This is a genomic window from Corynebacterium tuberculostearicum (genome assembly GCF_022347235.1).
In the GTDB taxonomy this organism is placed as follows: Bacteria; Actinomycetota; Actinomycetes; order Mycobacteriales; family Mycobacteriaceae; genus Corynebacterium; species Corynebacterium tuberculostearicum_F.
The window spans coordinates 1-115343 of sequence record NZ_JAKRDX010000004.1 but is presented as its reverse complement, the minus strand read 5'-3'; the positions used below and the strand labels follow the sequence as shown (position 1 = coordinate 115343).

Genomic DNA, 115343 nt, shown 5'->3' with positions numbered 1-115343 from the left:
CGAAGGACAGCGGCTCGCCGGCCGCGATGCGGAACTGCTCGGCGATGATATCGGTGCCGGTGACTACCTCGGTAACTGGGTGTTCGACCTGCACACGAGTATTAACCTCGAGGAAGGAAATGGTGCCGTCCTCGGAAACGATGTATTCCACGGTGCCGGCGCCGGTGTAACCCACCTTGGAACAAATGGAGCGGGCGCCTTCGATGATGCCGTTGCGTTGGGCGTCGGAAAGCGCGGGCGCCGGAGCCTCCTCAATGAGCTTTTGGAAGCGGCGCTGGGTGGAGCAATCGCGGGTGCCGAGCACGCGCACATTGCCGTGCGTATCGGCCAGCACCTGGGCCTCGACGTGGCGCGGGTGGGTGAGGAACTTCTCCACATAGCACTCGGCGCGGCCGAAAGCCTCCATGGCCTCGCGGCCGGCAGAGTTGAACGCACCCTCGATCTCTTCCATATTGTCCACGACCTTCAAGCCGCGTCCGCCACCGCCATAAGCGGCCTTGATGGCGATGGGCAGGCCATGCTCTTCGGCGAAGGCGCGGGCCTCCTGCCAGTCATCGATGGGATCGGAGGTACCCGGTGCCAGCGGCGCGCCGACCTCCTCGGCCACGCGGCGCGCAGCGATCTTGTCACCGAGCAACTCGATGGACTCCGGGGAAGGGCCAATCCAGATCATGCCGGCCTCGGTAACCGTGCGGGCAAAGTCGGCGTTTTCGGACAAGAAGCCGTAGCCCGGGTGGATGGCATCGGCACCGGCGCGCACCGCGATATCGAGTAGCGCGGGCACGTTCATGTAGGTATCGGCCGCGGTATTGCCCGGCAGCGCATAAGCTTCATCGGCTACCTGGGTATGCAGGGCACCTGCGTCCGCTTCGGAGTAAATGGCGATGGACTTAATGCCCAGGTCGCGGGCGACGCGGGCGATACGCACGGCAATCTCGCCGCGGTTAGCAATGAGGACGGTCTTAATCTGCATTCTTATCTCCAGTGTTCAAGGCTTGGGGTGCTACGAGTTCAAAGTTCACGCGCGCGCCGGGTGGCAGCTGCGCGGCGATATCAATATCTTCTTCCAATACGGTGGCGATGACCGGGTAACCGCCGGTCACGGCATGATCGCGCAGGAAGACTACGGGCTTGCCATTGGGCGGGATTTGGATCGAGCCGGCGACCATGCCCTCAGAGGGGAGCTCGCCGTCCTTGACGCGTTCAATCGGTTCTTCGCCATCGAGGCGCAGGCCCACGCGGTTGGAATCCGAGGTGACGGTCCACTCGGTATCCAGGAAGGCGGAGACATTATCGCCAAACCAGTCATCGCGCGGTCCGAGCACGCAGCGCAAGGTGGCGCGGGTTTTGCCGTCGGAGCTTTCACGCACGCGCAGTGGGTTGGCTAGCTGGGCGTCGGTCATGCCGGTAGAGCGCGGCAGCACGCCGATGACATCGCCGGTGGTGACCGGGTCCGGGCCCAGGCCAGAAAGGACATCGGTGGCCGCGGAGCCGAGCTCGGATTCGGCAATGATGCCGCCGCGGATGGCCACGTAATTGCGCATGCCCACCGTTGCGGGGTCCACCGTGACGGTTTGCCCGGCCGTGACCAGCACGGGGCGGGCGAGGTGAACCGGCATCTCGCCAAGGCGCACACGCGCCGTCGCGCCGGTGACGCAAATGACGGTATCGGTGAGCGCGTGGAGCTTAATGCCGCCGATATTCTCCAGCACCGTTGCCCCGCGCGGGTTGCCCACGGCCACATTGGCGGTCGCGGCTGCGGCGCGGTCGGCAGCACCGGAGGGAGTCACGCCGAGATCGCCCACACCGGGGCGGCCCAGGTCTTGGTAGAGGGTGAGCAGGCCGGCATCGATAACCTCCATGCGCGGCAAGCGGGCAGGGGCGCGCTTCGAGCGGGCAGAGTGATCAACAAGCTCCGGCAGCTTATCCACGCTGCGATAGCGCACGCGGTCGCCCGGCTGTACCAGCGCCGGCGGGTTGGCATTGGAATCCCACATCGGCGTATTGGTGGTGCCCAAAAGCTGCCAGCCGCCCGGGGAAACGCGCGGGTACACTGCGGAAAACTCGCCCGCAATGCCTACGGCGCCGGCCGGCACCGCGGTACGGGGACTGGAGCGGCGTGGCACAGCACGCGCCTGGGAGGGCTCCGACGGCGCACAGTAGGTAAAGCCCGGGGCAAAGCCACCGAATGCCGCGGTCCACTCGGTAGAGGTATGCCAGTCAATGAGCGCCTCGCGCGAAAGGCCCAGCAGGTCCGCGGCCTCGTCCACATCCTCGCCGTCATAGAGCACATCGATTTCTACCGTTCGGGCCTCCGCAGCCGTCGCGGCGGCAGGGGAGAAGTCCTGCAGGAATTCCGCTGCATCGCGCGCCGAATCCGGCGCTTCAAACGTCAGCAGCAGGGTGGTGGCGGCCGCGATGCAGTCCACCTGATTCTTCAACGGCTTGGCAGAAAGCGCCGCGTGCCAATCCATCACCTGGTTCAATCCATCCAGGTCAATGAGCAACGCGCGCGTGCCCACAAAATTAATGTGCATTAGATAAAGCTCCGAATCTCGATGCCTTCTTCCCGCAGGCGCTCCACCACGCCGCGCAGCAGCTTCACCGCGCCGGGCGAATCGCCGTGGGTGCATACGGATTGCGCATCCACCTCTAACTTCGTGCCATCCACGGCCGTAATCGACCCGGTCTGCGCCACCTCAAGAACTCGCTGCACCACCTCATCGGCACTGCCAAGCACCGCATTGGCTTCCTTGCGCGAGACCAGCGTGCCATCGGGGTTGTAGTTGCGGTCCGCAAAAGCCTCACGGATGACGTTAAGCCCGCTGCGCTTGGCGACGTCCACCGCTACACCCCCTGGCAGTAACATCACCGGCAAGCCTCCGAAGGCCTTAATGCCCTTGATGACGGCTTCTGCTTGCGCCTCATCTTTCACGATTGCGTTATACATCGCACCGTGTGGCTTCACATAGGAAACCTTGGTGCCATTGGCGCGGGCCAAAGCGTCGAGCGCGCCAATTTGGTAGGTCACCTCGTCTGCAAGCTCGTCCGGGTTGTAATCGATAAAACGGCGGCCGAAACCCGCGGCGTCGTTATAACCCACGTGCGCGCCTACGGTCACGCCTGCTTCTGCTGCCGCCTTGAGGGTGCAGGCAATCGAGTGCGGGTCGCCCGCATGGAAGCCGGTGGCCACGTTTGCGGAGGACACCATCTCCAGCATTGCCGTGTCATCTGCGACCGGGTTGCCTGCAGTAGTCTCTCCCAAATCCGCATTGAGATCGATATGGAGCGAGGACATTCAACACCGTCCTTAAGATTGTTGAACAATTCGAATGTCATTAAGTGTAACCCTCGCCACTGCCATTTGTGAAGGCGGTTACGTTTCATTTACCCGCGTGCGCACCCCCACCTAGGTGCGAGAAAACCGCCCCGCCCCGGGTAAGAGGTCCGGGAGGAGGCGGCGTGGCCCGCTAGAGCCCAAGGGCCCGAAGGCCCTAGCTTGTGAAATCTTTAGCGGCCGTAGTTCTGGACAGCGTAGAGCTTGCCCTCAGAGTTGACGGCAACACCAACGCCGATGGTCTTGGCACGCGGGTCGAGCATGATCTTGCGGTGGCCCGGGGATTCGTACCAGAGCTTAACCAGCTGTGCATCGGAGTAGTCGCTCCATGCCTGCAGTACGTTCTCGCCGCCGGCCGGGATATTGGAAGGGTAGTAGTTCCAGTGCTGTGGGCGGTGGCTGAGCTTATTGGCGCGAACCAGCTGGTTGGCCCAATCCTGAGCCAGTCCATTGAGTGCGGCGTTGGCGCGAACCGGGCGCAGGCCGTGTGCCCGGCGGTAAGCGTTGGTGTGATTGATGATGCTCTGTACGCGGTTGGAGGCCGGAGCAACTGGCTTTGCAGCGGCAGCCGGAGCAGCAGGCAGGTTTACGGATGGTACCGGAAGGTTCACGCGACCGAAGCTGCTCAAAGAGCTCGATGCCTCTGCAGGGGCTACGCCAACACCGAGTGCGACGGCTGCTGCGAGTGCAGGAGCGACGAACTTCTTGGCGGAGAAGTGAACTTTGGGGGTGAACATGAGCGGTACCTTTCTACTGGAACCTAGCGGGAATCTATAAGGCGGGGATCTTGGAGTGTTAACGGCTAACTTCCGTTCCCCTTCACTTAAAAGTTAATCAATTCTGCCCGGGTAAAATCCAGCTGACCAGCAATTATTAGGATTCTTGAAGTTGATTTCGCGCAAAACTAATTGCCTCTTAGTTATTTCTCGATTTGAGCTAGGAAACCCCTAAATTCCCTCAGTGATGCCGCTCAGCTCCCCGCCCCCACGGGGGTAGATTTCAACCAATATCTCAGGTTCCCAGAGAAATGAGATTGTTTTAAGGTATACGGCCCTTGTTTTAAGTTCGTTGCTGGCAAATCCGGTGCGATTCTTGGCAAACCCTATAAGGAACCTTGTGGTTTTCTGTCCGCCTAAGGAACGTAAGAGAGCGCCATGACGAGGCCTGGTCTCGCATGAGGTTGCCTCACTACTGCTGTTCCTCCCGCGAAACCGCTACTGCGCCACATCTCTACGTAGTGTGGGCATAAGAAAAGCGCCCAGCGGGGAAATCGCTGAGCGCTTGCAGTTGCAAGACTATTTAGGCCTGAGTGGTTGCGGCCGCCTTGTCAGTCGCTGGTGCAGGGGAGAGTACCTGGGAAATGATGTCGGCAGCTTCCTTGCGGGTCTTCGCGCCGTGGAGTTGTGCGCGGAAGTCCTCCTTCATGATGTTGCGCGCCAGCTTGGACAGCAGCTTGAGGTGCTGCTTTCCAGCGTTATCCGGAACAGCAATAAGGAAGGCCAAGGTGGTCGGGTCTTCGCCCTCTGCCCACGTGACGCCGTGCGGCAGGCGGGCGAAGGCGAGCGTTGGTACCTTCACTCCGGCAGACCGAGCGTGCGGAATGGCCACGCCGTGGCCCACACCAGTGGAACGGGTAGATTCGCGCTTCAATGCGGCGCTAGCGACCGCCTCGGCATCAGACATGCGCGCGGAGGTGAGCTTCACCATGGAGCGAATGACCTCTTCGCTAGAAGAACCCAGATCTTTATCGAGGCTAATCGTATCGACTGCAACAAGTGGCTTATCCTTGCGCTGCGTCAATCCCACCAGCAGGAGAATAAGGCCAGCGCAAACAACGATGCCGGCAAGCATGGCGATAAAGAAGCCAACAACGTTATCTACCGCGCCGAGCACCGCGACGATCGGGCCGCCGTGCATGACGTGGTCTTGTGCACCGAAAAGACCGGCGAGCGCACCGGCTACGGCACCACCGGCAACATTGGCGGGGATGACCTGTAGCGGGCGTGCAGCCGCGAGCGGAATGGCGCCCTCGGTAATGCCGAAGAATCCCATGAACAACGCGGCGATGCCCGCATCCTTTTCGGCCTTGGTAAACCAGCGGCGGCGCAGGAGCGTAGCTACGCCCACGGCGAGGGGAGGTACGGCAATCGCACATGCCGCCATGCCCATCGGCGCCGCATTGCCGGCCGCGATCATGCCGCCGCCGAAGAGGAAAGCCGTTTTATTGAAGGGACCACCCATATCGAAGGCGATCATGGCGCCCAGGATAAGGCCTAGCACGATGACGGAGGAGCCCTGCATTCCAGCGAGATAGTTGGTCATTGCCTCGAACGCGGCCGAGACCGGTGCGCCAATGAGCAAGATGAAGACGAGCCCCACGATGAGCGTGGTGAAAATCGGGATAACGATGATGGGCCAAATCGGTGCGATGAACTTGTGTACCGGAATCTTTTTAATGGCAAGAGCCACATAACCGGACAAAATACCGGTGACAATGCCGCCCAAGAATCCGGCGCCCGCCTCAGAACCGTAAAGCGAGCCGGTGGTGGCGATGAGTCCGGTAATAAGGCCAGGCGCGAGGCCTGGTCGGTCCGCGATGCCTACCGCGATGTAGCCAGAGAGCACCGGAACCATCAAAGAGAACGCCAAAGCGCCGAGCTCATTGACTGTGTTCCAGAAGCTATCTTCCGGAATTGCCATGCCCTCAGGCGTGGGCGTGCCGCCGATGGACAGTGCCACCGCAATGAGCAGGCCACCGGTGACCACGAATGGGATCATGTGCGAGACGCCGTTCATCAGTGCCTTGTATAAGGTTTGACCTACGCTATTTTTACGCGGTGCCTCTTCCTCCGTTTTCTCGGAAGCGCCCGCCCAGCGCGAGGCGCTCAAGGACCTGCGGAGCAGTTCCTTCGGGTGTTTGATGGCCTCGTCCACGCCGGTGGCCTCGAGGCGCTTGCCGTGGAAGCGGTCCTTGGAAATGACCGTATCGGCACCAATGACAATGGCGTCGGCTTCGTCGATGTCTTGCTTGCTAAAGGTTCCCTCGACGCCGATGGAACCATGAGTTTCAATCTTGATGCGATAGCCCAGTTCTTGGGCGGCGGCTTCAAGGTTCCCGGCCGCCATATAGGTATGCGCGATGCCCGTCGGGCACGCCGTGATGGCGAGGATAAGGGGCGATGACTCTGTAGTACTCATGGCTCTCATTAAACGGCAATCGTTTGCGTTGACACAAGAGGAGGTTGCCTACTCGATGGCCGGTACGCTGGAGGCACTCCGCTATAGAAAGGGAACGCTCGCTCGTGAGTAAAGCATCGCCGGATAATATCTTGCTCTACCTGCCGAAAAAGCAGGAAGATCAGGTGCGCGACATTTTTGCCGGTCTTGCTGAGCGCGGCTTTCCCGTCCAGCATCAACGCCCGCACATTACGGTGACCTTTTCGCCGCACATGCAGCCGGAGGTGGTGGACTTGGCGGCCCAGCTGCTGCCGGCCGTCATCCCCGCGGATTTTCGCCGGGTAGGAAACGTCATTTTTGGCACCAAGCGTAAACAGACGGTGGCCTGGCTCCTGGAGACTACCGACGAGTTAGAGAGTGCCGCGCGAGAAATCAGCGCCGCCAATCCGGACGGGCGCGGGCCGCGCTGGACCCCGCACCTGACCATGGGTCTGCGCCTGCCGCGTGAAGAGGTCCCCGGCTATATCCAAGCGATGAACGAGCTCACCTCAGCGCACTTCAAGGAACTTACCGCCGTCGAGGCTGCCTTTTGGCGGCCGCGCACGCAGGAAAAGACCCTTCTAGCAGGGGCTTAGAGCAGGGCCTGCAGGGTGCGGGCAACGCGCAGGACGGTCAGGTCTTCGCCCGGCTTGCCGACGACCTGCACCGCATCACCCACTCCTTCTTCCTCTTCGCCGCGCAGCGGCACGGTAATAGCTGGCCATCCGAGCACATTGAAAGGCTCGGTCCAACGCCGCAGGCTCGCGGCCGATTCCGCGGCATTGTCTGGGGTGATATCGGACCACTTGAGGGGACCGGAATCGAGGGTAGGGGTGAGGATAATGGGGGCGTCGGCAAGCAGGGCAAGGGCTTCTTCGCGCAGCTTCTCTACGCCCCGTGCGGCCGCGTCGTAGTCTTCCTGGCTGATATTTTCCCCGCCCAGTACGCGCTGCAGAATCACGTCCTGGTACTTATCGCGCTGGTTCAGCAACGGCCGGTGGACGTCGTAGACCTCCTTCAGGCGCATCGGCTCGTAGAGCTCGGCCGTGGCGGCGATGGTGTCTTCCAAGTCCGCACCTTCGGTGAGCTCAAAGTCTGATCGTTCCAGCGCCGCCAGAAGATCGGAGAAGCGCTCGCCCTTGGCCTTAAGGGCCGTGACATCAACAGCGGAAACGTCCTGCGTCGCGGCCGGCTCCTCATCCGCACTGGCAATAAAAGCCTGCTCAATCAGGTCAATCGAGCTGGCAAAGAAACCAATGCAATCAAAGCTTGGGGCAAAGGGAAAGACTCCTTCGACCGGAATCACCCCAAAGGTGGGCTTGAACCCCAGCACACCCTGGCATGCGGCCGGCACGCGCACCGAGCCGGCGCTATCGGAGCCCACCGTAAGCTGCAGCGCCCCGCAAGCCACCAGTGCCGCCGAACCGGAGCTCGATCCGCCGCCGCACACCTCCGGATCGCGCGGGTTGATCACGCGACCATAAGCCGAGGCATCGCCCAAAATGCCATAGGAAAACTCTTGCAGGTTCGCCTTCGCGACCGGTAGCGCACCCTTCGCCGTCAAGCGCTGCACCACCGGCGCATCCTCGATTGGGGTGCGGCCCACATCGACAGTGGAGCCGCAGGTGGTGGGTACGCCCGCCACATCCACGATGTCCTTGAACGCCACCGGCTGTCCCTTAAGCGTGGGCGATTCCTCCACCGCGTGCTCATCAAACGGGATGACGGCAATCACCGCGTTAAATTCCTGCTGGGCGTGGTGCAGGCGATCAGAAACAGTAGACATAACGGGAGCTAAGTCCTTTCAACCTCGGCGTCCTAGGACGCTCACGATGTATTAGAAGAACGCAGATGTTACTACCGTACATCAGGGGAACGTTGTAGCAGCAAAGGCTGGAAGTGCGCGGGTTATGTGCCAAACGGTAACGGTGACCAGAGGCCTTATCCCCTTTACGTTGGGCTAGACGCATACTATCCGGCGAACACAGCGGTTCCCATCGATTGCATCTCAAACCACTGCGCAACGCCAAGCAATTGAGCCACGCTCCCCACTATGGAGCGAAAGATTCATCAACTACATTTAAAGCCATGACTTCCACCACCTCCGAGCCGCCAAAGCTCCAGCCCAGCTCCTATATTCCATTGATGTTCGCACTGCTGACGGCAGTGTTTGCCTTCCAGCTCAATGCGTCGATGCTCTCGCCTGCCTTGGCGACGATGGAAGATGAGCTGAGTGCCACCACCGCACAGATTGGCCTAACACAGACGGCGTTCTTCACGGCCGCGGCATTGTTCTCGCTCTTCCTTCCACGCTGGGGCGACCTTATCGGCCGCAGGAAGGTCCTCGTCGGCATGATGGCGGTTGCTGCGCTGGGCTGCATGGCTTCCGCCGTCGCGCCCAACGTCGCGGTGCTGCTCATCGGCCGCATCATCCAGGGCGTGGCCGGGCCGACCGTCCCTCTCTGCCTCATCATGCTGCGCCAGCAGGTACTCAATGAGAAGCAATACGCACTGCTGCTGGGCATTGTGACCTCGGTAAATGGTGGTATTGCGGGCGTGGACGCCTTGGCCGGTGGCTGGCTGGCCGGAAACTTTGGCTATCGCTCGGTGTTCTGGACCATGGCCGTACTATGCGCCATTGCGGTAGTAGCAGTGCAGGTATTCACTAAGGAATCCACGGCCACCGAAACCCCGCGAATGGATTGGGCGGGTGTGCTGCCTCTGGCCGTGGCGCTGGGCTGCGTTCTCACCGCGTTCAACGAAGCCGGCAAGCTTGCCGAGGCCAATTGGTTCCTCGTCATCATCCTTCTCCTCATCGGTGCCGCCGGCTTCTGGGCCTTCTGGAATGTGGAGAAGAAGGTCGCCGATCCGCTCGTTCCGGTGGCTTACCTGAAGCAGCGCCGCACGTGGGCGCTGCTTTCTACCACGCTGCTCACCATGACCGGCGTCTTTGCAGTGATGAACGGCCTCATTCCAAACCTCGGCCAGGACCCAGACGCCGGTGCCGGCATTTCCGCCAGCACCATTTCCTGGGTCACCCTTACTCCGTACGCCCTCGCTGGCCTAGTCTTCGGCCCGATTGCTGGTTGGATGGCCTCCAAGCTGGGATATAAGTACGTCCTGCAAACCGGCCTCATTGGCACCGTCGTCGGCCTGATTATTTCTATCTTCGTGGTCAGCGCCCCGAACGCATGGACCCTGCTCTTCGTTTCCATTTTCTTGGGCGTAACCTACGCCGGCATTGCCAACATCATGCTTAACGGCCTGGGTATTGTGCTCTCGCCGGCCGATAACCAGGGCTACCTGCCCGGCATGAACGCCGGCGCCTTCAACCTCGGCGCGGGCTTGTCTTTCGCCGTGCTCTTTGCGGTTTCCGGTTCCTTCGAGCACGGCTACCGCGCGGGCATGATCGCCGGCGTCATCATCTTGCTTGCGGCCCTTGCCCTGTCCTTCCTCATTCCTCGCCCGGAGTCCATCGATGACACCGTGGCGGCCGTCAACGCCCGAAAGTAGGCTCGTGGTATGACGCGAAAAATCATTCTGGACTGCGACCCCGGCCACGATGATGCGGTGGCCCTGCTCCTAGCTTTGGGCAACCCCACCATTGACCTGCTGGGCATTACCACCGTTGGCGGCAATCAGACCTTGGATAAGGTCTCCCACAATGCCCTGGTGGTCAAGGAAATCGCCGGCCACCCGGAGGTTCCGGTGTACGCAGGCTGCGATCGCCCGCTCGTGCGCCCAGTCGAGGTCGCCGAGGCCATCCACGGTTCCACCGGCATGGACGTCGAGGGCGTCCAACTTCCGGAGCCAAGCACGGCGCTTGCCGACGCCCACGCTATCGACTTCATCATCGACACCATCATGTCCCATGAGCCCGGCACCATCACCCTGGTGCCCACCGGCCCGCTTACCAATATCGCGATGGCCGCGCGCAAGGAGCCGCGCATCGTCGAGCGCGTCAAGGAAGTCGTCCTCATGGGCGGCGGCTACCACGAGGGCAATTGGTCTCCGGTTGCCGAGTTCAATATCAAGATCGATCCCGAGGCCGCCCACATCGTCTTCGAAGAGCCTTGGCCCGTCACCATGGTGGGCCTCGATCTCACCCACCAGGCGCTTGCCACCCCAGAGGTCGAAGCCGAGATTAAGGCGCTAAATACTCCCGTCTCGGAGTTCGTCGTGGGCCTTTTCGGTTTCTTCCGCAAGGCCTACCAGGCCAACCAGGGCTTTGATAACCCACCGGTCCACGACCCGTGCACCATTGCCTACCTCATCGATCCGGACATCGTCCAAACCCGCAAGGCTCCCGTCCACGTCGAGCTCGCCGGTGCCCTTACCACCGGCATGACCGTCACCGATCTGCGCGAGCCTGCCGACGCCTCCTGCCACACCCAAGTCGCCACCACCCTCGACCACGCCGGTTTCTGGCGGCTCGTCACCGACGCCCTCAAGAACCTCGCCTAAGCCACCCGCCGCGAGCTATTCAACTTTCAGCCACGTTCTGCTCTCCGAATGTTCGGTTCGATGCCAGAATGTGGCTGTTTGATTGCTGATAGGAGTAACAGTCTGCGCCTCTGTGGGAATTAAGCCTTTACCGTCTCTAAGGGATGGTGCAGATGCACGCATAAATTACGTCGTTCTAAATCCACCAAGATAAGAATCTAGCTCGCTTTACTGTTTAGTTGGACTGCGCTACTGCCAAGAAGTTCATTTGCTGCCTTTTGGTAGTCCTCCTTAGAGGGTTTGTCAGCAATTATGACTTTTTCTCCGTCAAGAGACTTGAGGTTCTTCAAGGTCAGTGAAGAATTTTGACCACTGAGCTGGTAAACGCTTTTCTTCAAAACCGATACGTCATCTCCTCCTGCTCGCAATACGGCTTGCCTAAACATTGCGGTTTTCGCTGCGGAGCCACGTGCTATGACCACCGTCCGTTCAGAGGCCTTGGAGTCAATTTCGGAGCGCACCTGGGATAGCACCGCTACGAGGTAATTGAATAAAGGAATTTGGGAAGGGATCAGGTGGTCTTCGGGGTTAGTCCAAGGTGTGGGATCCTCTTCCAACTGTTTCAGTGCTTCTGGAGCCAAATTTTTAACATTACCGCCCGTCGGGGATTGATAAGGAAACAGTTCGACCTGTGCGACTCCATCGGAACGATTAGTTCCAGAATCCGATTGAACGTAATTTCTTAGGTGGTTTGGATTATTGTCTGACTTAGCAAAATAGTCGCAGTGCCAATTTCCTCCGACCCAAGGTAAGGCGTTGGTACCGTGAAGATTAAGCGGAGACGGAAGTAAGAAATCACATGTAGGGAGGCCATTTCCTTCTCGCTCTTTGCTCGTCCAAGGAACAAAGGGGCCACGGTCGCCGCCCGTGATAGCGGAGAGTAGTTTCTCTTGTTCGGTAATCCATGCGCGTTTGGCTCGATCGCACTGCGCATTGATTGCGTCGAGGTCGACATCGTCACCAGAGACATACCCCATACGTGAGAAGAACATCAGCAGTTTATCTCTGGCTTCTTTTTCAACAGTATTCCACAAAGCTTCTTTGCTCTCGTAGGGACCGCCCAGAACCCAGTCGACGAATTCGTGAAAACCTGGATTGAATGTAACTACTACGACCTTAGGATTGCTGAGATCGCCCATAAAGGGTTGAGGCGCATTGGGGAAAAGGCGTGAATCTTCACTCAACTCATTTTGGTGGCCATTAACATACTGAGCAGCAATATCCCTTTGTTTGTCGCTCCAATGAGCCCAATCCTCACTGTGAATGAGTACTTGATCAAGGTCTTCTCTTGAAGGATTGTCCGTTTCAGGGTCAAGGCTTTCGATTAGAGCTTGATAGCTTGAGATTTCCTCTGGAAAGGCAAGGTTGTTATTCCAATCTGCGTAGATGCTTTTTGCTGCATCCTCGGTAGGAGAGCCATTGTTAGTAGAACGGTTTGTCATCGGAGGTCCTCAAAACTGAAGGGAATAAGATGGAGCATTCGCCATCAAAGATTTTCATGAATGATGGTAAATGATGTTTTCTTACTTCACAGAGCATTGAAATAAGATCGGTTGAAGGTAGAGGAGTTCGGCCAAGCGAATAGTATTGAACTTGGTAGGTCCTGCTTGAAATCAACTGTAAGAACCCCACCCAAGGAGCCACCATGAACCAGAACCGTTTTCGCCACGTCGTTGTCATGGGAGTGTCCGGATCGGGCAAGACCACGGTAGGGGAGGCGCTATCGCCGCTGGTGGGGCTGGAGTATCGCGATGGCGATGACATGCACCCGCAGGCCAATATCGACAAGATGGCGGCGGGGATACCGCTCAATGATGCGGACCGGGAACCGTGGCTGAAGCAGATCGGTCAGTGGCTCGCGGATAAGCCGGACGGTGCGATGGTGGGGTGCAGTGCGTTGAAGCGGAAGTATCGGGATCTGATTCGCGAGTACTGCCCAGCCGTGGTGTTCGTTCACGTGCATGGCGACTTTGATGTGCTGCATGAGCGGATGCAGCACCGGCCGGGACACTTTATGCCGGCGTCGCTCTTGCAGTCGCAGTTCGATACCTTGGAGCCGCTGGAAGAAGACGAAACTGGCCGCGTCTTTGATGTGACGCGGCCAGTCGAGGAGATTGCCCAGGAAGCTGCTTCCTGGATAAAGGCAGGCGCCTAAAAGACTGCCGCTACTCCGTAGAGCACCAAGACCAGGGCAAAGCCGATGACGGAAATCAGCATTTGGTTGACTGTCCAGGTCTTCAGTGTGGTGACCGTATCCATGCCCATCAGACGGCCGACGAGCCAGAAACCGGAGTCGTTGACGTGAGAACCGAAGACGGAACCGGCGGCGGTGGCCACGACGATAAGGGCGAGCTGTAGCTCATTGAATCCGCCGGCTTCCACGGCGGGAACCATGAGGGCGGCGGCCGTGGTTAGCGCCACGGTGGCCGAACCTTGGGCTAGGCGCAGCGCCACGGCAATGAGGTAGCAGGCAAGGATGACGGGGATGCCAAGGCCGGAGAGCGAATCGGCCAGGGCGTCGCCAATGCCAGAAGTGCGCAGTACGCCGCCGAACATGCCGCCGGCACCGGTGATGAGCACGACGGAACAGATGGGGCCAAGCGAGGAATCGATGAGCTTTTCCAGCGCGGTCTTGTCCACGCCGCGGCGCAGGCCCAGGACCACGAGCGCGACCAGCACCGTGATGAGCAGTGCGATAGGAGTCTGGCCGAGCATGACAAAGAACCGTACCCACGCGGCGTCGGCATCGATGGTGCCATAGGATGCCAGGGCGTTGAGGCCGGTGTTGAAGAAGATGAGCACCATCGGGATGAGCAGGAGGGAAATCACCGTTGGGGCAGAGGCCGGCTTAAGCGGCTGTTCCTCCTCAGAAAGCACCGGGCCGGCGATGGCGTCAGTGACTTTCAGCGGGAATTTCTTGCCGGAAAGCAGGCCGAAGCGGTAGCCGGAGATATACCAGGTAGGCAGCGCAAGCAGCAGGCCGACGAGCAGGACGAGGCCGAGGTCGGCGCCATAGAATTCGCTGGCTGCAACGGGGCCTGGGTGCGGTGGTAGGTAGACGTGCATGACGGAAAACGCGCCGGCGGCCGGCAGGCCAAAGGCAAGCACGGGGCCGTCCAAACGACGAGCGACGGCGAAGATAACCGGAAGCATCACAATCAGGCCGGCGTCGAAGAAGATGGGAAAGCCCATAATCAGCGAAGCCAGGCCGAGTGCAAGGGGTGCTTTGGATTCGCCGAAGCGGTGAACCATGGCGTCGGCAAGCGACTTGGCGCCACCGGAGGCTTCCACCAACCGGCCGATCATGGCGCCCAAGCCTACGAGCAGTGCCACCGAGCCCAGAGTGGAGCTAAAGCTTTCGGTCATGGTGGGCACAATGCCTTCGAGCGGAATGCCTGCAGCGAGCGCCGTGAGCGCCGAGACCACCAGCAGGGTGAGAAAAGCATGGAGCTTGAAATAGATGACCAGCACCAAAATCACGGCGATGGCGGCCACCGCAATGCCCAGTAGCGGGCCGGTGGATAGTGTAGGTTCCCACGTTTCCATAGAGAGTTCCTTTTCCTTTGCAAACCTTTGAATAATGGAAACGTTAGCAGTGGTCCTGTGCGCTGCCTAAAGCAATCGGCTAAATGCGACCTACCCAACACGTAGCCGGGTGAAGACAGAAAAATCCCCTAGGCACCGTACTGGGCCTAGGGGAGGGGCAGGCAGTTTAGTCGAACTGACCCTGGATAATGGCCGCCGCATCCAGCGGAGTCACGTGGTAGGAGATGGGGTTCTGGTTGGCGCCGGCCATGAGCGCGCCGGCGCAGGAGTGGCCCGCGCCCATCATGTGGCCCAGCTCGTGGGCGATGGTGCCCTGGACTGCCTCTGGGTACTGGGCATTAGGAATCTTGATGAAGACCATCTTGTGATCCGGGTAGGCGGCGCCCTGGACGTAGCCATTTGGGTCCGGCTTGAAGATGATGGCGACGGTGTCATCGTCAGCCTCGGAAGGCTTAACTTCCTTCAGGGAAGCCTTGCCGTCTAGCGCCTTGTTCCACTCGGCAACCGCGGCATCCAGCTGCTTGCGGTAGGGGAAGCCTTCGACCACCTTGTACTCCAGTACGCCATCCTTAAAATACGGCTTTACAGAGTCCTCGTCGTGCAGGATGGAAGGATCCGGAACCGGCTTGCCATCGTTAGCCAGCTGGGTGATGGTCTTGCAGGTGCCTGGATCAATTAGGGAGCGAACTGGGTCGCTCTTAGCGCTAGCGGCCGGTGCGGCGACGGTGCCAAGGATGGCGGAAGCGGCCAGGGTGGCGGCAGAAAGCTTCTTGAAAGAAGGCATAGGCAGTGAGTTACCTTTCGGTTGATTTTAAGGTTCGCAGAGTGCATGTTTCCCAGCAATGTCCGTGGTAAACGGTATTATGCGGGTCTCTTATGCGTGCGAGCATATATCAGTTTCTTATTGTCTGCAAAGGGAAAAATAAGAAACTGAGGAACTTACTGCCTCTTTACCGCCTTCTAGTTCAATCGCTGCCCAGTGGTGGTGCTAAACAAATGCACGCGGTCTGGGTCGGGGGAAACGTAGAAAGTATCGCCCACCGCATAGCGGCCGCGGGCATCAACCAGGATGCCGGTCTGGCCGCCCATCCGGGTCGAGGATTTGAGGACGCCGTCGGTGGAGCTGTTGCCGGCGGCGTCGTTAAGCTCGCCATAGACATAGGTCTGGTTGCCCAGCTCCTCGACGTGCGCGACGGTGAACTTTGCCCCGCCGTTGCCGGTATCGCTTAGCTGCCAGTCTTCCGGGCGGATGCCCACGGTAACGGTCTCCACGCCCTCAAAGTTGTAGTTGGCCAGATTGATGCGGGTAGAGCCGATGGTGAGCTCAGAGGAGTTATGGGTGAGGTCATAGATATTCATTGCCGGGGAGCCAATGAAACCGGCGACGAAGACGTTCTGCGGGCGGTCATAAATGGTGCGGGTGGTATCCACCTGCTGCAAGACTCCGGCATTGAGAACGGCGACGCGGTCACCCATGGTCATCGCCTCGGTCTGGTCGTGGGTGACATATACGGTGGTGGTACCAAGGCGGCGCTGCAGGTTAGAGATCTGCGCGCGGGTGGAAACGCGCAGTTTGGCATCCAGGTTGGACAGCGGCTCGTCCATGCAGAATACGGCTGGCTCGCGGACGATGGCGCGGCCCATGGCCACGCGCTGGCGCTGGCCACCGGAAAGATTAGCCGGCTTGCGGTCCAACAGGTCTTCCATCTGCAGGATCTTCGCGGCCTCGTGCACGCGGGATTTAATCTCGTTCTTCGGGACCTTGCGGTTTTCCAGCGCGAAGGACATATTCTGCGCTACGGACATATTGGGGTAGAGGGCATAGTTCTGAAAGACCATGGCCACATCGCGGTCCGATGGGCTGACCCCGGTGACATCCTTGCCGCCGATGCGGATGGAGCCGCGGTCGGTGGGCTCAAGACCTGCCAGCATGCGCAGGCTGGTGGACTTGCCGCAGCCGGATGGGCCGACAAGAACCAAGAATTCGCCATCGGCAATATCTAGGTTGAGGCGGTCAACGGCGGGGCGTTCCGCGTCCTTAGAGTAGATGCGGCTTGCGCCATCGAAGGTGACAGTAGCCATGGTTACCTTTCAGAAACTAGTGGGGGAGGGGGAGTGGCTGCGAGAGCCTACTTATTGATGACGGTCTTGACCTGGTTGTCATAGATGGACTGCAGGGTCTTTTGCAGATCGGTCAGCACCTTGGTGACGTCATCGCGGTTGGTGACGATCTTTTCAAAGGCGCCGCCGATTTCCTGGTCCGCGCCGGGCAGGAAGACACGGGCATTGTCCTGTGGGCGGGTCTCAGGCAGCTGCTTGATAGCGGTTTCGAAGTTCGGGTTGTCCTTCATGAACTTCTTCTGGTCCTCGTTGTCCACCGCGGTAGAGCGCACCGGCATGTAGCCCACGTTCTGGGACCAGTAGCAGGTGTTTTCCTCATTGGTGATGAAGTCAATGAGCTTGATAGCAGCCAGCTGGCGGTTCTTGCTGATGCCAGCCGGGATGGCCAAGCCGGCACCACCGGTGGGGCAGGCGCCGTCGCCAGTCGGGTTAGGCAAGAAGGCGGTGCCGAGCTCGAACTTGGCGGTATCGGTCAGACCCGCCAGGTCACCGGTGGACAGGACGGTGGCGGCGGCGCGGCCGGTGCCGAACTCCATGGCCATGTCATTGCCCACGTAGGAGTAGCCCTTCTTCTCATCGGTGATGTCCTTGAGCCACTCGACGGCCTTGATGGTCTTGTCATCGGTGAATTTCAGGTCCCACTCATCGGAGTAAGCGCCGCCCTTGGACCACAGCGGGCCCTGGAAGATCCAGCCCAGGTAATCCACGGCATCGCCCCAGCCAAAAGGCTTCATTTTGGAATCGGCGTCAGCCAACTTCTTGGACCACTCATCCATCTCATCCCAGGACTTGGGGCCACGGTCCGGCAGACCGGCCTTCTTCCACGCGTCCTTGTTGTAGAAGAACAGTGGCGTAGAACGGGCGAAGGGGAGGGCAAAGTGGCCGCCGTCGTACTTGTAGTCTTCGTAAAGCGGCTGCACGTAGGTAGACAGGTCGATTTCTGCTTCCTTGGCAAGGTCGTCCACGTTGGCGATCTGGCCGTTGATGGCAAAGTTGTACCACCAGACGTCAGACAGCACCACGATGTCCGGCAGGTCCTGGCCGGTGAGCGCAGCGTTGAACTTCTGCGCTGCTTCTTCGTAGTTCTTGCCGGCATCTACGAGGTTGACCTTGATATCCGGGTTCTCCTTTTCAAAGCGGGAGATGATCTCCTTCTCAATGTCCTTGGAGGTGCCCGGGTGGTTGGACCACCAAGTCAGCTCGGTGACTTCACCGTCACCGCCCTTGTCGTTGTCGCCCTGTGGATTGGTGGATGAGGTGCCGGCACAAGCAGCGAGTGCGGTGGCAGAAGCGGCCGTGGAGGCCAGGGCGAGGAATTTGCGGCGTAGCATGTAGTTCTCCTTAAAAAGGGTGGTTAAGGGGTGGAAAATAGAGCGAGCGGAAACGGCGAGCGTGGGTGGGGAAGAAGCCTTCTAACCCTTCACGGCGCCAGTGGTCAGGCCCTGAATCATGTACTTTTGCAAGGCCAGGAAGATGATGACCATCGGGATGATGGTGAGGATGGTGGCGGCCATGACCGGACCCCAGTTGGTCACGCCATCGTTGTTTTGCAGCATGGTCAGGCCCACCTGCAGCGGAGCGACGTCCTCCGTATCTGCCATGAGGAAGGGCCACAGGTAGGTATTCCATTCATTGACCATGGTGATGACGGAAAATGCAGTCAGCGTGGGCCACGAAACCGGTAACAGCACCTTGGTCAGCAAGCGGATGGGACCAGCACCGTCCATGCGGGCGGCTTCCACCAGCTCATAGGGCAGGGACAGGAAGTGGTTGCGCATCAAGAAGGTGCCGAAGGCCACGCCGGCCAGCGGCACGATGATGCCCACGAAGGTATTGCGCCAGCCCAAGGAATTGACCAGGGCGTAGTTGGAAATGACGGTGATTTCGCTCGGCACCATGAGCGAGGAAATGACCAGCAGGAATACCAGGTGTCGGCCCGGGAAACGCAGGATGGCCAGCGCATAGGCGGAGATGACGCCCAGCACAATCTTGATGATGGACAGCACCGCGGTAATGAACACCGAGTTGCGCAGGTAGGTCCAGAACGGCACACGGGTGGTGGCATCGGAGTAGTTCTCGGTCTCCCACACCGGCGGAAGCCAATTGACTGGGTCGGTATAGATATCGCCCTTGGCCTTAAACGAGGTCATGAGGATCCAAAACAGCGGCAGGCCAATGAGCAGCAAGACCGCTAGGATGCCCAGGTAGCCGCCGATGAGCTTGGCGCGGCGGGTGGCGGGGGATTCATCCGTGACCATGTGAAGGGTAGAAGTAGCCATGTTGGGTTAACCTCGCTTATCCATGATGCGGACCTGGATCAGGGTGATGATGAGCAGGATGAGGAACAAGATGGTGGCGGCAGTCGCACCGTAGCCGGCGCGGAAGTTGACGAAGGTCTCGTTGTAGATCTGAAAGACCAGCGTCTGCGTGCCATTGCCCTGCGGGCCGCCGCGGGTCATGACGTTGATGATGTCGAAGACCTGCACGGAATTAAGCAGCACCGTAATGGACAGGAAGAAGGTGGTATTGCGCAGCTGCGGCATGGTCACGCGCCAGAATTTGCGCCAGCGGCCGGTGCCGTCGATAGCGGCAGCTTCATCCAATTCCTTGTCCAGGCCCTGCAGCGCCGCCAAGTAGATGACGAAGGTATAACCCAGGTTTTTCCACACAAAGGTGAAGGTCACCATGAACATGGCCCAGCCCGGTACGGCGTAGAAGTTGGGGGAGTCCACGCCGAACCAGCCCAGGATTTCCTGGATAAGGCCAAAGTTAGGGTCGAAGACGAACTGGAAGGCAATGCCGATGGCCGCGCCGGAGATGGCATAGGGGGCAAAGACCACCGAGCGCGCAAAGTTGCGGCCCTTAATGTTTTGGTTCAGCAGCAAGGCCAGCGCTAGGCCGATGACCATGGAGCCAATCACCGCGAAGAAGGTAAAGACCAGGGTGTTGAGCACGATGGTCTTCGTATCATCGCGGCTAAACCACTCCACATAGTTATCTAGGCCCACGAAGGTGGAGTTGGGGCTGGAGATATTCCAATTGAAAAAGGAAAGGCGGATATTATCCAGCAGCGGCCGGTAGGTAAATATGGCCAGCAGGATCAGGTTGGGGGCAAGCAGTACTGCTGCCAGCAGCCATTCTTTGTGTCGGTTGCGCTTGGCCTTGCGGACAAGCGCCCCGGAATCACCGGGGCTTTCCGCGCGTGCGGGAGATGCGGTTGTAGTGCCGGCGCCACCGGCACCGGAAGAGTCTTCCTGAAAAGTCACTCGGTCAATCTAGGGCGGGCAGGTGACGCCCAGCTACACAGAAAACAAACAATTGATGAATAATAAAAGGCCAATGAGTTAAAGGTAGACGCGTCATCAAAGATTCTATAAAGCCGCAGCGCAGCCCCCTATGGCGCTGGTCGCTCCACCGCCTAACTTTGTCCGGCATTACAAAGAAGCCCCGCTTGCCGACGCCCACCTTCCTCCCACCCCACTACACTGGCCCCTACAATCCACCGCGACCCCACTAGGAGGAAGCATGTCTGTCCGTACCGTTTGCAGCAACTATGACTCCGTCAAGGATTGGCAGGAGCCGCTGTATAAGGATCTGCACCAGCACCCGGAGCTATCCATGCAGGAAGAGCGCACGCTGGGCATCATCAAGGACAAGCTTGCCGATCTCGGCTTCCACCACATTGAAGTAGGCGGCGGGGTGGTCGGTGTTTTAGAAAACGGTGCCGGGCCAACCGTCATGCTGCGCGCGGATTTCGATGGCCTACCAGTTAAGGAGGCCACCGGCCTGGATTATGCCTCCACCGATACCGCCGTTGACCAGGAAGGAAACACGGTCCCCGTCATGCACGCCTGCGGTCACGATTCCCATGTCGCCAGCCTGCTGGGCATGGGCGCGCTCATGGCGCAGGCCACCGACCAGTGGTCCGGCACCCTACAGCTCATTTTCCAACCGGGCGAGGAGATTGCCGCCGGTGCCCAGTCCGTGGTGGATGACGGACTTGTGGACAAGGTCGCCACGCCCGACGTAGTACTTGGCCAGCACGTCTTTGCCAGCAACTTTCCCGCCGGCACCGTGGCGCTGGCCTCCGGCCCATTCATGTCCACCGCGGTAAGTATGGACGTTAAGGTTTATGGTCAAGGCTCGCATGGCTCCATGCCGCACCTCAGCGTTGACCCCGTGGTGCTGGCCAGCTCCATTGTCATGCGTTTGCAGACGGTCATCTCCCGCGAGCTCAACCCTTCCGAATTCGGCGTGCTGACCGTGGGGGCCATCAACGCCGGCTCGAAAGCAAATATCATCCCCTTTGAGGCCAACCTGAAGATCAATGTGCGCGCCTATAGCGAGCAGGTGCGCGATACAATCACCGGCGCTATCGAGCGCATCGTCACTGCCGAGTGTCAGGCTGCCGGCAGCTCGCATCCTGCCGAGTTCAACTATCACGATTCCTACCCGCTCACCAGCAATGATGAGGACACCACGGAGCGCCTTCAGGAAGCCTTTACTGCCTACTTCGGCCCCGACCGTGTCCTTGACGCCGAACCCCTCACCGCCTCGGAGGACTTTTCCACCATCGCCCGCGCCTTCGGCGTTCCCTACTGCTTTTGGGTATTTTCCGGCCGGGAAGAAGAAAGAGACGTCCCCAATCACAGCCCGCACTTCGCCCCGCTGCTCCAGCCCACTCTACGAACCGGCACCGAAGCCCTTACCGCTGCTGCGCTGAATTACCTGGGCAAGAACTAGCCGGGGCCCTTCTTCTGGCCGCACATCTGCAATGGAGGGTGCGGCCATTGCTTGTGGCCTGCGGGTTGTATGAAGCAATGGGGGAGTAGTCCGCAGCGTCTACTGCGAGAGCGTGTAGGCCATGCATCGCTTTCCGACGCCCACTTCTTTCCCCTCGCCCCAACCTGCAGACCCCTAAAACAGCTCCAACGCCCGGGCCTCGCTTGGGGCCACAGGGCGCTGGAACTGGTTCTCTCTATCTCTCTTGCGTTCTCTCAAACGCGTGCTTTAAGTATGAGCCACTTACCTGCAACGACAATAAATTCACGCTGTGAGTATCCTGCCATCTTGGTAACGGTACGGTAACGGGTTCCATGTAGCGCAGCGCTCAAGGATGGCCATCCCCAATTCTAAGGGTGTCTCAGTTTTGTTGTGCTCCGGGTCGTGTGGGCAGGGAGGTAGGGATTAGGTGCAGTGTTAAGAACGTGCCAGCAACCTTAAATAGTGCTGTATTTACGCTCGGGAATAGTTCAAAAGTTAACGCTGCAGGGGCTTAAGGTTGCCATATATTCACCCCCTTGTCGGGTTTCTAAGGGTAATTTTCATTCTATATGTGCAGTTCAAAGTCTTATAGTGCACCCTAAGTTAAAGAAACCTTAGAATTCGGTTGGCAAGCTGTGGATATGGTGCTAATCTACACAGGAAAGATTAAACGCCCCGCCAGAAACATTAAGACTGCTCCCTAAAACAGGCTTAAAGCAGGCGGGCTATTCCCCCTAAGTGGCCACCCAGCCACCAACCCCTAAGGAAACTGTGATTACTCTCCCCCTGAAAAAGAGTCGGTGCCGTGCAGGACCTTCCAGCCGCGCAACACCGTCCAAGTCCTTGCACTAACCGCGAGGCTTCCTAAAAACCAAAACACACTCTGTCTCCAGGGAAAATTCCCTATCTTAAGATTCTGAAAGAGAGAACTCATGTCCAAGGCTATCGCTGGCAAGAAGGCTGCTGCTTTCTCCGCCGCTTTCGCAATTGCTCTGTCCGCTGGCGTTGTAGGCGCTGACGCAAACGTTGCTCACGCAGCGACCGAGACCCCTGCTGCCGCGACGACCACTGCTGCCGAGGGTGGAAACGTCAACCCGGCAGATGCTCCGTCCGATAACCTGTCCCTGACCATTCACAAGCACAAGGGCACCGAGTCCGCTCAGCAGGGCAATGGTACTGCTCAGAACCTCGATGAGAAGGTTAACCCATCCGTTAAGGGCGTTGGCTACAAGATCGAGATGGTTCAGTCCCTGAACACCCCTCAGGACTGGAAGACCGCTGCAGGCAAGAAGGTAACCGACGAGCCTAACGGCGAGTACACCAAGGACGCCGAGACCAACGAAAACGGTGAAATTAAGCTGGAGGGCTTGAAGCCAGGTCTGTACAAGGTAACCGAGACCTACGTTCCGGAGAACTCTGGTCTGGTTATTGCACAGCCGTTCCTGGTCTATGTTCCGATGACCAATCCGGAGAAGACCGGCTGGATCACCAACGTCAACGCTTACCCGAAGAACACCGAGGTTAAGGTTGAAAAGAAGGTAAAGGACCAGTTCGCCAACAACCAGGAGAACTACACCTACACCATTACCTCCGATATTCCGGTAACCAAGAAGGGTGAGACCCTCACCAAGTACATCGTGACCGATGAACTGGATTCCCAGCTTAATGGTGCAGCTTCCAAGGTCACCAAGGTAGCTCTTGGCGCAAAGGAAGAAGGCGCTAAGGAACTGAAGGCTGGTACCGACTACAACGTCGAGCCAGTAGAAGGCAACGCCCAGATTAAGAAGGTTGTCTTCACGGAGGCAGGCCGCAAGCAGCTGACCTCCACCTCCGACAAGGTTTTCACCACCATCGAGACTAAGACCGTGGACAACGCTACTGTTTACCACGTTCCTAACGACGCAAAGCTGACCGTCAGCCACTTCCCAGACGACGAGCACGACACCACCGTTGATTCCAACAAGGTTCACACCTACTGGGGCGACCTGAAGATCGTCAAGCAGGACGGCAACGATAAGAAGAAGCTGGAAGGCGCAGAGTTCCAGCTCGTCCAGTGCCAAGCCGACGGCAAGGCTTGGAAGCAGACTAAGGACACCACTGCAGAGACCGTAAAGGGTAAGACCTCCTGGACCACCAACGCAGAGGGTACCGTTACCATCGAGGGTATCCACGTTACCGACTTCGCTGATAACGAGGCCAAGCCTAACAACTACTGCCTGAAGGAGACCAAGGCTCCTAAGGGCTACGTCAAGAACGACCAGCTCATCCACTTCGACCTGAAGAAGGAAGGCAAGGTCGACGACAAGGGCGTACCTTCCGCGAAGATTGAGAATACCGCAACTATCGATAACTACACCGATAAGAACCACCTGCCTAACACCGGTGGCGCTGGCTTCATCGCCATCGTCCTGGCTGGTCTGGCAATCATCGGTGGCGGCTTCTTCGCAGCACGCCGCAACTCCGCTAAGGCCTAAGCACTCAGTGCTAGCCTGCTAAACCATTGGGCTCGGAAAATTCTTCCGGGCCTTTTGGCTTGCGCCGCCCAGCGGGGAGGCGGCAAAAATCCCCGCCCCTTTTTATTGCCCTGAATAAGACGGGGCGTTGTACAATTTCATACTGATTACTGTGTACCGGGCAGTCCCTAGAACCCGGTTGAGCTTTATCTCTTTTCCATTCCCTATATCCAACTAAATACATAGATCTAGAGGACCACCATGACCGAACAGCTTGCCAAGCACCGCAAGACGGAAAAACAATCACTGTTCAAGCGCGTATTTTTGCCCCTGCTGCTTGTCATCGTTGGTCTTCTTGTCATGCTGTATCCGGTCTATGCCACGCAGTGGAATAACGTGCAGCAGCAAAAAGTAGCGGAGCGCTACGAAGAAGACCTCAAAGAGATGACGCCGGAGGAAAAGAACGAGGCGCTGGAAGAGGCACGTCGCTACAACGACGAGCACGGTGATGCACCGATTCTGGACCCGTGGCTGGCGCGCGTGAGCGAAGACAACGTGGCCTATCAGGAATACCTGAAGCAGCTAAGTGGTAGCTCCGCGATGAGCCAGGTGGTTATCCCGTCTATCGATTCGAAGCTTCCGGTCTACCACGGCACGGACGATAAGACCCTGCAAAAGGGCTTGGGCCACCTCTTTGGTTCCGCGCTTCCGGTCGGCGGCGAAGGCCATCACTCCGTGATTACGGGTCACACGGGCTTGTCCAACGCAACGCTGTGGGACAACCTGGTGGACGTGGAAAAGGGCGATGCTGTCTACGTCTCTACCTTCGGCGAGAAGATGAAGTATGAGGTCCACGATATTGAGGTGGTCCTGCCGGAAGAAACCGATTCGCTGCAGCCGCGCGAGGGCGAGGACCTGCTAACCCTTATTACCTGTACGCCGTACGGCATCAATACCCACCGCCTGATGGTGCATGCCCACCGCGTGCCGATGGACCCTGATGAAGATCACGTCTTTGAAGACAAGGCCAGCTTCATGCAGTGGTGGATGTGGCTGCTTATCGCCTTGGCCATTGCCATTATCGCCGGCATGATCTGGTGGGTGCGCAGCATGAAGCGCAAGCAGAATGCTGGCGAAGAGGCTAAGGGGGCGTCGGAAAGCGAAGGCGCTGCTGACGCCGGCACCGCCCACCCCGTAAGCGAGGACGAAGACTAAGCCCGCGCACTTAAATCCCCAGTCGTTTCCATGCGGAAGCGGGTGGGGATTTTTCCGACGTTATAGTGGACTACATGAACGCGCATTTTGACGCCGAGGCCCACCGACAAATGGGCGTAGAAGCCGATGTTGTCCTGCGCCTGGGCATGCTGCTCATGGGGGCGGGTACCTCGGGGTACCGCGTGCTGCGCGCGATGAAGCGCAGCGCCCGTGCCTTGGGTTTTAATAAACTCGACGCCACGGTGGGGCTTACGCAGATTACCTGTACCTTCCACCGTGGACCGCTGTTTCGCACCGTGATCTCCCGGCAGCATTCGCCGGCGGTGGACGCCTCGCGCATCGAGGCTATTGAGGACCTGACTCACAACCGCCTCTACGCCGGCATTACGGCCGAAGAACTTAGCGCAATGCTCGACCAAATCGAGCACGACGTGCGCAAGCGGTGGGGTCGCATTATTTTGTCGCTCGCGGCCGCGGTGGCTTGCGGCGCGTTCGCGTTCCTGAACTCTTTCCCGCTCGAGGCCCTCGGCCTGGTGGCGGTGGCGGCCTTCGCCGGTCAGTTCATGCGGCATGTGGCCTTAAGCAATCACGTGCACCAGATCGGCGGCATCGTGGCTGGGGGAGTAACCGCCAGCCTGGTGTTCTTTGCCATCACGGAGTTCTTGGGCCTTATCGGTGCGGCCGATCCCAGCAACTTTTCCTCCGGTTATGTGGCCGCCGTGCTCTTTTTGATTCCTGGTTTCCCGCTGTTCTCCGCGCTCATTGATATGGCGCGCTTTGATTTCGACGCCGGCTTAGTCCGACTGGCCTATGCCTTCTGTGTCATCTTCGCAGCTACTTTTACCGTCGCTATGGTTAGCTGGCTTACCGACCTTAATCCTGAGCCGCCCGTTCCCGCCACCAACCTGCGCTGGTACTGCTTCGCCTTTGTTGCCAGCTTCTGCGGCATTGCAGGCTTTGCTTTCTTGTTTAACTCTTCGCGCCGTATGGTCCTAGTCGCCGCGGCCGTGGGCACCGTGGCCAACGGCGTACGCCTCGGTCTCCTGGAGCTTGGCACCACCCCGTATTTCGCGGCCTTTGTGGGCGGAACCATCATCGGTTTGCTGGGCGCGGTGGCTTCTAAGGCGGCGCGCCTGCCGCGCATCACCACGACGGTGCCGGCCGCGGTCATCATGATTCCGGGTGTCACCATGTTCCGTGCGGTCTATTACCTCAACGCCGGCGAAATGGATCATGCGGTGGCGAACGTTGCCACCGGCATGATGGTTGTTGCCTCCATCGGCGCGGGGTTGGTGCTATCCCGCCTGCTAACGGACCCGGACTGGGCACTTGGCCGACTCATTGACTTCAGCCATCAGCCGCCGCCGAAGCCTTAAGCGCTTGCCGACGCCCCCTTTTGCCCACCCTTTTCCTGTGTTCTTTAAGGAGCCCCGTTAACTTTAAGTTTCTTTAAGAAATCCTGGCGGGGTAGCCATAAATGTGCAGTGGGCTGGGAGTATAGGGTTCCTGCCCGATTTTCTTTCCAATTTTTATCTTAAGCATGGCTGTAAAAACTGCCTTTAACCTTATAAAAAGCTGCCTAAAGAATTGCACCCTGAGGAAATCTTGGGTATTATTTTAAGCATTCGCAAAGGTTACTGGTAAAGAGCTAAGAAACGCCCCTAGATATCCCTTAGACCAGCGATTCTTGGCAAATTCCCTGTCGTAGACAGCTGACCTGTGCGGGCACGCTATCTCTTGACAAAGAAGAAATATATGAAAAAGCACTATTCCCTTCCAACCTCGGTGCTCGCGGTTGCTTTGTGTGCTGGCCTTGCCACTCCACTAGCCACCGCGAATGAGCGCGTTATTTCCGGCAACGACCAGGACGTTAATGCCTCCACCGTGGATTCTTCGCGTTCTATCGACGTGACGTTCCGTAAGATTCCGCTTAATCCTTATGATGACCGCGACCCTAACGCTTTGCCTGATGGCGGGGTAGAGGGACTTACTTTCACGCTTTCTAAGGTCAAGGACTTTGAAGTGACGACCGAGACCGGTCGTGCCGCTGCCAAGAAGATGACCGTGAAGAAGGCGCGTGAGGCTGGTCTGGACAAGGTTGCCTCCGAAAATACTGACTCCGAGGGCAAGGCCTTGTTTGCCGGCCTGCACCCGGGTCTGTACCTGGTTGAGGAGTCTGCCCCGGATTCTGATCATGATTATCGTCTCTCGGATCCGCGGCTGATTATCCTTCCACTGGGTAACCCGACTGGTACGGAGTTTGAGTATGACTCGGTGGCTGTCATGAAGGGGCGTCCTTCTACTCCGCCGTCGACTCCACCCACTGTCCCGCCAACGGAGCCGGATACTCCGGGTAAGACTACGACTCCGAAGCGTCCGCCGCGAGAGAACACTCCTCCGGGTGAACGCACTACCCACCCTGACCGTCCTGGTAGCACTACCGAGCGTGACGTAGAGGTTTTGGGCCAAGAGCCGCCAGAGGGTGGTTCCGGTACCGGATCCCGCAGCCACAACTCGGGTGTTCTGGCCTCTACCGGCGCTAGCGTGCTCGGCCTTATCGGCTTCGGCGCGGTGCTGATTATTGCCGGCCTTTGGCTTTCTCGCCGCAAGAAGGGTGAAAGCTAGTGAATAAGAATTCCCTTCCCTCTCTATCCCCAATTGGAGCTACAGTGACTCATCTTAAGAATTTTGCCTTGAGCGCCTCCCGCGGCTCTATGGCTGTATTTATCTTTGGTGTCGTAGCTGCCTTGGTTGGCGCTATGATGCTTCTTGCTCCTGCTGGTTATGCACAGGAGGAAACCGAAGCTGAAGTATCTGAGGCTGATGTAGCTGAGACTTCGCTGGATCAGGAAGAGCCCGCACGGGCCAGCGAAGACGAAGAGGAGCCGGTTCTTTACCAGGATCCGATTAGTGTTGAGCGTGACGATGATATCGACACTGTGACGATTGATGATCGGGAGTTCGGTGCTTGGCAAGACAGCTTCTCTGGCGAAGAGAAGGTCTCCGATGACGCGCTGTATGGCATTAGCCGCAAGTCCGATGCTGGTATCGATGAAATCGTCGAGGTAGAAGCTGACGGCAAAGTTGTTGATGAAGATGCTTATGGCTTCATCCACGATGACGAGGCTGATCTGGACAAGATCGTTATTGATTACTACGGCCTGAAGACCACCCCGCCGGAGACTCTGACCTTGAAGGTTAAGTCTTCCGAGGAGGGAGAGTACTCGATCCTGGATGCGGATGAAATTCCGGCTAAGGCTGATGTGCAGGATGCTGGTTTCTTGCCGGATCCTTCTGCCGAGGAGCAGGAGAAGATTGATAAGGTCAAGAAAGAAAACCGCGCAATCGATACCACCCCGGATGCTGGTGGAACGCGACGGATTGAGCTGAATTATGTCAGTGTTCAAGACTCCGTAACCAACAATCCAATTTTGCAGACGGAGATCGGTGGCGAAACTGTAGAAAAAACGTTGTTCCTTAACAAGATCATTATCCGCGACAACCGCGAGAATTTGACCCGTGGTCTTGACGAAGGCCCTATCGTTCTGCGGAAGTGGAACAAAAATGACAAGCGATTTACCGAGCTGTGTCGGATGGATGGTGCTTTCAAGAACCAGGCGGTTAAGGTTCTAGAGAAAACCAACGGTAAAGCAAGCGTCATTGAGATCGATGCTTCAAAGTGTAATCAGGACAATGCCAATACTGGAAAAAAGTTCGTAGACTTTTATACTGGCTACGGAGACATCGTTGATGTCAAGCTTGGAGCGACACCGAATAGCACTGCAAACGACTTTGACGTTTATTTCTGGGCAAACCCGACCAAGGGCAAGTCTGCGGGGGAGGTTTCTTATCCAAGCAATGACGTAGAGGCAGAGACCTGGACTAAGGACTACGCGGATGGCAAACTTAGTACTTCGGTATCGCCAGTAGACGGTTCGCGCAGCGATTTTGACATCGAAATGGAGCGTACCTTCGATGACGGAGCCATTCTCGATGATGAAGTTACCGCTCAGATCGGTCATGTGAATGGTGCGTACCTTGATAATGATGTAAGCACGCCTAAGCTCAAGGTCCTTGATGCTAGTGGAAACGTCATTAAAGAGCTGGAGGGAAAGGCCCAAGAGGACTACCCGGTAACCACGGACGTAGAAAACAGTGACTGGTGGGGCGGTCTTACGTTTACTGGCCTAAAAGGCACTGAGGTGCCAAAGGGCGGAAAAATCGTTGTTGACATGGGATTCCGCAAGAAGGCGACCGCTCCAGTCACGGATGAGATGAACCCAAAGCCGCTGGGCCCGGGAGCTCTTGCTGCAAATTACTCCTCGCCGAATAACACCTTTGAGCTCATCTCTGAGGACATTACCGCTAGCTCCACGACCGTCAGCCGTAAGAGCCCGTTTGAGGACAAAATTACCGTCGGTTCTCGTGCCCAGTTTGAGGGCGCCGAGGTGACAGTAAATGCTCCTAATAGCATTGTGGGAATCGAAGGCTACACCTTCGATATCACGTCGAATTCCGAGGGAACTACCGGCCTTCAGTCTGGATACTCGCTGGGCAAGCAGTTGGTTGCGCGTAGCTCCGACGCTGTGACCTACAAGGTCTTCCCGATGAAGGATGGCAAGAAGGTCGATAGTGCATTGATCGAGGAAGGTACTGAAATTGTAGTTAAGTCTGCGTTCAGTGCAGTTCCGGAAAAGTCTGAGACGACTGTGAAGCTAAAGGGCAAGGACATTGCCAAGACTGAATCCGGTGGTTGGAGTTACGGCGAAGGAACAACTGAGCTGTTCCCAATGCGAGGTATCACTGTTGCTAACGGCGATATCTTCCGAAACTCTGCCGGTCCATTCCAAATTGAGGATCAAGATGGAGTCGTCATGTTTGGCGGCCTGTGCGTTGAACCGCATTTGGGCTACCCTGGTAACAACCCGAGCAAGGATCCTAAGGATTGGTATCAATTCCCAGTGGACCGAAGCCCGGTCGATGGCACCCGTTCGATCACTGAGGATCGCCAGCGTGCAATTAGCTACATCGTAAACTCTTTGGCGTACAAGGAGAATGATTCGGGCAAGGCTAAGACGACAATTCGCGCGAATGCAAAAGCAATCGCACAGGAAGCTGGTCTGGACAAGCTTAATAGTGACCAAGCATTCGAAGCCGCTTACGTTGCTGCACTAAAGCTTGCTGGTTACACCGACGAGATTTTGGAAAGCAGCTATGCGAAGAATCCGCATCCGCTCAATATCAAGGCGCGCAACCTTCGCTACGAGATCTATGGTCGCGGCGACCGTATCGTGGACTACTTGTTGAATGAAAAGGATCTCAGCAATGAGGCCATCAACTACCAAATGCTGAAATACAAGCACAAGGTGGATGACGGTTACGGTAACATTACTGCAGTCCAGACCATTCTTATCCCTGGTCGTGGAGATGAAGGAAATTCCGCGATGAGCACTACTGCAACCTTGGAGAAGGGTAATTTCGGTGAGCAGCGCGTAAACAGGGCGAACCTGAGCAACGCAGATATGGCGTACGACCGTATCGACTACCGCGGACTTGGAAACCAGGATTACCAACTGAAGACTGAGCTTCATCGAGTAGGCGCAGATGGCTCTTCCGATGAAGGTGTGGTTTGGGAATCCACCAAGAACGTTTCTGCAAAGGGCTCGGGCTCCTGGGACATTGAGGTTGACCTTAAGACTCTAAGAGACGAAAAGAAGTTGGAGCCAGGTCGCTACGTATTCTTCGAAACGGTTGTACGCGATGGCAATGTTGAGGTTGTAAGTCACCGTGACATCGCTGATAAGGGGCAGAGTTTCTGGATTGAGGACAAGCCCGAGCAGCCTACTCCTGAAAAGGGCCGACTCACCATTACCAAGGTCTCGGCGGATGGCGACAATCCGGATGATTACAAGCCGGTCAAGGGAGCCAAGTTCGAAGTTCGTCGCGATGGTGAGGAGACAATCGAGATGACCTCGGATGACCTTCAGACCTTCACAGCTGAAGGACTCGATCTCGATTCTGAATACACCTTGGTGGAGGTACAAGCTCCTGCACGTGGAGATGGCGAGAATTACCAGCTTCTGCCTGAACCGCTGAAGTTCCGCCTGGATTCCGATCCTGAAAAGGGTCTGCAGTTCTGGTCCAAGGAAAAGAACACTTACGTGAGCGAGCAGAACTTCCCAGTCATGGAAGTTGCGAACAAGGTAGACGGAAAGGCAATCGTCGGCACCGCTACCATCGCCAACGTCTGGATTGGTGACCTGCCTAAGACTGGTGGCAACGGTATTGCTCCGTGGCTGCTTCTGGGTGGCGTGATTATGGCAGCGGGTGCGCTGTTGGGTAATCGCCGTCGCGCATAGTAGAAGCACTGGTCCTGCTGTGGCCTGCTGCATTGGCAGCGTGAGCTGCTAGGGCAGTAGAAACGCCTGTGGCCCCCGGTTCCTTTCGGAGCTGGGGGCCACAGGCGTCTCTCATGTCGTTTCCATGTATCGGCATCTGCCGCCCTGTGGAAACTGCAGGGGTTCTCTCTCTATCTCTCTCATATGCGCTTTCTCAAGCGCACAATCTCAGTATGGGGCACTGGGCTGTAGCGGCCATGGGGTCCGGCTGTTGGGTTGCTGTTAGTGGCTGGGAATGGGGTGGGGAGGGCGTCGGAAAGCGGGGCGGTGGTAGAGGTGTGCAACATTGACGCGCGAAAGTGACGTAGAACATAGTGTGTTTATGTAGGGTGGAAGATATGTGCGCAGTCAGGCTGCGCCGTTTCACCTGCTTGTAGAGCTACAGAATCGAGGTGAGGAGCATGTCTCCTCTCACAGCCCAACCCCCAGCCAGTGACGCCGTGCCGGCGGAGGTAGAAAGTACGGAGGAAACCAAGCGTCAGCATCGCTCGGCCATTAAGGCTGCGTTTATCGGCACCTTCATCGAGTGGTTCGATTATGCGGCCTATATTTATATGTCCGCGATTATTTCCCGGGTGTTCTTTCCGGAGATGGAAGGCCGCCGCGCGCTGATTATGACGTTCGCGCTCTTCGCGCTGTCGTTCCTGGTGCGGCCGGTGGGTGGCATCGTGTGGGGGCACTTTGGTGATAAATACGGCCGCATTCACACGCTGACGGTGTCTATCGTGATGATGTCGGTAGCGACAGCGTGCATCGGTTTCCTGCCGGGCTATACCACCATCGGCTTTGCCGCCTCCATCTTGCTGTTGCTGTGCCGTATGGTGCAGGGCTTTTCCGCAGCCGGCGAGTATGCGGGCGCGGCCACGCACCTGGCTGAGATTGCCCCGGCCGGCAAGCGTGGCATCTATTCGGCGGTGGTGCCGTCCGCGACGGCCTCGGGCCTGCTTTTGGGCTCGCTCATTGCGGCACTGTTGACTGGAGTCCTCGATGATGCCGCCCTGGATTCCTGGGGTTGGCGCGTACCATTCCTGATTGCGCTGCCTTTGGGGCTGTATGGCCTGTGGATTCGCCGCAACACGGAAGAGTCCTCCCACTTTGAGGACCAGGACGAGCCAGAGGAGTCCCCGCTGCGCGAGGTTCTGAAGTACCCCAAAGCCCTGGCCATTGCCTTTGCGGGTGCGGTGCTCAATGCCATTGGCTTCTACGTCATTTTGACCTACCTGCCCACTTACCTGTCGGAGGAGCTGGGTATGGCCGCGACGCCGGCGTTTATTGCGTCCTCGGTGGCGTCCGCATTCTATGTGGGCTTTGCCCTGCTCACCGGCATGCTTTCGGATCGTCTTGGTCGCCGCACGACGATGCTGTGCGCGGCCGCGTTTATGGGCGTGACCATCATTCCGGCCTTCATGCTTCTCGATGGCGCCGGGCTCTTGCTTGTCATTATCATCCAGGTCTGCTTGGGCGGCGTGCTGGCGCTTAACGACGGCGTCTTGCCCTCCTTCCTTTCCGAACAATTCCCCACCCACGTGCGGCTGTCCGGCTTCGCGCTGACGTTTAATACCGCCAACGCTGTATTCGGTGGTACCGCACCGATGATTGCCACCTGGCTTATCGACGTCACTGGTCTGCAGCTCGCCCCCGCTTTCTACTTGGTGGCCGCAGCACTGGTGACCGGCATCGCGGTTCTCTTCGCCTCAAAGAAGAATAAGTTGCACGAGTAGTACCTTGCGGTAGTCCAAAACGCCTGCGGCCCTCGGAACCTAAATGGTTCCGAGGGCCGCAGGCGTCTCTCTCTACAAGGTGTTTCCATGTATCGGCTTAAAGCCGCCCTCTGGAAACTGAGGGGTTCTCTCTATCTCTCTCGTATGCGCTCTCTCAAACGCATGATTTAAGTATGGGGTACGGGGCTGCTACTGCGATGGATTGCGCCTGATAGGTCGCTGCCAGTTGCTGAAAGTTTACTGTTAGCCGCGTCTACCCATTGCGCCTAGTAGTCGTAGCTTTCGGCGGTATTGGCATCTGCCCCAATGCGCTGCAGGTGTGTACGTCGCTTCAAGCGGATGGCCGGGCGGGCTGCCATGCCCAGGCTGCCGAGAAGGTAGAAGACGGTGGCGACCATTGACATGCCGGCAAGTGTTAGCACCGAGCCAAGGATGAAGACCACGGAGATGGCGATGTCATTGGCGATGGAAAACGTCTCGTATTTGTTTTTAATTTTGATTTCGTTGTTCTGCCCGAGCTTAATCTTTAGGTCGGGATCCTTTTCCTGTTCTGACATGATGTCTCCCACCCTGCCAGAGAGGAAAAGGCCTTGTTGAACCATGTTTTTGTGGGATTATTGGAACATTCCCCAGATGGTGGCGAAGAGCACGATAAGACCCATGATCGCCACGAAATAGTTGGTCTTGTTGCTGCGGAAGCGCGCCAGTGCCTCCACGCGGTAGATGACCCAGATGGGCAGCAGGTAGGTCATGAAGGCGAAGAAGACGCCGCCCACGACGGAAATCATATCCAGGATGGAGGGGTTGAAAATACCCACCAGGGACGTGGCGACAAAGATGAAGAGGTAGGTCCACAGGTCGAGCGTGCGCGTAGACATCTTCTTCGTGGCCTTGGGTGCGGCCAGGTTGAAGAGGTATTGGGTGCCCTCGATGGTGCCAAGGGCGTGGCCGAAGTAGGAGGAGGCCACCGCACAGATCACGACGATGGGCGCCATGTAGGCCATAAACGGCGTGCCCGTTTCGTTGGCGAAGTAGGAGAGCACCGGCAGGTTCTTGTCATTAGCCTCCTGCATGCCGTCCGCGCCCATGGCCAGGGCGCAGGACCAGACAAAGAACATGGTGAAGATAGTCAGCAGGATGGCGGAGTTGCGGATGACCTTATCGGACTGCGCGTGGTGGTCCGCGCCGTATTCCTTCTCCATGCCCAGGGAGAATTGGGAGATGGCGGCAACGAAAGAGAAGGAGAAGACCAAGACCGGAAGGATGAGGATGATGGCCTTGAGCACGCCGCCGGCGCTGTGGTCGCCGGCCTCCAGGAAGGAGCCCAAGTCCCATTGCGGGATGAGGTAGAGCGATACCGCTGCGAGCGCCACGATGAGCGGGTAGACCACGAACTGGGCAATCTTGAGCATGATGGCGTTGCCAAAAGCTAGTGCGAGCGTCATGAGGCCCACGCACAGCGGCGCCAGGATGTAGCGGGAGATTTCCGGGCCACCCAGCTGGTTGACGATGAAGCTATCGACCGTATTCGTAATCGATACGCCGTAGATAAGTACCACCGGGAAGATGGTGAACCAGTAGATGATGGCGAGGATGATGCCATTGCCGCGGCCGAAGAAGTGGGTGAGTACCGCGAGGACATCTTCGCCGTGTAGTGGCGAGTAGCTAATGATCCAGGAGAACGCGCGGTGGGCCAGGTAGGTCATCGGGAAGATGAGCAGGGTAGCCACCAGCAGTGGGATGAAGCCGAAGCTGCCGGCAGAAATCGGCAAGAAGAGGATGCCTGCGCCCACGGCGGTGCCGAAGAGTGTGATGGTCCATTGGCTATTGACGGCCTTATTGGTGGTCACCTGGCCGCTGGGTGAAGTACCTGCATCGCCAGTGGTGGGTGGGCTGGCTGGTGAAGCAGGCGCATTCGCAGTCGTGTGAGACATAGAATTCATCCTCCAGTTTTTGTGAACGAGACAACATACACAATCTATCTGAAGGTTATAGAGAACGAAAGCAAATTTGTGATCTAAGTTAAATAAATGTAAAAGACCGCCGCACCGAGGGCGGTGCAGCGGTCTTTGGGAATCTTGTTAAGGTGCTGCAGCTAGTCCGCGATCAGGTTTTCTTCCTTTAAGAAATCGAGTGCCACGGTGGTGTAGTCCTCGCCGTCGACGTCGACGCGGGCGTTAAGTGCCTGCATCTTTTCGTCGGTAAGCAGCTGCGAAAGAGGAGCGAAGAGCTCTGCAATTTCTGGGTGCTCGTCCAGGGCCTCGGTGGGAGCATCTGGAGCGGAGTGATGACGTGTATGGGGAGGGGGAACATGAAGGAAGGCCGCTGCACCGTTTGATGGTGCAGCGGCCTTTTGAAGTGACTGGCTAGGAAACTGTGTCCCTAGGACAGAAGTGGGGAGTTCTTAGAACAGGCCCTCAGCCTTCTTGCCGGTGTCCTTCATGGTGTGCTCGCGGGAGTCAACGTTCTGGTCGTTGTGCTTGGAGTCATCACCCTTGATGCGGGAGGTCTGGGTTACCTCGATGTTGTTGATGATGCGGCCTTCCTTGGTGTTGCCATCGCCGAAGTCCAGGTTAGCGATGCGAGCCTCTTCGCCAGCGTTAATCGGGTTAGCCAGGGTTACCTCGAAGGAGCGGGTGGAGGTCTTCTCGTTGAAGCCCAGGTCACGGATGTGAGCGCCGTTGGAGGAACGCGGGGTGATGAGGCGGTCAACGCCCTTCGGGCCCTTAGCGGTCTTCACGTCAACGCGGAACTGGGTAGCTGGGAACTCGCCGTAGTAGCGCTCGGAGCCAACGTTCTTAGCGCGCAGAGCAACGGTGCCTGCGAAGCCAGCGTGCTTAGCGCCGGAAACGGTCAGGTAAGGCTCGAGGTCGAGCTTGTGCTTGGAGTCCTTCTTGTCCTCCTTGGCATCAACCTCTTCCTGCTTCTTCTTGTCAGCAGCCTCTTCGTTCTTGCCCTCTGCCTCGGAGACCTTTTCGGTTGCTTCCTTGGCGTTGCCCTCGGAGTCCTTGATTACCTCTGCGTCAGCCTCGAGGTTCTTGTCCTCTTCAACAACCTTCGGGTCATTGACGTCGGTGGTGTTCTGAGCGTCCTTGTTAGGAGCGTAAGAGTCAGACAGCTTGTCGTACAGCTTGACGCGAACCTCGTTCTTTACCGGCTGCATTGCGTTCCATGCGGTCGGGGTGGACCAGGTGCCGTTTGGCTTGCAGTACTGCTGGGTGCCGGTCATGTTCAGCACGCGGAAGCCGTAGGTAGCTTCACCGGTGTGGTTTGGCGGAACATCGTATGGTCCGATGGACTGGCCAGCATCCCAAGACAGGGAGTAGGAAGCGCTAGCGCCAATCTTGGTGGCGATCTCGTGGGAGATGCCGAAGGAACCTTCTGCACCCTTCTTGGAGCCCTTGCCGCCCAGGTTCATGGACGTGGTCTCGGTGCGGTCACCGTTGACGGAAAGGGAGATGGACTGAGACTTGGACAGATCCTGCTGCAGCGGGATGTCCTTCTTGGTCTGGTTGGTGGTGGAGATGGTGCCGGCCGGCAGGAAGCGGTCGGAGACCTTGTAGACCACGGTGCGGTGGTCCTCCCACGGGTTACATACCGGGCGAGGGTTCAAGATGTTCGCCTTCATGTGGTCGGAACCGTGGGTGGTGTGGATGATTGGCAGGTCCGGGTTCAGGGCCGGGGTCTCCGGGTAGGACTCGGTCTGGGTAGCTGCGCCAGCCAGCGGTGCCGCGAATGCGGTGCCGGCGACGATGAGGCCGGCGGTCAGGCCGGTCATGCGACGACGAATCGACATATAGAACTTCTCCTAGGCAGGTAGAAAATGAATGAACTTATGAATGAAATCCAGCAACTCTCAATGTTGCGCTAAGAAAACGCTAAAACAGGCTCAGAATTAATTCATCTCTTAGATGTCTATATATTTGCCACCCCGGCGGGTGGGTATTTTTTATATAGACCAACCTGTTTATTGGTGTTTGTTCCCGCTAAGCGGCTGATAGTACGTGCAAAAATATTGATGGATGATTGTCTATACAATCGAGAATCGGCACGAAGGGAGTGGGCCCCTATATGGGGGTGTTTTGGCGGCCTCTGGAAGGCGTTTGGGGTCCCGTTAAAAGGTTGTGGACACGTCACAATATGCGTCGTACGCTGCATTTAAGCGGGTGGGTAAGGGTTATAAAATGTCCGCTAGTGAATGTTACGTGTCGTAAGTTATGGGCGTTTACATGACAGAGGTTGGTGCGTTTCGCAACAGGAACCTGTTGGGGCCTTCTGCTGAGGGGTGGCGCGTGGGGCTAGAGTAGGGCTGATTCGACAATCAGCATGAGGGCCGCACAGAAGGCAACGATGATGACGATGCGGTTGAGGAGCTGCCTATCTATAAATCGATTGAGGTAGTTGGCGGCAATGAGCCCAACGACGACTAGGGGGAAATAGGCCGCCGCGGTGGTGACCTGGGTGCCGCTGATCTGCCCATTGAACGTCAGAATTATAAGAGAAATTAAGGTACCGAGGACAAAGGTGCCCGCTAAGGTGCCGCGTGTGCGGTTGGGATCAAAACGCTTCATGATCAGCGCCATGGGCGGGCCGCCGATGGAGGTCGAGGTGCCCAGGATGCCGGAGGCTACGCCAGCGATGAGCGTATTGGCGGTGGTGGGGCGAGGGCTCCATCCCAAGCTGGATAGCGTCATAGCAAGGAGTACGGCGCAACCGATAAAGATGGACAGCCCATCAGGGGAGAGGCTGGCTATCGCCCAAGCGCCCACCAGGGAACCGGGAATGCGGGCGAGGGAGGAAATGCCCACAACGCGCCAGGACGTCTCGCGGTAGGTGCGCGCGAGCGTATAGCTGGAAATGCACAGCGCGAGCAGCAGAATGAGCGTGGGCACGAGCTCAGGTCGAATGAGCGCGATGATGGGCGTGGCAATGGTGCCTAAGCCAAAACCGATGGTGCCCTGAGTAATGGTGCCAGCGAGGATGAGAACGCCGATGAAGATAGAAGACCATGTGTCTACAGAGATTCCCAGAAACATAACGAGGGCTAAGTGTATCCGGGGTTAGTCTGCATTCTGAAACTATTAGAGGCGGGCGGTGGCCTTCTCATTGGCGGCGATTTCCTCCAAGCGTTCGGCCGGGCACATGCCGGCAACGATAACCGCGGAACCGCCAGCGGCTAGGGGCTCGAGCACGGCGTGGGAGAAAGTCTCATTATCGGACCAGCCGGTAGAAAGCAGGCGCTCGGCGGATGCGGGGGCATCGACAAGCTGGGGCAGCGGTTGGGTTTCGGCGAAGTACTGATCACCATAAAAGCGCACGGTGGGGCCAAAATCGATGGCGCCGGTGGGCAGCTCCCCGCCGGACTCTACGACGCCGCGGCCAAAGGGGTCCTCGCTGATGAGCACGATGTCGGCCTGGGGTTGGCGCTCGTGGGCGGCCGCGTAGCGGGAAGGGGAGGTAAAGACGACGTCGGCAAGCGCGGCAGACTCGCCAAAGCTATAGGAAGGGCCAGAGGCGAGCGCGCCTAAGGCCACAACGGCCGCCTGCCACGAGGAAGGAAGATCGATGGCGATGGTGGAATCCGCCTCTAGGTCGAGCTCTTCTTCCAACATATTGGCGATCTTGGCCACCCAATTGTCGAGCGTTTGCGCGGAAAAATCCATGCGCGCGCCGGTGGCCTCGTTATATACGGTAAGCCGCGGGGAGGCGGCGTCGGCACGCAAAAGATGGGCGAGTAGTTCCATACCCGCCCATCGTAGGGGAGAAGTGCTAGTTCACGCAGCGCGGGCCGTCGCCGCCGGCGTCAATCTCCGGGGAAACCTTGGCGGTACCGAAGTCATTGCCCGGGGTGCCAACCGGCTGGCTGGACTTATCTTCCTCCGGCTGCTGGGCGCTGGCCTCTTCATCGGAAGGTCCCTGGTAGTCATCGGTAGCAACCACGATGAGGGTGTCATCATCGAGCTGCGGATTCTCTGCCACCGGCAGCCCGCCCAGCTTCTTGGCTAGGGCCTTAGCTTCCTCGCTCGTCGGATCGGCGGCGACGACCTGCGACTCGCTGTAGATGCCCGGCTGTGCGTTCGCGGAGCGCTCTACCGTGTATCCCTTGCCCTCCAGCCAGGAGCCGATGCCGGAGGCCAAGCCATCAATATTGCCAGCGTTGAGGACGTGAATATTGATATTCGGATCGACGTCCTTGTCCTTCTCCGCCTTGTCCTGCTTGTCCTTATCCTCGGCCTTGGACTCATCGGTGGCTTCATCGTGGGTCTTGGCCAGGTCATCCATGAAGCGGTGGACCTCGGCGGCATCGATGGTGACGATGGATTCGCCATAATCGCCCTGGCCGTCGATGGAGGTTACCGGGATAGTGGTGAAGGTGACATTGCCGCCGGCCAGACCGGCTAGCTGGGTAACAAAGCCCATGATGTCCCAGCCATCATCGATGACTACGGAGCGCTCTACCGCCTTGGCAATCTTGGACAGCTTGGAAGGATTAGCCAGGGTGTCATTGTCCAGGATCTTATTGACCAGGGACGCCATGAAGGCCTGCTGGCGCACGATGCGGTCGAGGTCGCCGCGCGGGAGGTTATAGCGCTGGCGCACGAAGGCTAGCGCCTTGGCGCCATCGAGGGTCTGCTTGCCCTTGCTGAACTTAGCGCCCGACATGTCATCATCAACGTCATCGTTGAGGCAGACATCTACGCCATCGACGGCGTCAGTCAGCAGGGTAAAGCCCAACAGGCCTACCTCGGCGTAGTGATCGATGGACACACCGGTCAGGGTGCGCACCATGGCCAGCAATCCTTCGCGGCCGGCTTCGACGCCCTGCTTTTCGATGTCCTTATCCGAGTGCGGCTTCTTTTTGCCCTTGGCCTCCGCCTCGGCATTTTCCTGCTCCAGCTCTTCCACCTTGGCGTTCTTGTGGGAGGCGAAGACGGCATTCATCTTCATATTGCCGTAGTCCGGATCCTTGACATAGGTATCGCGCGGAATGGATACGGCGGTTGCGCGGGAACCGTCCTCCGGGACGCGGATGAGCATCATGGTGTCGGTATTTTCCTCACCATCGGCCACGCCGGCGTGCAGGTCCGCCAATTCCTTCTCAGAGAGGGGATCGCCCTTGGCATCGGTACGCGAATCCTTGCCCACCAGCAAGATATCCACCGCGCCATCGAGCGAGTCACCGGACAAGCCTTGGCCGTCCAGGGACAAGTCCGTGGCCGAAGACATGCCATTATCCAGCCGACCTACGGTGGCATAACCCACGCCAGATACCACCAGGATCAAGGCAGACACGAGTGCCACGATCGCCTTGATGGCCGTGGAACCTTTTTGCTTTAGGGCACTAGCGGCAGAGGGGGCCGGTTGGATGGTGCGTGCCCGGCGAGTGTTCTCAGAAGTCACAAGTGGAGGCTTTCTAGATTGGTGGGGATCTGGAGACAGTTTAGGGCAGAAAAGCCAAAAATTAGTGATCCGCGTCCGATTTCGCGTGTTCGGGCAGTGTCCCTGCCCAGTGCGAGGAGCGCCTGTGACTAAGCTCGGGGCCATTGTGACTACACCAAATCAATCCCCGCTGGCCGTGATCACCGTGACCTATAGTCCCGGTGAATACCTCGGTAGTTTTTTGGACTCCCTGCCGGGCGCCTGCGCTCGCGGCACCAAGGTCGTGCTTGCGGATAATGGCTCCACCGACGGCGTGCCCGAGGCCGCCGCCCGCGAATGCGCCGGGGTGGACTTTCTCGATACCGGCGGAAATATCGGCTACGGCGCTGGCATGAACGCGGGTGCCCGCTTCGCCCGCGAGCACGGTGGCGTGGATGAGGAATTTTTCCTTATCTCTAATCCCGATGTCACCTTTACCCCGGGATCTATTGACCAGCTCATCGAGTGCGCTCGCCAGTGGCCGGATGCTGCGGCCGTGGGCCCGCGCATCGTGGAACCGGATGGTAGCAATTATCCCTCGGCCCGCGCCGTGCCCACCGTGGCTACCGGCATTGGGCACGCACTCTTTTCTTCGATCTGGCCGTCCAATCCATGGTCGCGCGCCTACCGCGATGAATCCGATATGACCGCCCAGCGCCCAGCCGGATGGTTATCCGGCTCCTGCCTTCTTGTGCGATGGGAGGCCTTCGAGGCCATTGGCGGGTTTGATGAGCGCTATTTCATGTACCTCGAAGATGTGGATCTAGGAGATCGCTTCACGCGCGCCGGCTACCAGAACATCTTTTGCCCAGAGGCCGTCATCAGCCACGCTAAGGGGCATTCCACCCAAGCGCACGCCGGAGCGATGCTGCGCGCCCACCACAACTCCGCCTATCGCTTCCAAGCAGACCGCCACCCCGCATGGTGGCAGGCCCCGCTGCGTGGCGCGTTGTGGCTGGGACTGCGAGTCCGCGGGCTGATTGCCTCAGCCTCGGCACGTTCTTAACGTCCAGTGCGCGTGCCGTTGACCTGGATTGCGCTCCCTACGCTCTACACTGTCCCTCAGAAAATCACAGAATAAAACTGTCCGCATACATAAGGAAGACTATGACTGAAGCAGCCACCACCCACGGTGCCAGCACGGATGCAGTGATTCTCGTCGGCGGCCGCGGCACCCGCCTGCGCCCTCTAACCATCGGTACGCCGAAGCCGATGCTGCCGACGGCAAATTACCCGTTCCTGCAGCACCTGCTCGCCCGCATCAAGGCCGCCGGCATTGAGCACGTCGTCATGTCTACCTCCTATAAGGCCGAGGTCTTTGAGGAGTACTTCGGTGATGGCTCCGAGCTGGGCCTGGAGATCGAGTACGTAGTGGAAGAGACTGCGCTGGGCACCGGCGGCGGCATCCGCAACGTCTACGACAAACTGCGCAATGACACGGTCATGGTCTTCAATGGCGATGTGCTCTCCGGCATGGATCTGGAAGGCATCCTCACCACGCACCATGACAAGGATGCCGATGTCACGATGCACCTGCTCAACGTGGCCGACCCGCGTGCGTTTGGTTGCGTGCCGACCGACTCCAACGGCCGAGTAACCGCGTTCCTAGAAAAGACCGAGGATCCGCCCACCAACCAGATCAACGCCGGTTGCTATGTATTCAAGCGCTCGGTCATCGAGTCCATTCCGGCCAACCGCGTTGTTTCCGTGGAACGCGAAACCTTCCCAGGGCTCCTAGCAGAAGGCCGCCTGGTCGTCGGCCACGTAGACAACTCCTACTGGCGCGATATGGGCCGCCCGGATGACTTCACCCGTGGTTCCTCCGACTTGGTACGCGGCATCGCGCCGTCCCCGCTGATTGAAGGCAAGACTGGTGAATCCCTGGTGGATCCCTCTGCCGGCATCGCCGGTGGCGTGCTGCTGCTGTCCGGTACCGCCGTGGGCCGTGGCTCCGAGGTAGGCGCAGGTTCCCGCCTGGAGGGCACCGTTGTCTTCGACGGCGTGCGCATTGAGCCAGGCGCCATCATCCACAACTCGATCATTGCCTCCGGCGCCCACATTGGCGCCAACGCGGTCATTGAGAACTGCGTCATTGGTGAAGGCGCCCACATTGGCGCACGCTGCGAGCTTCTCGACGGCATGCGTGTCTTCCCCGGCGTTTCCATCCCCGATGCCGGCGTGCGTTTTAGCTCCGATGCTTAACGCTTGCGCCGTGGTCTGGGCACTGCACTAGGTCCAGCTGACATAGGCCGAACTGAGGAAATTAGAGCCTCGGTTCGGCCTTTCTTTTATGGGGCCACCGTGCCCACCTGCCCGCACCGGCCGGCATGGTGCGGAATTAGTGCGAGCGTGGAGGGCGTGGATCCCTTCTTTGCGGCGTTGTGCGCGCGACACGCCGGAATTTCCTGAAAATTGTTGACAGAAAAACGGGACACCACTACATGTAGTACCCCCTACCTACACCCCCATAGGGGATCAGTTGTTACAGATGTGACAGATGGGGATCGTGTGCTGCGTTTTTGCCGGAAAGCGCGAAGAAGCCGCCAATTCGGGTTGACGATATTTAGTGATCCGGTGTGAAATTACATCAGTGAAAGAAACAGCGGCCGGCGCCGTTACTTCCACACCATCCCGGCGGGGTTACCCAAGGGGAATGTGGTGTACAGTCGGTCGCACTGATGAGAATTACCCAACCTCGGAGAAAGGAAAAGGCGTGGACAAAATGGCTAATAACAACGCCATTCTCCGTGGCGGTGCTGCTGCAGAGATGTCGCTCGATGAACTCTTCGGTGCCGTCGAGCAGGAGTGGCAGGACCAGGCGCTGTGTGCGCAGACCGACCCTGAAGCATTCTTCCCTGAAAAGGGAGGCTCTACCCGTGAGGCCAAGCGCATCTGCCAGGCCTGCGCGGTACGCGATGAATGCTTGGAGTACGCGCTGGAGCACGATGAGCGTTTCGGTATTTGGGGCGGGCTATCGGACCGTGAGCGCCGCCGCCTCAAGCGCGAGATTGGATAATTAAGGTGTCCAGTAAGGCCCCTGGCTAGCACGCAATGTGTGGCCAGGGGCTTTTCTGCTGTCGCGAAACTTACCGGGGCGCTACCAGCTATAGCGCGGGTCCACTTCTTCGGGGTCCAGGTTGAGGTAGTTGGCCACCAGCGCGGTGATAACGGTGCCCAGGAGCTCGGAGCGCTCGGACGGGGTAGAGGCGCGTTGTTCAATGGGCATGCGGAAGATGACCAAGCGTGCGCGGGTGGGCTGGCCTTCGGAATCTACACCGGCGGGAACCACGCGGCCGAGGGGAACCGGGCCATCGGCGATAATCTCATCCGGTAGCACGGTCATATCGGGCGAAAGCCGCATGCGCGGGATGGTGTCTACGGCTAAGTCGAGGCCCCGCAATTGTGGCGCGAAGGCGTTTTGGATGGGGGCATAGGCCTCTAGCACGGCCATGTCGAAGTGTTCGCGCGCGCTGCGGTAGCGCGGGGTCTGCTGGGGAAGAAGGGGTCCGCGCATGCCGTGGCCGTGGCGGTCGCGGGCGGGGCGGATATGCGGGCGAGCGGCGGTCATGACCCTGATTCTAAGGCGCTGGCGGGCTGCATTAAGCGGAGCCACGCCGGGGCGAAGACTATCTAAATCTCAACTAAGGGTTTAGACTTATGCGCTGTGACTATTTCTCGCCATTGCTCCCGCCCAGGCTGCGGCCGCCCCGCCGTGGCGACATTGACCTACGCTTACGCGGACCAGACGGCCGTCGTTGGGCCGCTGGCGGAAGAGGAAAACCCACACAGCTGGGATCTGTGCGCCACCCACCGCGACCGCATCTCTGCCCCAGTGGGTTGGGAGCTGGTGCGTGTGGACCGCATCGAGCTGGATGAGGAAGATGACTTGATGGCCCTGGCAGAGGCGGTCAAGGAAGACGGCCGCGTGACCACCGGCTTGGTCGATGACCGCAGCGCCGGCTCCGGTGCAGACCCAATCGACTATTCCGCGACCTTTGATGGGGCGGACCCTGCCAATTCGAACCACCCGGTCTTTCGCACCCGCCGCGTGGCTTATGCCAAAAAGGCGCGCCGCGCGCACCTTTCGGTCGTGCCCGATGAAACGACGCCCGCAGAACCGGAACAGGACTGACACGAACCCCGTGGTGCGGTAGTTTCCCAGCGGGCGGGAGTACTATTGCAGGTTATGCGAACTCGTGAGCATCTTGATGCAGTAATTAAGGCCTATGACGTCCGTGGCGTGGTGGGCGAAGATATCGATGAGAACTTCGTGCGCGATACGGGCGCCGCGTTTGCCGCCATCCTGCGGGAAGAAGGCGAAAATACCGTGGCTGTCGGCCACGATATGCGCCCGTCCTCGCCGTCTCTGGCGCGCGCTTTTGCTGAGGGTGTGACCTCGCAGGGCCTCAACGTGACCCTGCTGGGGCTAACCTCTACCGACGAGCTCTACTACGCCGCCGGTTCCCTGGAGTGTGCGGGCGCTATGTTTACCGCCTCCCATAACCCAGCCAAGTACAACGGCATTAAACTCTGCCGCGCCGGCGCGGTACCGGTGGGCCAGGAGACCGGCTTGGAGCAGATTAAGCAGATGCTTATCGACGGCACCCCGGAGTTCACCGGCACCGAGGGCGCAATTGCCGAGCAGGAGATTCTGGCCGGCTACGCCGACTTCCTGCGCAAGCTGGTACCGCTGGAGGATTCCAAGCCGCTCGTCGTGGCTGTCGATGCCGCCAACGGCATGGGTGGCCACACCGTGCCGGCCGTCTTCAATGGCTTGCCTTTCGACGTCCGCGATTTGTACTTCGAGCTCGATGGCACCTTCCCGAACCACGAGGCGAACCCCTTGGATCCAAAGAACCTGGTGGATCTGCAGAAGTTCACCGTGGATCAGAAGGCTGATATTGGTTTGGCCTTCGACGGCGATGCGGACCGCTGCTTCGTGGTGGATGAAAAGGGCCAGCCGGTTTCTCCTTCTGCCATCTGTGCGCTGGTGGCTGAGCGCTACCTGGAGAAGTTCCCCGGCGCTACCATCATCCACAACCTGATTACCTCCAAGACCGTGCCGGAGCTCATTAAGGAAAAGGGCGGCACCCCGGTGCGCACCCGCGTAGGCCACTCCTTCATCAAGGCGCAGATGGCCGAGCACAAGGCCGCCTTCGGTGGCGAGCACTCCGCGCACTACTACTTCCAGGAGTTCTGGAACGCCGATTCCGGCATGCTTGCTGCGATGCACGTTCTGGCCGCTCTGGGCCAGTCCGATAAGCCGCTGAGCGAGCTCATGGCGGAATACTCCCGTTACGAGGCCTCCGGCGAGATCAACTCCACCGTGGAGGACCAGAAGGCCGCTACTCAGGCGGTACTGGACGAGCTGGCGGATAAGATTGAGTCCGTCGATGAGCTCGATGGCGTGACCGTGGAGCTCAAGGGATCCGAGGCATGGTTCAACGTGCGCGCGTCCAATACGGAGCCGCTGCTGCGCCTCAACGTAGAGGCAAAGACCGCCGACGAGGTGCAGTCCATCGTCGACGAGGTCCTTGCCATCATTCGCCGCTAAACTTCGGCGCGCGAGTGGGAGACCATGTCCTCCCACTCCACAAACTTCTTACGCTCGCGGCCCTCGCGCTCGCCTAGGGCGCGCTCGGCCGCGTCCAAACGCTGCCAGTCCTGCCACGTCAGGTATTCGATACCTCGCTCGGCAAAGACTTCGGTGATATCCGCGGCGCTGGAGGGGGAGGGGAGGGCGCCAGAAGCGGCGTCGGCAAGTAGCATGCCAATCGTCTCCGTGGCATCGGACTTGGTATTGCCAATCAGACCCACCGGGCCGCGCTTAATCCACCCGGTGGTGTAGAGGCCCGGCACTACCGCGCCGGCCGCATCGATGACATGGCCGCCATCGTTATTGATGACGTTCTTGTCCTGGTTAAAGGGCACGCCATCGACCGCATCGGAGCGGTAGCCGGTGGCGAAGTAGACCGCCTGCACCGGCCATTCGGTGAATTTGCCGGTGCCGTGCACACTGCCATCGCCGTTGAGCGCAGTGCGCTCGGTCTTGATGCCGCTGACCTTGCCGTCCTCGCCCAAGATCTCTACCGGCTGCTCAAAGAGGTGGATCTGCAGGGTGTGTGGCGCCTCCTTGGGATCGCGAATCGCGTACTGCTCTAGCACCTGGCACACCAAGTCGGTGGACTTGCTCTCCTGGCGCGCGGCCAGCGAGGCCTCGTCATAGTCGATGTCTTCGGGGGAGACCACAACATTAATGGACTCGGAATGATCCAGTTCCCTGAGCTCCTGCGGGGTGAACTTGGCCTGCGCCGGGCCGCGGCGGCCGAAGACGCGCACGGTCTCAGCCTGGTTCTTGGCCAGGGACTCGTAGACATTATCGGGGATCTCGGTGACCTTGAGCTCATCGCCGGTCTTGGCCAAGATACGGGAGACGTCCAGGCCCACATTGCCCACGCCAATGACCGCCACCTCCTTGGCGGACAGGTCCCAGTCGCGCTCGAAGCGCGGGTTGCCATCGTAGAAGCCCACGAACTCTCCGGCGCCATGCACGCCGTCCAAGTCTGCGCCAGGGATTTCGCGGTGGCGGTCGCCCACGGCGCCGGTGGCAAAGACCACGGCATCGTAATGCTGCTGCAGCTCGTCCACGGTGATGTCACGCCCGATGTGCACGTTGGTCAACAGGCGAATCTGCTCGGTATCGAGCACGCGGTGCAGGGACTTGATAATGCCCTTAATGCGCGGGTGGTCCGGCGCTACGCCGTAGCGGATGAGGCCGAAGGGTGCGGGCATCTGCTCGATGAGGTCAATCTGTACCTCGCCGCCGGTCTTTTTTACCAGGATATCGGAGGCGTAAATGCCGGCCGGGCCAGCACCGATGACGGCTACCTTCAAGGGCTGATTCATGCTGCGTGAATGCCTTTCTCTTAATCGCGGGGTCTAGACCGCTAGGTTCATTTTTTGCGGCTTATCTTTCTGGCAATTGAACCGTTTAGTCTAGGTTGCGGCAAAGTGATGAATTAGATTCTAAAAATATTCTTCCTTTCATGCAGTTCAGGACGATTGTTTACTTGAAAATAAAAAAGACCGCTTTGTCTGCTCATTTTAGACGGGTACGTTGTCTTTCAATACTTTGGAAAGGCAGGTTGAGATCTACACCATGACCACCGCGACTAATACCAAGCGCACGCCCCGCGCTAAAAAGCCCGAAGGCCAATGGAAGATTGACGGCACCGAGCCCCTCAACAACGATGAGGTAATTAAGCAGGAAGACGGAGGGCTTTCTGCCAAGCAGCGCGTCATCGATATCTACTCCAAGCAGGGATTTTCCTCCATCCCCGCCGATGACCTAGCCCCTCGCTTCAAGTGGCTGGGCCTTTATACTCAGCGCAACCAGAACTTGGGCGGCGAGATGACCTCCAAGCTGTCCAACGCCGAGCTGCAGGACGAGTACTTCATGATGCGCGTGCGCTTCGACGGTGGCCGTGCCGATCCTGCCAAGCTGCGCGCCGTCGGTGAGATCTCGCGCGATTATGCCCGCTCCACGGCGGACTTTACGGACCGCCAGAATATCCAGTTGCACTGGATTCAAATCGAGGATGTGCCCACCATTTGGGACAAGCTCGAGTCAGTGGGGCTGAGCACGTTCATGGGCTGCGGCGACGTGCCGCGCGTCATCTTGGGATCACCGGTTGCCGGCGTGGCCGAGGACGAGATTATCGATGCCACCCCAGCCATCGAAGAGATTAAGAATAATTACCTGCCGCGTGAGGAATTCCATAACCTGCCGCGCAAATTCAAGACCGCTATCTCCGGCAACTCCCGCCAGGACGTCACGCATGAGATTCAAGACGTTGCCTTCGTGGGCGTGAACCACCCCGAGTACGGCCCGGGATTCGATTGCTTCGTTGGCGGCGGCCTGTCCACCAACCCGATGCTCTCGCAGTCCCTCGGCGCCTGGGTTCCCCTAGAGCGCGTGCCTGAGGTGTGGGCCGGTGTGGTCGGCATCTTCCGTGACTACGGCTTCCGCCGCAATCGCAACCGTGCCCGCCTAAAGTTTTTGGTAGCCAAGTGGGGCATCGAAAAATTCCGCCAAGTGCTGGAGGAAGAATACCTGGATAAGCCACTGCTGGATGGCATCCCACTGGAGGTCGAGCCCGGCTCCCGCGATCACTTGGGCGTACACCGCCAGAAGGACGGCAAGTTCTACGTTGGCGTCAAACCTACCGTGGGCCACGCCACCGGTGAGCAGCTCATCGCCATTGCGGACGTGGCCGAGAAGTTCGGTATCAGCCGCATCCGCACCACCCCGATGAAGGAATTGCTCTTCCTCGACGTGGAGGAAGAAGACATTCCGGAGCTCTCCCGCGCGCTCGATGAGACCGGCCTGTACTCCCAGCCGTCCGAATTCCGCCGCGGCGTCATCTCCTGCACCGGCCTGGAGTTCTGCAAGCTCGCGCACGTGACCACCAAGGCCCGCGCCATCGAGTTGGTAGACATCCTGGAAGACACCTTGGGCGATTTGGACGTGCCGATTTCCATCGCGCTCAACGGCTGCCCCAACGCCTGTGCGCGTTCGCAGGTATCGGACATCGGCCTGAAGGGCCAGATTGTTACCGATTCCGAGGGCAACCGCGTCGAGGGCTTCCAAGTCCACCTAGGCGGCGCCCTTGGCCTGTCCCCGGACTGGGGCCGCAAGCTGCGCGGCCACAAGGTCGTCGCCGATGAGGTGCCCGAGTACGTCATTCGCTTGGTCAATAAATACAAAGAGCAGCGCGAGGACGGCGAACAATTCCGCCACTGGGTCCTGCGTGCCAAGGAGGAGGACTTGCAGTGAATTTTCGCCGCCAGCCCAACCCCAACCGCAACCATCCCAGCTTCTGCCCGTATTGCGCCGGCACCGACCTCTTCCCGGATGAGGAAGATGACTTTGCCTGGAAGTGCCAGGAATGCCTGCGGATTTTCTCCGTGCGCTTCCACGGCCAAGACGACGCCCCGGTAGCCCCCGCACCGGCCGTGTCCTCCAACGAGGCATTGAAGCGCTCGCTTGCCCGCCGCGGACACTCCACGGCACCGCAGGCTTAAGGATGCGCCCCATGCCCGCACTTATTACCCTGTCTCACGGTTCGCGGCACCCGGGCGCCGCGGCCGGCATTGAGCGTTTGACCCAGGCCACGGGTCTGCGCCCAGCCCGCGCGGCGCACCTGGAATTCAATGAGCCCGACCTCACCACGGCCGCGCTCGAGCTCGCCCAGCTAGGGGAGACCGAGGCCGTTGTAGTTCCGTTGCTTTTTACCCAGGGCTACCACCAGCGCGTGGACGTCCCGCGCGCGCTTGCCGACGCCGCCCAAACCTCCCACCTTTCCCTCCACCTTGCCCCTGGGCTCGGCACCGGCGAGGACCTCGCCCGCGTGCTCGCCTCCCGTACCCGGCCTGACGATGCCCATGTGGTCATTTACTCCGTCGGTTCCTCCGATACCGCGGCCAACGATGCCATCCGTGAGCTCGCCCACCGCACCTTCGCGCTCACCGGCGTGCCCACGGCGGTGGAATTTGCCACCCGCGGTGGTCGCGAAGGGATCGTGTCCCTGTGCCGCGAGCATCAAGACCCCTCTCGCGTGCGCGTGATTCCGCTCTTCGTGACCGAGGGCCTGCTCCTTGACCGGCTGGCGGGCGTTCCCGCGACCGTCGACCGCCCTCTTGGCACTGATCTCGCGGGCCTCGTTGCAGATCGCTTTCACCACGCCCGTCGCGCCGCACAGGAGGTGTTCGCGCCATGCTAACCCTCATCCTCATCGCGCTCGCCGGTGCGGCCGCCAACCTCGTGGACGGTGGCATCGGCATGGGCTTCGGCGTCACGTCTACCACGATGTTGTTGCTGGCAGGCCTCGGTCCCGCGCAGGCGTCGGCCGTCGTCCATACCGCTGAGCTTGGTACCACGGCCATCTCCGGATTGAGCCACGCGCGCTTCGGCAACGTGGATTGGAAAACCGTGGTCCGTCTCGGCGTGCCGGGCGGGATCGCCGCCTTCTTAGGCGCCACGTTACTGTCGAATATCTCCACCGCTGCGGCCGCGCCGGTGACCGCTCTCATCTTGGTCGGCATCGGCGCCAACCTCATTTGGCGTTTCTCCCAACCACGCCGCCGTGGTTCCGCCTATAAGCGCACCCACTCCACGCCGTTTCTGGCCGGACTTGGCCTCGTGGGTGGATTCGTCGATTCCACCGGTGGTGGCGGCTGGGGCCCGGTGTCGACCTCCACACTCATGGCCATCGGCCGCGAGCAGCCGCGCCGCATCGTGGGTACGGTCAACGCCGCCGAGTTCCTGGTGACCTTCGGCGCCACCGCAGGCTTTATCGTCGGTCTCTGGCACGATATCGTCGCCAACCTGGCCGCAGTCATTGCCCTGCTCATCGGCGGTGCCATCACCGCGCCCATCGCCGCGTGGCTCATCTCCCGCATCAACCCGATCCTACTCGGCGGACTGGTGGGCACCGCCATCGTTGGCCTGAACATCAGCAAGGTGATCGGCGGTGCCGAGACATACTTTGGCTGGGCAGTGCCTGCAGCAGTTACCCCCGCTGCCATCGCGGTCGTGGTCGCGGCTGGTGTAGCGGCCACCATCCGTGGCGCGCTGCGCACCATCCGTGGCGCGTTGCGCACCAGGCGTGCGCGTGCGGCGGAATTGGAAGCCGAAAACGCCGAGGAAGCCGCCCATGCGGATTTCCATGCCCCGGACTATCCGGAGCGCGTCGCTGCCGCCCACCGCGCCCACGGTTCGCGCAAGTCCGGCGTAACCATCGTGCAGGATAAGGCGCCCAAAAGCCCCGCCGCTGACCGCGCGTAGCCCTTCCGCCGCGACCTTTGGCCACGATACGGGCCAAAGCCCGGCTGCGGTGGGGTAGAGCGCGGCCACAAGTTGGCCTCGCGGCCCCTGAAGGCCCCGAGGGGTGCTACAGCCCGGCCACCTCGCCGATGACGTAGACCGCCGGCGCGGAGATCTCGTGCTCGGCCATCGTCTGCGCCAGGGTACCCAAGGTGCAGCGATAGGCGCGCTCGGTAGAAAGCGTGCCCTCTTGGATGATGGCGCAGGGAGTGGAGGGGGAGAGGGAGGCGTCGATTAGCGCACTAGCAATCGCCGGGGCATTTTTCACGCCCATGATGACAGCCAGCGTGGCGCCAGAGCGGGCGAGCGCTGCCCAGTCCACCAAGGACTTTTCATGACCGGGCGGCAGGTGGCCGGAAACCACCGTGAATCCATGGACAATGCCGCGCTGGGTTACTGGGATTCCGACGGCCGCAGGAACGGAAATGGCTGAGGTCACGCCCGGAATGACCGTGGTGGGAATAGATGCATCCGCCAGCGCTTGCACCTCTTCAAAGCCGCGCCCAAAGACGAAGGGATCGCCCCCCTTAAGGCGGGCCACCTTGCGGCCGGCACGGGCGTGCTCGATGAGCAGCTCGTTGATCTTTTCCTGCGAGATTGACTTCTTATAGGGGAGCTTAGAGACGTCAATAAGCTCTTTGGAAGAAATATCACACAGCTTATCGAGCTGCGCCGTAGGTCCCAGGTGATCGGCAAGAATAACCTCTGCATCCTGCAGGGCGCGCATGCCGCGCACGGTAATGAGGTCCCATGCGCCGGGGCCGCCGCCAATCAGGGTTACGGGATGAATCTGTGCGGAAGTCATAGGACTTCATCTTAGTGGGCGCCCGACTATGCTTGGGCCACATGGATACCGGTAATTACGATGCCGAAACCGTGCGCTTTTTCGATGTGGCGCACGAAGGCGCCCAAATCCGCCTAGTGGCCGGAGAAGTGGAGCGCTGGGGCGAGGCGCTCAGCGGGCTCAATCCCCGCTCGCTTGTCATTATTCCCACCGACGCGATTGCCCGCCAGGCCGCCCACCTGGGCGTTGGCCTCGCCGAGCCGCTGCGGATCCCGATTGTGGTGACCGAATCGCTCCCGCGCTACGTGGGGGCGCTGGACCTGGTCGTGGTCGTCGGCGAGCCCGGCGAGTGCGACTGGGCGTCGCGCGCCCTCATAACTGCCAGCCAGCGCGGTGCCACCACCCTGCTCATCGGACCGGCTAAGGGCCCGCTGGTGGAGGACTGCCCGGAGGATACGCTCGTCGCCCCTTGCTTGCCGACGGCCGAGGGTAGCTCGCCCGCGCGCAGCATTGCCGCCCTGCATGCGCTGTGCTGCCTGCTCTATCAGGGTCCGACCGCGGTGAAGGAGACCCTCGAGGACCTTGCGGTGGCCGTGGACCGCGAGCTCGCGCAGCTTTCTCCCGAGCGCGATGCCACCACTAATCCGGGCCGCCAATTGCGCGAGTTTATTGATGGCGCCCGCGTCATCCATTCCTGCGTGCTCGACCCGTACTCCTATTCGGAACGTCGCGAGCACGTGCAGCTCGACGCCCTCGTGGCCCGCATGGCCGCGACCATCTGGGCCGTGCACGGCCTGCCGAGCGCTTATGTGGACCCAGCCGAATTGCGCCGCGCGCTCGACCGGGACTCCGATAGTTCCCCGGCCACTGATCTCTTTTATGACCCCTTCATTGATGGCGATGGTGCTGAGGGCGCTTTGGTACCCTTGAAGGTAGTTTTCTGGGGGCAGGAAGAGGCGAACCTGCCCAACTCGCTTGCAGTCCGCAGCATCGACCCGGAACCGGGCATGGGGCATCTTGCCCGCTCACTGCAGCTTATTACGCGGAGTTTTGCCGCGACCGCCTACGAGATTTCTAAAGGATAGAAACACATGCAGCTGTTGCACAGCGCCACTCGCAATTATTCCTGGGGCTCGCGTACCCTTATCCCGCACCTGCAGGGCCAGCCCGATTCCGACAAGCCCGTCGCAGAGCTGTGGTTCGGTGCCCACCCCGGCGACCCTTCCACGGTAGATGGCCGCCTGCTCAACGAGGTCATTGCAGAGGATCCGGCAGGGCAGCTAGGCAGCCGCGTATCTGCCGAGTACGGCGAGCGCCTGCCCTTCCTGCTCAAGGTGCTTGCGGCCGAGGAGCCGCTGTCCTTGCAGGCTCACCCGTCAAAGACGCAGGCGGAAGAGGGCTTTGCCCGCGAAAACGCCGCCGGTATCGAGCTCACCGCGTCCAATCGCAATTACAAGGACGATAACCACAAGCCCGAGCTCATCGTCGCGCTCACGGATTTCTATGCCATGGCCGGCTTCCGCCCCTTGGCGCGCACCCGCGAGCTTTTTGCCGCCCTCGAGTGCCCTGAGCTGGATCACTACGTTGCCATGCTTGACGACGACCCCTCGGCAACCACCGAGTCCGCCAACCTGCGCGTCCTTTTCACCACGTGGATTACCATTCCGGCTGCCAAGCGCAAGGAGCTCATTTCCGCCATTGTGGCCGCCGGCGAGCGCCTGATCGCCGCCGACCCGGCCGATTGGAAGTCCCGCGTCATGTCCACGGTGCTGGATCTTAACCAGCGCTACCCAGGCGATATTGGTGTGCTGGGCGCCTTGCTACTCAACCACATCGAGCTCTCGCCCGGCGAGGCCGTCTACTTGGATGCCGGCCAGCTCCACGCCTATGTCTCCGGCCTCGGCGTGGAGATCATGGCTAATTCCGATAACGTGTTGCGCGGTGGCCTGACGCCTAAGTTCGTGGACGTTCCAGAGTTGGTCAAGGTCTTGACTTATGCCGCTGCCGACGAGCCGCGAGTGCAACAACAAGATAAGTCCGCCCAAGACAATGTCCACGATGCCGCCGCATGGTCGTACCCGGTACCCATCGAGGAATTCCTGCTGGACCGCGTGGAGCTCACCGGTTCGTCTTCTGTGGATCTTGATTACGACGGCCCGACCATCGCCCTGTGTACCGCAGGTTCCGTAACCTTTACCGATGCTGCGGGCAAGACCCTCACCGCGACCCCAGGCCAAGCAGTCTGGCTGCCAGCCTCCGAGGGCCTCGTTACCGCTACTGCGGCATCCGACGCCGCCGACCTCTTCGTCGCCCGCGCCTAGTCCGCGTTAAGCCACACAAGCACGCTTCGCCGCCGTTCTCCGGTTTCAGGCGAAGCGTGCTTTTCCGTCTTCACTACGGCCGCGTTGTGGCTTGCTCCGCCCAATTCTTGGCGCACATTGTGGCTGCTTCGTAGCTTCCGCGTGCCAGCACATGCAAAACAAGCACGTTTCCCCGATTTCTGCCTTCAAAATCGAGGAAACGTGCTTGTTTTGTTCGCCTACGCTGAGAGCCGACTCCGAATTAGCGCGAAGGCGCCGCTTCGCTCGGTGCCTGCTGGGCCGTGACCGGTGCCTGCTTAGTCGGCACCAAGTCGGTAGGCTCCTGGTTCTGATCGGCGGATGGTCGCTCTGCAGCGGCATGGCCAGTGAGCTGTTCTTGTTCCGCCTTTTCGGCTTCGGGCCGCTCCGTGCCGGCTGGTTCATGGGCCGGTGCGTCGGAAGCCTTGCCCGCATCATCATGCACGGAAGGTTCCTCAGCCGAAGGCTGCTGGGTCGACGGGGCAGTGGTGGCCTGCGGGGTGTTGCCGCCATTGCCACGGTTGCCGCCCTGGTTGTTCTGCGGGGCGCCAGTAGACTGCGAGCCGTTCTGGTTGCTCGGGTAATCAGGCGTTAGACGCTGATTGCCCTGGCCGGTGCCCTGACCACCCTGGGTAGTGCTATTGCCCTGCGAAGCAGTTCCTCGAGGGGAAATATTCTCCGGGCGGTATACCTTGGTGGGCTGGGTTGCCGCCTGTGGGCGCACTACCGCATTAGGGGCGAGAAACGGATCGTTGTTGTGCGGTTGCTGGTGCTTGGCATCACCGGAGGAGGCGGTAGAACTCGTAGCGTGCGCGGAGTGCTTCTTCGAGGGGGAATGGTCCGTGGAAGAAGTGGTGGTCTCCTCTGCTGCAGTGTGGGTCGGGGAGACGGAGGTGGTCGCGGACTGATCCGCGGCATTGGAATAGTTGGCGCTCGGCGAGCTCATGCGCCAGACGGCGACTCCGACGACGACCGCGGCGATCAGTCCGGCCACAATGAACACGTAGACGCGGCGCGAATCTGGCTTCATCGTGGCTGTCCTTTCTATGAGGTGGGCCGTTTAAGCCCAAGGGGGGAGGGCGATCCAGTGCCCCGGTAACAAGTTGGTAACGAGACTATCATGTTTGGGAAACATTGCGACGGCGTCGCGTTTCTGTGATAAGTAAACAAAAAGGCAGTTCACGGGCGTAGAAGGCCATGCAAACCTTTTCATCGTCTGCTTTCTTTCGCCAAGAAAGCGTGTATAAATGGCGCTGAAAGCACCGAAGGAGTCAAAAGTGAGTACTTGGGACGAAAATATTTTCAGCACGGACCTCAACATCGATTTCTTGGACGAGATGGCAAACCTCGATGAAGAAGGGGTAATCCGCGCCGTCGAGGATGCCTGCGAGGTCGCACACAGCAAGCCAAAACTCAGCGAAGAAGAGGAGCAGAACGCTCAAGCGGCGGCCACCATTGCTGCCATTTGGGCTGGTGCGCCCTTTAGTGCGGGCGAAGTTGTCGAAGACTACCCCTATATTAGGGAGCTGGTGGGCTCTGGCAGCGAGAGCTTGACGGAAAATGCTCTCGAGGTGCTCGAAAACGTCGAGGAAGAATATGACCTCGAGCCTTTCATCGAGGCCCTGTCCTAAGTCGCACCCACTGCTTGCGGCAGCGGCCGCGAGACAGTGGCCCCGCGGATGAAATAACAGAAGGGAAGATAGCCCACACCTATGCTGATCAGCATTGAAGGAATCGACGGTGCCGGTAAAAATACGTTGGTCTCCGCACTCAAGGAGTCGTTGGACCGGCCCGTAGAGGTTATTGCCTTTCCGCGCTATGCAGATTCGATTCACGCGCAGCTAGCGCAAAAGGCACTCTATGGAAAGATGGGCGACCTCACGGATTCGGCTTATGCCATGGCGACGCTATTCGCGTTGGATCGCTATGGCGTCAAGGACCAGCTGCAGCGCGCCAAGGAATCCGACACTGTGGTGCTCCTGGATCGTTACGTGGCCTCCAATGCGGCGTATTCGGCGGCGCGGCTCGAAGACGATGCAGTGATGGAGTGGGTGCACAATCTGGAATTTGGCACCCTCAGCCTGCCGCAGGCGGACCTGCAGGTGTATTTGGATACGGCGGTAGAGGTGGCGTCGGAAAGAGCGCAGGCACGAGCCCAAGCGGACGCCAGCCGGGAACGCGACCGCTACGAACGCGATGGCGGGTTGCAAGAACGCACCGCCGCGGCCTACCGGCGCCTAGCAGATGCGGGCTGGGGTGGACGCTGGATCGCTACCGCCGATGCGGATACTATTATTTCAGCGATAAAAGACCTTGTAGGAGAATAAAACGTGGCGCCCAAGATTTTGGTTGTCGATGACGATCCGGCTATCTCAGAGATGCTGACCATTGTGCTCGAGTCCGAGGGGCTCAAGCCCATTCCGGTCATGGACGGCAATGACGCCGTGCCTGCCTTTGAGCAGCACGAGCCGGATCTCATCCTGCTGGACCTCATGCTTCCGGGCATGAACGGCGTAGATATTTGCCGTGCCATCCGCCGTGAATCCTCCGTGCCCATCGTTATGCTGACCGCCAAGACCGATACGGTTGATGTGGTACTCGGCCTTGAATCCGGCGCGGATGATTACATCACCAAGCCATTCAAGCCCAAGGAACTCATCGCCCGCATCCGTGCGCGCCTGCGTCGCACCGATTCCGCGGAATCTGAAATCCTGGAGGTTGCGGACCTTGTCATTGATGTGCCGGAGCATACCGTGCGCCGCACCGATGGCACCGAGCTGAACCTGACCCCGCTGGAGTTTGACCTGCTGCTGGAGATGGCGCGCCGCCCCGGCCAGGTACACACGCGTGAGTCGCTGTTGGAATCCGTGTGGGGCTATCGCAATGCTTCTGATACCCGCCTGGTTAATGTGCACGTCCAGCGCCTACGTGCCAAGATCGAGCACGATCCGGAAGACCCGCAGATTGTGCTGACCGTGCGCGGCGTGGGATATAAGACCGGCAAGGCCGGCGCCGGGGAGTAAGGACCATCGGCATCATTGAGCGTCTAAGGCGCATTCGAGACGCCTTCATTACAACGTGGCGCACCTCTTTGCAGGCGCGCGTCATTGGCATGATCTTGGTCGCCTCCTCGGTGGTCATGATCATCTTGGCCTACGCGTTGGTGTCCGTGCTTACCCAACGCCTGGTCAGCCAGAAAGAAGACGTGGCCCAACAGGAGCTGGAGCGCGCCCGCACGGCCGTGGAACAGCAGATCGATGCCACCAGTTCTGCTAACTCCGTCCAGGTACGCATCAACTCTGCGCGTGCTGCGTTGGGCCAGCTCTCCGCCCAGCAGGGCGATACCCAGACGGTTTATGAGCCAGTCATCGTGGTGGAAAACCAGGATGGCTCTGTTACCACTTCGCCCGAGGATTTCCCCGTGCCGGATCAGTTGCGGGAGATGGTGGATCAAGGCCAGATTGCGCAGCAGTATTTCCCGGCGCCGCGCGAAAATGGTGATTACTACAACGCCTTGCTGGTAGGCACGCCTACCGATACCGATATTCCCCATACACAGGTCTACCTGGCGTTGTCCATGGAATCGGAAGAATCCACCATGGCGCTGATGCGCGGCCTGCTCTCGGCGGCCGGCGTAGTGGTCGTGGTGTTGCTGGTGGGCATTGCCTGGCTGGCTACCCAGCAGGTAATTACGCCGATTCGCTCGGCCTCGCGCATTGCACAGCGCCTGGCGGCGGGTCATTTGAAGGAGCGCATGGCCGTCGATAGCGATGATGAGATGGGCCGCTTGGCCGCGTCCTTCAATAACATGGCCGATAAGCTGTCCTCCCAAATTGCGCAGCTGGAGGAGTACGGCGATTTGCAGCGGCAGTTTACTTCCGACGTCTCCCATGAGCTGCGCACCCCATTGACCACCGTGCGTATGGCCGCGGACATGATTGAGGCGGAAAGCGATAGCCTGCCGCAAGGCGCCCAGCGCGCTTCCCGCCTCATGTCGAGCGAACTGGACCGCTTCGAGGAGCTGCTCGCGGACTTGCTGGAGATTTCGCGCCACGATGCTGGCGTGGCGGATTTGTCGACGGCAGCCATTGATCTGCGCTCCTGTGTGGAGGCGGCCTACGGGCAGGTGGAGCATTTGGCCCGCGAGCTCGACGTGGAGGTGCAACTCAACCTGCCGGAGGAGCGCATCGGAGTCGAGGCCGATTCCCGCCGCCTCGAGCGCATCTTGCGCAACCTGCTGGCCAACGCCATCGACCACTCGGAAGGCAATCCGGTGGCGGTCGACGTTGCTGCCACGGACACTGCTGTGGGCGTTACCGTTACGGACCATGGCGTGGGCCTAAAACCGGGCCAAGAAGAGCTGGTATTCAACCGCTTCTGGCGTGCGGATTCCTCCCGCAAACGCCACTCCGGCGGCACCGGTTTGGGACTGGCTATCGCCCGCGAGGACGCCGTCCTGCATGGCGGCACGCTAGATGCCACCGGCTACGAGGGCTTTGGTTCCCGCTTCCGCCTCATTATTCCGCGGACCCCGAATACCGAGGTGGGCGAGGATCCCATCGCTGTGGAGATTCCCGGCGCACCCGTCACCAGCACTGCGGCCGGTAGCGAACTGGCAGAACCCGAAGCTGAAGCTACAGAAGCACAGGACACTGGCGCCGACGCGCCGGATGCCGGGCCCGCCTCTGCAACGCCGGCCATTTCATCCGGCATGAGCTCACCGCACGTCGAGAAGAGTGACAGGGGCACTGATGGTGAGACGGAGGGCGATGGCATCCTCTGGCCTTCGGAACGCGAACTTAACCGCGGCGCGGCCGCCCCGGACAGGCGCGCCTATAAGGCCCCGGACTTTGAGGGCAGGAGGAAGTAAGCGTGTTGAGAGCGAAGTATCGCAAGACCGCAGTTGTTGGCACCGCAGCGGCCGTGCTTTTTGTCAGCGGTTGTTCCACCCTGCCGAATAACACAGGTCCGCAAGTAGTCGGTACCTACCAGCAGCAACCGGATGGCCCGGAAGAAGTCATTGCACCGCAACCCGGCGATGACCCGGACTTGACATTGCGCGATTTCTACCAGGCTTCCGCCGTGCCGGGAAACGACCATGAGGTCGCGCGCGGTTTTTTGACGGATAACGCCCGGGAAGCCTGGGACGCCAGCGGCGATGTGATGGTGGTCGATAGCTTGGACATCGTTACCGCGCCCGCTAGTAAGCAAAGCTCGAGGGATAATGAGCGCGCCTTCACGGTGCGCGGCACTATCATCGGCCGCCTGAAATCCGGCGGTGCGTACGTGCCGGAAAATGAGGGCTACGAGGCCGTCATCTACATGAAGAAGCAAGACGATAGGTGGCGCGTCGATGGCTTGCCGGCAGGGGTAGTAATGGAGCGCAATGAAATGCGCAATCACTACACCCCACAATCGCTGTACTTCTTTAAGCAGAGCAACGATGTGCTGGTTCCAGACCGCCGCTGGCTGTACAAGGGCGGCGAACAATCGGAGTCGACGCTCCTTACGCTGTTGATGGAGGGACCTTCATCTAGCATTGCTCCCGCTACCCGCCGGGCAGCGGGGGAGAATGTCACCTTCGCCGGCTACGATCGCGAACAGGGCTACCAATTCGAGGGCCTTGCTGACCTAGACGCCCAAGATCGCACCCTCTTTGCAGCCCAGCTAGTGTGGACGCTCACGGAAGCCGGCCATACCGGCCCCTTTAAGGTCAAGGCCGATGGCGGTGACTTGGTGGAGGGCATGGATAGCCTCAGCGTGGATGACTTCGCGGACTATAACCCGGAGGAAAGCAGCACCTCTTTGTCTAAGCTCTACGCCCTTAATGAGGGCAACCTGCTGGAGGTGGACGATGGTGTGGCCGAGCACGTGAAATCCACGCTGGGCAGCAGCGGTGACGTGCAATCCGTCGATGTTGCCGATAGCGGCCTCGTTGCGGCCGTGCGCCGCAAGTCTAATAGTGAATTCTCGCTGCAGATAGGCGAGCTTGACGGCCAGCTGCAGGATTCAGTGGATGGCCCCACACTGGCACGGCCCACCTTCGAGTACAACGGGCAAGCCGCCTGGACCGTGGTCGATGGCGATCGCATCGTGCGCGTGGTGCGCTCCAAGACCACGGGCCGCATCTCCGAATCCGAGGTGGATGCCCGCAGCATCGACGATATTGAGGGCGAAATCTCCGTTATCCGCTTGTCCCATAGCGGTGCGCGCGTGGCCATGATTATTGATGGCCACGTGTACATTGCGGCCGTTGCCCAATCCAGCAGCGGCGATAAGCGCATCGTCAATGCCCGCGAGGTAGGCCCCGAAGTATCTGGCTCGGCACTATCGCTGGACTGGAATGCGGATGGCTCGCTTATCGTGGGTACTTCCTCGAGCCAGTCGCCCGTATGGCGCATCGAGCAGGATGGTTCCTCAGCCTCGACCATGCCCACCGGCAATATCACCGCCCCCGTGGTGGCCGTGGCAACCTCGCCTACCAAGCTCTTTATTACTGATTCGCACGCCATGCTGGAGCTTCCTTCCACCGTGATGGACGAAACCAACTGGCGCGAGGTCTCCGGCCTGCAGGGTCGGCGTTCTTCCCCTATCGTTTCTAATTAGCCGCCAGAGGGCCTGCGCGGCTGGGGAGAGGCGATTATGGGCTTGGGGGAGCTTATTTTTCCGCGTGCGTGCGCTGGGTGCGGCGCGCCGGGTGAGGTCTTGTGCCCACCGTGCCGCGATCACCTGCGGCAGCCGCCCTACATGGTGGCACGGCCCCGGCTGCTGGGCGCGCCTGTCTATGCTCTCGGCCCCTATTCCGATATTCGCCGCCGCATCATCATTGGCATGAAGGAGCGTGGCAATCGGCCGGTGCGCGAGTATGTGGGGGCCGTCTTCGCGGCCGGGCTGGCTCATTTGAGCGCCCGCGGCGATATCCCGCGCGAGTACACCCTCGTTCCCGCGCCTACTCGGCCGCGTTCGGCGCGGGCACGCGGCGGCGATCCGGTGTCCGCTGTGTGTCACGCCGCGGCGCAGCACCAGCGCGTGGGCGTGTGCGCGGCGCTCACAATGGGCCAGTCCACCGCGGACCAGTCCGAGCTCAACGCCCAGGATAGGTGGGCCAACCTGCAGGGCCGAGTCCGCGTGCGCGCCCCAATTGCGCAGGGCCCTGCATTGCTTGCCGACGACGTCATTACCACCGGTGCCACCCTCGCCGCGAGCATCGCCGCCCTGCAGGCCGCGGGTGTGGAAGTCTGCGGGGCATTGGTCTTTGCGGATGCCTAGATAGGGGTGGCGCCCACCCTCGAGGTAGGGGAGTTGCTTAAAAATTTCCCGCAAAGGTCATAACCAGTGCTACCATGAGGAGTGTCACAGAGAGATAGTTACTGTGATTGATTCTAGTCCCCACTACTCAAGGGAGGCATCTCAATGTCCCAGCCAAACAAAGCTCAGGTAACGATTACGGGCCGCAATGTCGAGGTCCCCGAGCACTTCCAAGAGCGAGTTAATGACAAGCTGGCCAAGATTGAACGCCTTGACCCCACCCTGACCTTCTTCCACGTGGAGCTGCAGCACGAACCAAACCCGCGCCGTGACTCCGAAGCGGAGCGTCTTCAGATCACCGCTACGGGCAAGGGACATATCGCCCGCGCTGAAGCCAAGGAAGATTCCTTCTACGCAGCGCTCGAAACCGCCTTGGGCAAGATGGAGCGTTCCCTGCGCAAGGTGAAGGTGCGCCGCGAAAACGTCAAGGGCGGTCACCGTGCACAAAAGGGTACCGGCGAGATTGCCGCTGAGATGGTGGCCCAAGCTGAAGCGGAGCGCGCCAAGGAAGAGCGCTACGTTGACCCCTATGCTGAGACCGTGGAGGACGTTCGCCCCGGCCAGATCGTGCGTACCAAGGAGCACCCGGCTACCCCGATGAGCGTGGATGATGCCTTGAGCGAGATGGAGCTGGTGGGCCACGACTTCTTCCTCTTTGTCAACGAGGAGAACAATAAGCCGTCCGTGGTCTACCGCCGCCACGCCTACGACTACGGCATTATCTCCCTGTCGGAAGACGCTGAAGCTTAAAGGAGCTCATACATCTCTTAGCTAACGACCCTGCTGCGAGTATGCAGCGGGGTCGAATGTGTGGTTAGGGGAGGGGGCGTCGGCAAGCAGGTTGCGGGGGATATACAGGCTGAACGGAGGCTGTCCGCCTGCCCTTTGTGCTAGGCGGGAGATGCTTTGTGAAAGCGAGTGAGTACAATAGCGACGAGTTAACTTTATTGTCGCGACTAGAAGGACTAACTAACCGTGTTTGGACTTTCCAAGCTGCTGCGCGCGGGCGAGGGCCGTACGGTCAAGCGCCTGGGCAAAATGGCAGACGATGTAATTGCCCTTGAGGATAAGTACGCGGAGCTTTCGGACGACGAGCTTAAGGCGAAGACCGACGAGTTCAAGACTCGCCTGCGAGACGGCGAAGAGATGAATGACATCTTGCTCGAGGCCTTTGCCACCGTCCGTGAGGCTGCCTGGCGCGTCCTCGATCAGAAGCACTACCGCGTGCAGATCATGGGCGGTGCGGCCCTGCACTTCGGCAACGTCGCCGAGATGCGCACCGGTGAGGGCAAGACCCTGACCTCGCTGCTGCCGGCCTACCTCAATGCCCTTGACGGCAAGGGCGTCCACATCGTGACCGTTAACGATTACCTGGCAAAGCGCGACGCCGAGATGATGGGCCGTGTCCACCGCTGGCTCGGCCTGTCCGTGGGCGTCATCCTGTCCGAGATGCGCCCGCCAGAGCGCAAGGCCGCCTACGATTGCGACATTACCTACGGCACCAATAACGAGCTGGGCTTTGACTACCTGCGCGATAACATGGTCCGCTCCCTCAACGATGTGGTCCAGCGCGGCCACAACTTCTGCATCGTGGACGAGGTCGACTCGATTCTTATCGATGAAGCCCGTACCCCGCTCATCATCTCCGGCCCGGTAGATGGTTCCTCCCAGTTCTATAGCGTCTTCGCGCAGCTGGCCCCGCGCATGCGCGAGGGTATCCACTACGAGGTGGACCACAAGAAGCGCACCATCGGCGTGCTGGAAGAGGGCGTGGAATACGTCGAGGATCAGCTCGGCATCGATAACCTCTACGCCCCCGAGCACTCCCAGCTGGTGTCCTACCTGAACAATGCCTTGAAGGCTAAGGAGCTTTTCACCCGCGATAAGGACTACATCGTCCGCAATGGTGAAGTCATGATCGTGGACGGCTTCACCGGCCGCGTGCTGGCCGGCCGCCGCTACAACGAGGGCATGCACCAGGCCATTGAGGCCAAGGAGCAGGTGGAGATTAAGAACGAGAACCAGACCCTGGCTACCGTTACCCTGCAGAACTACTTCCGCCTGTACGAGAAGATCTCCGGCATGACCGGTACGGCGGAAACCGAGGCCGCCGAGCTGCACTCCATCTATGACTTGGATGTGGTGCCGATTCCTACCAATAAGCCGAATCAGCGTGCCGATCACTCTGACCGCATCTACAAGACGCAGGAAGCTAAGTTCGCTGCCGTAGTGGACGATATTGCCGAGCACGTCGAGTCCGGCCAGCCGGTTCTGGTCGGTACCACCTCCGTGGAGCGCTCCGAGTACCTGTCCCAGCTGCTGTCTAAGCGCGGCATCAAGCACAACGTGCTTAACGCTAAGCACCACGAGGAAGAGGGCCAGATCATCGCCCGTGCGGGACGCCCCGGCACCGTCACCGTGGCTACCAACATGGCCGGCCGTGGTACCGATATCGTGCTCGGTGGCAACCCCGAGGTCATCCTCGATGAGAAGCTGCGCGAGCGCGGCCTAGACCCATTCGAGGATGAAGAGAAGTACCAGGAGGCCTGGGAAGCAGAAATCGATTCCGAGAGGGAGCGCTCCAAGAAGCTGGGTGACCAGGTGCGCGAGGCCGGTGGCCTCTACGTGCTGGGCACCGAGCGTCACGAGTCCCGCCGCATTGATAACCAGCTGCGTGGTCGTACCGGCCGCCAGGGTGATCCAGGCGAGACCCGCTTCTACCTGTCCATGCGCGATGAGTTGATGGTGCGCTTCGTGGGCCAGTCCATGGAAAACATGATGAACCGCCTCAACGTGCCGGACGATGTCCCCATCGAGGCCAAGATGGTTTCCAACTCCATCAAGGGTGCCCAGGCGCAGGTGGAGAACCAGAACTTTGAGATGCGCAAAAACGTCCTCAAGTACGACGAGGTGCTCAACGAGCAGCGCAAGGTGGTCTACGCTACCCGTCACGACATCCTTGATGCCGGAGATATTCAGGACAATATCCGCGGCATGATCGATGACACCGTGTCCGCGTATGTCGCTGGCGCTACCGCCACCGGTTACGTGGAGGACTGGGATTTGGACGCGCTGTGGAATGCGCTGGATTCCCTCTACGGCCCCACCATTTCCCATGAGGAGCTGGTGGAAGGCTCCGAGTATGGTTCCCCGGGTGAGCTTTCTGCTGAGCAGCTTCGCGACGCCCTGGTGCAGGACGCCAATAATGAGTACGACAAGCTCGAAGAGTCTGTGACCGCCATTGGCGGCGAGCAGCAGATGCGCAATACCGAGCGCATGGTCATCCTGCCTATCATCGACCAGAAGTGGCGCGAGCACCTCTATGAGATGGACTACCTCAAGGAGGGCATCGGCCTGCGCGCGATGGCGCAGCGCGATCCGCTGGTGGAGTACCAGAAGGAGGGCGGCGAGATGTTCAACGCCATGAACGATGGCGTGAAGGAAGAGACCGTCCGCCAGCTGTTTATGCTGCGCAAGCAGTTCAAACAGCAGGAAGAGGAGCAGGCCGGCGAATCCGCTGCTACCGCTTCCGGCAACGGTGAGGGCACCGTAGAGGCCTAGGCCTCGGCGTCCTTCCTCCGAACCCGCCCCGTCCACGCTCCTGAGAGTGGGAACGGGGCGGGTTTCTTTTCAGGAAAAAATGAGTAGAATATAAGAAACCTGTCCATTCTGCTTATTTCCTGTGAGGAGCTCCACTGACGATGCGCCGCCGCTCTCTGCGTCTCGGTATTACGACGCTCCTGTCTGCCACCTTGCTCGGTGGCGCCACGCCGGCCGTGGCCTATGAGATGCAGCGTGATTCTGCCACCTCGTTGCGCATTATTTTGGATTCGGGCGAAAAGATTGAGCAGGATAACGCGGCTGCCGCCATCCTGGCTATTGCTACCCAGCGCAAGGAAGCATTGGTGGCCGATGGAATTTTGTCCCAGGACAAAGCGGACGCCGCCTTCGAGTACTACTTTGGCAAAGCCCGTCTCAATACCGCGCGTACCGATGGCAGTATTTATTCCACCCCGCTGGACTTCCCGTGGGAGCCAGAGGAGCGGACGCAATCCCTAGACGGCAAGCAGTACACAGAAGCGGCCGTATTGGATTACCTCGACATGCTGGGTGCCAACTATGCCCAGGCGGTAATTCGCGCTGAGCTGGGCGAGTTTACCAAGGACTTGCCGCAGGCCCCTGCCGGCAACGCGGTGACCTCTCAAAGTGGCCAGCTGCCGACCATCGGGGAAACTGGCTCCGCCTTCCCGGATGAGTTCCCTGCCTATGCGGCGGCGCTGCGCGATATTGTCACCATCACCAAGCAGGTCAATGCACCTTTGGAGCAGGCCGCCGTCTCGCACCGTGATGCGGGAACCGTGCCTGAGGATGCGGCGGCGAATGAGCATTCCGGTCTATCCGCCTTCGAAGGTGGCCTCCTAGCCACCGGTATTGCGGCGCTGACCAGCGCCGCCGGATTCGGATGGTCCGCGCTCGACTGGTCCGAAATCCTTTCTCACCTGGGCCAGTTCTTCTCCTAGGCGCCAAGCCCTGCCCGCTGAGTTAGAGCAAGCGGAACGACGTTAAACCGGTGGGGCTCGCCGAACCCGTAAATGCATGCTGCTGTTGGCCTATGTGGGCGGAACCAAAGTACTCGCCATTGGGCCGCGCGTGCAGGCTGGTCAATTGCAGTCTGTCCGTGGCATAGGGGCTTGTGCGCCGGCGCACCCACGATCCAATGTGCAGGCGGATGGCATCCGAATAGCGCGGTGAATTGAGATGGGCTAGCGGGCGATAGCCGGCGGCTACCTCGAGCGCGAAGACTACCCAGCCTTGGATGCGGTGTTGGGCGGCGACTTCCGCGGACGTCGGCAAGCGGCCATAGTGCACGCGGTGGGGTGCAATGAAGAGTTTGAGGTGCGAGTAGCCAGGAATGGGCTCGTACATGGTGGGGAAGTAGTACTCCTGAATAAGGGCAGGAGGCGGACGCGTGATAATTGTCTCATGCCCGCCCCAACCCCGCCATTTCTGAGGGTTTCCTGAAAGGCGTGGGCGCGAATGAGCGCGCGGTTCGCTATACTCTCGGGGAGTTAAAGAGAATCGTAACCAAAGGATTTAAGTACATGCGTGGTCTAATCGTTGACTATGTCGGCGTCCTTGACGGCACCGAAGAAGACAACCGCCGCTGGAAGGCGCTGCTGGCCGCCGCCAAGGCAAATGGCGCAGCAACCGCCATCCTGTCCAATGACCCAGGCGGACCAGGCGCGGAGCACATCCGCGAGTGGGAGTACCGCGGAAACGTCGACGCAGTTGTTCTCTCCGGCGAGGTGGGGGCGGAAAAGCCTGAGGTCGCAGCCTTCCAGGCGGCCGCAGATGCCCTAGAGCTGCCGCTCAATGACTGTGTCATGGTTGATGATTCCATCCTCAACGTGCGCGCCGCCGTGGAATCCGGCATGGTGGGCTTTTTGTACACCAGCTTTGACCGCGTCTCCGTTGAAATCCAGGCAGTCTTCGATATTGAAGGTGAGTTTTAGTGGCTAAAGCCCGCGTTTACATCCCTGCTACCTACGCTATGCTGGCGGAGCTGGAAGAAACCGGCTCGCTGTCCGCGCGCTCCGGCTGGGGTTTCATGGTGACCCCTGCGCTGCAGGAGTTCTATACCGAGGGCGATGAAGAAGAAATTGCCTACTCGGCATTCCTCGAGGCCTCAATGGCCTCCATGCGCCTTTTGGCCATCGGCGATGAAGAGAAGTTCCCGCACCGCCGCGTGGTCATCTCGGTAGACTTGGATGATTCTGTCATTACCCCGCGCCCGGATATGGGTGAGCCGGTGGTAGAGCTTAAGCCGGCACAGTTCAGCAAAGACGACCTAGCGGCCATCCACGTGGATATTGCGGAGTCCGAGGAAACCACCGCGAAGGCCATCGAGGCTATCGATACCGCAGACTTGGGCGATGAGGATGCGGAGCTGGCCGTGGGCGATGCACTGGATAAGTTCATGGCCTTTTATCATCCCACCGAGCTGCCGTTCCTCGTAGAACTGCTCTAATTACTCAAGGAGAAAATATGACTAAGCGCTTCAAGAACCTCGCTGCGGCCACCGTTACCGCAGGCGCAGCCCTCATCGCCGCGCCGGCCGCCCTGGCAGATACCACCCCAGCTGCGGATGCGGCTGCCGACGCCGTGCCCACCACCCCGTGGCTGGCGCTGCTAGAGACCTCGTCCCAGGGCACCTGGGGCCAGATCCTCGATGTGGTCTTTGGCATCATTGATGGCCTGCTAGGCGTTATGGCCGATACCGGCTTCCACCTCTAATTTTCCCACTCCACGTTGGTGCGCAGGGCCTCGAGTAGGCCGCGCACCGCATCGCGCCGCCGCGCACTGGCGGTATCAGGAGAAATAAGCGCGGGGTCATCGAGGCCGCATTCTGGGTCCGCAGGCGGGCCCATATGCGTACAACCGCGGGGGCAGTCCTCGATGGCTGCGGCAAGGTCTTCAAAGACGCCTAGCACGTCATCGGCATCCACGTGTGCGAGGCCAAAGGAACGGATGCCTGGAGTATCGATAATCCAGCCGCCGGTGAATGCATCCTCGGCGGGGAGCGGGAGCGCCACCGATTGGGTGGAGGTGTGCCTGCCCTTGCCGACGCCCGATACTTCCCCTGTCTCCCTATCCGCGTCTGGTACCAGCCGGTTGACCAGGGTAGATTTACCCACGCCGGAATGTCCGATGAGCGCGGTGACGTGGCCGTCGATGTGCTGGCGCACCGCCTCGAGCCCGTCTTCGACGCCGGCTTCCACCACCGTGACGTCGAGATCGGCGAACTCGGCCGCGAAGGGGGCAGGATCCGTGAGATCGGTCTTGGTCAGGCACAGGATGGGGTGGATATTGCCCACAAACGCAGCGATGAGGGCGCGCTCGACAAACCCGGAGCGCGGTGGCGGATCGGCTACGGCGGTGACGATGAGCATCTGGTCCGCATTCGCCACCACGATGCGCTCATAAGGGTCGGTGTCATCCGCCGTGCGCCGGAGGACTGAGGTGCGCTCTTCCAGCTTCACAATGCGCGCTAGGGTGTCCTTCTTGCCGGAGGTATCGCCCACGACGCCCACGCGGTCGCCCACCTCGATGGCGGTGCGGCCCAGTTCACGGGCGCGCATGGCGGTGACGCGGGGGCCGTCGTCTAGCGCTACGCCCCAGCGCCCGCGGTCCTTGGTGATAACCATGCCGAACTTGGCATTTTTGTGCTTGGGGCGGTCCTTAGTACGCGGCCGCGAGCCCTTGCCGGGGCGCACGCGCACATCGGATTCATCGAAAGAACCGAAACGCCTAGCCATTGCTCTCCTGTTGCTCGGGGTCCACCATCGTCTCCCACATGCGGTCGAAGCCGGGAAGGGTCTTCGCGGTGGTGGCAATGTCTTCTACCTCTACGCCCGGTACCCGCAGGCCGATAATCGCGCCCGCGGTGGCCATGCGGTGATCCGCGTAGCACGGCCACTCCCCGCCGTGGAGAGGGGCGGGGTCGATGTGTAGGCCGTCGGCAAGCTCGGTGACCTTGCCGCCGAGGGCGTTGATATTATCCGCCAGCGCCTTCAAACGGTCGGTCTCGTGCCCGCGCAGGTGCGCAATGCCGGTCAGGGTAGAGGGGGTGTCCGCCAGGGCGCACAATGCCGCGACGGTGGGGGTGAGCTCGCCAATATCGCCCATGTTGCGCTCGATCCCCTGCAGCGCGCCGTCTTTGGCGCCCTTGGCAGTAACAAAGCCCGGCTCTTGGGTGACCATGACACCCATATCCACCAAAATATGCCGAATGGCGTCGCCCGGCTGGGTGGTATTGGCAGGCCATCGCTTAATGGTCACGCGGCCGCCGGTGACGGCAGCGGCGGCAAGGAAGGGCGTGGCGTTGGAGAGATCCGGCTCGATTGCCCACTCCCGCCCGGCAATCGGGCCAGGGTGTACGGTCCAGGTATTCTCCCCGGAATCCACGCGTACGCCGGCTTGGCGCAGCATGCCTACGGTCATCTCCACGTGCGGCATAGACGGCAGGGGACCGCCCTCGTGGGTGACGGTGATGCCCTTGGCAAAGCGCGCGCCGGCCAGCAGGAGTCCGGAGACGAACTGCGAGGAGCCAGAGGCGTCGATAGTAACCTCGCCGCCTTCCGGTACCCCGTGCGAGCGGACGGTAAAGGGCAGGCTATCGCCGTCCACCTCGACGCCGAGCTGGCGCAGTGCATCTAGGGTGGTGGACATGGGGCGGGCGTAGGCCTGCTCGTCGCCGTCGACAAGCACGGCGCCGTCCGCCAGGGCCGCAACCGGCGGGATAAAGCGCATAACGGTGCCGGCTAGGCCGCAGTCCACCGTGGCACCCTTAAGCGGGCCTGGGGTGACGTGGATATCCTCGCCTTCGTGCTCGAAGCGCACGCCCATAGATTCCAGGGCCTTTTCCATCAGCTGCGAATCGCGCGAGACGAGCGGCGCGCGCAGGGTAGAAGGGCCATCGGCCAACGCCGCCAGAATGAAGGCGCGGTTGGTAATAGACTTCGAGCCCGGCACGTGCTGGGCCCACGTAATGGGGCCTGCCGCTTGCGGGGCGGACCAAGGTTGAGACATATCGTCCATAATAGAGGGCATGTGCGGAAGATTCGTTCTTTTTACCGAGTCCCTTCTCGATGAAGTGGGCGCGCTGCCGGGAGTTACTGAAGTCCATGCCCCACAAGGCACCCCAGGCCCGCGCTACAATATTGCGCCCACCCAGCCGGTGGCAATGGTGCGCGTGCACGAAAGCCTCGCCCAGGTCGACCCTGCGCGGTGGGCACTGCTGCCGCACTGGAAGAAGGACCTGGATGGTCCGCCGTTGTTTAACGCCCGGGCGGAGACGGTGGCCAGCAAGCCCTCCTTCCGGCATGCCTTTAAGGGGCAGCGCTGCCTTATCCCCATGGACGGCTACTACGAATGGCACCAGGAAGAAGGCGGCAAGCAGCCCTATTACGTCCGCGCGGAAGAGGGCCTGTTGTGGGCGGCGGGCCTATGGGAGACCGGCCTAGACCGCCTGTCCGCCACGATTGTCACCACTGCAGCGACGGAAGAAATGGAGTGGCTGCACCACCGCCTGCCGCGGTTCTTGGCGGCCGAAGAAATGCGTACCTGGCTGGAGGGCAGCCCCGAGGAAGCCGCTGAGCTGCTCTTGCCGACGCCCCTGCGTGGCTTCCACACCCACCCCGCCGACAAGGCCGTGGGCAGTGTATCCAACGATTATCCGGAGCTACTCGGCGAGTAGATCGGCAAAGCTGGCAGAGCACAGCTCTGCGAGGTCCTCCGCATTGAGCTCGATATCGAGCCCGCGGCGCCCGCCGGAAATAAAGACGGTATCGAAAAGGACGGCGGTTTCCTCAATGACCGTGGGCAGCGGGTTTTTCTGGCCCAGCGGGGAAATGCCGCCGGGAATGTATCCGGAGGATTTGGACGCGTCATGCGGAACCGCCATGGCAGCCTTAGAAACGCCGTGGGCAGCCGCGGCCTTCTTGAGACTCAGGTGGTGGGTGGTAGGGATGACGCACACCGCCAACTGCCGCTTGGGCCCTTTTCCCGCCGTTAAATCGATGACCAGGGTTTTGAGCACGCGTTCCGGCTCTACCTCGAGGGCCGCCGCGGCGTGATCGCCGAAGTGATCCTTGCCCGCCTCAAAGGTGTACACATGGTGGTCTACGCCGGCGTCTTCCATGACTTTGAGCGCTGGGGTGGCTGCATGCGGGGACTTTTTGGACATGACTGGGATTCTAACGCTACGCGTTAGGATAGAAATTGTGGCTAAAGAAACAATCAGCGAAAAGGAGCTGCAGCGCCGCTTCGAAGCGGAAGCGCTGCCCCTGCTAGACCAGCTCTACGGCGGTGCCCTGCGCATGACGCGCAACCCGCAAGATGCTGAGGACCTCGTGCAGGAGACCTACCTCAAGGCCTATAAGTCCTTTCGTTCCTTTAAGCAAGGTACAAACCTTAAGGCTTGGCTGTATCGCATCATGACCAATAACTACATCAACTCCTACCGCAAGGCGAAGCGCCGGCCCACGGAGTCCTCGGCCGATGACCTGAGCGATTTTCAGCTCTATACCACTGCTGGGCACGATTCCACTGGCCTGGAATCCGCCGAGGTATCAGCGCTTAAAGACATGCCGGACGCCACCATTTCAGAGGCCATGAATGACCTGCCCGATGACTACCGGATGGTGGTGTACTACGCGGATGTAGAGGGCTTGGCGTATAAAGAAATTGCAGAAATTATGGATACTCCGCTGGGCACGGTGATGTCCCGGTTGCACCGGGGAAGAAAAATGCTCCGGAAAGCGTTGAAAGACGTGGCACGAGAACAAGGCATTGGATTAGAACACCCAGACATGGAGGAGAAGTAATGGACCGCGCAACGGAACACAACTGTGGTGCGTGTAGCTCCCCAGAGGTACAGGCCCTCCTGTGCGAGCTTCTCGATGAATCCACCACCTATGCCCGCGCGCTCGCCATCCGCGAGCACATCGCCCAGTGCGATTTCTGTCAACAGCGCCTCGAGAGCGAGGAGATTATCCGCTCCCTGGTGCGCAACTGCTGTAATGGCCAGGCCAAGGCGCCGCAGGCGCTGCGCCGCCGCATTTCGGTAGAGATCACCCGCATAGACACGGCGTGGTAGGCACTGTTGCTCACCCGCTGTGGTGGGGTCTGGTCTCATGATTTTCCAACTTTTTGCTTGAGTCCATACTGATCGGGCCGAATTGAGGGCGGAAGGGCCGAATTGAGATCCCAATGTGTTCAATTCGGCCCGATCACATTGGACTTTAGGCACGGAGAAGCCAGGCGGGGAGCTAGGAGACGACATCGATGTGCGTCTGACATAGCAAAAGCCCGGTTCTACGGTCGAATTGACCGAGGGAACCGGGCTTTGAGTAATGCTGTGCGTTATGCGCCAGGACGCTTGCCGTGATTAGCGGACTTCTTGCGGCGATCCTTGCGCTTGCGACCACGCTTGCTCATTGCGCACTCCTTCGTTGAGGGTATCTGAACTTTATTCAACTGTAGCGGCTAAGGGCGCCGAAACGAAAATTGGGGGCTGCTTATTAAGCAGAAACGCGAGCGCGGCCACGGCCGCGGTTGCGGCGACGCTTGAGGGCGCGGCGCTCCTCTTCAGACAGGCCGCCCCAGACGCCGGCGTCCAGGCCGGATTCCAGTGCCCACTTCAGGCAGGAAGAGGCAACGGGGCAACGGTTGCAGACCAGCTTGGCCTTAGCGATTTGGGTAAGTGCAGGACCAGAATTGCCTACTGGGAAGAACAGCTCGGGGTCTTCGTCGCGGCAAACAGCTTCGTGGCGCCAATCCATGATTGATATCTCCTAACAAAAATTCGACAGCAGTAAGCACAAGCGCTTTTCATGAGAAATGAAAAGCAACCAATGCCAGGGTGGGTGGTTGTGTGAACTGGTCTGCGTGCAGTGGGGCCCGGTCTCGAGGTCGGGCCAGCGTCGCCGCCGCCAATGGTTCACATTGTGGTTACTTGAAGTTTCCTTCAAGTTAAGAAGAGGTTTACGTCCTCTTTCTTTTTGCTACCCCAGAATCATGACATGTTTACTCAGACTCCGCTAGGGGTAAAGGCAAAATTGTGGCCAACCTCACGTGAATGAAACTAGTGTGGGGGTCATTTAGGTCGACGTATGAGTTGAAAGAAGCCTGTGAGAAACGCGCTGAACTGGCGCATTGTCCAAAAAACATTGAGTGTGGTGACTGAAGAAGCGTCAAATCTACCCGGCTAACCCCTGCCCCCGCGAAACCTGAGTGGCGCACAAGGAAATGGCCTTGACCGGTGAGTAGACTGTGGGTTTGTGTCTAAGCAGAAGAAAAAGCAGGTAAACAAAAAGCAAAGTGTTTCCTCCGCGCAGCCGGCGCGTGAGGAGAAGGCCCAGCAGGGCGCGCCACAGCCGGTCCTCGTGGCCGCAGCGCTCGCCGTGGTTCAGTCCATTGCCGTCATCTGCTTCGGTATCTTCCTGATCGTGCGCGAGGCGACCGGCGCAGAAAATGGTTCCATGGTGTCGGACTCGGGCTCCGGAAGCTTTGTAGGGCTAGGCACCGCACTATTTATCTTTATTGTCTTTGGCTTTGTCATCGTCGGCGCTTGGGCCATGGTCAAGGGAAAGCGCTGGGGTAGGGGAGCCATTATCCTGGTCGAGCTCATCTTGACGGCGAGCTCCTTCCAGATGTTCAGCGGCGGATCGCCGCTACTTGGTGCGGTGACCTTGGCGAGCGCCGCCGTAGTCATCTTCCTGCTGATGTTCGTCCGCGCTTCCACGGAGTGGGCGGCAGCAAACTTCTAAATTCACTGCCACGTACGCAAAGGGCCGCGCCCCGGGTAAATCCGGAATGCGCGGCCCTTTCTGTAGTGGAGGGGTTTAATCAGCGCTTAGGCCCACGACCTGATCGCCGCGGGTTTCCACGATGGTGTCGCCCGCCAAGGTGAGATAGACGGGGCCGTGGTAGCTGCCGCGATCAACCGGGATAGTTCGCAGGGTTTTGCCGGTGGACCAATCCATGACAGCAATGCCTTCTTGGGTAGGTACCAACATGTGCTCGTCGACGGCTATGGGGGTGCCGATGGCGTCTTCTACCACGTGATCCACTGCGAGGTCGCTTGGCTTGAAGAGATAGAGCCGGGAGCCATCAAACCAGGTCATATGGTGCGGCAGGTCCGCGGTTGCCGGGGCGAACGGGGAGGCGCCGGCGTCAATGTCTGGAGAGGGCTCTGCCGAAGTAGAGTCCAGCTTTTCGCCCTTATTGTCATAGGACTCAATCGTGGGATTCGGGCCTGGGCGGTAGACGGCGGCGGCCTTTTGTCCCACAGCGACAAGCCGGGCGCCGTCGGTGGCTATGTCCACATCGGCGGCGATATCGGGCTCACGGGAATCATCAGGGGTGGTGTCTTGGAAGCGCAACCAGGTGGCGCCCGGTTTATCGGGGCAGGACTCGGTCAGTGCCAAATTCTCGGTACGGGTGAGGGCGGAGCTAATGGTGCAGTCCTCATGTGGCTGCTTGTCCGGCTCCTGCTTTGCCTCCACATCACCGTATTCCACGGTGCGCACCAAATCGGAGCGCCACAGATCAATGCGGTCGGTGGAGACCGTTCCTACCCGGTCATTAGAGGAAACGGGTACTACCTCTTCCGAGTTGACGGCGCTGCGGGTGCTGTCATACTCACCAGTTGCGGCATCAATCGCCACGGTATCCCCGCAGCCCACACCGGTCTTATACGACGCCACGATCTTGCCCCATGCAGTAGACAGCGAGCACAGATCCGCGTCCGTGCGCTCATAAGTCCACGCCTCGGAGCCGTCCGGGTTAGTGGCGGTGAGCGTGTGATCGGCGTGCGTGATGGTCAGGCCGTGCGCCGAAACCGCCCGGTATTGGCCAGGAACCGGTGCGTTGGGGAGGCTGAAGGACTCGTGGAGGGCCTCGGGGACGTCGGCAAGCGCGGGTGCATCCTTATCCCCAGGAACGGCCGCTTGGCTAAGATGTGCCTGATTAATATTGGCGGTAATAGCCGCCCCGCCGACCGCGATGGCGCAGACCACGGCAATAATGCCGGTAGCCTTCCAATCGGCGGGGGTCGAGCGCAAAATGGGAGCTTTAGTCATCGGCGGCCTCCTCGCCGGCGCCGGGAGCTGCCACGGCGCGCGGTGGTACGGGTGGGGGATTTCTCGCGGACAGGCACCTGGCCCACGACCTTGGTCTCAGAGCCGACAGTTTCCTCTACCTCCGCGGGGATGTCTAGGGCCTGGGCCAGCTCCGGGGACGTGGAGAACCACTGCGGCGGATTCGGCTCACCCAAATCCAGCTCATCATTAATAACTTGCCATTTGCCCAGCTCATCATAGCCCACCATGGTGATAGCGGTGCCCGTATGGCCGGCGCGACCCGTGCGGCCAATGCGATGGACAAAGGTCATCGGATCATCCGGAACCTGATAGTTGATGACGTGGGTGACATCATCAACGTCGATGCCGCGGGCGGCAATATCGGTGGCGACCAAGATATCCACCTGGCCGGTGCGGAAGGCATGGAGCGACTTCTCGCGCGACTTTTGCCCCAGATCGCCGTGGACCGCGCCCACGTGGAAGCCGCGCCGGGCAAGATCATCGGCCAACTGGGCGGCCGCGCGCTTGGTGCGAGCGAAGATGATGGTGCGCCCGCGGCCGGAGCCCTGCAGGGCGTGGGCGACGACGGCAACCTTATCCATGCGGTGGGCCTGGAAGGTGACCTTGCGAGTGGAGGAATGGGTGAAATCCTGCTCGCCGGATTCGGCGCGGATATGGATGGGCTTTTCCATAAACCGGCGGGCGAGCGTCAAAATTGCGCCCGGCATCGTGGCGGAAAAGAGCATGGTCTGGTGGGCATTGCCATCGAGTGCCTTGAGGATAGCCTCCACCGAGGGTAAAAAGCCCAAGTCCAGCATCTCGTCGGCCTCATCGAGCACCAAGATAGCCACGCGATCTAGTTGCAGATTGCCGCGCTCGTGGAGATCGATCAATCGGCCGGGCGTGCCAATGATGACGTCGACGCCCTTGTTGAGCTTTTTGATCTGTTCCTCGTAGGGACGGCCGCCGTAAATGGAGGCTAAGCGCACGGGCAGGTGGGCGGCAGCCACCTGCAGGTCCTCGGTGACCTGCTGGGCAAGCTCGCGGGTGGGGACCACCACGAGGGCGCGCGGGGTGCCATCGAGCTCGTCGATATCGGCATCATCAAAGACGCGGTCCAAAAGCGGCACGCCAAAGCCATAGGTCTTGCCCATGCCGGTGCGCGCTTGGCCAATCAAGTCCTGGCCGGATAGCGCGATGGGCAGGGTTAATTCCTGGATTGCAAAAGTACGCGTGATGCCACGAGTGGCGAGACCATCGCAGATTTCGGCCGCAACGCCGAGTTCCGCGAAGCTCGGTGGCTGGGATTTTATGTCAGACACACCTTGATAGTAGCCGGGATGGTTATAGTGGGGCCATTGACAATAAAACTCTAGTTAGAGGAGGAATCTTCATGGATATCAAGTTTGGCTTCGCAGATACCGCTCGCGAGCTGGTCATTAGCGCTGCAGGTGACCAGGCCGAGCTGACGCAGAAGATTAACAGTGCCCTGGCGGATAACTCCACCCTGGAACTGGAAGATGACAAGGGCCGCAAGTACCTCGTGCGCACTGACCGCGTGGTCTACGTCGAGGTCGGCATTGCAAAGAAGCACGCCGTGGGATTCGCCGGCGCCTAAGGCGAGCGCATAGGGCTGCTGATTCAGCTTTTTTAAATACAAACGGGTAACCTAAGGCCCCATGGAAAAAAGGGAGAATCGCCACGCTCACCGGAGCCAGGGCCATGCGCCGGACCACCCCAATGCGGTGGTCCGGTTTGCGCGTCAATATGGCTGGTGGCGCGTGGTGGCTATCCCCCTCATGATCGCGCTGACCATTTGGTTCATCGTCGATATCGCCACCTCCTCTTCCTCTGAAGAAAAGGCGGAAGTCACTAGCGAGGCTGCCCCAACGAGTACGGAGAAGATGGGCCCTGATCCTGCCGATGCTGCAGTGGTCAAGCGGGAAATCAGCGAGATGCCGCCCGGTGGCTCCTATACCAAGCAGGGCAAGGGCACCTTCCACGAGGTAGGCGAGCCTGGCGCCGTCGCGGGTAAGGGCGGCGAGCAAAAGGTGCGCTATTCCATCGAGGTAGAAGATGGCCTTAACACCGCACCGTATGGAGGCGATGAGTCTTTTGTCGCCATGGTGGAGGCCACCTTGTCTGACCCGCGCGGCTGGACCGCGCAGAAGGACTTTGAGTTCGAGCACGTGGCCGCTGATGCGGAACCGGATACCCGCATCCAGCTGACTTCGCTCGGCACCGCCGCAGAGCGCTGTGGCGAGAAGATTGAAACGGAAACCTCCTGCCACACCACCATTACGGGCGAGTCCACCACCATTATCAACGAGGCCCGCTGGGTGCGCGGCGCCACGCCTTTTGAAGGCGATATGGGCAGTTATCGCCAGTACGTCATCAACCATGAGTTGGGTCATGCCATTGGCTATGCGGCCCACCAGCCGTGTGGCGGCCAAGGCAAGCTAGCGCCGGTCATGATGCAGCAGACCTTGGACCTTAACAACAAAGAATTGCACGATCGCAAGCCCAGCGAGGTCTATCCTGATGAGGACGTGACCTGCTCACCAAACCCGTGGCCTTATCCGAATCCGAATAATAAGGATCCCCACCAACCCGAATAGGAGTTAAGGATGCCGCTTCCCCCAGAGCATGTGTTAAGCGCCTTCCACGCGGAAACCGGTGCCACTGGTACCCGCCGCGCGCAGGGCGATCAATTGGGCCCGGTGTGGGATAACGGCATTAAGGTGGGCGACGTGGTCTATTCCCAGGCCGGTCCGTTTGCCGCCTGGTCCGCTAAGGTGCGCGAGCGCCTCAGCGTGCAGGGGGCCCGCGTTTCCCGGCCGGTACTGTCTAGCGATGGTCGGCACACGGCCGCGGGGTGGAAGGCTACCCAGTTTATTCCGGGCCAAGTACGCGGGCGAATTGATGAAACCGCACAGATGGCGTTGCGCCTCGACGCGGCTATAGCCGAGGTGCCCCTTCCTAACGGGCAGCGCAGCGATGTCTTTGCACGCGCCGAGCGCGCCGCTTGGGAGGAAACAGGCGAGGCTTATCGGCCAGATCTGCTTGCCGACGTCCCCCTTATCCCCGCCCACACCGCACTTCTCACCACCACGGTTTACCACGGCTCCAACCCGCCGGGCATTGTGGACATTGTGCCGAGCGAATCCCCACGCCCAGCCGGCTGGACGGCCGCTTTGGTTATTGTGGATGGGCTCATTGGCCAAGCGGTCGATGATGGGATCTGTCAGCGCTTTAGTCATGTACCCGGTATGCCGGAATTGCTGTTGCGCGCGGTGTCGTATCGCCGTCATGTCAATGACCTGCACTCCGCGTCGCGTTCAAACACGCGTTCGCATATTGAACGGGTGGAGCAGCATCTGGTGTCGCGGGCATCTGCCATACTGGAGCGGTGAGTTACGACCCCCATTCCACCGCGCGTGCGGGAGTGGTCCTTCCACCGTCCCCGCAGGTGCGCCTCGTTCCCCGTACCCAGTCCGCTACGACCCGCAGTTGGCCTGTTGAACTGCCCGAATCCGGTACCTGGAAGGTAACCGGTGCCGCCGGCACCGGTGTGTCCAGCTTCCTTATCGATACCGTCATTCATGCCTTGGATAAAGCCCGGCAGACCGGCGCGGATCCCTCCGGCATCCTGGTTATCGCTCCCTCGAAGGAATCCGGCGCCCGGCTGCGCCGCGAGCTTTCCGAGCGGCTCGAGGATTACGCCGCACAGACCTCCATGGTGCGTTCCGTACACTCCCTCGCATTTGCATTGCTGCGCACAACGACCGAGGAGGAGCTGCGACTTATTACCGGTGCGGAGCAGGACGCCGTCATCCGCGAGCTGCTCACTGGCCAAGCAGAAGACGGGCATGGCTCGTGGCCCGCGGAGATGCGGCCCGCACTGGAATATGTGGGCTTCGCCCGGCAGCTGCGCGATTTCCTTTTGCGCTCCATTGAACGCGGCCTGGGCCCGGGCGACCTAGAGCGCCTCGGTGCCGAGCACGGCCGCCCCATGTGGTCCGCGGCGGGTGAATTCCTGCGCGAGTACGAACGCGTGCAGCTCCTTTCCCGCGCCCATTCCTATTCCGCTGCGGAATTGGTTACCGCGGTTCTTCAGCGCCCCCAGCTACTGCGCGAGCACCCCTTCCACACCATCATTGTCGATGATGCGCAATTGCTCGACCCCACCGCAGGCAAGCTCATTCGCGACATGGCCCCGCAGGCGGATCTCGTGGTGGTAGGCGGCGATGCCGATCAATCCGTCTTTGCCTTCCGCGGTGCTAGCTCGCGTTTCCTGCGGGATTTCCCAGCTGACCACGACATCGAGCTCACCGAGCCCCACCGCACACCCGCTCCGGCGTGCATCTCCATTGTGGATTCGGACGGCAGTCTGCGTGACGTCGTAGCCAATACCGTGCGGCGCCGTCACTTAGAAGACGGCGTGCCTTGGCGGGATATCGCCGTCATCGTTCGTTCAACCGGTGATATCGGGCAGATGCGCCGCACCCTTTTGGCCGCCGGCGTGCCCGTGCACATTAGCCCTACCGACGTCGTCTTGGCCGAACAGCGTTTGGTTTCCGCCGTGCTGCTCGCCCTGCGTGCCTTGGAGGAAGACCTATCAAACTCGGAGTTGGAAGAATTGCTCACTGGCCCCGTAGCTGGTGCCGATCCCGTCACCCTGCGCCGCCTTATCCGTGGTCTGCGCCGCTGGGATTCCACCACCCGGGGCATCGATAGCCTTCGCGGGCTTCTCTATGGCGAGCTCCCAGATTTTAATGGGCAACTTACTGAGCGCGAATACTCCATTCTGGAGCGTGTACGCGCGGTTCTAAGCGCCGGCCGGGACGCACTCGCCTCTGGCGCCTCGGTAGAGGAGACCCTCTGGGCCGTGTGGAGTGCAACCGAGCTCGATAACCGCCTGCAGGCTTCGGCGCTGCGCGGTGGTGCGACCGGCTCGCAGGCCGACCGCGACTTGGATGCAATGATGGCGCTTTTTGACGCCGCAGGCGACTACGTCGAGCGCCGCCCTGATTCCTCGCTGCGCGCCTTCCTGACGCATATCACCGAACAGGAACTTCCCACCGGTGTGCGTGACCGCCGCACCGCTATTCCGCAGGCAGTAGAGATCCTGACTGCACACGGCGCCGTGGGCCGTGAATGGGATACCGTCATTGTGGCCGGCGCACAGGAGGGAAGCTGGCCTTCGCTAGGGGAGACTGGCTCCATCTTTGGGCAGGAAGATCTCATCGATCTCCTCGACCACGATATTGATCCCGATACCCCCGTCAGCCACGTTGCCTCCCGTTTGGCAGAGGAGCGTCGACTCTTCCATGTCGCTACCACGCGCCACCGACAGCGCCTGCTCATTGCCGCTGTGGAAAACCCGGAAGGTGATACGGTCTCTGAGCCTTCGCGCTTCATTAGCGAATTCGCTGGCCGTGGCGTGGACGTACCTGGCCAGGCTGCGCGGCGGCAAGCAAAGCGGGCGCTGCGCCGCACGCAACTCCCGCGCGAACTGGGCCTCGATGTGCCCGAACCCGCACCCGTGTCATTGCGCGATGGACTCGAGGTGGATCCCCTCGATGTGGCGGTGCTGTCCGTGCCAGCCTTTGTTGCACAATTGCGCCGCGTAGTTACCAATCAGGAATCCGGTGAGGTTGAGCGCAAACAAGCAGCCCGCCAGCTCGCTCGGCTAGCGGCAGCCGATATCCCTGGCGCCCACCCGGAGCAATGGTGGTCTGCGCGCTCCGTTGCAGCAGAAATGCCGCTGCATACCAGCGGCAGTTTGTCACCCTCCCGAGTGGAAGCATTACTCAACTGCCCGCTCAAGGCCGTGCTAGGAAATGTGGCCGAGGACCCAAGCACCGAGGAGCACCTGCTCCGCGGTACTTTGGCGCACGCCTTCTTTGAAGCCATTGGCCGCGGCATGGACGCGGAAAAGGCCAAGCTATTGGTGATGGAGGCTTTCGAGCGCATTCAGGACGTACCGCAGTGGCAATTGCGTTTCAGGCTCGATGAGTTTTCCACCCTGTTGGACCGCGCCCGGGAATGGGCGCGCCAATCCGAGGTCAATCAAGAGCTTGCCGGTGTGGAAATCCCCGTAGGCGTACGCGTCAGCGAGGAGGTGCGCATCGGCGGCTATATGGACCGTCTGCTTCGCGATGAAGAGGGCAATTACCTGGTGGTGGACCTCAAGACGGGCAGAAGCAAGCCGGCTAAGAAAGAGGGCGAGGACCATGTGCAGCTGATGACCTATCAGCTTGCGCTTGCCCATGGCGCATTTGACGGCCACCAGGTTCACGACGGCGAAGGCATGCCGCGCCAGGGCGGTGTGCTGGTGTATCCGGGCGCGACCACCAAGAAGATTGGTGAGATTTGGCAAAGCGATAAATCGCCGGAAGCCCTGGAAGAATTCGCCGCACTTCTGCCCCCGCTGGTGGAGGAGATGCGCGGCCCGCGCATCACTGCGCGCACCAATAAAGACTGCGATAAGTGCCCAATTCGCTCCATCTGCCCCGTGCAGGAAGAAGGAAGGATGACCACCGATGCCTAAGAGCAACTTTTCCCCACAGCAGATTGCTGCAGCCTTGGGCAAGAACTTTCCGCCTACCGAGGAACAAGCCCATGTCATCGAAGGCCCCTTTAGCCCCAAACTCGTGGTTGCCGGCGCTGGTGCCGGAAAGACAGAAACCATGGCCTCGCGCGTGGTGTATCTGGTGGCCAATGGTTATGTGCGCCCGGAGCAGGTTCTCGGCCTGACCTTCACCCGTAAGGCCGCGCAACAGCTGGAGCAGCGCATCCGGCGGCAGCTGATTAAATTGCGCGATTCCGGCCTCATCCCACCAGGCGGCGAGGTGGCAGAAGCGTTAGAAAACATTGCGCCGAAGGTAGCTACCTATGACTCCTATGCGGGAGAACTCGTTCGCGAATACGGGCTGTTGGTTCCAGTGGAGCCTACGGCTCGCATCATCACCGAGGCCGAGCGCTATTCCTTGGCCTACGATGTGGTGCGCAATTACACCGGCCAGCTGGAAGACGATCGCGCCCTAGCCACGATTACCGAGACCCTGCTGAAATTCAGCCAAGATATCGATAATGGGCTCAAGGACACGAGTCACATCGCCGAGCATGCCCGCGATTTTCGGGCGGACATCGATAACCTCGATAAATCCCAAAAGAATGGCCCCGAATACTCAAAGGCGCTGCTGGGCTATATCCAAACACAGGAGCGCCGTGTGCAGTACGTGCCGCTGCTGGAGGCCCTGAAAAAGGAACAATCCGAGCGACAAGTCATCACCTTTGGCGAGCAAATGGCCGTCGCCGCGCGCGTCGCGCGCGACCATCCTGTGGTGGGAAAGCAGCAGTCCCAGCGCTATAAGGTCGTCATGCTAGACGAGTACCAAGACACCTCCTATGCCCAGCGCGTGCTTCTCCGCAGCCTGTTCGGAGGGGACCAAGAGGACCTGTCGGTTACGGCCGTGGGCGATCCAATGCAGGCCATCTACGGGTGGCGTGGTGCGACCTCTGAAAATCTCACTGCCTTCGTGGAAGACTTCCCAGTTGCGCCGGGCACATCCGCCCCGAAGGACCAGTTGACCACCTCTTGGCGCAACCCCTCTGGTGCGCTGGACTTGGCTAACTCAGTCGCGGAGGGGGTATTTGAAGGCGTAGAGCGCCCCGTGGACGAGCTTTCTGCCGCCCCGCATAAGGGCGAAGGCGAAATCCAGTTGGCGTACTTCGAAAGCGAGGTTCGCGAGCGCGAGTTCGTCGCCGAGTACCTGAAGGAGCAGTGGGAAAAGCGCGAGGGAGATACCTTCAGTGCGGCGGTTTTGGTGCGTAAAAATAGGCACTCCGCACCCATCGCTGCGGCCCTGGACAAAGCGGGCGTACCCAATGAAATCATTGGTCTCGGTGGCCTGCTGTGGCAGCCAGAAATCCAGGACCTTGTAGCCATTGCCACCATGCTCGTGCGCCCAGAAGATTTGCCTGCGGCCGTGCGCCTGCTCGCGGGCCCCATTTGTGGCCTGGGAATTAGCGATATTCAAGCACTTGCTTCCCGCCAACGAAACCTGGCTGGCGCGAGGGAGGAGCGCTTGCGCTGGGAACCGGGAATGGATCCGGAAGACTACCTGCGTGCGCAGTTGGAAGACGTCACCGCTGAGGAGCCGGATCAGCGCGTCGGCCTTGCCGACGCCCTGGCAGATTTAGGTGAGAGGGACCGCTATACCCCGCAAGGCCTCGCCCGTATGGAAGAGGTTTCTGCCAAACTGCGACACCTGCGTACTTATTCTCTTTCCAAACCGCTGGTGGACATCTTCGCCGATATTGAAGCATTGTTTAATATCCGCACCGAAGTTCTAGCGCGTGGAAGCGCAGGGGGAGCAACACATCTGGATAAATTTGCCGATATTGTCGCGGGCTTCCACGGTGATTCTTTGTATGCGCTCTTGGATTACTTTGCATTAGCGCTCGAAAAGGAAGATGGCCTAGACCTCGGCGAGGTTCCCGCCGCCACTGACCGCGTGCAGATTATGACCGCGCACAAGGCCAAGGGCTTGGAATGGGAACACGTCTGCGTGGTGCATGCGGATTCGTCTAGCTATAGTGCGAAAGCAGAGACCTTCCTGTCCAGGATCGATAAGGTCCCGGGAGACGATGACTATATTGAGGTCCCGGAGGATGCCCAAAAGCGCTCGCATTTCCAAAACGCGTGCGAGGAGTTTAAGAAAGCAGATAGCGCCATCAAGGCGGAAGAATCGGCGCGCCTTTTTTATGTGGCGCTGACGCGTACCGAATCTACCCTGACCGTTACCGGCTCGGGCACCAATAACCTCAATGGAAAGAACAAGAAGGCTCCCTATGAATATCTAGAGCGCCTGAAAGAGCAATTCCCGCAGTACGTGGTGGAGTGGTCCGTCCCCGACGAGCCTTCCGAGGATGATTTTGGGGAGAGCGCCCAATTCCCAGCGCTGCAGGCCAGCCCAGAGGCAGTCGCCGGTGCGGACCTGGTACTTGAAGCTATGGAGGAGCTCCCAGATTTGAGCCGCGGTGAAACCTTTGAGCTGTGGGAGCAGGAAGCTGGCGCGCTCATTGAGGAGTACAAGGCGCTGCAACAGCCGGTGGTAGACGTTGAGCTACCCAGCGAGCTGACCGCCTCTGACATGGTTGCGCTGCGGGCAGACCCGCTTCAGTTTGCCCGCAGGCAACGCCGCCCCGTGCCGTTTAAGCCGAATTCCTATGCCAAGCGCGGTACCGCCTTCCACGCGTGGTTGGAGGACCGCTTCGGCAGCCCGGCACTATTGGGAGAGGAAGAACTTCCAGGTATTGATGAGCCGGAGGACTTCGATTTGGAAGAGCTCAAGGAGGCCTTCCTGAACTCCGAGTGGGCCGAGCGCCAACCGGAGCACGTGGAGGCGCCCTTTGAAATCACCATTGGTGAGTCCGTGGTGCGCGGGCGCATGGACGCGGTATTCCGCTTGGAGGATGGCACCTGGATGGTGGTGGACTGGAAGACCGGCCGCCCTCCCCAGGGAGAGGCTATGGATGCTGCCAAGATACAGCTAGCGGTGTATGCAGAGGCATGGCGCCGTATCCACGGCGGGGAAAAGATTCGTGCCGCGTTCTATTATGTCCACGATGGTTATACCTTCGAGCCTGCCCGCCTGCCGCGTGGGGAAGAGCTGAAGAAACTCCTTGAATCGTCAGTTGAGCACCACAAGGGCTAAGGTATGTGGGCGGTTGCGTAACTCGCAATCTCTTGAGCAATTATTCGAGACCAGAAAAGAAGGCTGGGCTAGTGGGCAAAAAACGTGCGCAGGCAATGAAGTCACGCTTTAGAAGTCGCTTCTTGCCGCAGGTTGAGCTGTCCTCGCAGCCGGACCACGCGCTCATTGATGTCATTACGGTGCCGAGGGATGAAAATTCCAGCCCGTGGCGTCAGCTGGGCAAGCGTGTGCTGTGGGCTTTTGGCATCGTTGTCTTCGTGACCATCGTGGTCTATGTGGACGGCGGTGGGTATAGCGAGGACATGTCGTTATTGGACTCCGCCTACTATGCGGCGGTGTCCCTGACCACCGTGGGTTACGGCGATATCGTGCCCGTGTCCCCACAGGCCAGGCTCATTAACTTAGTGCTTATTACCCCTGCCCGCCTGATCTTCCTTGTTTTATTGGTTGGCGCGACCTTGTCCGTGTTGACGGATAAGGCCCGCCGCACTTTCCAAATCCAGAACTGGAGAAAGCAATTGCGTAACCACACCGTCGTTATCGGTTATGGCACCAAGGGCGCCGGAGCCGTGGCCGCGCTGCTGGCCGATGATGTTCCGTCCTCCCAGATCGTGGTCATCGATACCAACCGTGCGTCCCTCGCTCACGCAGAGCACCACGGATTGGTCACCATCTTTGGTTCCGGCACCAAGCAGGACGTGCTAAAGATCGCTGGGGTAGAGCACGCCAGCTCCATCGTCGTTACCCCATCCACGGACGATACCGCGGTGCTGTGCTGCCTCTCCGTGCGAGAGCTTGCGCCCAAGGCCAAGATCGTGGCGTCGGTGCGCGAGTCCGAAAACCGTCACCTGTTGCTCCAATCCGGTGCAGATTCCGTGGTCACCTCCGCTGAGACGGCCGGCCGACTGCTAGGCCTGGCCACCGTCACCCCGACGGTGGTGGAGATGATGGAAGACCTGCTTTCACCCAACGAAGGTTTCTCCGTAGCCGAGCGCGCCGTGCGCGAATTCGAGGTGGGCTCCAACCCACGCCACCTGGCAGATATCGTGTTGGCTGTTTTGCGCAATAACGAGCTGCACCGCGTGGATACCGCGGATGCCTCCGCGCTGAAGCCGGGCGACCGCCTGCTCTACATCAAGCATGAGATGGAACAGCCCATCGAGGTCATGGACGATGATGATGAGGATTAAATGTTCCTCCCAGTAACCCCTCACGGCCAGGTACCGGTTACGGCAGCGGGGGAGCCGGTGCTGGTGGAGAAGGTTCCCGGGGGCGTCGGCAAGCACGCAGTAGTGGACCTAGGTACCCTGCAGGCGTGCGCGTATCCGGAAGACGGTGCTAGCGAGCTGGGCCGGCTGGAAAGCGCAACGTTCTTTGCAGACCAGCCGGTGATTTTGCAAGCCATTGCGCTGATCCGCAATCGGCGCGAGCAGCGCTTTGATCCGCGGACCGGACACAAGCTGGACTACCCGGCACCGGGAATCGTGGGGCGCGATCCTGTGGACGAGCGCCGGATGGTCTTCCCGCGCCTAGATCCTGCCGTCATCGGGCTTATTCGCCTCAGTGGCACCGACCGGATTTTGCTGGCGCGCAATCGCCGCCGCACTGGCTTTTTCTCCCTGATTGCCGGTTACGTCGAGCCGGGCGAGACCGCGGAGGCTGCTTTTGCGCGCGAGGCCCTGGAAGAAACCGGGCGCAGGGTGGACGATATTCGCTATTGGGGCTCGCAGGCGTGGCCACCGAGTGGTTCCCTTATGCTGGGCTTTTGCGCGCGCACGGCTGATGTCCACCCCACCTGCCATACTGATGGGGAATTGGAAGAAATCCGGTGGGTGGAGCGCGCCGAGCTGCCTGAGCTTAAGCTTCCTCGTCCGGGTTCAATTGCACACACGATGATTATGGAGTGGTATCACGGTGACTAAGCCGGATTTGTCCCTGCTGGATGAAGATCAGCTGCGCGCGGCCACGGCGCCGCGCGGGCCCGTGTGCATCTTGGCTGGCGCGGGCACGGGCAAGACCCGCACTATTACCTATCGCATTGCCAACTTGGTGGACCAGGGTTTTGTGAGCCCGCAGCGCGTGCTTGCGGTGACCTTTACGGCGCGAGCGGCCGGAGAAATGCGCGATCGCCTGCGCACCATGGGCGTGGCCGGAGTGCAGGCGCAGACCTTCCACGCGGCTGCGCGCCGCCAGCTGAAGTATTTTTGGCCGCAGGTAGCAGGCGATCTTCCGTGGCAGCTGCTGGATAATAAATTCCCGCTGGTTGCCCGCGCGGTGCGCTCGGTGGGGCTAGATAATTCCAAGGACATGATTCGAGACGTCTTGGCGGAGATCGAGTGGGCTAAGTCCGCGCTGGTCAGCGCCGAGGATTATGAGTCCGTGATCGCCAATACGGACCGCAGTGCGCCGGCCGATCCGGCCAAGGTGGCAGAGGCCTTCCGCCGCTACGAGCAGTCCAAGGCCACGCCGGAGATGATGCATCTGGATTTTGATGACCTGCTCATGCACATTGCAGGTGCCATCGAGAATGTGCCGGCGATTGCGGAGACCTTCCGCGAGCAGTACCGGACCTTCGTCGTCGATGAGTACCAGGACGTTACCCCGCTGCAGCAGCGGGTGCTCAACGCGTGGTTGGGTGAGCGCGATGACCTTACCGTGGTGGGCGATGCTAACCAGACCATCTATTCCTTCAACGGAGCCTCCCCGGACTACCTGCTTAATTTCTCCCGCACGTACCCGGATGGCACCGTGGTCAAGCTGCAGCGCGACTACCGCTCCACGCCGCAGGTAACGGACCTGGCCAACCGGGTTATTGGCAAGGCCACCGGCCGCGCGGCGGGCACGCGCTTGGAGCTGCAGGGCATGCGCGAGCCCGGTCCCGAGCCCACTTTCAAGGCCTATGAGTCCGAAGAAATTGAGGCCCAGGAGGTGGCCGGCCAGGTCCTTACTCTGCTGGATCAGGGTGTGCCGGCCTCCGAGATTGCCATCCTTTACCGCATCAATGCCCAGTCGGAGCAGTTTGAGCAGGCGCTTGCCGACGCCGGAGTGGTCTACCAAGTCCGCGGCGGCGAGGGCTTTTTCCGCCGCCCGGAAATCCTGGAGGCGATCCGCGTGCTCATCGCCGCGACCCGCCGCGAGGACCTGCCGGATGACCCGGTGGCGATTGCCCGCGCCGCGTTTGTCGAGCTGGGTTTGAGTTCCACCGAGCCGCAGGGCGCCCAGGCCCGGGAGCGCTGGCAGTCCCTCAACGCACTGGTTGGGCTCATTGAAAAGATTGTGGAATCCACTCCTGGCATCGATCTCAACGGGGTGCTGGGGGAGTTGCGCCGGCGCTCTACCGATAAGCAGGCCCCAGCTATGGAAGGCGTGACGCTGGCTACCGTGCACGCCGCCAAGGGCTTGGAATGGGATGCGGTATTCCTCGTGGGGCTAACGGAAAAGCTTATGCCCATCAACCATGCCATCAAGGCTGGCGATGAACAGGTAGAAGAGGAGCGCCGCCTTTTCTACGTGGGTATTACCCGCGCTCGTGAGCACCTCGCGCTGTCGTGGGCGCTGGCGAAGACTACCGGCTCGCGTGCCTCGCGCGAGCGCACCCGCTTCCTCGATGGCATCGTCCCGGCGGCCGAAGACGCCTCCGGGGGAAGCTCCCGCGCGCGCCGCCCGAAGCGGTGCCGTGTGTGCTCTGGCCCGCTGGGCACACCGGCGGAAAAGGTCATTGGCCGCCATGAAGATTGCGAGGGCGGCGGCGATGAAGAGGTCTTTGCCGCGTTGCGCTCGTGGCGCTCCCAGGTAGCGCGTGAGGAAAAGGTTCCGGCCTATGTCATCTTTTCCGATGCCACCCTGCAGGCGATTTCGGAGGAATTGCCCTCCGATGAGGCAGAGATGCTCTCCATCTCCGGCGTAGGACCTAGCAAGCTGGAGCGCTACGGCGCCCAGGTACTAGAGGTTATTCGTTCGGTTCGTAGCTAGCCAGGCTGGTCTTGCCACCGAAGCACACCGGGCAGCGTGGATGCGCTATGACGGTGCGCTGTTGGTGATGTCCGTAGATATCGACCTCCCATTGCTGTCCGGGGCGCGGCTTAGGGGTTGGCGCGCCTGGCGGCAGCGGACGCCCCATCAGCCGCCGGATGATCACCTGCGAATGCGCCGCAACCGCATCGAGCACCACGGCTTCTGGCGTGCGGCGCACGCGGGTGAGCTGGGTACTGATGATATTCCAGAGTGGGTCCATATCCACGCGCGCCAAGTGCGCACACAAGGGGCAGGGGCCTTGGCCCTGGATGCGTACCGGCCCGATGACGCCACGATTGTCCAGCAAAGATACCGGAATCCACGTGGTTGCTGTGCCCGCCAGTGCATTCGCGCAATCCAGCGGGCAGTGCAGCTGGTCCACGGCGAGGACCGGATACATGCCGTCCAGGTCGTGGATATAGGAAAAGGCATTGTCTTCCTCCAGCGGGATGCGCACCTGGAAGCCATCCTCCTCAAGGCGTGCGCGAAGGTTGTATGCCAGGGTGGATTCGCCCATGAGGACAATGGTGTCTGTCTTTTCGGCGGACTCCCTGTGCGGCCAGAGGATGCCATAGTCCAGCGCGTCTTCAATGAGGCTCAGCGCCGCCGCTTCCTCAAGTCCTGCGGCACGCAGCCGGTGGGACAAGTCCTCCGGGGTCACTGGCTCGCGAGCGGTGTTGAAAGCCGTCGCGACGGCGAGCGCGCTTCCTGTTTCCGCAACCCCGACGCGGGTGGCATCCATGCCAAATTGGATTACCGTTTCCTCGCGGCAAAACACCGCGCTGCCGGGTGCTAAGACCACCTGGGTGGCAGAAATCCCCACGCCTTTAACCCCTTCCCCCGAAGTATGTGGTCTCCATTGCACCACAGGTACAATCACCTGTCATGTCGAGCATGCAGCCTACCGCACCGCAGCCCCCAGAGATCAAAGTCATTCGCTCTGCCAAGCGGACGAAAACCGTGCAGGCGCGCATGGTGTCCGGGGTACTCGAGGTACGCATTCCCGCGTGGATGTCCGCGCGCGATGAGCGCGAAGCCGTAGCGGATATGTTGGCGCGGGTGGAAAAGAAGCGGGGCAGTGGCCGCCGCACGGACGCCCAGCTCGAAGAACGTGCGCGGCGGCTCAACGCGGCGTATTTAGATGGCCGCGCGACCATTGGCTCTATTCGGTGGGTGAGCAATCAAAATACGCGGTGGGGTAGCTGTACTACCTCCACCGCGGACATTCGGCTGAGCGACCGGCTGCAACACGTGCCGGACTATGTGCTGGATTCAGTGATCATTCACGAGCTCACCCACACCTTCATCCCGCGCCATGGGCGGGATTTTTGGCAATGGGCGGACAGGGCGCCCCACGCCGAGCGGGCGAAGGGCTATCTTGAGGCCTATCAGCGCTGGGGCTGCTAGTTCTCCTCGTCCTCGTTGCCCTTGTCCTTCTTCTCGTCCTTGCCTTCCGGCTTCTCGGACTCCTTGGACTCGTCGCCCTGCGCCGCAGAGGAATCCTCGCCGTTCTTGAGCATTTCCTCCAGCTTGGCAAACTCTTCTTCAAAGCCTTCATCCGGGCCTTCGTCCAGCAGGGAATCGATAAAGGCGGCCGGATTATCAAGGTGCTCCGCAGTGGGCAGGAAGTCTGGGTGATCCCAGGCCTTATCGCGCTTTTCCGCGCCTACGGCGACGGTGGCGCGGCGCCATAGCTCCGCGGCCTCAGAGACCTTCGGGGCATTGAGTTCGATGCCGACCACCTTGCTGAAGGCATTCTCGGCGGAACCGCCGGTGCTGCGGCGGTGTGCCCATGCCTGGGTGAGCTTCGAGGTCGACGGGATGCGCTCGCCCAGTGCCTCAGTAACCACGTGCTCGGCCCAGCCTTCCACCAGTGCCAATAGGGTCTCGAGGCGGGATGCGGCTGCAGTGTTCTTGGACGTAATGCGCGGGGAGAGGTCCATGCCCTGCAACTTGCTCATTGCGTCCTGGATTGCCTGTGGATCGCCGGACTCGAGGTTGAGCTCGCGGGTGACTTCCTCCAGGTGGGAGGTATCAATGACCAGGCCAATGGCATATTCCTCTACGGAGGAGACGATGCGCTCTACCAACCACGGCACGTGCTTGAACAGGCGCTGGCGGGCAGCCTCGCGTGCGGCAATATAAACCAGCACCTCCTGGCCAGGAACATTAAGCTCGCGGGCGACCCTCTGGATGGTCTGCGGCAACAGTGCCACGGTATTGGCTGGGGCGATGGGCAGGCCGAAATCGGAGCCGGTCAGCGCCTGGGAAGCCAAATCGCCCAAGGCGTGGCCAAGCTGCATGCCAAAATTCATGCCGGACATCTGGTTCATCATCTTGGTCATGGGGCCCATCATCTCGCGGGCCTCTTCCGGCATGGAATCCAGCTGAGCATCATTCATGTGCTCTGCCACCGGGGTGACCATGCGTTGCCACGCCGGCATGGTCTCCTCCAACCACTGCTTGGAATCCCAGGCCTTGGCCGTGCCGGAGGCGGTGGGCAAATAGGTGGCGTCATCAAGCCAGAGCTCCGCCAAACGCACGGATTCCTCTACGGCCTTGGTATCGTCCGCGCTTACCGCCTTGGACTGCGAGATTTGCTGCAGGGCGATGCGCTTAGCCATGTCGTAATTGACCGGGCCGGAGTTTTCCGGCGAGTTCATGGAAGAGCCCATGCCGGACAGCATCTGACCGAACTGGTTCAGCATGTCACCCAGGCCGCCACCATTAGCGCCGCCGAATGCGCCGAACGGGTTCTGGTCACGACGTCCGTCATTATCGTCGTCATCGTTATTGGGGAAAGAAAAACCGAATCCGTTGCTCATGCGTCCTAATCTACCGGCACCATCCGGCTACTTTCCATGATCCCCGCTACGCTGACAGCGAACACTACGGCAAAGGTTGTAGGGTATTGATCCGTGAATTCTCCTGCTAGCCGTCGCGTCCGCACTATCGCCTGGGGTGCCATCCCCGTCGTCCTCACCGGTGCGTTGGTATCGCTTGACCATATCCCCGGCACCGATGTGTCTTTGACCGTGCCTTATGCCGCTGAGGGGCCAGGTCCCACGGTGGACACATTGGGTGAGGTCGACGGCACCCAGGTGGTAGATGTTAAGGCGCCGAAAACCTATGACACCGACGGCCACCTCAACATGACCACAGTCTCCGTGCGCACCAATATGACCCTGGCGCAGGCGCTGGGCCGCTGGATGATGACCGATGACACCATCGTGCCCATCGATACCGTCATTCCGCAGAATATGAGCGATAAAGAGGTAGAAGAGTCCAATAAGCAGGCCTTTACCCAGTCCGAGTCTGCAGCCACCGTGGCGGCCATGGATTACCTGCACCTGCCGGTAAAGATCACCATCGCGGAAGTCATGGATGAGGGCGCGGCGCAGGGCACGCTGAAAAAGGACGATGTCATTACCGCGGTAGAAGGCAAAGATGTCTCGGAGCCGGGCGAGGTCCAAGACGTCATCAAGCAGAAAAGCCCTGGCGATAAGGTCACGCTGACCGTCCAGCGGGGCGGCAAGGAGCAAGAAGAAGAAATCGAGCTAGGGGAGAACCCGAAGCAGAAGGGGCAGGCAATGCTGGGCATCGCCATGCTCTCGGTCCCGCAGGACGATATTAAGGTCAAATACAACCTGCAGGATATTGGTGGGCCCTCCGCCGGCATGATGTTTACCCTAGCGGTCATCGATAAGCTCAACGAGGAAGACCTCACCGGCGGCAAGTTCGTGGCCGGTACGGGCACTATTCAGGAAGACGGCAAAGTAGGCCCGATTGGCGGCATCCAACATAAAATCGCCGCAGCACACGAGGCCGGCGCGGAGCTCTTCCTCGCGCCGAAGGATAATTGCTCTGAGGCCGCCGCGAGCGACCACGGCGATATGCCCATCGCGGAAGTTTCCACCTTGGATGAGGCAGTGTCCACGATGAAGGACTTCGCGGACGGCAAGGAGATTAAAACCTGCCAGTAGCCGGCTTACTTAGCTAGGCCCAGCTCCTTGATCTTCTCTTCCGGGTCTTCCTGGTCGGAGGAGATCATCTGCTGCATAACCATGCCTTCTTTATTGTCCACCACGGTGATGACCGCGGTGGTTCCCAAGGTGGACCAGCCTACGACGCGGTCGCCGTCATCCTCAATGACCTGCGAGCTGCGCAGCTCGGTGAGCACCTGCGTGGTTTGCTTGGCCTTGGAGTGCGAGCGGAAGAACTGGAACTGGCCTACCTCCGGCCCAGAGCAATTATAGGAATCGTCCCCGCCCGTGGAATCGCAGCGGTCGAAGTGCGCGAAGAGCTCCTTGGGCGCTACCGGAGCAAAGATGTCATAGGCCTTGGCTACAGACTTTTCCAATTTTTCGTTGTCGGGCTCCTTGCTTGCCGACGCCCCCTCAGACACCCCCGAGCTTTCCGCCGCGCTCGATTCCGCGCTGGACGCAACGGTGGAAGAGGAGCTAGAGGCGGTGCTGGTTTCCTCAGTGGTATCCGCCGCAGGGGCGGTGGACTCGGCGCCGGCGGTGGTGGTCTCCACGGGGGCGTCGGCAGGCGCGGCATCGTCCGAGGAACAAGCGGCAGTGCTCACGCCTACACCCAGCAGAAGCGCTGCTGCGGTGGCGCGGGTGGCGGTCAGGCGAGTGAGAGTAGTGCGTCGCACGGTAGGAAAATGCTCCTTAGTCGCAGGCGAGAATTGTCACTTCAGTCTAATCTAGCTCATCCGGGTCTTGGTTCAGCCCATAGCGCAAGGCCGCAATGACCCCCGGAGCTACCTGCGGGCCGCCGCGCAGCTGGATGTCATCTTCCGCGAACGGTCCGGCCGCTTCTAACTCCTCCTCGGTGGGGCGCAGCTGCAGCAATGTGGTTTCGATGCCTTCCTCGCGCAGCGCACCGGAATAAAGGCGCGCCGGGCGAGGGGAGGGGTCCTCGCTGGAGGTATCGCGGAACTTAATCTCTTGGGCCAAGATGACGCCGGCAACCTCTCGCGGCCAGGCCAGGCGGGAGACATAATCGGCCAGCTGCTCTGAACCAGGCTCAATGTTTTCGGGCACATTATCCTGCACGATGAGGGTAAGCGGTGCGGCGTCCTCTTCATCGAGCGCGGCAAGCTGATCGGCTACCAAGTGGGTGGGAACCAGCGCGAAGATGGTGGGGCGGGCGTCCCAGCCTTCGGCGTGGACGAATTCCACGGCTTCGGTCATCGCGCGGTTTAAAGCTGGCTGTGATAATTCGGGGGAACTCATGAACATCCTTATTCGTTATCTGTGTATTGCTTCCTTAAGCTGGAAGAAGTCTACAGGTTTTAAATTCGCACTAGTTGATTGGAGCTGGCGTTGTCCTTAGGGTCATCCACACCAGCCGCCCCGTTGAAGCGGCCCCCGCGGGTCGCGACAATCATTGCGGCCATCATTGCCGTCCTCTTGTTCTTTGGCCCCATGCTCGTGGGCATGTACACGGATTGGAGGTGGTTTGGTGCGATTGAATACCGGAACGTCTTCACCACCGCGATTATTGCGCGGATAGTCCTCTTTATCATCTTCGGTCTTGTGGCCGCTGCAGTGGTGTGGGCCGCCGGCTATTTTGCCTGGCGCGGGCGCCCGGATTCGCTCGACTTGGGAGACCTGAACTCGCCGGTGTATCAGTACCGCAAGTCCATTGAGAAGTCCATGGGTGTCTTCTTCAAGGTCATCCCCGCCATCGTGGGCATCATCGCCGGTTTCATCGGCCAGTCCAATTGGCGCACGGTGCTGCTCTTCCTCAACGGCCAGGAATTCGGCGAACAAGACGCCCAGTTCCACCACGACCTGGGTTTTTATGCCTTCACGTTGCCAGTTCTCAAGATGGTGGTTAGCACCCTGTCCATCTTGTTGATCCTGGCCTTCCTTATTGCGCTTTTCGGCCACTACGTGCTGGGCGGCATCCGCATTGGCAATAAGGCCGCCGGTGTGCGCGGCTCGATCTCCCACCCCGCTCGCCTGCAGCTGGCGATTACCGCCGGCCTGTGGATGGTAGTCCAGGTCATCGGCTACTGGTTGGAGCGCTATGAGCTGCTTAATACCCAGCACGACCTCTTTACCGGTGGTTCCTATACCGATATTCACGCCTACCTGCCGGCGAAGATCATCTTGATGATCATTGGCGTTTTTGTGGCCGTGGCCCTGTTTATGGCCGTTGTCATCAAGGACCTGCGCATCCCCGGCCTGGCCGTGGTGCTGATGCTGCTGTCCTCGCTGGTCATTGGCCAGGCATGGCCGCTGCTGATGGAGCGCTTTTCCGTACAGCCCAACCGCCAGGCTAAGGAAGAAGAATCCATCGCCCGCAATATCGAGGCCACCCGCTATGCCTATGGGCTCACTGATGACCACGTCACCTATGAAGACAACTGGGGCGGGGATGAAGTCTCCGATGACAAGGTGGCCTCTGATAACGCCACCATCAATAACCTCCGCCTGCTGGATCCGGAGATCCTTTCTCCTACCTTCACTCAGATGCAGCAGCTGAAGAACTTCTACGGCTTCCCAGAGACGCTGTCGATGGACCGCTACGAGATCGATGGCAAGAAGCGCGACTTCGTCGTCGCCGCCCGCGAGCTGGATCCGAACGAGCTGCGGGAGAACCAGTCGGACTGGATTAACCGCCACACCGTCTACACTCACGGCAACGGCTTCGTGGCAGCGCAGGCCAATAAGGTCGACGAGGTGGCCCGCGATGCAGGTTCCGCCCGCGGTGGCTTCCCCATCTTTACCGTGTCTGACCTACAGACTCAGGCCGGCGAGTCCGAGGGCGAAGGCGAAACTCAGGACGCAGAGAAATCCCTTGGCATTAAGGTTGATCAGCCGCGCATCTACTACGGCCCGGTCATTGCCGGCGCGGCCGACGGCATGGATTATGCGATTACCGGCAAGACCGGCGATAACCCGGTCGAGTATGACACCGATAGCTCCACCTACACCTATGACGGCAAGGGCGGCGTTGGCATCGGCAATATCTTTGACCGCACCATGTACGCCGCCAAGTATCGCGAGCTGAACTTCCTGCTCTCGGATCGCGTCGGCAGCGAGTCCAAGCTGCTGTATGACCGCGATCCGCGCGAGCGCGTGGAGAAGGTTGCTCCGTGGTTGACCACCGATTCTGCTACCTACCCGGCAGTGGTTGATGGCCGCCTGAAGTGGATTGTGGATGGCTATACCACTCTGGAATCCTTGCCTTACTCCCAGCGTGCCTCGCTTTCCGACGCCACCCAGGACACCCTCAACCCTGATGGCACCACCCAGCGCTTGGTCAATGACAAGGTCGGCTATATCCGCAACTCGGTCAAGGCCACCGTCGATGCCTATGACGGCACTGTGGACCTCTACGAGTTCGACAAGAATGACCCGGTGCTCAAGGCTTGGGAGGGTGTGTTCCCGGACGTCGTCAAGCCTGAGGCGGAGATCTCCGATGAGCTACGCGAGCACTTCCGCTACCCGGAGGATATGTTCAAGGTGCAGCGTGACCTGTTGGCCCGCTACCACGTGGATGACCCGAATGTCTTCTTCAATAACGATGCCTTCTGGTCCGTGCCGAATGACCCCACCGCGGAGGAATCCCGTCAGCTCAATCAGCCGCCGTACTACGTGATGGCCGCTGACCCGGAGACCGGCAAGCCGACCTTCCAGCTGACCACCTCCTACCGTGGCCTCAACCGCGAGTTCTTGTCTGCGCACATGGCCGTATCCTCCGAACCGGAAAACTACGGCGATATCACCGTGCGCGTGCTGCCCACCAATACACAGACCCAGGGCCCGAAGCAGGCACAGGATGCGATGATGTCCTCCGACCAGGTCGCCCGCGACCGCACCCTGTGGGAGGGCACCAACGACCTGCACAACGGCAACCTGCTAGCCCTGCCAGTAGGTGGCGGCGAAATCCTGTACCTCGAGCCGATTTACTCGCAGCGCAAGGACCAGGCCTCTGCCTTCCCGAAGCTGTTGCGCGTGCTCGTGTCCTATAAGGGCCGCGTGGGCTATGCCCCGACCATCGGCGATGCCCTCGAGCAGGTGGGAATCGACGCCAAGTCTGCCCAGAACATCGAGGAAGTTGACGGCGATTCCGAGGACAAGGACGGCGCCAAGGATGAGGAGAACAAGAAGGAGTCTAAGGACGATAAGCCTTCGGCTCCGGCTTCCGCTCCGTCTTCCTCCGACGAGGCGGGTGCCATCGATGACATCAACAAGGCCCTGAAGGGGCTTGAAGATGCGCGCGATGGCTCCTTCGAGGAATATGGTCGCGCCCTGGATGAGCTCGACAAGGCAGTCGAGTCCTACCAGTCGACGGAGAAGTAGTTCCGGCTTATAGTCGCAATGAATTAGGCACCTGCCCAGCGGATTTGGGTAGGTGCCTTTCCCTATGTATAGTTACATGAGTCGCCAGGACAGAGCGAATACACTTAGTGTTAACGTACTGTTCAAGCGCAGATGATGGAAGTCATCTCGACGCGGGGTGGAGCAGCTCGGTAGCTCGCTGGGCTCATAACCCAGAGGTCGTAGGTTCGAATCCTGCCCCCGCTACCAACTTCCAAGCCCCTACCAGTGGAAACGCTGGTAGGGGTCTCTTTCGTTTTATGCTGAAATCGCCATTTGGTGCACTAGGCTCAAAATCCTGCACCGCGCAATCCCGCAACCGGATCTGCGCTTCACAAAGAGATCACTGCAGTACAACGACGCGGATATGATGATTTTGCCAAGAATTTCGATCCTGACGTCGATACCTATACTTGGAACGACGTGAGAGCCATCGAGGTAAAGGCACACACCTCGGTCGGATTCAGCCAATCTGAAGCGGAAGCACTAACCGATTATGGTATCGAGCAGCTCAAGCAACAAGGCTTGTCTCAACCTACAAATATCCCGTGGAACCCTGGAGTGTTATAAGAGTGTTAACGCAGCCCACCAACGAACAGCTGACGCAATTTCAATCGGACCTCGAAGACGTCGTCACGCCAACCATTGAACAGCTTCACACGCGAATCCAGGAAACAGGGCCCCTGTCATCTGATGACGCAATCAGATTCGTTGCAGATATCACTGCGCTGACAATATTCGAGCTGGCCGAGCGACTTGACGGAAACGCTGACAAAACCGGCGCCCTCAGCTACAGGTTCGCTGCAGCAGAAGGAGAAGAAGTGCGCCTGCCTGCCGAAGTGCTCAGCGCCATCACTGGATGGCTTTCCGCTCCAAAGGATCGAAACCCCCTCGCCGGGAAGACCAGCCACCCGTACCCCTTCGACTTTTACGGAGCGAAAGACTATGCATAGCGATTCCGCACTGCTGCTCATCGGACGACTGTATGCGAAAGTTTACGACCAATCCATGGACTCGGATGCCGCCGAGCACCTCCACCATCTGTTGAGCAATGTTCATGACACCACCGCCATCGATGAGGCCATCTACGCCTACCAAGGCGAAATACTCGGCATCCTGCTGGATTCAGTGAATCAGTCCGACTCGCTCGAGTTGTACACGGCGAGTACGTCGCAGCGCGAGTCTCTCAACTTGGCCATCATCGCCCTCGAAGATACACCTCAGTCTACGGCGGCACTCGACGCAATTGCGCAGTTGGCGCAGGTTGAACCACCAGCTCCCGGCCAAGCCAAAATCGACATCCCCACGGAAAATCTCTCGAGCGACGCCCGAAAACTTTCAGCGCTCGGCCTCCACCAGGGCATCGCCATTTCGGTCCCGCATTTGGGCATTCCGATCTTGGAAGGCGACGAAACCACTGACATCTCCACCTCGTCTACCGTATTGGGCGAGCAACGTTACGCCTCTGCCAAAGCCGTACCTAAGTGGCTGACTCACTTGTCGGAGACTCCGTCCGCTGGCTTCGTTACGTACCAGAATTCGCAAGGCGAGACCCTCCAGGTCAAGTTCAATGCCAAGGGAAACTACTTCCCGCTTCTTCTCACGAACCATAACGGAGACCGCCACCTCGACAAACTACCGTCTGCGAGACAAGCCGAAAACCACATCGTGGCCTGGCTCGACAATTCACAATCACCGATCATCTAGCTGCCACTCAAAAGCGGTTTGGTTCTGTTTACTTTGGAGATAGAAAACTGGGGGCCTGACCCCCGACGTGTCTACTTTCCGGGGTCAGGCCCATGAATGTCATGCGCAGGCTAAAAACGGTGGCCTGATCAAGATAAACTGATTGGTAAGGAATTTGTTGTGAAAGAAAGAACGATCATTCCGGGAATACTTTTTGGAATTGTCTTGGGTGTCGTAACCCTTCATGGCGGAGTGCTCCTGTCCACATGGCTTCCAATACCTTTCGTTTTCTATGGGCTACCTCTACCTTCATTGGTGGTGTTGGGTGTATTAGCCATATCTGTCTACATGTTGAAAAAGGATCGGCTTAGCGACCGATCATGGCGTGCTTTTGCCTTCACATTCGCCGCGGCTTTCGTCGTATCCGCGTTCTTATGGGTGAGCACCATTTCTGGCTATGGAAACTTCGCATAGCCTATAGATATGGAACGGTTGTAAGGCCAATTACAGTTAGCCCCTCTAGATTGATGAACTGCTCCCCATTCGCCGATGAGGGCCATTTTCGTTTTCTTCGGCGGCCAGCGCCAATGGGCACGGCTTGCACTGGCTCTGGCTCAGGGCGCGCCGGTGCCGCTGCTCGACGAGCCTACGACCTTCCTCGATCCCGCCCACGCGATTAGTGTTTTGGAGCCCGTTCGCAAGCAAGCCCGCGCTGGTAAGGCAGTCGTTGTTGTGCTGCACGACCACATGTTGGCTGGTCAGTACTCCGACACCAGGGCGGTTATGAACAACGGCGAGGTCATAGCCCGGGGGACTCCCAAGGAAGCACTGCGGAAGGATATTTTAGCCGCAGCCTACGGTATCGATGTAGAAATCTGGGACGATCCTTTCAGCGACGCCCCCGTCATCGTTTCCCGCGCTGTGCTCAAGGGCTAGAGCATTCGAAAGATGAACACCAAAGACCGCAGTTTGGAGTTCGTTCGCAGAGGCTGTAGATGATCGTGGCTAGAGCGGATTTCGGTTTCCGCTCCTCACCGCTATCCCTCATGGAACTCATCCTGTGGCTGCATGGTCTGTCATGGAGAGGGAAGCAATCAGGCTCTAGACAGTAAACCCTTATAAAGCTAAGGTAAGCCTATGCAAAAGAAAGACTTCACTAAAACGCGTGCGGTTATCGCACTCGTAGCCACCTTAGCCCTAGGCGTGGGCCTTGCCGCGTGTTCTTCTGATTCTTCTCAGGGACTGGGTGAAGATAGGAAAATCGAGCGAGTTGTGGCGCTCGATTGGCGCTATGAGGAAATTCTCAAGGCCCTCGATGTGGACCCTGTGGGAATCGTAGAAATCGGCAAGTCGGAGGCACCAACTACTTTGAAGGGCCAGTTAGGTCAGGCGACCTCCGTGGGCCAAGCCAAGCAGCCGAACTTGGAGGTTATCCAGTCTTTGGAACCAGATCTGATTTTGGCTAGCCCTACCCGTCAAGCTGATATCATGCCGCAGCTGGAAGAGATTGCGCAGACGGAATCCTACCCAGATGAAACCTACTCGGACGTGCTGGACTCGATGGATGAGATCGCGGCCAAACTCGGCAAAGAGGAAAAGGCTAAAGACGTCCGTCAGCGCATCGAGGACAAGATTGCTCAGACCAAGGACACGGTAAAGCCGGGGAGTCGTGCGGTCGTGGCTGGCTGGTCCAGCGAGATGCTCTATACCTGGGTCAACCCCTCTTTCCCTCAGTCGCTACTGAGTAAAGTGGGCTATGACTACGCCTTCGAAGGTGAGAAGTCTTCCATCGAATCTAAGACTGATGTAGCGGAACTGACCGGCGATAAGCTCCCTGGAATGAAGGCTGACCGAGTCTTTATGTACAAGGACGTCGAAGCGTTTAAAAAGACGCCCTATGCCAAGGGCAGCGGTGACATCGTAGAGGTAGACCAAGATATCTGGTCGCGCGCTCGCGGGCCACTTTCCGCCGAGCATATGCTCGATGACATTATCGCCGCTGAAAAGTAGTGGCACCTCGAACTAAAGCCAGCGCCTGCTTGGTCCTTGCAACCGCTGCCGCTGCCTTTGTGTGGTGGTGGCGGCTCCGCCATGTTCAGGTGCCAGTTGATACCCCGTGGTTAGAAGAAGAGCTGCATAGCGTGGCTTTTGACCGTCTCCTTGCTACCACGGTGGTCGGTATTGCACTAGGTGTAGGTGGGTTATTGCTGCGCACGGCAACCGCGAATCCGCTCGCCGATCCGTCCATCACTGGTGTGAACTCCGGTGCGGCACTCGGCGCAGTCGCAACCGCAATGTTTTCTGGGAGCGAAACCTCGAGCGTTGACCAGCTGCCCGGTGCGCTGCTGGGTGCGGGGATTGCTGTGGGGGTGACGGTGGGCGTGGGCAAGAGCGGTGCGATCCAGCGCATGGTACTCGTGGGCGTTGCTGTTTCCGCGCTGTGTAGCGCCTTGACCTCCATTTTTCTGGTGATAGATGAAGCTCAACTGGCGACGGTGATGTCATGGCTCTCTGGCCGGCTTGCCGGTGTACGCCTAAGCGATATTATGCCCGCACTGGTCGCTGTGCTGGTCGTGGTTCCCTTGACCTTAGTCGGTGCGCAAACGCTGGACTTGCTCGTAGCCGGTGATGCCGTGGCCGGTGCTGTGGGGGCGAAGCCGGAGCGCATTCGGTTGGCTGCCATTGTGGAGGCGGTAGTGCTCATTGCTCCTTCGGTAGCCGCAACCGGGCCGATTGGATTTTTGGGGCTGATGGCCGCGACCGTAGCGTGGCGGGTGTGCGGCCCGCACCATCGCATGGGGCTGTGTGTGGCTGGAATTGTAGGAGCAGCGGTGCTTCTGGTGGCCGACTCGGTTGGGCAGGCAATCTGGGCGCCGGCCGAGACCCCAGTAGGCATCGTGACTTCTTTGGCTGGCATGCCCTTAGTGCTGTGGTCCGTCCATGCCCTAGGGAGGGGGAGGCATGCGGCATAAGAGATTTGTAGGGGTTCTGGTAGGGCTCATCCTGGCGTTGGTATTGAGCGCAGTTATCGGCATGGGCGTCGGTGCGGTGATGAAATCGCCGGGCGAGGTGACCACTGGCTTCTTTGCCGGAGATCCGCTCATCTGGAAGTACCGCGCACCGCGGATCTTGGTAGGTATTTGCGCGGGCAGTGCCATGGCTGTTTCTGGGTGTCTATTGCAGTCCGCGCTACGCAATCCTTTGGCCGCTCCAGATACGGTGGGTATTACCTCCGGCGGTGGACTCGCGGCCGTTGCGGTACTCATGGGAGTAGGCGCCCTGCCGGCCCACCTGCTGACCTTTATCGCCTTTATCGGCGCGTTGGCTGGAACTGGGGTGGTTCTCCTTTTTGCTGGACGCGGGGTAAGCGATCCGGTGCGCCTGCCCCTTACCGGGGTGGCGGTATCTTTCGGGCTGGGTGCCATCACTGAACTGCTCTTGGTGCGCGCCGCGCCAGAGGCTGGAGCGGCCATGACATGGCTGAAAGGTTCGCTTTACGCCCGCTCGCTTGGCGACGCCGCTATCGTCGCCCCCTTTATCCTTCTCGCCCTAACCATCGCGATGGTGGTGGCAAAGCACCTGGACATGCTCGCGCTGGATGATTCCACCATGGCCGGCATCGGAGTGAGCACCAAGATATGGCGCCTAATAGCAGTGGCCCTGGCCGTTATCCTTGGCGCCGCGGGAGTCGCCGCAGCCGGGGTCTTGGGTTTCGCCGGGCTCATCGTCCCGCATGCTGCCCGCTTGATTGTTGGTGCAAACCTGCGCCGGCAAATGCCCGTGGCGGCCCTAGGCGGTGCGGTCCTTGTGACTGTATGCGATACGTTCGGTCGCTGGGCCTTCGCCCCCACGGAAATCCCCGTCGGCGCGCTCATCGCGCTGATTGGCGCACCCTATTTCATTTTCCTATTGACTCGGCTGACCCGAGTGCGAAACGGAGGCTTGACATGACATTGACGTGTAGCGGATTAACCGTGGGCTACGGGGGTCCCGATGTGGTCAAAGAAGTAAATCTCCACTTAACTAGCGGACAAGTAACGGCTCTGATCGGGCCGAATGGCTGCGGCAAATCGACGCTTCTTAAAACACTGGGCCGCCAACTCACGCCCAGCGCAGGCGCGGTGTACCTCGGGGACCAAAAAATCAGTGAGTATTCCTCGCGTGCCTTTGCCCGTGAAGTTTCTTTTCTGCCACAACATCCCGTGGCCCCGGAAGGGGTATTAGTGCGCGACGTCATCGGTTACGGCCGCTATCCCTATACAGGAGCGCTAGCGACGATGCGGGCCGGAGATCATGCAGCGGTTGAGCGTGCTGCCTCGCGTGCTGGGGTGAGCGAGCTTCTCGATGCCTCCGCCGCAAACCTTTCCGGCGGTCAGCGCCAGCGTGTTTTCCTCGCCATGACCTTGGCCCAAGAAACACCAATTACCTTGCTTGACGAGCCGACTACTTACCTCGACCCTGCGCACCAACTGTCCATCTTGGAGCTCATCCGAGACCTCAATGGTGCCGGGACCACAGTGGTCATGGTGGTCCACGATATGGTCCACGCCGCGCGTTACGCCGATAGAATCGTAGCCATGCGTGAGGGACGCATTGTGGCCGAAGGGGTCACCGAGGAGGTGATGACTGCTGAACTCGTACGCGAAACCTTCCATGTTGAGTGTTTAGAGATGACTGATCCCTCCACCGGTCGACGCTTTCCCATACCCATTTCCGTGCACGCTCCTGAATTTTCTGGAACCCTAGAGGGGAGAAGATAAATCTATTTAAAGGAGTACGCAGCAATGGCGAATAACCTAGGCCACGAAGTTGACCTGGACCGCAACGAATACAAGTACCTGGCATCTGAGGACACTGTGTCTTCGGCAGCTAAGTCGGGCGCCTCCGCTCAGTCCGGCGCGGCTGCAGCGGGTGCAGGTGTTGCAGCGGCAGGCGCCGCGGGCGCAGCGGGCCTATCCACGCCGGTAGGCAAGCAGGCTGCGGATAATGCAGAATCCACCGCCAGCAAGTACGAGCCGCAGAATCACGTTGTCGCTGGCGCCGACGAAGAGCATGTAGGCTCTGCCTCCGAGCAGCCGGATCTGCAGGAGAAGCTGGACGAGGATAACTCTGACTACGCGCCAAGCCAGCACATTGTAGGCGGCGCGAAGGAAGAGCACATTGGTTCGGCTCCGCAGCAGCCGGATCTGCAGGAGAAGTTGGACGAGGATAACTCGGACTATGCACCGAGCCAGCACATCGTAGGTGGGGCACAGGAAGAGCACATCGGCTCCGCCCCGCAGCAGCCGGACCTGCAGGAGAAGCTGGACGAGGATAACTCGGACTACGCGCCAAGCCAGCACATCGTAGGTGAAGCAAACGAAGAGCGCGTTGCTACTGCGCCGAACCAGGACAACGTTAACGGTCAGCAGTCCTCTGAGCGCCTGGACCAGCTAAAGGGCAAGGCATCCGAGGCTGGTAGCGCCGTCGGCGATGCGTTCCAGCGCGCTAAGGGCTTCGTGGAGGACAAGGCACACGAGTACCAGGAGGAGTCCACGAAGAAGGGTGGCTTCTTTGACCGCGTCAAGGGCGCTGTGCGCGATGCGCGCGAGTCCATTGAGGACAAGCGCAAGAATTAACCAGCGCCGAGTTTAAGCCGCTTTCCCGGCGTCGGGGAGGCGGCTTTTGTCGTATATACAATCCTGCTAATCGTCCAAGGCGTGAAGGTAGAGTCGGCTAATCAGCAGGCGCCTTGGCACGTCCACAAGGGGGCGCAGGAAGGGGAGGAAGGGCTCGGAGGCGGCGTCGATAAGCAGCAGCGTGCGACCATCGCGCAGGCGCTCAAGGGTGAAGGTTTCCTCGCCGCGCTCGAGGTGTCCGGGGAGGGTGCCGTAGGTGAACCCGCAGCGGCCGTCTTCGTGGAAGACATCGACCACGCGACAGCGAAAATCCCACGGGCCGAGGCCCATGGTGACCTCCGCACCGAGCTCCACCACCTCATGGGTGGGCCGCACGCGGAAAAGGCCGCTGCGTTGGATTGACCAGCGGAAAAGCCGGTGCGCGGCGGTATCAAAATCAGCGTCGATGACTCGTGACATGTGCAGCTGCGGGAAGCCAGAGGTATCGGAATAAGACAGCGGTGTGACCATGCGCCCAATGATAGGGGAGGGGTGATTACCCCCGAATTCTGGAAGAAATATAACGGCTTGGACACAGTCACAGGAGTTTGCTGATTCCACAATTTTTTCGTGCCAGTATCGAGTTTGCACGATGTTGACAACTGAAAGTAGGTACCTTGATGCTTCGCATACCGCACCTTAAGAAAGTCCTGGTGGGCTCGGCTTTCGCTGGTGCGTTTTTCCTAGGCTCCCCGGCCGCAGGCGCCCAGGAATTGCCCCAACCGGATTTCGATTCCGCAGGGATTATTGACCAGGTCCGAGATGGCCTGGCTGGGGTAGGCATCCAAACCCCGCAGGTGGATAAGAACGTCACCGACGCCGTGGATTCCTCTGTGCGCAACGCGCAGCAAGCCGTGCAGCACACGGCGCAGCAGGCACAGTACGCGGAGCCGATGACCAACCCGAATCCCATCGGCCTAGCGGAGCAGGCCACCCAGCCGGAGTTTAAGCCGCAGGGAACCAATCCAAACTATAAGTGGAAAAATGATGGATTTTCCAAGGTAGCTGCGGGCAAGCCACAGGCTGACTACGTGCTGCACCGCGTGCCGGGCTCGTTCTTTGATGCCCCACGCATTCCAGAAGAATCTGTTGCGGCTATGAATGAGGGCGAGTCGCTTTATGGCCCCGGCACCCCGGTTTATGTCGATGAGAAGATGATGTGCACCCTGACTGTGGCGGGCAACGATAATGCTGGCCGCAAGGTTGGGCTTACCGCTGCGCACTGCGGCAACGTGGGGGATTCGGTCACCTCCGCCGATTCGGAGCAGATTGGCCCAACCGGCACCGTGGTGTCCAAGAATGAAGACTTGGATTACGCCGTCATCGAGTTCGGCTCTAAGGCCAAGGTATCCCGCTCCTACAATGGCGTGACCGTGAATCAGTTGGGCGGTGGCGTTAAGCCGGGGCAGCAGGTGTGCAAGCAGGGTGTTGCCACCGGGAAGACCTGCGGCATGACCTATCAGCAGGAAAAGAAAATTCAGGTTAACCAGGTATGCGCCATGATGGGCGATTCCGGTGCACCGTTGTTGGTCAACGGCCGACTCATTGGTTCGATTACCGGCGGTTTCCTGCCGGTGAATTTCCCGTGCCGCACCCCGCTGCAGGGTCCGGTGCATAACCCAACCGCCGCAAACACCATGGATGCAGTCTTGGCGGATATGAACCGCCGCGGTGGCGTAGGTGCTGGTTTTACATTGCCTGAGGACTAGCCTCGCCAATCCTTTTGCCCGCTTTCCCAGCCTTGGGGAGCGGGCTTTGTGCATCTTTGGCTGGTGCTAATAACCACAGCCAGTGGGGTATAGCGTGAATTACTTGCGAGCCCTATCCAGAAGCTACTTAGGCGTGGTTATTGACACCGGCAGGAGCCGGTCAGAGATGCAGCCGTCCTTATTGGCACGCACCCGCCGCCGACCCGGATGCGAAAAATCCGAGTGCATGCGTACAGATCGGCCGCAGGGTGGCGGGTGCGTGTTACTTCAGCTGCGCAGAAATTCCTAGCCCTGTAGTGCGGCTAGGGCGTGCTTGTGGAGCAGGCCGTTGGAGGCGACGCCGGATCCGCCGTGGGGGCCGGGGTTTCCGTCCAAATCCGTGAAAGTACCGCCGGCCTCGGTCACGATGAGGGAGGGCGCGGCGAGGTCCCACAAGGACACCTCGGGTTCGGCGGCGATGTCTACCGCGCCTTCGGCCACGAGGCAATAGGACCAGAAATCACCATAGCCGCGCAGGCGCCAGGTTTTGTCCGTGAGCGCGAGGAACTGATCGCGCAGGCCCCGTTCGGCCCATCCGGTTAGCGAGCTCATAGCCAGCGAAGAATCGGCGAGCTTTTCCACATGGGATACACCCAAGCGCTTCGGCTCGCCGCCAAAAACGCGGAAGGCGCCAGCGCCTTTGGCCGCGTACCAGCGGCGGCGCAGGGCGGGAGCGGAAACTACCGAGACTACTGGTTCGCCGTCTTCCAAAAGGGAGATGAGCGTGGCCCATACGGGGACGCCACGCACGAAGTTCTTGGTGCCGTCGATGGGATCGATGACCCACTGGCGGCCCTTATAGCAGGCCTCGCCGCCGTATTCCTCCCCCAACACTTCATCGCGCGGGCGGGAGCGCTTGAGGGATTCGCGGATTTGCTTCTCACAGGTGAGGTCCGCATCCGATACGGGGGACATATCTGGCTTTTCCTTGACGGAAAGGTCCGAGGCCTCGAAACGATGCATGGTCACTACATCGGCATGGCCGGCCAGCTCGAGCGCGAGGCCCAAGTCTTCTTTAAACTTACCCACGGAGCCAATCCTCCATCTGATCCACTACCTGTTTATTGCCGGCCAGGCACCATTCGACGCCGCCGGCTTCTACCTTGCGGGCAGCACCGCCGGCTGCCTCCACGAGGGCTTTGCCGGGGAACCAATCCCAATCCGCTACCGAATGCTGCATCCATGCGCCCCATGTGCCATCGGCCACGGAGGACAGGTCAACAGAACCGGCACCGAGCATACGGACTGTAGCAAAGTTTTCTGCCACGCGCTGCCATGCCCCGCGGATATCCCCATCCGCCAGCGAGGTTGGGTGCAGATACGTGGATAGTGAAATCTGCTCGGCTGGCTTCTCCTGCAGGCGAGTTACTTCCTTGCCGTCGAGGGAAGTGGGGTAGTCCCGGCCACCGAACCAGGTGTACCCCATGGCGGGGCGGTGGACGGCGCCGAGGGTGATCCCCGTGGCGTCGGTAAGCGCGAGGGCAGAGCACCAATAATCGGAGCCGGAAGAGAAGTTGTAGGTGCCATCGACTGGGTCAATGACCCAGGTGCGGCCGGACTGGGACTCGCGGGCCGCACCCTCTTCGCCGAGGATGCCGTCTTCCGGACGCACGGCCTCGAGCACGCCCGCAACGAAGCGCTCGGCCGCCCGGTCCGCATCCGTAACAACGTCCGAGATAGAAGTCTTGTGCTCTACGTCGACGCCCATCTCGCGCAAGCGCCAGGCCAGGCGGCCGGCGTTATAGACAAGGGCCTGCGCTAGGTGCGCATCCCCGTCATCCGCGTGCGCGACAATGAAGGTCTTGATGACCGCATCGATCATCTCCTGCAAGCTCGGCTTTTGATCCATGCCCACCATTGTCACCCTAAACGCGGCCGATGGCTAATTATGCCGGCCGGGTGGGTAGGATTGGGGCCTATGCGTCCCGAAGTAACAGCACGGCTCAAGCAATTGGAAACCACCCTGACCACCATCGAGAAGGTCATGGACCCGGAGGCTTTGGCTGCCCGCATTCGGGAACTAGAGGCCCAGGCCGGCGACCCATCCCTGTGGGATGACCCCGCCCACGCGCAACAGGTCACCTCCGAGCTTTCCGCAGCGCAGGCCAAGGTTCGCAAGTTGGAATCGCTGCGCGGGCGCTTAGAGGACATGCCCGTGATGTATGAACTCGCGGAAGAAGAGGGCGATACCTCCCTGGCGGATGATGAGCTTGATTCCCTGGAATCTGCCATCGAATCGCTGGAGGTCACCACCATGCTTTCTGGTGAGTATGACCCGCGTGAGGCGGTTATCAATATCCGCTCTGGCGCCGGCGGTGTGGACGCGGCCGACTGGGCCGAGATGCTCATGCGCATGTACACGCGGTGGGCGGAAAAGCACGGTCACAAGGTGGATGTCTATGACATCTCTTATGCGGAGGAGGCCGGCATCAAGTCTGCGACCTTTGTCGTCCACGGTGAATACATGTATGGCCAGCTCTCCGTGGAGCAGGGTGCGCACCGCCTGGTGCGCATCTCGCCCTTTGATAACCAAGGGCGGCGCCAGACGTCCTTCGCAGAGGTAGAGGTGCTTCCGGTGGTGGAGCAGACTGACTCGATTGAGGTGCCGGATTCAGAGGTGCGCGTCGATGTCTATCGTTCTTCTGGTCCGGGCGGCCAGTCTGTCAATACCACCGACTCGGCGGTGCGCCTGACCCACATTCCCACCGGCATTGTGGTGACCTGCCAGAACGAAAAGTCGCAGATTCAAAATAAGGCCTCGGCCATGCGCGTGCTGCAGGCAAAGCTACTGGAGCGCAAGCGTCAGGAGGAACAAGCTGAGCTCGATGCGTTGGGCGCCGGTGGCAACGCCTCCTGGGGCAATCAGATGCGCTCCTACGTGCTGCACCCGTATCAGATGGTCAAAGACTTACGCACCAATTTTGAGGTGGGCGATCCCTCCAAGGTGCTCGATGGCGATATCGATGGCTTCCTTGAATCCGGTATCCGCTGGCGTATGCAGCAACAAGAAGACCAAGATTAGGTCCATACTGATCGGGCTGAATTGAACGCGAAAAGGCCGAACTGAGGGGAGAATCTCCTCAGTTCGGCCTGATCTCTATGGACCTAACCCGCGTAGTCCATCGGCGCGCCTGGTCCCAGCGGAATGCCGATGAGATACCAGATGACGAAGAAGGCGAACCAACCCACGATCATGCAGAGAGAATAGGGCAGCGCCAGTGACATCAAGGTACCCACACCTGCTGGCTTGTAATAGCGCTGCAGGAAGGTCAGAGCCAAGGCGAAGTAGGGCGACATTGGGGTGATGATATTCGTCGGGGAGTCACCGATACGGAAGAGCATCTGGGAAACCTCGGGCGAGACGCCTACATACATCATCATTGGCACGATGACCGGGGCCATCAGCGCCCACTGGGCGGAACCGGAGGTGATGAAGAGGTTAAGCAGTGCGACCATGGCCACCAGTGCCGCAAACATGACCAGCGGCGGCAGGGACCAGTGTTGGAGCAGCTCGGAGCCCTTAATCGCAGTCCACACGCCCAAGTTCGACCACTCGAACCAGGCCAGGAACTGGGCGACGGCGAAGAAGAGGACCAGCATGGGAACGAGGGTCTCGATGCCCTTGGCCATGAATTCGGGGACATCGGCAAAGGACTTCACGGTGCCTGCCGCCAGGCCGTAGACGATGCCGCATACCAAGAAAGCCAGGGCAATCGGCACCGCGATGGCGCTAATGAGTGGCGACTCCATGAAGCTATCCCCTTGGCTTGCCAGCGGGGAGCCGGGGATAAAGAGCAAGGCAAAGAAGGCGGCAAGGAAGACCACCAGCGCGATGCCGGAAGCAATCAGACCACGCTGCTCGTTGGGCTTGATGCGCATCGCCTCTTCATCATCGGTGAAGTCGTACTCCTCACCCTCCTCTGCATTCGCGCCGGCCCCACCGGCGGCCTTGGAAAAGGACACCTCTTCGTAATTGATGTGGTCGTGGTCCACCAGCTCGCGGGCCTTTTTGACCATGAGGAATTCCGTGACCGCGGTAATGATGAGGGAGAGCACCACGGCGGAAGGGATAACAAAGAAGATATTGGCCAGCGGGCTGACCTCATATTCTGGGTCCACAAACTGTGCGGCCGGGGTAGAAATACCCGCGAGCAGGAGGTCAGTGATATTCAGAATCAGTGAGGCATTAAAACCGGCAGACGATGCCGCAAAGGCCACCATCGCGCCCACGATGGGGGAGCGGCCCACGGCGTGGAAGGCCATTGCGCCCAGCGGGATCAGGATGACGTAGATGGCGTCAGAGGCCACGGAGCCGGTCACGCCGGCCAAGGCGACAACGAAGGTCAGCATCTTGGCGCTGACCTTGGTCACCATCGCGCGCACCAACGCGGAAAGCAGTCCAGACTGCTCCGCCACGGCCACGCCGAGCATTACGGCAAGGATGACGCCAAGCGGCGGGAAGCTGGTGAAGTTCTCCACTGCATCAGTAACCATGCGCGAGATATTCTCGGTGGTCAGCAGGGATTCGACTTCGATGGTATCGCCGGTCTTGGGATCCTCGGCGGTCATGCCGACGAGGTGTCCTAGCCAAGAGGTCACAGCGACGATGGCTGCGAGGATAACGAAGAGCCAGAAGGGATCCGGCAGCTTATTGCCAATCTTTTCTACAGTGCCCAGGAAGCCGCTTGCAGAACGTGGTTTTTCTTTAGTTTCGGTTTCGGCCATTGTATCGGCACTTTCTGTCGATCGGTCGGAACAAATTAGTGTCTTAGACCACATTACTTAAATACAGTTCACAGCGTGGTGTCAACTTTAGTTGCTACAGTGATTCGCGTGATTAGATTCGACAACGTGACTAAGGCTTACTCCGCCGAGTCTCGCCCAGCGCTCGACGGGGTGTCCTTCGAGATTGCGGATGGCGAATTCGCCTTCCTCATTGGCCCGTCTGGCTCCGGTAAGTCCACCTTCCTGGAGCTCATGGTGCGCTATAGCAACGTGACCAAGGGCGATATTTATTTCGATGATTTCCATGTCAATGAGCTTTCGGGCAAGCAGATCAACGCGCTGCGTCAGTCCATTGGCTATGTCTTCCAGGACTTTCGCCTGCTTCCCAAGCTGACGGTGTATCAAAACGTGGCCTTTGCGCTGGAGGTTATTGGCAAGAGCAAGTACCGCATCTCCACCTCGGTCCCGCAGGTTTTAGACCTGGTGGGCCTAGAGGATCGCCGCGATGCGTATCCGCACGAGCTTTCCGGTGGCGAGCAGCAGCGCGTGGCCATTGCGCGCGCCGTGGTCAATCGGCCGAAGCTGCTGCTTGCCGACGAACCCACGGGCAACCTCGATCCCTCCACCGCCGACGAGATCATGGACTTGCTGCTGGGCATCAACCGCCGTGGCACCACCGTGGTGATGTCCACCCACAATGCCCGCGCCGTCAATAGGGCACGCAAACGCGTACTGGAGCTGCGCAATGGAGTCCTCGTGCGCGACGAGCACGAGGCGATGTATGAGGGGGAAGCATGAAGCTAGGGTTTATTTTTCGCGAGGCCACCAAGGGACTCGGCCGCAACCTGACCATGACGATCGCCATGATCATTACCACCGCCATTGCGGTAGGCCTCGTTGTCGCCGGTATCATGGTGACCAACCTGACCAAGGACACCAAGGAGATCTATCTCGACCGTGTCGAGGTCATGGTGCAGCTCAATGAGGACATTTCTGCCGGTGATCCGGATTGCACCAGCCCGGCCTGCGCGGATCTCAAGAAGCAGCTCGACGCGGATGATTCCGTCGAGTCCGTGGAATACCGCAACCGCGCGGAATCCTATGAGCGGTTCAAGGAGCTTTTCCAAGACACCGACCCCGTCATGGTGGAACAAACCTCGCCCGACGCACTGCCGGCAGCGTTCCACGTGCGCCTGAAGGATCCAGAAGACGCTTCTGCGATCGATGCGATTAGGGATAATCCGGCGGTAGAGGATGTCGTCGACCAGCAGCAGGAAGTGCGCGATGCCGCAAGTAACCTGGATGCTATTCGCAATGCCACCTTTGTGCTGGCTATCGTGATGTCCGTGGCGGCCATCTTCTTGGTGGCCAATATGGTGCAGATCGCCGCGTTCCACCGCACCCGCGAAACGGAAATCATGCGCATGGTGGGCGCAAGCCGGTGGATGACGCAGGCGCCGTTCGTGGTGGAAGCAGTGCTGGCCTCGCTCATCGGCGTGGTGTTGGGTGGTGCCGGTATCTTCCTAGGAAAATCCCAAGTGGTGGACCCATCCCTGCAAGGCCTGTATGAATCCCAGCTGCTCGCCCCCATGAAGTCCGGTGATCTATGGATTGCCCTGCCTTTCGTTGGCCTCCTGGCACTGGTGGTCACGGCCGTCACGGCGCATATCACCCTGCGGTCCTATGTGCGCAAATAGCCCGTTTGCCGGGCCGGCTAAAAGGGCACTACACTGCCATAATTATGGCTAAGAAGGGCAAGAAGAATAAGAAGGCGGCCTCCGGCGAGGCAACACTCGCTACCAACCGCCGGGCCCGGCATGACTACAAGATCCTCGAGGAATACGAGTGTGGCATCGTCTTGCTCGGTACCGAGATCAAGTCCTTGCGGGAGGGAAAAATCTCGCTCAATGATGCCTTCGCCACCATCGATGATGGCGAGGTGTACCTGCGCAACCTGCACATCCCGGAATATTCCATGGGCTCATGGACGAACCACAGCCCGCGGCGCACCCGCAAGCTCTTGCTGCACCGCCGCGAAATCGACAAGCTTTACGGGCAGGTGCGCAATGGTAATAAGACCCTGGTCCCGCTGAAGGTCTACCTCAAGAATGGCTACGCCAAGCTCTCGCTGGCGTTAGCGCAAGGTAAACAAGACTACGATAAACGTGAGGATATTAAGCGCCGCGACCAAGACCGTGAAATCTCCCGCGAGCTCGGCCGCCGCGTGAAGGGCATCAATGTTTAAGACAGCGAAAGTCCACGACGTCGTCAAGGGCGAGGACACCATCGAAGGTACCGGGGTGCTGGTGGATCGGATGTGGCCCCGGGGCGTTGCCAAGAGTGACCTAGACTATAAAGAGTGGTTCAAGGATGTCGCACCCAGCCCCGAACTGCGCAAGTGGTGGAACCACGACGAGGATAGCTTCGACGAGTTTGCCCGCCGCTACAAGGCTGAGCTCGATGACAACGATTCCGACGAGCTCACCCAACTGCTTGCGCTTTCCGACGCCACCCTCCTCTTCGCCGCCGCCAACCGCACGGTCAACCATGCGGTAGTCCTCAAGGAATGGTTAGAGGAGCACTTGAGGAAATAAAAGCGGGTGGGGTAGTGTTGAACGAACCGTAGGGAAGATGCACTATCCCGTCCCTACAGCATGGGGTTGATTTGGTTTCGACTTCGTGCACTGCGCCAGGGGAAGCGTGCCGGTGCAGGCTAACGACCACCGTATAAGCGTCGTAGCAACCAATAAACGCAGAGAAGAACTCTCAGCGTGACTACGCCCTCGCTGCCTAATTACAGCGACGCGTGTCTGTCAGCCTAGGTTTCGTTCCTGACCTAGAACCTGGCATCGACTAAGGAACTAGCCGGCTGGCCGGGTCATCAGGACCAGTCGGGACTCTTACTGGTGACTGGGTCCATCATCCGGACGTGTTCGCCCGATCCGGAGGGCCGAGCAGAGATTCTGTGCGGACTGCGCACGGAGAAGCCCTGGCAAGGTGACGAAGGACCCGGGTTCAATTCCCGGCAGCTCCACCGGTAGGCCCCCGAGAAATCGGGGGCCTTTTTCCATGCAATGGCTTTTAGATCTGCGAACCCTCTCCTGCGGCATTAGGGGAAAGCAATCTCGCAGTGGAGTTGGGGCCTTCTATATGGCTTAGGCCGCTCACCGAATCCTGCCTCCTGGCGCGGAGTTGCTCTGGCATGTAGTGCGGGAAATCCGGACTGTGCTGGGGATTTGTCATTGTTGGTGGGGTTGGACTACATTAATCGAAGTCGCCGCGAGGTAGCCGGTTGGTTACTTTTGAGCGAATTTCGTGCGGACTTGGTTCGATGATTTGACAGGGTTCATTGAGTTGAGTACGTTTGTACGAGCCGCCAACGAGAGGTTAACGGTAGGTTAATTTTTGGGGTGTGTGGATGATGTTTGAGAACTCAATAGTGTGCCAATGTACTTTTTATTTTTTGTGTGCATGGTTGTGTGTTGATTGGTTTGTCTGCCAGCAGGCTTAGTGGTTTGTTGGTTGGTGTGTGCCGGTTGGGTATGTGGAGCACGTACTCTTTTGAATGCTGTTTGGTGTTTCGGCTGCATTGAGATGGATTGGTTGGCATGTGATTGTGTTCAACTTTTTTGGTTTCCTTATTTTTGACCCCGTCGGGTTGAGGGAACTTATTTTTTTCTTTGTAGTAATTTTTTGGACGCCAGCACAGGCTTTTGTGGTTTGTGGTGGTTTGTTCTTTTGTTGGGTTTCGGGCTTTTCACGGCCTGTTTCGGATTTGTTCTGAAATTTTTTTG

Annotated in this window: 104 protein-coding genes, 1 tRNA gene and 1 other RNA gene (1 of these 106 running past the window's edge); 65 read left to right on the top strand and 41 right to left on the bottom strand. The window is 59.8% G+C overall.

Annotated elements, in window-relative coordinates; translation table 11 throughout:
• From MHK09_RS03540 to MHK09_RS03520, 5 genes are all read right to left on the bottom strand, one after another.
• Positions 1 to 973, bottom strand: partial view of an acetyl/propionyl/methylcrotonyl-CoA carboxylase subunit alpha gene (locus MHK09_RS03540; protein WP_005326671.1) — the 5' portion only. 809 nt of this gene lie to the left of the window's left edge; 973 of the gene's 1782 nt are visible here — the first part of the coding sequence; it begins with the start codon at positions 971 to 973; its stop codon lies off the left edge, out of view.
• On the bottom strand, positions 963 to 2537 hold the full coding sequence (locus tag MHK09_RS03535; RefSeq protein ID WP_250412680.1) for a 5-oxoprolinase subunit B/C family protein: 1575 nt from the start codon (positions 2535 to 2537) through the stop codon (positions 963 to 965). The genes MHK09_RS03540 and MHK09_RS03535 overlap by 11 nt, the downstream gene beginning before the upstream one ends.
• Positions 2537 to 3298: a LamB/YcsF family protein gene (locus MHK09_RS03530; RefSeq protein ID WP_150851629.1), complete on the bottom strand. Its 762-nt coding sequence runs from the start codon at positions 3296 to 3298 to the stop codon at positions 2537 to 2539. The genes MHK09_RS03535 and MHK09_RS03530 overlap by 1 nt, the downstream gene beginning before the upstream one ends.
• A gap of 212 nt (positions 3299 to 3510) precedes the next feature.
• Positions 3511 to 4074, bottom strand: coding sequence for a CAP domain-containing protein (locus MHK09_RS03525; protein WP_005326665.1), 564 nt, complete (start codon positions 4072 to 4074; stop codon positions 3511 to 3513).
• A 562-nt stretch (positions 4075 to 4636) separates the two neighbouring features.
• Positions 4637 to 6544: a fructose-specific PTS transporter subunit EIIC gene (locus MHK09_RS03520; RefSeq protein WP_285440132.1), complete on the bottom strand. Its 1908-nt coding sequence runs from the start codon at positions 6542 to 6544 to the stop codon at positions 4637 to 4639.
• A 95-nt stretch (positions 6545 to 6639) separates the two neighbouring features.
• On the opposite strand from MHK09_RS03520, the gene MHK09_RS03515 reads away from it, so the two are divergent.
• Positions 6640 to 7149, top strand: a complete 510-nt coding sequence (locus MHK09_RS03515; RefSeq protein ID WP_250412678.1) for a 2'-5' RNA ligase family protein — start codon at positions 6640 to 6642, stop codon at positions 7147 to 7149.
• On the opposite strand, the gene MHK09_RS03510 is transcribed toward MHK09_RS03515, so the two are convergent.
• Positions 7146 to 8339 (bottom strand): amidase, encoded by a 1194-nt coding sequence (locus MHK09_RS03510; protein ID WP_250412677.1) that lies wholly within the window; start codon positions 8337 to 8339, stop codon positions 7146 to 7148. The two genes, MHK09_RS03515 and MHK09_RS03510, sit on opposite strands and share 4 nt — an antisense overlap.
• 302 nt (positions 8340 to 8641) lie before the next feature.
• Between MHK09_RS03510 and uriT the strand changes: the two genes are divergently transcribed.
• Together uriT and uriH are read left to right on the top strand one after the other, a co-directional pair.
• On the top strand, positions 8642 to 10066 hold the full coding sequence (gene uriT / locus MHK09_RS03505; protein ID WP_250412676.1) for a uridine transporter UriT: 1425 nt from the start codon (positions 8642 to 8644) through the stop codon (positions 10064 to 10066).
• Between the two features lie 9 nt (positions 10067 to 10075).
• Positions 10076 to 11017 carry a uridine-preferring nucleoside hydrolase UriH gene (gene uriH, locus MHK09_RS03500; RefSeq protein ID WP_250408882.1) on the top strand — a complete coding sequence of 314 codons (942 nt, stop codon included), beginning with the start codon at positions 10076 to 10078 and terminating at the stop codon, positions 11015 to 11017.
• Between the two features lie 197 nt (positions 11018 to 11214).
• Here the strand turns inward: uriH and MHK09_RS03495 are convergent, their stop codons facing one another.
• Complete coding sequence (locus MHK09_RS03495; RefSeq protein WP_250412675.1) at positions 11215 to 12498, bottom strand: hypothetical protein; 1284 nt, start codon at positions 12496 to 12498, stop codon at positions 11215 to 11217.
• Positions 12499 to 12701: 203 nt separating this feature from the next.
• On the opposite strand from MHK09_RS03495, the gene MHK09_RS03490 reads away from it, so the two are divergent.
• Complete coding sequence (locus MHK09_RS03490) at positions 12702 to 13211, top strand: gluconokinase (RefSeq protein ID WP_250412674.1); 510 nt, start codon at positions 12702 to 12704, stop codon at positions 13209 to 13211.
• On the opposite strand, the gene MHK09_RS03485 is transcribed toward MHK09_RS03490, so the two are convergent.
• The 6 genes from MHK09_RS03485 to MHK09_RS03460 form a co-directional block, all read right to left on the bottom strand.
• Positions 13208 to 14602 carry a GntP family permease gene (locus tag MHK09_RS03485; RefSeq protein WP_250412673.1) on the bottom strand — a complete coding sequence of 465 codons (1395 nt, stop codon included), beginning with the start codon at positions 14600 to 14602 and terminating at the stop codon, positions 13208 to 13210. The two genes, MHK09_RS03490 and MHK09_RS03485, sit on opposite strands and share 4 nt — an antisense overlap.
• 166 nt (positions 14603 to 14768) lie before the next feature.
• On the bottom strand, positions 14769 to 15386 hold the full coding sequence (locus MHK09_RS03480; protein ID WP_250412672.1) for a zinc metalloprotease: 618 nt from the start codon (positions 15384 to 15386) through the stop codon (positions 14769 to 14771).
• Positions 15387 to 15562: 176 nt separating this feature from the next.
• Positions 15563 to 16684 carry an ABC transporter ATP-binding protein gene (locus MHK09_RS03475; RefSeq protein ID WP_250412671.1) on the bottom strand — a complete coding sequence of 374 codons (1122 nt, stop codon included), beginning with the start codon at positions 16682 to 16684 and terminating at the stop codon, positions 15563 to 15565.
• Between the two features lie 47 nt (positions 16685 to 16731).
• Positions 16732 to 18054 carry an ABC transporter substrate-binding protein gene (locus MHK09_RS03470; protein WP_250412670.1) on the bottom strand — a complete coding sequence of 441 codons (1323 nt, stop codon included), beginning with the start codon at positions 18052 to 18054 and terminating at the stop codon, positions 16732 to 16734.
• An 81-nt stretch (positions 18055 to 18135) separates the two neighbouring features.
• Positions 18136 to 18981 carry a carbohydrate ABC transporter permease gene (locus MHK09_RS03465; protein ID WP_250412704.1) on the bottom strand — a complete coding sequence of 282 codons (846 nt, stop codon included), beginning with the start codon at positions 18979 to 18981 and terminating at the stop codon, positions 18136 to 18138.
• A 27-nt stretch (positions 18982 to 19008) separates the two neighbouring features.
• Positions 19009 to 19989: a carbohydrate ABC transporter permease gene (locus MHK09_RS03460; RefSeq protein WP_250412669.1), complete on the bottom strand. Its 981-nt coding sequence runs from the start codon at positions 19987 to 19989 to the stop codon at positions 19009 to 19011.
• Positions 19990 to 20248: 259 nt separating this feature from the next.
• Here MHK09_RS03460 and MHK09_RS03455 point away from each other — a divergent pair, with 259 nt between their 5' ends.
• The 7 genes from MHK09_RS03455 to MHK09_RS03425 all read left to right on the top strand — a co-directional run bounded on the left by MHK09_RS03455 (position 20249) and on the right by MHK09_RS03425 (position 33274).
• On the top strand, positions 20249 to 21466 hold the full coding sequence (locus MHK09_RS03455; RefSeq protein WP_250412668.1) for an amidohydrolase: 1218 nt from the start codon (positions 20249 to 20251) through the stop codon (positions 21464 to 21466).
• Positions 21467 to 22419: 953 nt separating this feature from the next.
• Positions 22420 to 23961 carry a SpaH/EbpB family LPXTG-anchored major pilin gene (locus MHK09_RS03450; protein ID WP_250412667.1) on the top strand — a complete coding sequence of 514 codons (1542 nt, stop codon included), beginning with the start codon at positions 22420 to 22422 and terminating at the stop codon, positions 23959 to 23961.
• Between the two features lie 240 nt (positions 23962 to 24201).
• The gene (locus MHK09_RS03445; protein WP_250412666.1) at positions 24202 to 25155 is read left to right on the top strand and encodes a class C sortase; all 954 of its coding nucleotides are present in this window, start codon (positions 24202 to 24204) and stop codon (positions 25153 to 25155) included.
• A gap of 74 nt (positions 25156 to 25229) precedes the next feature.
• Positions 25230 to 26531: a threonine/serine exporter family protein gene (locus tag MHK09_RS03440; protein ID WP_250412665.1), complete on the top strand. Its 1302-nt coding sequence runs from the start codon at positions 25230 to 25232 to the stop codon at positions 26529 to 26531.
• Between the two features lie 379 nt (positions 26532 to 26910).
• Positions 26911 to 27780: an LPXTG cell wall anchor domain-containing protein gene (locus MHK09_RS03435; RefSeq protein WP_250412664.1), complete on the top strand. Its 870-nt coding sequence runs from the start codon at positions 26911 to 26913 to the stop codon at positions 27778 to 27780.
• Between the two features lie 44 nt (positions 27781 to 27824).
• Positions 27825 to 31514, top strand: coding sequence for a SpaA isopeptide-forming pilin-related protein (locus MHK09_RS11780; protein ID WP_250412663.1), 3690 nt, complete (start codon positions 27825 to 27827; stop codon positions 31512 to 31514).
• 440 nt (positions 31515 to 31954) lie between these two features.
• Positions 31955 to 33274 carry an MFS transporter gene (locus MHK09_RS03425; RefSeq protein ID WP_250412662.1) on the top strand — a complete coding sequence of 440 codons (1320 nt, stop codon included), beginning with the start codon at positions 31955 to 31957 and terminating at the stop codon, positions 33272 to 33274.
• A 266-nt stretch (positions 33275 to 33540) separates the two neighbouring features.
• On the opposite strand, the gene MHK09_RS03420 is transcribed toward MHK09_RS03425, so the two are convergent.
• The 7 genes from MHK09_RS03420 to MHK09_RS03390 form a co-directional block, all read right to left on the bottom strand.
• Positions 33541 to 33831 carry a YrhK family protein gene (locus tag MHK09_RS03420; protein ID WP_234447434.1) on the bottom strand — a complete coding sequence of 97 codons (291 nt, stop codon included), beginning with the start codon at positions 33829 to 33831 and terminating at the stop codon, positions 33541 to 33543.
• A gap of 57 nt (positions 33832 to 33888) precedes the next feature.
• A complete protein-coding gene (locus MHK09_RS03415; RefSeq protein ID WP_250412661.1) occupies positions 33889 to 35208 on the bottom strand; it encodes an amino acid permease in 1320 nt (439 codons plus the stop codon).
• A gap of 161 nt (positions 35209 to 35369) precedes the next feature.
• Positions 35370 to 35531: a glycine betaine ABC transporter substrate-binding protein gene (locus MHK09_RS03410; RefSeq protein ID WP_083798048.1), complete on the bottom strand. Its 162-nt coding sequence runs from the start codon at positions 35529 to 35531 to the stop codon at positions 35370 to 35372.
• Between the two features lie 147 nt (positions 35532 to 35678).
• Positions 35679 to 37070 (bottom strand): hypothetical protein, encoded by a 1392-nt coding sequence (locus tag MHK09_RS03405; protein WP_250412660.1) that lies wholly within the window; start codon positions 37068 to 37070, stop codon positions 35679 to 35681.
• Positions 37071 to 37572: 502 nt separating this feature from the next.
• Positions 37573 to 38310, bottom strand: coding sequence for a sulfite exporter TauE/SafE family protein (locus MHK09_RS03400; RefSeq protein ID WP_250412659.1), 738 nt, complete (start codon positions 38308 to 38310; stop codon positions 37573 to 37575).
• 45 nt (positions 38311 to 38355) lie between these two features.
• Positions 38356 to 39018, bottom strand: coding sequence for a TIGR03089 family protein (locus MHK09_RS03395; protein WP_250412658.1), 663 nt, complete (start codon positions 39016 to 39018; stop codon positions 38356 to 38358).
• Positions 39019 to 39043: 25 nt separating this feature from the next.
• Positions 39044 to 40675 carry an LCP family protein gene (locus tag MHK09_RS03390; protein WP_250412657.1) on the bottom strand — a complete coding sequence of 544 codons (1632 nt, stop codon included), beginning with the start codon at positions 40673 to 40675 and terminating at the stop codon, positions 39044 to 39046.
• Positions 40676 to 40799: 124 nt separating this feature from the next.
• Here MHK09_RS03390 and MHK09_RS03385 point away from each other — a divergent pair, with 124 nt between their 5' ends.
• The 3 genes from MHK09_RS03385 (at position 40800) to MHK09_RS03375 (ending at position 43709) form a co-directional block, all read left to right on the top strand.
• Positions 40800 to 41699, top strand: a complete 900-nt coding sequence (locus MHK09_RS03385) for a glycosyltransferase family 2 protein (RefSeq protein ID WP_005326616.1) — start codon at positions 40800 to 40802, stop codon at positions 41697 to 41699.
• Between the two features lie 101 nt (positions 41700 to 41800).
• Positions 41801 to 42895 carry a mannose-1-phosphate guanylyltransferase gene (gene manB / locus MHK09_RS03380; RefSeq protein WP_250412656.1) on the top strand — a complete coding sequence of 365 codons (1095 nt, stop codon included), beginning with the start codon at positions 41801 to 41803 and terminating at the stop codon, positions 42893 to 42895.
• Between the two features lie 565 nt (positions 42896 to 43460).
• Complete coding sequence (locus MHK09_RS03375; RefSeq protein ID WP_005528147.1) at positions 43461 to 43709, top strand: WhiB family transcriptional regulator; 249 nt, start codon at positions 43461 to 43463, stop codon at positions 43707 to 43709.
• Positions 43710 to 43790: 81 nt separating this feature from the next.
• On the opposite strand, the gene MHK09_RS03370 is transcribed toward MHK09_RS03375, so the two are convergent.
• Positions 43791 to 44261: a metallopeptidase family protein gene (locus MHK09_RS03370; RefSeq protein ID WP_005322429.1), complete on the bottom strand. Its 471-nt coding sequence runs from the start codon at positions 44259 to 44261 to the stop codon at positions 43791 to 43793.
• A gap of 96 nt (positions 44262 to 44357) precedes the next feature.
• Between MHK09_RS03370 and MHK09_RS03365 the strand changes: the two genes are divergently transcribed.
• Complete coding sequence (locus MHK09_RS03365) at positions 44358 to 44825, top strand: DUF3499 domain-containing protein (protein ID WP_150850639.1); 468 nt, start codon at positions 44358 to 44360, stop codon at positions 44823 to 44825.
• 54 nt (positions 44826 to 44879) lie between these two features.
• Positions 44880 to 46247, top strand: a complete 1368-nt coding sequence (locus MHK09_RS03360; protein ID WP_250412655.1) for a phosphomannomutase/phosphoglucomutase — start codon at positions 44880 to 44882, stop codon at positions 46245 to 46247.
• Here MHK09_RS03360 and MHK09_RS03355 read toward each other — a convergent pair.
• Entirely contained in the window at positions 46244 to 47599 is a 1356-nt protein-coding gene (locus MHK09_RS03355; RefSeq protein ID WP_250412654.1) for an FAD-dependent oxidoreductase, read from the bottom strand. The two genes, MHK09_RS03360 and MHK09_RS03355, sit on opposite strands and share 4 nt — an antisense overlap.
• 253 nt (positions 47600 to 47852) lie before the next feature.
• Between MHK09_RS03355 and MHK09_RS03350 the strand changes: the two genes are divergently transcribed.
• The 4 genes from MHK09_RS03350 to MHK09_RS03335 are packed head-to-tail and all read left to right on the top strand — an operon-like array spanning position 47853 to position 51539.
• Positions 47853 to 49529, top strand: a complete 1677-nt coding sequence (locus tag MHK09_RS03350) for a nitrite/sulfite reductase (RefSeq protein WP_250412653.1) — start codon at positions 47853 to 47855, stop codon at positions 49527 to 49529.
• Positions 49526 to 49777: a hypothetical protein gene (locus tag MHK09_RS03345; RefSeq protein ID WP_005322420.1), complete on the top strand. Its 252-nt coding sequence runs from the start codon at positions 49526 to 49528 to the stop codon at positions 49775 to 49777. The genes MHK09_RS03350 and MHK09_RS03345 overlap by 4 nt, the downstream gene beginning before the upstream one ends.
• 11 nt (positions 49778 to 49788) lie before the next feature.
• Positions 49789 to 50475: a sirohydrochlorin chelatase gene (locus MHK09_RS03340; protein WP_200436104.1), complete on the top strand. Its 687-nt coding sequence runs from the start codon at positions 49789 to 49791 to the stop codon at positions 50473 to 50475.
• Positions 50469 to 51539: a sulfite exporter TauE/SafE family protein gene (locus MHK09_RS03335; protein ID WP_200436103.1), complete on the top strand. Its 1071-nt coding sequence runs from the start codon at positions 50469 to 50471 to the stop codon at positions 51537 to 51539. The genes MHK09_RS03340 and MHK09_RS03335 overlap by 7 nt, the downstream gene beginning before the upstream one ends.
• A 106-nt stretch (positions 51540 to 51645) precedes the next feature.
• Here the strand turns inward: MHK09_RS03335 and cobA are convergent, their stop codons facing one another.
• The gene (gene cobA / locus MHK09_RS03330; protein ID WP_200436102.1) at positions 51646 to 52383 is read right to left on the bottom strand and encodes a uroporphyrinogen-III C-methyltransferase; all 738 of its coding nucleotides are present in this window, start codon (positions 52381 to 52383) and stop codon (positions 51646 to 51648) included.
• 41 nt (positions 52384 to 52424) lie between these two features.
• Here cobA and MHK09_RS03325 point away from each other — a divergent pair, with 41 nt between their 5' ends.
• Positions 52425 to 53447: an exopolyphosphatase gene (locus MHK09_RS03325; protein WP_244261881.1), complete on the top strand. Its 1023-nt coding sequence runs from the start codon at positions 52425 to 52427 to the stop codon at positions 53445 to 53447.
• Positions 53448 to 53453: 6 nt separating this feature from the next.
• Positions 53454 to 54683, top strand: a complete 1230-nt coding sequence (manA, locus tag MHK09_RS03320; RefSeq protein WP_250412652.1) for a mannose-6-phosphate isomerase, class I — start codon at positions 53454 to 53456, stop codon at positions 54681 to 54683.
• 241 nt (positions 54684 to 54924) lie between these two features.
• Here the strand turns inward: manA and MHK09_RS03315 are convergent, their stop codons facing one another.
• Complete coding sequence (locus tag MHK09_RS03315) at positions 54925 to 55731, bottom strand: hypothetical protein (protein ID WP_250412651.1); 807 nt, start codon at positions 55729 to 55731, stop codon at positions 54925 to 54927.
• A gap of 247 nt (positions 55732 to 55978) precedes the next feature.
• Between MHK09_RS03315 and MHK09_RS03310 the strand changes: the two genes are divergently transcribed.
• From MHK09_RS03310 to MHK09_RS03270, 9 genes are all read left to right on the top strand, one after another.
• The gene (locus MHK09_RS03310) at positions 55979 to 56332 is read left to right on the top strand and encodes a DUF4259 domain-containing protein (RefSeq protein ID WP_040424829.1); all 354 of its coding nucleotides are present in this window, start codon (positions 55979 to 55981) and stop codon (positions 56330 to 56332) included.
• A gap of 81 nt (positions 56333 to 56413) precedes the next feature.
• Complete coding sequence (locus MHK09_RS03305) at positions 56414 to 57028, top strand: dTMP kinase (RefSeq protein WP_005322408.1); 615 nt, start codon at positions 56414 to 56416, stop codon at positions 57026 to 57028.
• A 3-nt stretch (positions 57029 to 57031) separates the two neighbouring features.
• Positions 57032 to 57724: an MtrAB system response regulator MtrA gene (mtrA, locus tag MHK09_RS03300; protein WP_005322406.1), complete on the top strand. Its 693-nt coding sequence runs from the start codon at positions 57032 to 57034 to the stop codon at positions 57722 to 57724.
• A 68-nt stretch (positions 57725 to 57792) separates the two neighbouring features.
• Positions 57793 to 59571 (top strand): MtrAB system histidine kinase MtrB, encoded by a 1779-nt coding sequence (gene mtrB, locus MHK09_RS03295; protein WP_005322404.1) that lies wholly within the window; start codon positions 57793 to 57795, stop codon positions 59569 to 59571.
• 2 nt (positions 59572 to 59573) lie between these two features.
• Entirely contained in the window at positions 59574 to 61307 is a 1734-nt protein-coding gene (lpqB, locus tag MHK09_RS03290) for an MtrAB system accessory lipoprotein LpqB (protein WP_200436098.1), read from the top strand.
• A gap of 141 nt (positions 61308 to 61448) precedes the next feature.
• A complete protein-coding gene (locus MHK09_RS03285) occupies positions 61449 to 61970 on the top strand; it encodes a ComF family protein (RefSeq protein ID WP_234447431.1) in 522 nt (173 codons plus the stop codon).
• 144 nt (positions 61971 to 62114) lie between these two features.
• Positions 62115 to 62759 (top strand): ribosome hibernation-promoting factor, HPF/YfiA family, encoded by a 645-nt coding sequence (gene hpf, locus MHK09_RS03280; RefSeq protein WP_005322401.1) that lies wholly within the window; start codon positions 62115 to 62117, stop codon positions 62757 to 62759.
• A 225-nt stretch (positions 62760 to 62984) separates the two neighbouring features.
• Complete coding sequence (gene secA / locus MHK09_RS03275) at positions 62985 to 65570, top strand: preprotein translocase subunit SecA (RefSeq protein WP_005322400.1); 2586 nt, start codon at positions 62985 to 62987, stop codon at positions 65568 to 65570.
• A gap of 140 nt (positions 65571 to 65710) precedes the next feature.
• Positions 65711 to 66529 (top strand): hypothetical protein, encoded by an 819-nt coding sequence (locus MHK09_RS03270; RefSeq protein WP_250412650.1) that lies wholly within the window; start codon positions 65711 to 65713, stop codon positions 66527 to 66529.
• A 22-nt stretch (positions 66530 to 66551) separates the two neighbouring features.
• Here MHK09_RS03270 and MHK09_RS03265 read toward each other — a convergent pair whose 3' ends face one another.
• Positions 66552 to 66935 (bottom strand): hypothetical protein, encoded by a 384-nt coding sequence (locus MHK09_RS03265; RefSeq protein ID WP_150850784.1) that lies wholly within the window; start codon positions 66933 to 66935, stop codon positions 66552 to 66554.
• Positions 66936 to 67111: 176 nt separating this feature from the next.
• On the opposite strand from MHK09_RS03265, the gene MHK09_RS03260 reads away from it, so the two are divergent.
• The 3 genes from MHK09_RS03260 to MHK09_RS03250 are packed head-to-tail and all read left to right on the top strand — an operon-like array spanning position 67112 to position 68303.
• Positions 67112 to 67522 carry an HAD-IA family hydrolase gene (locus MHK09_RS03260; RefSeq protein ID WP_204609910.1) on the top strand — a complete coding sequence of 137 codons (411 nt, stop codon included), beginning with the start codon at positions 67112 to 67114 and terminating at the stop codon, positions 67520 to 67522.
• Positions 67522 to 68037 carry a DUF6912 family protein gene (locus MHK09_RS03255; protein ID WP_436232099.1) on the top strand — a complete coding sequence of 172 codons (516 nt, stop codon included), beginning with the start codon at positions 67522 to 67524 and terminating at the stop codon, positions 68035 to 68037. The genes MHK09_RS03260 and MHK09_RS03255 overlap by 1 nt, the downstream gene beginning before the upstream one ends.
• 17 nt (positions 68038 to 68054) lie before the next feature.
• A complete protein-coding gene (locus MHK09_RS03250) occupies positions 68055 to 68303 on the top strand; it encodes a hypothetical protein (RefSeq protein WP_250412649.1) in 249 nt (82 codons plus the stop codon).
• Here the strand turns inward: MHK09_RS03250 and rsgA are convergent.
• Positions 68300 to 69325 (bottom strand): ribosome small subunit-dependent GTPase A, encoded by a 1026-nt coding sequence (rsgA, locus tag MHK09_RS03245; RefSeq protein ID WP_250412648.1) that lies wholly within the window; start codon positions 69323 to 69325, stop codon positions 68300 to 68302. The genes MHK09_RS03250 and rsgA overlap by 4 nt on opposite strands.
• Complete coding sequence (aroA, locus tag MHK09_RS03240; protein ID WP_005326563.1) at positions 69318 to 70619, bottom strand: 3-phosphoshikimate 1-carboxyvinyltransferase; 1302 nt, start codon at positions 70617 to 70619, stop codon at positions 69318 to 69320. The genes rsgA and aroA overlap by 8 nt, the downstream gene beginning before the upstream one ends.
• On the opposite strand from aroA, the gene MHK09_RS03235 reads away from it, so the two are divergent.
• Positions 70618 to 71265: an SOS response-associated peptidase gene (locus MHK09_RS03235; protein WP_250412647.1), complete on the top strand. Its 648-nt coding sequence runs from the start codon at positions 70618 to 70620 to the stop codon at positions 71263 to 71265. The genes aroA and MHK09_RS03235 overlap by 2 nt on opposite strands.
• On the opposite strand, the gene ybaK is transcribed toward MHK09_RS03235, so the two are convergent.
• The gene (gene ybaK / locus MHK09_RS03230) at positions 71251 to 71754 is read right to left on the bottom strand and encodes a Cys-tRNA(Pro) deacylase (protein ID WP_005322380.1); all 504 of its coding nucleotides are present in this window, start codon (positions 71752 to 71754) and stop codon (positions 71251 to 71253) included. The two genes, MHK09_RS03235 and ybaK, sit on opposite strands and share 15 nt — an antisense overlap.
• Positions 71755 to 71791: 37 nt before the next feature.
• On the opposite strand from ybaK, the gene MHK09_RS03225 reads away from it, so the two are divergent.
• Positions 71792 to 72394, top strand: coding sequence for a sigma-70 family RNA polymerase sigma factor (locus MHK09_RS03225; RefSeq protein ID WP_366511692.1), 603 nt, complete (start codon positions 71792 to 71794; stop codon positions 72392 to 72394).
• Positions 72394 to 72666: an anti-sigma factor gene (locus tag MHK09_RS03220; RefSeq protein WP_005326557.1), complete on the top strand. Its 273-nt coding sequence runs from the start codon at positions 72394 to 72396 to the stop codon at positions 72664 to 72666. Before MHK09_RS03225 ends, MHK09_RS03220 begins: the two co-directional genes overlap by 1 nt.
• 266 nt (positions 72667 to 72932) lie before the next feature.
• Here the strand turns inward: MHK09_RS03220 and MHK09_RS11855 are convergent, their stop codons facing one another.
• The gene (locus tag MHK09_RS11855) at positions 72933 to 73007 is read right to left on the bottom strand and encodes a 50S ribosomal protein bL37 (protein WP_100067784.1); all 75 of its coding nucleotides are present in this window, start codon (positions 73005 to 73007) and stop codon (positions 72933 to 72935) included.
• Positions 73008 to 73090: 83 nt separating this feature from the next.
• The gene (locus tag MHK09_RS03215; protein ID WP_005322377.1) at positions 73091 to 73351 is read right to left on the bottom strand and encodes a WhiB family transcriptional regulator; all 261 of its coding nucleotides are present in this window, start codon (positions 73349 to 73351) and stop codon (positions 73091 to 73093) included.
• 498 nt (positions 73352 to 73849) lie between these two features.
• Between MHK09_RS03215 and MHK09_RS03210 the strand changes: the two genes are divergently transcribed.
• Positions 73850 to 74338 (top strand): hypothetical protein, encoded by a 489-nt coding sequence (locus MHK09_RS03210; protein WP_005322376.1) that lies wholly within the window; start codon positions 73850 to 73852, stop codon positions 74336 to 74338.
• Positions 74339 to 74413: 75 nt separating this feature from the next.
• Here MHK09_RS03210 and MHK09_RS03205 read toward each other — a convergent pair whose 3' ends face one another.
• A complete protein-coding gene (locus tag MHK09_RS03205; RefSeq protein WP_250412645.1) occupies positions 74414 to 75652 on the bottom strand; it encodes an Rv3212 family protein in 1239 nt (412 codons plus the stop codon).
• The gene (locus MHK09_RS03200; RefSeq protein ID WP_250410750.1) at positions 75649 to 76974 is read right to left on the bottom strand and encodes a DEAD/DEAH box helicase; all 1326 of its coding nucleotides are present in this window, start codon (positions 76972 to 76974) and stop codon (positions 75649 to 75651) included. The genes MHK09_RS03205 and MHK09_RS03200 overlap by 4 nt, the downstream gene beginning before the upstream one ends.
• A 71-nt stretch (positions 76975 to 77045) precedes the next feature.
• Between MHK09_RS03200 and MHK09_RS03195 the strand changes: the two genes are divergently transcribed.
• The 8 genes from MHK09_RS03195 (at position 77046) to MHK09_RS03160 (ending at position 89349) form a co-directional block, all read left to right on the top strand.
• Entirely contained in the window at positions 77046 to 77270 is a 225-nt protein-coding gene (locus MHK09_RS03195) for a DUF3107 domain-containing protein (protein ID WP_005322370.1), read from the top strand.
• Positions 77271 to 77331: 61 nt separating this feature from the next.
• Positions 77332 to 78270, top strand: a complete 939-nt coding sequence (locus MHK09_RS03190; protein WP_250410751.1) for a DUF3152 domain-containing protein — start codon at positions 77332 to 77334, stop codon at positions 78268 to 78270.
• Positions 78271 to 78279: 9 nt separating this feature from the next.
• Positions 78280 to 79065 (top strand): hypothetical protein, encoded by a 786-nt coding sequence (locus tag MHK09_RS03185; protein WP_005322366.1) that lies wholly within the window; start codon positions 78280 to 78282, stop codon positions 79063 to 79065.
• A gap of 32 nt (positions 79066 to 79097) precedes the next feature.
• On the top strand, positions 79098 to 82205 hold the full coding sequence (locus MHK09_RS03180) for an ATP-dependent helicase (protein WP_250410770.1): 3108 nt from the start codon (positions 79098 to 79100) through the stop codon (positions 82203 to 82205).
• On the top strand, positions 82198 to 85377 hold the full coding sequence (locus tag MHK09_RS03175; protein WP_005322363.1) for an ATP-dependent helicase: 3180 nt from the start codon (positions 82198 to 82200) through the stop codon (positions 85375 to 85377). The genes MHK09_RS03180 and MHK09_RS03175 overlap by 8 nt, the downstream gene beginning before the upstream one ends.
• A gap of 71 nt (positions 85378 to 85448) precedes the next feature.
• A complete protein-coding gene (locus MHK09_RS03170) occupies positions 85449 to 86567 on the top strand; it encodes a potassium channel family protein (RefSeq protein ID WP_005322361.1) in 1119 nt (372 codons plus the stop codon).
• On the top strand, positions 86568 to 87299 hold the full coding sequence (locus MHK09_RS03165) for an NAD(+) diphosphatase (protein ID WP_005322359.1): 732 nt from the start codon (positions 86568 to 86570) through the stop codon (positions 87297 to 87299).
• Positions 87292 to 89349, top strand: coding sequence for an ATP-dependent DNA helicase UvrD2 (locus MHK09_RS03160; RefSeq protein ID WP_005322357.1), 2058 nt, complete (start codon positions 87292 to 87294; stop codon positions 89347 to 89349). The genes MHK09_RS03165 and MHK09_RS03160 overlap by 8 nt, the downstream gene beginning before the upstream one ends.
• Here the strand turns inward: MHK09_RS03160 and MHK09_RS03155 are convergent.
• Positions 89327 to 90214, bottom strand: a complete 888-nt coding sequence (locus MHK09_RS03155) for a hypothetical protein (RefSeq protein WP_005322356.1) — start codon at positions 90212 to 90214, stop codon at positions 89327 to 89329. The genes MHK09_RS03160 and MHK09_RS03155 overlap by 23 nt on opposite strands.
• Before the next feature lie 62 nt (positions 90215 to 90276).
• Between MHK09_RS03155 and MHK09_RS03150 the strand changes: the two genes are divergently transcribed.
• On the top strand, positions 90277 to 90798 hold the full coding sequence (locus MHK09_RS03150) for a M48 metallopeptidase family protein (protein ID WP_250412644.1): 522 nt from the start codon (positions 90277 to 90279) through the stop codon (positions 90796 to 90798).
• Here the strand turns inward: MHK09_RS03150 and MHK09_RS03145 are convergent.
• Positions 90795 to 92216, bottom strand: coding sequence for a zinc-dependent metalloprotease (locus tag MHK09_RS03145; protein ID WP_250410752.1), 1422 nt, complete (start codon positions 92214 to 92216; stop codon positions 90795 to 90797). The two genes, MHK09_RS03150 and MHK09_RS03145, sit on opposite strands and share 4 nt — an antisense overlap.
• 93 nt (positions 92217 to 92309) lie before the next feature.
• On the opposite strand from MHK09_RS03145, the gene MHK09_RS03140 reads away from it, so the two are divergent.
• Positions 92310 to 93374, top strand: a complete 1065-nt coding sequence (locus tag MHK09_RS03140; protein ID WP_250410753.1) for a YlbL family protein — start codon at positions 92310 to 92312, stop codon at positions 93372 to 93374.
• A 5-nt stretch (positions 93375 to 93379) separates the two neighbouring features.
• Here MHK09_RS03140 and MHK09_RS03135 read toward each other — a convergent pair whose 3' ends face one another.
• A complete protein-coding gene (locus MHK09_RS03135) occupies positions 93380 to 94051 on the bottom strand; it encodes a beta-N-acetylglucosaminidase (RefSeq protein ID WP_250410754.1) in 672 nt (223 codons plus the stop codon).
• A gap of 46 nt (positions 94052 to 94097) precedes the next feature.
• A complete protein-coding gene (locus MHK09_RS03130) occupies positions 94098 to 94634 on the bottom strand; it encodes a PPA1309 family protein (protein WP_005322346.1) in 537 nt (178 codons plus the stop codon).
• A gap of 123 nt (positions 94635 to 94757) precedes the next feature.
• Between MHK09_RS03130 and MHK09_RS03125 the strand changes: the two genes are divergently transcribed.
• The 10 genes from MHK09_RS03125 to MHK09_RS03080 all read left to right on the top strand — a co-directional run bounded on the left by MHK09_RS03125 (position 94758) and on the right by MHK09_RS03080 (position 105037).
• Positions 94758 to 97715: a UPF0182 family protein gene (locus MHK09_RS03125; protein WP_250410771.1), complete on the top strand. Its 2958-nt coding sequence runs from the start codon at positions 94758 to 94760 to the stop codon at positions 97713 to 97715.
• Between the two features lie 151 nt (positions 97716 to 97866).
• A tRNA-Met gene (locus MHK09_RS03120) sits at positions 97867 to 97943 on the top strand.
• A gap of 338 nt (positions 97944 to 98281) precedes the next feature.
• Entirely contained in the window at positions 98282 to 98686 is a 405-nt protein-coding gene (locus MHK09_RS03115) for a hypothetical protein (RefSeq protein ID WP_250412643.1), read from the top strand.
• A complete protein-coding gene (locus MHK09_RS03110) occupies positions 98679 to 99440 on the top strand; it encodes a hypothetical protein (RefSeq protein WP_250410755.1) in 762 nt (253 codons plus the stop codon). The genes MHK09_RS03115 and MHK09_RS03110 overlap by 8 nt, the downstream gene beginning before the upstream one ends.
• A 528-nt stretch (positions 99441 to 99968) precedes the next feature.
• The gene (locus tag MHK09_RS03105) at positions 99969 to 100355 is read left to right on the top strand and encodes an ATP-binding cassette domain-containing protein (protein ID WP_394286743.1); all 387 of its coding nucleotides are present in this window, start codon (positions 99969 to 99971) and stop codon (positions 100353 to 100355) included.
• A gap of 201 nt (positions 100356 to 100556) precedes the next feature.
• Positions 100557 to 101429 carry an ABC transporter substrate-binding protein gene (locus MHK09_RS03100; protein WP_250410756.1) on the top strand — a complete coding sequence of 291 codons (873 nt, stop codon included), beginning with the start codon at positions 100557 to 100559 and terminating at the stop codon, positions 101427 to 101429.
• A gap of 29 nt (positions 101430 to 101458) precedes the next feature.
• The gene (locus MHK09_RS03095) at positions 101459 to 102391 is read left to right on the top strand and encodes a FecCD family ABC transporter permease (protein WP_250410757.1); all 933 of its coding nucleotides are present in this window, start codon (positions 101459 to 101461) and stop codon (positions 102389 to 102391) included.
• Positions 102381 to 103370 carry a FecCD family ABC transporter permease gene (locus MHK09_RS03090; RefSeq protein WP_250410758.1) on the top strand — a complete coding sequence of 330 codons (990 nt, stop codon included), beginning with the start codon at positions 102381 to 102383 and terminating at the stop codon, positions 103368 to 103370. Before MHK09_RS03095 ends, MHK09_RS03090 begins: the two co-directional genes overlap by 11 nt.
• Positions 103367 to 104179 carry an ABC transporter ATP-binding protein gene (locus MHK09_RS03085; RefSeq protein ID WP_250410759.1) on the top strand — a complete coding sequence of 271 codons (813 nt, stop codon included), beginning with the start codon at positions 103367 to 103369 and terminating at the stop codon, positions 104177 to 104179. Before MHK09_RS03090 ends, MHK09_RS03085 begins: the two co-directional genes overlap by 4 nt.
• Positions 104180 to 104203: 24 nt before the next feature.
• Positions 104204 to 105037, top strand: a complete 834-nt coding sequence (locus tag MHK09_RS03080; RefSeq protein ID WP_250410760.1) for a kinesin — start codon at positions 104204 to 104206, stop codon at positions 105035 to 105037.
• 66 nt (positions 105038 to 105103) lie between these two features.
• Here the strand turns inward: MHK09_RS03080 and MHK09_RS03075 are convergent, their stop codons facing one another.
• On the bottom strand, positions 105104 to 105547 hold the full coding sequence (locus tag MHK09_RS03075; RefSeq protein ID WP_250410761.1) for a DUF1990 family protein: 444 nt from the start codon (positions 105545 to 105547) through the stop codon (positions 105104 to 105106).
• Positions 105548 to 105696: 149 nt separating this feature from the next.
• Here MHK09_RS03075 and MHK09_RS03070 point away from each other — a divergent pair, with 149 nt between their 5' ends.
• Positions 105697 to 106785 carry a trypsin-like serine protease gene (locus MHK09_RS03070; RefSeq protein WP_250412642.1) on the top strand — a complete coding sequence of 363 codons (1089 nt, stop codon included), beginning with the start codon at positions 105697 to 105699 and terminating at the stop codon, positions 106783 to 106785.
• A gap of 285 nt (positions 106786 to 107070) precedes the next feature.
• On the opposite strand, the gene hisN is transcribed toward MHK09_RS03070, so the two are convergent.
• Positions 107071 to 107853: a histidinol-phosphatase gene (gene hisN, locus MHK09_RS03065; RefSeq protein ID WP_198492690.1), complete on the bottom strand. Its 783-nt coding sequence runs from the start codon at positions 107851 to 107853 to the stop codon at positions 107071 to 107073.
• The gene (locus MHK09_RS03060; RefSeq protein WP_250412641.1) at positions 107846 to 108682 is read right to left on the bottom strand and encodes an inositol monophosphatase family protein; all 837 of its coding nucleotides are present in this window, start codon (positions 108680 to 108682) and stop codon (positions 107846 to 107848) included. Before MHK09_RS03060 ends, hisN begins: the two co-directional genes overlap by 8 nt.
• Before the next feature lie 60 nt (positions 108683 to 108742).
• On the opposite strand from MHK09_RS03060, the gene prfB reads away from it, so the two are divergent.
• Positions 108743 to 109846, top strand: coding sequence for a peptide chain release factor 2 (prfB, locus tag MHK09_RS03055; protein WP_250412640.1), 1104 nt, complete (start codon positions 108743 to 108745; stop codon positions 109844 to 109846).
• 83 nt (positions 109847 to 109929) lie between these two features.
• Here prfB and MHK09_RS03050 read toward each other — a convergent pair whose 3' ends face one another.
• A complete protein-coding gene (locus tag MHK09_RS03050) occupies positions 109930 to 111549 on the bottom strand; it encodes an AbgT family transporter (RefSeq protein WP_250412639.1) in 1620 nt (539 codons plus the stop codon).
• Positions 111550 to 111657: 108 nt separating this feature from the next.
• Between MHK09_RS03050 and ftsE the strand changes: the two genes are divergently transcribed.
• The 5 genes from ftsE (at position 111658) to ssrA (ending at position 114586) form a co-directional block, all read left to right on the top strand.
• On the top strand, positions 111658 to 112347 hold the full coding sequence (gene ftsE / locus MHK09_RS03045) for a cell division ATP-binding protein FtsE (RefSeq protein WP_150851432.1): 690 nt from the start codon (positions 111658 to 111660) through the stop codon (positions 112345 to 112347).
• On the top strand, positions 112344 to 113246 hold the full coding sequence (gene ftsX, locus MHK09_RS03040) for a permease-like cell division protein FtsX (protein ID WP_250412638.1): 903 nt from the start codon (positions 112344 to 112346) through the stop codon (positions 113244 to 113246). The genes ftsE and ftsX overlap by 4 nt, the downstream gene beginning before the upstream one ends.
• Positions 113247 to 113290: 44 nt before the next feature.
• Positions 113291 to 113794 (top strand): SsrA-binding protein SmpB, encoded by a 504-nt coding sequence (gene smpB, locus MHK09_RS03035; RefSeq protein ID WP_005322310.1) that lies wholly within the window; start codon positions 113291 to 113293, stop codon positions 113792 to 113794.
• A complete protein-coding gene (locus MHK09_RS03030) occupies positions 113787 to 114143 on the top strand; it encodes a DUF488 domain-containing protein (RefSeq protein WP_250412637.1) in 357 nt (118 codons plus the stop codon). The genes smpB and MHK09_RS03030 overlap by 8 nt, the downstream gene beginning before the upstream one ends.
• 62 nt (positions 114144 to 114205) lie before the next feature.
• Positions 114206 to 114586, top strand: a transfer-messenger RNA (tmRNA) gene (gene ssrA, locus MHK09_RS03025).
• Positions 114587 to 115056: 470 nt separating this feature from the next.
• Here ssrA and MHK09_RS03020 read toward each other — a convergent pair.
• Positions 115057 to 115343: hypothetical protein (locus MHK09_RS03020; protein WP_250412636.1), on the bottom strand; the 287-nt coding region annotated here is incomplete at its 5' end.

What these genes read in the sequence shown, in the direction of transcription:
- MHK09_RS03090 (WP_250410758.1), top strand. Translation starts at nt 102,381, where the DNA reads ATGCGGCATAAGAGATTTGTAGGGGTTCTGGTAGGGCTCATCCTGGCG.
- MHK09_RS03285 (WP_234447431.1), top strand. Translation starts at nt 61,449, where the DNA reads ATGGTGGCACGGCCCCGGCTGCTGGGCGCGCCTGTCTATGCTCTCGGC.
- MHK09_RS03455 (WP_250412668.1), top strand. Translation starts at nt 20,249, where the DNA reads ATGTCTGTCCGTACCGTTTGCAGCAACTATGACTCCGTCAAGGATTGG.
- MHK09_RS03445 (WP_250412666.1), top strand. Translation starts at nt 24,202, where the DNA reads ATGACCGAACAGCTTGCCAAGCACCGCAAGACGGAAAAACAATCACTG.
- MHK09_RS03435 (WP_250412664.1), top strand. Translation starts at nt 26,911, where the DNA reads ATGAAAAAGCACTATTCCCTTCCAACCTCGGTGCTCGCGGTTGCTTTG.
- MHK09_RS03485 (WP_250412673.1), bottom strand. Translation starts at nt 14,602, where the DNA reads ATGGAAACGTGGGAACCTACACTATCCACCGGCCCGCTACTGGGCATT.
- MHK09_RS03525 (WP_005326665.1), bottom strand. Translation starts at nt 4,074, where the DNA reads ATGTTCACCCCCAAAGTTCACTTCTCCGCCAAGAAGTTCGTCGCTCCT.
- rsgA (WP_250412648.1), bottom strand. Translation starts at nt 69,325, where the DNA reads ATGGCTAGGCGTTTCGGTTCTTTCGATGAATCCGATGTGCGCGTGCGC.
- MHK09_RS03395 (WP_250412658.1), bottom strand. Translation starts at nt 39,018, where the DNA reads ATGGAACTACTCGCCCATCTTTTGCGTGCCGACGCCGCCTCCCCGCGG.
- MHK09_RS03315 (WP_250412651.1), bottom strand. Translation starts at nt 55,731, where the DNA reads ATGAAGCCAGATTCGCGCCGCGTCTACGTGTTCATTGTGGCCGGACTG.
- cobA (WP_200436102.1), bottom strand. Translation starts at nt 52,383, where the DNA reads ATGACTTCCGCACAGATTCATCCCGTAACCCTGATTGGCGGCGGCCCC.
- MHK09_RS03355 (WP_250412654.1), bottom strand. Translation starts at nt 47,599, where the DNA reads ATGAATCAGCCCTTGAAGGTAGCCGTCATCGGTGCTGGCCCGGCCGGC.
- MHK09_RS03450 (WP_250412667.1), top strand. Translation starts at nt 22,420, where the DNA reads ATGTCCAAGGCTATCGCTGGCAAGAAGGCTGCTGCTTTCTCCGCCGCT.
- uriH (WP_250408882.1), top strand. Translation starts at nt 10,076, where the DNA reads ATGACGCGAAAAATCATTCTGGACTGCGACCCCGGCCACGATGATGCG.
- MHK09_RS03465 (WP_250412704.1), bottom strand. Translation starts at nt 18,981, where the DNA reads ATGGTCACGGATGAATCCCCCGCCACCCGCCGCGCCAAGCTCATCGGC.
- hpf (WP_005322401.1), top strand. Translation starts at nt 62,115, where the DNA reads ATGTCCCAGCCAAACAAAGCTCAGGTAACGATTACGGGCCGCAATGTC.
- MHK09_RS03480 (WP_250412672.1), bottom strand. Translation starts at nt 15,386, where the DNA reads ATGCCTTCTTTCAAGAAGCTTTCTGCCGCCACCCTGGCCGCTTCCGCC.
- MHK09_RS03085 (WP_250410759.1), top strand. Translation starts at nt 103,367, where the DNA reads ATGACATTGACGTGTAGCGGATTAACCGTGGGCTACGGGGGTCCCGAT.
- MHK09_RS03060 (WP_250412641.1), bottom strand. Translation starts at nt 108,682, where the DNA reads ATGGTGGGCATGGATCAAAAGCCGAGCTTGCAGGAGATGATCGATGCG.
- MHK09_RS03535 (WP_250412680.1), bottom strand. Translation starts at nt 2,537, where the DNA reads ATGCACATTAATTTTGTGGGCACGCGCGCGTTGCTCATTGACCTGGAT.
- MHK09_RS03070 (WP_250412642.1), top strand. Translation starts at nt 105,697, where the DNA reads ATGCTTCGCATACCGCACCTTAAGAAAGTCCTGGTGGGCTCGGCTTTC.
- MHK09_RS03470 (WP_250412670.1), bottom strand. Translation starts at nt 18,054, where the DNA reads ATGCTACGCCGCAAATTCCTCGCCCTGGCCTCCACGGCCGCTTCTGCC.
- uriT (WP_250412676.1), top strand. Translation starts at nt 8,642, where the DNA reads ATGACTTCCACCACCTCCGAGCCGCCAAAGCTCCAGCCCAGCTCCTAT.
- ftsX (WP_250412638.1), top strand. Translation starts at nt 112,344, where the DNA reads ATGAAGCTAGGGTTTATTTTTCGCGAGGCCACCAAGGGACTCGGCCGC.
- MHK09_RS03325 (WP_244261881.1), top strand. Translation starts at nt 52,425, where the DNA reads ATGGATACCGGTAATTACGATGCCGAAACCGTGCGCTTTTTCGATGTG.
- MHK09_RS03165 (WP_005322359.1), top strand. Translation starts at nt 86,568, where the DNA reads ATGTTCCTCCCAGTAACCCCTCACGGCCAGGTACCGGTTACGGCAGCG.
- MHK09_RS03495 (WP_250412675.1), bottom strand. Translation starts at nt 12,498, where the DNA reads ATGACAAACCGTTCTACTAACAATGGCTCTCCTACCGAGGATGCAGCA.
- MHK09_RS03150 (WP_250412644.1), top strand. Translation starts at nt 90,277, where the DNA reads ATGTCGAGCATGCAGCCTACCGCACCGCAGCCCCCAGAGATCAAAGTC.
- MHK09_RS03360 (WP_250412655.1), top strand. Translation starts at nt 44,880, where the DNA reads ATGCGAACTCGTGAGCATCTTGATGCAGTAATTAAGGCCTATGACGTC.
- MHK09_RS03475 (WP_250412671.1), bottom strand. Translation starts at nt 16,684, where the DNA reads ATGGCTACTGTCACCTTCGATGGCGCAAGCCGCATCTACTCTAAGGAC.
- MHK09_RS03440 (WP_250412665.1), top strand. Translation starts at nt 25,230, where the DNA reads ATGAACGCGCATTTTGACGCCGAGGCCCACCGACAAATGGGCGTAGAA.
- MHK09_RS03350 (WP_250412653.1), top strand. Translation starts at nt 47,853, where the DNA reads ATGACCACCGCGACTAATACCAAGCGCACGCCCCGCGCTAAAAAGCCC.
- MHK09_RS03520 (WP_285440132.1), bottom strand. Translation starts at nt 6,544, where the DNA reads ATGAGAGCCATGAGTACTACAGAGTCATCGCCCCTTATCCTCGCCATC.
- MHK09_RS03205 (WP_250412645.1), bottom strand. Translation starts at nt 75,652, where the DNA reads ATGACTAAAGCTCCCATTTTGCGCTCGACCCCCGCCGATTGGAAGGCT.
- smpB (WP_005322310.1), top strand. Translation starts at nt 113,291, where the DNA reads ATGGCTAAGAAGGGCAAGAAGAATAAGAAGGCGGCCTCCGGCGAGGCA.
- MHK09_RS03145 (WP_250410752.1), bottom strand. Translation starts at nt 92,216, where the DNA reads ATGAGCAACGGATTCGGTTTTTCTTTCCCCAATAACGATGACGACGAT.
- MHK09_RS03340 (WP_200436104.1), top strand. Translation starts at nt 49,789, where the DNA reads ATGCCCGCACTTATTACCCTGTCTCACGGTTCGCGGCACCCGGGCGCC.
- MHK09_RS03415 (WP_250412661.1), bottom strand. Translation starts at nt 35,208, where the DNA reads ATGTCTCACACGACTGCGAATGCGCCTGCTTCACCAGCCAGCCCACCC.
- MHK09_RS03270 (WP_250412650.1), top strand. Translation starts at nt 65,711, where the DNA reads ATGCGCCGCCGCTCTCTGCGTCTCGGTATTACGACGCTCCTGTCTGCC.
- MHK09_RS03050 (WP_250412639.1), bottom strand. Translation starts at nt 111,549, where the DNA reads ATGGCCGAAACCGAAACTAAAGAAAAACCACGTTCTGCAAGCGGCTTC.
- MHK09_RS03190 (WP_250410751.1), top strand. Translation starts at nt 77,332, where the DNA reads ATGGAAAAAAGGGAGAATCGCCACGCTCACCGGAGCCAGGGCCATGCG.
- MHK09_RS03175 (WP_005322363.1), top strand. Translation starts at nt 82,198, where the DNA reads ATGCCTAAGAGCAACTTTTCCCCACAGCAGATTGCTGCAGCCTTGGGC.
- MHK09_RS03260 (WP_204609910.1), top strand. Translation starts at nt 67,112, where the DNA reads ATGCGTGGTCTAATCGTTGACTATGTCGGCGTCCTTGACGGCACCGAA.
- MHK09_RS03400 (WP_250412659.1), bottom strand. Translation starts at nt 38,310, where the DNA reads ATGTTTCTGGGAATCTCTGTAGACACATGGTCTTCTATCTTCATCGGC.
- MHK09_RS03375 (WP_005528147.1), top strand. Translation starts at nt 43,461, where the DNA reads ATGTCGCTCGATGAACTCTTCGGTGCCGTCGAGCAGGAGTGGCAGGAC.
- MHK09_RS03305 (WP_005322408.1), top strand. Translation starts at nt 56,414, where the DNA reads ATGCTGATCAGCATTGAAGGAATCGACGGTGCCGGTAAAAATACGTTG.
- MHK09_RS03265 (WP_150850784.1), bottom strand. Translation starts at nt 66,935, where the DNA reads ATGTACGAGCCCATTCCTGGCTACTCGCACCTCAAACTCTTCATTGCA.
- MHK09_RS03370 (WP_005322429.1), bottom strand. Translation starts at nt 44,261, where the DNA reads ATGACCGCCGCTCGCCCGCATATCCGCCCCGCCCGCGACCGCCACGGC.
- MHK09_RS03235 (WP_250412647.1), top strand. Translation starts at nt 70,618, where the DNA reads ATGTGCGGAAGATTCGTTCTTTTTACCGAGTCCCTTCTCGATGAAGTG.
- MHK09_RS03335 (WP_200436103.1), top strand. Translation starts at nt 50,469, where the DNA reads ATGCTAACCCTCATCCTCATCGCGCTCGCCGGTGCGGCCGCCAACCTC.
- aroA (WP_005326563.1), bottom strand. Translation starts at nt 70,619, where the DNA reads ATGCCCTCTATTATGGACGATATGTCTCAACCTTGGTCCGCCCCGCAA.
- MHK09_RS03250 (WP_250412649.1), top strand. Translation starts at nt 68,055, where the DNA reads ATGACTAAGCGCTTCAAGAACCTCGCTGCGGCCACCGTTACCGCAGGC.
- MHK09_RS03425 (WP_250412662.1), top strand. Translation starts at nt 31,955, where the DNA reads ATGTCTCCTCTCACAGCCCAACCCCCAGCCAGTGACGCCGTGCCGGCG.
- MHK09_RS03490 (WP_250412674.1), top strand. Translation starts at nt 12,702, where the DNA reads ATGAACCAGAACCGTTTTCGCCACGTCGTTGTCATGGGAGTGTCCGGA.
- MHK09_RS03105 (WP_394286743.1), top strand. Translation starts at nt 99,969, where the DNA reads ATGAGGGCCATTTTCGTTTTCTTCGGCGGCCAGCGCCAATGGGCACGG.
- manA (WP_250412652.1), top strand. Translation starts at nt 53,454, where the DNA reads ATGCAGCTGTTGCACAGCGCCACTCGCAATTATTCCTGGGGCTCGCGT.
- MHK09_RS03405 (WP_250412660.1), bottom strand. Translation starts at nt 37,070, where the DNA reads ATGTCGATTCGTCGTCGCATGACCGGCCTGACCGCCGGCCTCATCGTC.
- MHK09_RS03130 (WP_005322346.1), bottom strand. Translation starts at nt 94,634, where the DNA reads ATGAGTTCCCCCGAATTATCACAGCCAGCTTTAAACCGCGCGATGACC.
- MHK09_RS03110 (WP_250410755.1), top strand. Translation starts at nt 98,679, where the DNA reads ATGCATAGCGATTCCGCACTGCTGCTCATCGGACGACTGTATGCGAAA.
- MHK09_RS03080 (WP_250410760.1), top strand. Translation starts at nt 104,204, where the DNA reads ATGGCGAATAACCTAGGCCACGAAGTTGACCTGGACCGCAACGAATAC.
- MHK09_RS03030 (WP_250412637.1), top strand. Translation starts at nt 113,787, where the DNA reads ATGTTTAAGACAGCGAAAGTCCACGACGTCGTCAAGGGCGAGGACACC.
- MHK09_RS03100 (WP_250410756.1), top strand. Translation starts at nt 100,557, where the DNA reads ATGCAAAAGAAAGACTTCACTAAAACGCGTGCGGTTATCGCACTCGTA.
- prfB (WP_250412640.1), top strand. Translation starts at nt 108,743, where the DNA reads ATGCGTCCCGAAGTAACAGCACGGCTCAAGCAATTGGAAACCACCCTG.
- MHK09_RS03530 (WP_150851629.1), bottom strand. Translation starts at nt 3,298, where the DNA reads ATGTCCTCGCTCCATATCGATCTCAATGCGGATTTGGGAGAGACTACT.
- MHK09_RS03075 (WP_250410761.1), bottom strand. Translation starts at nt 105,547, where the DNA reads ATGGTCACACCGCTGTCTTATTCCGATACCTCTGGCTTCCCGCAGCTG.
- MHK09_RS03220 (WP_005326557.1), top strand. Translation starts at nt 72,394, where the DNA reads ATGGACCGCGCAACGGAACACAACTGTGGTGCGTGTAGCTCCCCAGAG.
- manB (WP_250412656.1), top strand. Translation starts at nt 41,801, where the DNA reads ATGACTGAAGCAGCCACCACCCACGGTGCCAGCACGGATGCAGTGATT.
- MHK09_RS03420 (WP_234447434.1), bottom strand. Translation starts at nt 33,831, where the DNA reads ATGTCAGAACAGGAAAAGGATCCCGACCTAAAGATTAAGCTCGGGCAG.
- MHK09_RS03510 (WP_250412677.1), bottom strand. Translation starts at nt 8,339, where the DNA reads ATGTCTACTGTTTCTGATCGCCTGCACCACGCCCAGCAGGAATTTAAC.
- ybaK (WP_005322380.1), bottom strand. Translation starts at nt 71,754, where the DNA reads ATGTCCAAAAAGTCCCCGCATGCAGCCACCCCAGCGCTCAAAGTCATG.
- MHK09_RS03215 (WP_005322377.1), bottom strand. Translation starts at nt 73,351, where the DNA reads ATGGATTGGCGCCACGAAGCTGTTTGCCGCGACGAAGACCCCGAGCTG.
- MHK09_RS03195 (WP_005322370.1), top strand. Translation starts at nt 77,046, where the DNA reads ATGGATATCAAGTTTGGCTTCGCAGATACCGCTCGCGAGCTGGTCATT.
- MHK09_RS03185 (WP_005322366.1), top strand. Translation starts at nt 78,280, where the DNA reads ATGCCGCTTCCCCCAGAGCATGTGTTAAGCGCCTTCCACGCGGAAACC.